104 protein-coding genes, 1 tRNA gene and 1 pseudogene (2 of these 106 running past the window's edge) are annotated in these 114,409 nt (G+C 62.9%); 49 read left to right on the forward strand and 57 right to left on the reverse strand.

Features of this window, described 5'->3' with window-relative positions:
* From GEV38_RS21795 to cmoB, 5 genes are all read left to right on the forward strand, one after another.
* Window positions 1-2,305: the 3' portion of a glucose/quinate/shikimate family membrane-bound PQQ-dependent dehydrogenase gene (locus GEV38_RS21795; RefSeq protein WP_013973985.1), read on the forward strand. Its footprint begins 107 nt before the window's first position; only the last 2,305 of its 2,412 coding nucleotides appear in the window; its start codon lies off the left edge, out of view; the stop codon is at window positions 2,303-2,305.
* Between the two features lie 236 nt (window positions 2,306-2,541).
* Window positions 2,542-4,962: an endopeptidase La gene (lon, locus tag GEV38_RS21800; protein ID WP_054573742.1), complete on the forward strand. Its 2,421-nt coding sequence runs from the start codon at window positions 2,542-2,544 to the stop codon at window positions 4,960-4,962.
* A 160-nt stretch (window positions 4,963-5,122) separates the two neighbouring features.
* A complete protein-coding gene (locus GEV38_RS21805; RefSeq protein ID WP_015271588.1) occupies window positions 5,123-5,515 on the forward strand; it encodes a protease inhibitor I42 family protein in 393 nt (130 codons plus the stop codon).
* A gap of 147 nt (window positions 5,516-5,662) precedes the next feature.
* A complete protein-coding gene (gene cmoA / locus GEV38_RS21810) occupies window positions 5,663-6,406 on the forward strand; it encodes a carboxy-S-adenosyl-L-methionine synthase CmoA (protein ID WP_015271589.1) in 744 nt (247 codons plus the stop codon).
* A complete protein-coding gene (cmoB, locus tag GEV38_RS21815) occupies window positions 6,403-7,359 on the forward strand; it encodes a tRNA 5-methoxyuridine(34)/uridine 5-oxyacetic acid(34) synthase CmoB (protein ID WP_013973989.1) in 957 nt (318 codons plus the stop codon). Before cmoA ends, cmoB begins: the two co-directional genes overlap by 4 nt.
* Before the next feature lie 69 nt (window positions 7,360-7,428).
* On the opposite strand, the gene GEV38_RS21820 is transcribed toward cmoB, so the two are convergent.
* Window positions 7,429-7,632, reverse strand: a complete 204-nt coding sequence (locus GEV38_RS21820; RefSeq protein WP_015271591.1) for a hypothetical protein — start codon at window positions 7,630-7,632, stop codon at window positions 7,429-7,431.
* A 350-nt stretch (window positions 7,633-7,982) separates the two neighbouring features.
* Between GEV38_RS21820 and GEV38_RS21825 the strand changes: the two genes are divergently transcribed.
* Complete coding sequence (locus GEV38_RS21825; protein ID WP_054573743.1) at window positions 7,983-8,657, forward strand: heavy metal response regulator transcription factor; 675 nt, start codon at window positions 7,983-7,985, stop codon at window positions 8,655-8,657.
* Window positions 8,654-10,036, forward strand: a complete 1,383-nt coding sequence (locus GEV38_RS21830; RefSeq protein ID WP_054573744.1) for a heavy metal sensor histidine kinase — start codon at window positions 8,654-8,656, stop codon at window positions 10,034-10,036. The genes GEV38_RS21825 and GEV38_RS21830 overlap by 4 nt, the downstream gene beginning before the upstream one ends.
* A 127-nt stretch (window positions 10,037-10,163) precedes the next feature.
* Here the strand turns inward: GEV38_RS21830 and pdxJ are convergent, their stop codons facing one another.
* The 6 genes from pdxJ to lepA form a co-directional block, all read right to left on the reverse strand.
* Complete coding sequence (gene pdxJ / locus GEV38_RS21835) at window positions 10,164-10,886, reverse strand: pyridoxine 5'-phosphate synthase (RefSeq protein ID WP_153670549.1); 723 nt, start codon at window positions 10,884-10,886, stop codon at window positions 10,164-10,166.
* A 61-nt stretch (window positions 10,887-10,947) separates the two neighbouring features.
* Complete coding sequence (gene recO, locus GEV38_RS21840; protein WP_015271594.1) at window positions 10,948-11,631, reverse strand: DNA repair protein RecO; 684 nt, start codon at window positions 11,629-11,631, stop codon at window positions 10,948-10,950.
* Between the two features lie 170 nt (window positions 11,632-11,801).
* A complete protein-coding gene (era, locus tag GEV38_RS21845; protein ID WP_015271595.1) occupies window positions 11,802-12,704 on the reverse strand; it encodes a GTPase Era in 903 nt (300 codons plus the stop codon).
* On the reverse strand, window positions 12,697-13,386 hold the full coding sequence (gene rnc, locus GEV38_RS21850; RefSeq protein ID WP_003258487.1) for a ribonuclease III: 690 nt from the start codon (window positions 13,384-13,386) through the stop codon (window positions 12,697-12,699). The genes era and rnc overlap by 8 nt, the downstream gene beginning before the upstream one ends.
* Window positions 13,387-13,547: 161 nt before the next feature.
* On the reverse strand, window positions 13,548-14,402 hold the full coding sequence (lepB, locus tag GEV38_RS21855; RefSeq protein WP_003258486.1) for a signal peptidase I: 855 nt from the start codon (window positions 14,400-14,402) through the stop codon (window positions 13,548-13,550).
* Between the two features lie 5 nt (window positions 14,403-14,407).
* Entirely contained in the window at window positions 14,408-16,207 is a 1,800-nt protein-coding gene (gene lepA, locus GEV38_RS21860) for a translation elongation factor 4 (RefSeq protein ID WP_013973995.1), read from the reverse strand.
* A gap of 202 nt (window positions 16,208-16,409) precedes the next feature.
* Between lepA and GEV38_RS21865 the strand changes: the two genes are divergently transcribed.
* Window positions 16,410-17,603, forward strand: coding sequence for a hypothetical protein (locus GEV38_RS21865; RefSeq protein ID WP_137109105.1), 1,194 nt, complete (start codon window positions 16,410-16,412; stop codon window positions 17,601-17,603).
* Between the two features lie 80 nt (window positions 17,604-17,683).
* On the opposite strand, the gene GEV38_RS21870 is transcribed toward GEV38_RS21865, so the two are convergent.
* From GEV38_RS21870 to rpoE, 4 genes are all read right to left on the reverse strand, one after another.
* Window positions 17,684-19,084 (reverse strand): DegQ family serine endoprotease, encoded by a 1,401-nt coding sequence (locus tag GEV38_RS21870; RefSeq protein ID WP_370290353.1) that lies wholly within the window; start codon window positions 19,082-19,084, stop codon window positions 17,684-17,686.
* A 222-nt stretch (window positions 19,085-19,306) separates the two neighbouring features.
* Entirely contained in the window at window positions 19,307-20,269 is a 963-nt protein-coding gene (locus GEV38_RS21875) for a MucB/RseB C-terminal domain-containing protein (RefSeq protein ID WP_015271599.1), read from the reverse strand.
* Window positions 20,270-20,281: 12 nt separating this feature from the next.
* Window positions 20,282-20,872: a sigma-E factor negative regulatory protein gene (locus GEV38_RS21880; RefSeq protein WP_015271600.1), complete on the reverse strand. Its 591-nt coding sequence runs from the start codon at window positions 20,870-20,872 to the stop codon at window positions 20,282-20,284.
* Window positions 20,873-20,903: 31 nt separating this feature from the next.
* The gene (gene rpoE, locus GEV38_RS21885; protein WP_003252049.1) at window positions 20,904-21,485 is read right to left on the reverse strand and encodes an RNA polymerase sigma factor RpoE; all 582 of its coding nucleotides are present in this window, start codon (window positions 21,483-21,485) and stop codon (window positions 20,904-20,906) included.
* Window positions 21,486-21,919: 434 nt separating this feature from the next.
* Between rpoE and nadB the strand changes: the two genes are divergently transcribed.
* Entirely contained in the window at window positions 21,920-23,524 is a 1,605-nt protein-coding gene (gene nadB / locus GEV38_RS21890; protein WP_013974000.1) for an L-aspartate oxidase, read from the forward strand.
* A 258-nt stretch (window positions 23,525-23,782) separates the two neighbouring features.
* Here the strand turns inward: nadB and GEV38_RS21895 are convergent, their stop codons facing one another.
* Both GEV38_RS21895 and GEV38_RS21900 read right to left on the reverse strand, forming a co-directional pair.
* A complete protein-coding gene (locus tag GEV38_RS21895; RefSeq protein WP_015271601.1) occupies window positions 23,783-24,247 on the reverse strand; it encodes a protein YgfX in 465 nt (154 codons plus the stop codon).
* Window positions 24,231-24,485 (reverse strand): succinate dehydrogenase assembly factor 2, encoded by a 255-nt coding sequence (locus GEV38_RS21900; RefSeq protein WP_003252043.1) that lies wholly within the window; start codon window positions 24,483-24,485, stop codon window positions 24,231-24,233. The genes GEV38_RS21895 and GEV38_RS21900 overlap by 17 nt, the downstream gene beginning before the upstream one ends.
* Window positions 24,486-24,618: 133 nt before the next feature.
* Between GEV38_RS21900 and GEV38_RS21905 the strand changes: the two genes are divergently transcribed.
* Window positions 24,619-25,560, forward strand: a complete 942-nt coding sequence (locus GEV38_RS21905; protein ID WP_054573505.1) for a folate-binding protein YgfZ — start codon at window positions 24,619-24,621, stop codon at window positions 25,558-25,560.
* A 55-nt stretch (window positions 25,561-25,615) separates the two neighbouring features.
* Entirely contained in the window at window positions 25,616-26,422 is an 807-nt protein-coding gene (locus GEV38_RS21910) for an HDOD domain-containing protein (protein WP_015271603.1), read from the forward strand.
* Window positions 26,423-26,548: 126 nt separating this feature from the next.
* Here GEV38_RS21910 and GEV38_RS21915 read toward each other — a convergent pair whose 3' ends face one another.
* Window positions 26,549-27,928 (reverse strand): sensor histidine kinase, encoded by a 1,380-nt coding sequence (locus GEV38_RS21915; protein ID WP_015271604.1) that lies wholly within the window; start codon window positions 27,926-27,928, stop codon window positions 26,549-26,551.
* Window positions 27,921-28,592: a response regulator gene (locus GEV38_RS21920; protein WP_013974005.1), complete on the reverse strand. Its 672-nt coding sequence runs from the start codon at window positions 28,590-28,592 to the stop codon at window positions 27,921-27,923. The genes GEV38_RS21915 and GEV38_RS21920 overlap by 8 nt, the downstream gene beginning before the upstream one ends.
* Window positions 28,593-28,792: 200 nt before the next feature.
* On the opposite strand from GEV38_RS21920, the gene GEV38_RS21925 reads away from it, so the two are divergent.
* The 5 genes from GEV38_RS21925 (at window position 28,793) to GEV38_RS21945 (ending at window position 34,288) form a co-directional block, all read left to right on the forward strand.
* Window positions 28,793-30,082 carry an OprD family porin gene (locus tag GEV38_RS21925; protein ID WP_015271605.1) on the forward strand — a complete coding sequence of 430 codons (1,290 nt, stop codon included), beginning with the start codon at window positions 28,793-28,795 and terminating at the stop codon, window positions 30,080-30,082.
* A gap of 46 nt (window positions 30,083-30,128) precedes the next feature.
* Window positions 30,129-31,109, forward strand: a complete 981-nt coding sequence (locus GEV38_RS21930; protein WP_013974007.1) for a tripartite tricarboxylate transporter substrate binding protein — start codon at window positions 30,129-30,131, stop codon at window positions 31,107-31,109.
* A gap of 178 nt (window positions 31,110-31,287) precedes the next feature.
* A complete protein-coding gene (locus GEV38_RS21935; protein WP_015271606.1) occupies window positions 31,288-31,746 on the forward strand; it encodes a tripartite tricarboxylate transporter TctB family protein in 459 nt (152 codons plus the stop codon).
* Between the two features lie 3 nt (window positions 31,747-31,749).
* A complete protein-coding gene (locus GEV38_RS21940) occupies window positions 31,750-33,264 on the forward strand; it encodes a tripartite tricarboxylate transporter permease (RefSeq protein WP_013974009.1) in 1,515 nt (504 codons plus the stop codon).
* Complete coding sequence (locus GEV38_RS21945) at window positions 33,257-34,288, forward strand: AbrB family transcriptional regulator (RefSeq protein WP_015271607.1); 1,032 nt, start codon at window positions 33,257-33,259, stop codon at window positions 34,286-34,288. Before GEV38_RS21940 ends, GEV38_RS21945 begins: the two co-directional genes overlap by 8 nt.
* A 120-nt stretch (window positions 34,289-34,408) precedes the next feature.
* Here the strand turns inward: GEV38_RS21945 and ung are convergent, their stop codons facing one another.
* Window positions 34,409-35,101 carry a uracil-DNA glycosylase gene (gene ung / locus GEV38_RS21950; protein ID WP_015271608.1) on the reverse strand — a complete coding sequence of 231 codons (693 nt, stop codon included), beginning with the start codon at window positions 35,099-35,101 and terminating at the stop codon, window positions 34,409-34,411.
* Window positions 35,102-35,227: 126 nt separating this feature from the next.
* Here ung and GEV38_RS21955 point away from each other — a divergent pair, with 126 nt between their 5' ends.
* Window positions 35,228-36,334: an enoyl-CoA hydratase/isomerase family protein gene (locus GEV38_RS21955; RefSeq protein ID WP_015271609.1), complete on the forward strand. Its 1,107-nt coding sequence runs from the start codon at window positions 35,228-35,230 to the stop codon at window positions 36,332-36,334.
* A gap of 66 nt (window positions 36,335-36,400) precedes the next feature.
* Here GEV38_RS21955 and GEV38_RS21960 read toward each other — a convergent pair whose 3' ends face one another.
* Entirely contained in the window at window positions 36,401-36,853 is a 453-nt protein-coding gene (locus GEV38_RS21960) for a lipoprotein (RefSeq protein ID WP_015271610.1), read from the reverse strand.
* Between the two features lie 143 nt (window positions 36,854-36,996).
* On the opposite strand from GEV38_RS21960, the gene GEV38_RS21965 reads away from it, so the two are divergent.
* The 6 genes from GEV38_RS21965 (at window position 36,997) to GEV38_RS21990 (ending at window position 42,512) form a co-directional block, all read left to right on the forward strand.
* Complete coding sequence (locus tag GEV38_RS21965; RefSeq protein ID WP_039613741.1) at window positions 36,997-37,209, forward strand: cysteine-rich CWC family protein; 213 nt, start codon at window positions 36,997-36,999, stop codon at window positions 37,207-37,209.
* Window positions 37,210-37,218: 9 nt separating this feature from the next.
* A complete protein-coding gene (locus GEV38_RS21970; protein WP_015271612.1) occupies window positions 37,219-37,911 on the forward strand; it encodes a pseudouridine synthase in 693 nt (230 codons plus the stop codon).
* Window positions 37,912-38,341: 430 nt separating this feature from the next.
* Complete coding sequence (locus GEV38_RS21975) at window positions 38,342-39,229, forward strand: alpha/beta fold hydrolase (RefSeq protein ID WP_013974016.1); 888 nt, start codon at window positions 38,342-38,344, stop codon at window positions 39,227-39,229.
* A gap of 111 nt (window positions 39,230-39,340) precedes the next feature.
* Window positions 39,341-39,414: transfer RNA gene (locus GEV38_RS21980), tRNA-Gly, on the forward strand.
* A 165-nt stretch (window positions 39,415-39,579) separates the two neighbouring features.
* Window positions 39,580-41,286 (forward strand): SulP family inorganic anion transporter, encoded by a 1,707-nt coding sequence (locus GEV38_RS21985; RefSeq protein ID WP_054573857.1) that lies wholly within the window; start codon window positions 39,580-39,582, stop codon window positions 41,284-41,286.
* A gap of 215 nt (window positions 41,287-41,501) precedes the next feature.
* The gene (locus tag GEV38_RS21990) at window positions 41,502-42,512 is read left to right on the forward strand and encodes a DUF4917 family protein (RefSeq protein WP_039613744.1); all 1,011 of its coding nucleotides are present in this window, start codon (window positions 41,502-41,504) and stop codon (window positions 42,510-42,512) included.
* 488 nt (window positions 42,513-43,000) lie between these two features.
* Here GEV38_RS21990 and GEV38_RS21995 read toward each other — a convergent pair whose 3' ends face one another.
* From GEV38_RS21995 to GEV38_RS22060, 14 genes are all read right to left on the reverse strand, one after another.
* Window positions 43,001-43,933 (reverse strand): lipopolysaccharide assembly protein LapB, encoded by a 933-nt coding sequence (locus GEV38_RS21995; RefSeq protein WP_239688309.1) that lies wholly within the window; start codon window positions 43,931-43,933, stop codon window positions 43,001-43,003.
* A 1-nt stretch (window position 43,934) separates the two neighbouring features.
* A complete protein-coding gene (locus tag GEV38_RS22000) occupies window positions 43,935-44,903 on the reverse strand; it encodes a type II secretion system F family protein (protein WP_054573858.1) in 969 nt (322 codons plus the stop codon).
* A gap of 27 nt (window positions 44,904-44,930) precedes the next feature.
* A complete protein-coding gene (locus tag GEV38_RS22005) occupies window positions 44,931-45,917 on the reverse strand; it encodes a type II secretion system F family protein (protein ID WP_102083281.1) in 987 nt (328 codons plus the stop codon).
* The gene (locus GEV38_RS22010; RefSeq protein ID WP_054573860.1) at window positions 45,914-47,356 is read right to left on the reverse strand and encodes a CpaF family protein; all 1,443 of its coding nucleotides are present in this window, start codon (window positions 47,354-47,356) and stop codon (window positions 45,914-45,916) included. Before GEV38_RS22010 ends, GEV38_RS22005 begins: the two co-directional genes overlap by 4 nt.
* Before the next feature lie 3 nt (window positions 47,357-47,359).
* On the reverse strand, window positions 47,360-48,577 hold the full coding sequence (locus GEV38_RS22015) for an AAA family ATPase (protein ID WP_054573861.1): 1,218 nt from the start codon (window positions 48,575-48,577) through the stop codon (window positions 47,360-47,362).
* Window positions 48,571-49,074 carry a TadE/TadG family type IV pilus assembly protein gene (locus GEV38_RS22020; protein ID WP_054573862.1) on the reverse strand — a complete coding sequence of 168 codons (504 nt, stop codon included), beginning with the start codon at window positions 49,072-49,074 and terminating at the stop codon, window positions 48,571-48,573. The genes GEV38_RS22015 and GEV38_RS22020 overlap by 7 nt, the downstream gene beginning before the upstream one ends.
* Window positions 49,074-49,544 (reverse strand): TadE/TadG family type IV pilus assembly protein, encoded by a 471-nt coding sequence (locus tag GEV38_RS22025; RefSeq protein WP_054573863.1) that lies wholly within the window; start codon window positions 49,542-49,544, stop codon window positions 49,074-49,076. The genes GEV38_RS22020 and GEV38_RS22025 overlap by 1 nt, the downstream gene beginning before the upstream one ends.
* A gap of 9 nt (window positions 49,545-49,553) precedes the next feature.
* Window positions 49,554-50,873, reverse strand: coding sequence for a TadE/TadG family type IV pilus assembly protein (locus GEV38_RS22030; RefSeq protein WP_081014030.1), 1,320 nt, complete (start codon window positions 50,871-50,873; stop codon window positions 49,554-49,556).
* Between the two features lie 35 nt (window positions 50,874-50,908).
* On the reverse strand, window positions 50,909-51,190 hold the full coding sequence (locus GEV38_RS22035; RefSeq protein ID WP_173896019.1) for a hypothetical protein: 282 nt from the start codon (window positions 51,188-51,190) through the stop codon (window positions 50,909-50,911).
* A 15-nt stretch (window positions 51,191-51,205) separates the two neighbouring features.
* Window positions 51,206-52,693 (reverse strand): type II and III secretion system protein family protein, encoded by a 1,488-nt coding sequence (locus GEV38_RS22040; RefSeq protein ID WP_054573866.1) that lies wholly within the window; start codon window positions 52,691-52,693, stop codon window positions 51,206-51,208.
* Window positions 52,694-52,780: 87 nt separating this feature from the next.
* Window positions 52,781-53,593, reverse strand: a complete 813-nt coding sequence (cpaB, locus tag GEV38_RS22045) for a Flp pilus assembly protein CpaB (RefSeq protein WP_054573867.1) — start codon at window positions 53,591-53,593, stop codon at window positions 52,781-52,783.
* 12 nt (window positions 53,594-53,605) lie between these two features.
* Window positions 53,606-54,940, reverse strand: a complete 1,335-nt coding sequence (locus tag GEV38_RS22050; RefSeq protein ID WP_054573868.1) for a hypothetical protein — start codon at window positions 54,938-54,940, stop codon at window positions 53,606-53,608.
* A 15-nt stretch (window positions 54,941-54,955) separates the two neighbouring features.
* On the reverse strand, window positions 54,956-55,474 hold the full coding sequence (locus GEV38_RS22055) for a prepilin peptidase (protein ID WP_061303742.1): 519 nt from the start codon (window positions 55,472-55,474) through the stop codon (window positions 54,956-54,958).
* Window positions 55,475-55,506: 32 nt separating this feature from the next.
* Entirely contained in the window at window positions 55,507-55,698 is a 192-nt protein-coding gene (locus tag GEV38_RS22060) for a Flp family type IVb pilin (protein ID WP_054571983.1), read from the reverse strand.
* Between the two features lie 447 nt (window positions 55,699-56,145).
* Between GEV38_RS22060 and GEV38_RS22065 the strand changes: the two genes are divergently transcribed.
* Complete coding sequence (locus GEV38_RS22065; RefSeq protein ID WP_054571984.1) at window positions 56,146-57,024, forward strand: DNA-binding response regulator; 879 nt, start codon at window positions 56,146-56,148, stop codon at window positions 57,022-57,024.
* Here GEV38_RS22065 and GEV38_RS22070 read toward each other — a convergent pair.
* The 4 genes from GEV38_RS22070 to GEV38_RS22080 all read right to left on the reverse strand — a co-directional run bounded on the left by GEV38_RS22070 (window position 57,009) and on the right by GEV38_RS22080 (window position 60,075).
* Complete coding sequence (locus GEV38_RS22070) at window positions 57,009-57,509, reverse strand: AlpA family transcriptional regulator (protein ID WP_015271630.1); 501 nt, start codon at window positions 57,507-57,509, stop codon at window positions 57,009-57,011. The two genes, GEV38_RS22065 and GEV38_RS22070, sit on opposite strands and share 16 nt — an antisense overlap.
* A 5-nt stretch (window positions 57,510-57,514) precedes the next feature.
* The gene (locus GEV38_RS27840) at window positions 57,515-57,790 is read right to left on the reverse strand and encodes a hypothetical protein (RefSeq protein ID WP_080604900.1); all 276 of its coding nucleotides are present in this window, start codon (window positions 57,788-57,790) and stop codon (window positions 57,515-57,517) included.
* A 194-nt stretch (window positions 57,791-57,984) separates the two neighbouring features.
* Window positions 57,985-59,199, reverse strand: a complete 1,215-nt coding sequence (locus GEV38_RS22075; protein WP_054571985.1) for an SAM-dependent methyltransferase — start codon at window positions 59,197-59,199, stop codon at window positions 57,985-57,987.
* A gap of 258 nt (window positions 59,200-59,457) precedes the next feature.
* On the reverse strand, window positions 59,458-60,075 hold the full coding sequence (locus GEV38_RS22080; protein WP_013974020.1) for a TPM domain-containing protein: 618 nt from the start codon (window positions 60,073-60,075) through the stop codon (window positions 59,458-59,460).
* A 186-nt stretch (window positions 60,076-60,261) separates the two neighbouring features.
* Here GEV38_RS22080 and bglX point away from each other — a divergent pair, with 186 nt between their 5' ends.
* The 4 genes from bglX (at window position 60,262) to GEV38_RS22100 (ending at window position 67,384) form a co-directional block, all read left to right on the forward strand.
* Window positions 60,262-62,553 carry a beta-glucosidase BglX gene (bglX, locus tag GEV38_RS22085; protein ID WP_043935888.1) on the forward strand — a complete coding sequence of 764 codons (2,292 nt, stop codon included), beginning with the start codon at window positions 60,262-60,264 and terminating at the stop codon, window positions 62,551-62,553.
* Window positions 62,554-62,701: 148 nt separating this feature from the next.
* Window positions 62,702-64,459: an ATP-binding protein gene (locus GEV38_RS22090; protein ID WP_024087686.1), complete on the forward strand. Its 1,758-nt coding sequence runs from the start codon at window positions 62,702-62,704 to the stop codon at window positions 64,457-64,459.
* The gene (locus tag GEV38_RS22095) at window positions 64,453-65,787 is read left to right on the forward strand and encodes a sigma-54 dependent transcriptional regulator (RefSeq protein WP_054571986.1); all 1,335 of its coding nucleotides are present in this window, start codon (window positions 64,453-64,455) and stop codon (window positions 65,785-65,787) included. The genes GEV38_RS22090 and GEV38_RS22095 overlap by 7 nt, the downstream gene beginning before the upstream one ends.
* 277 nt (window positions 65,788-66,064) lie before the next feature.
* The gene (locus GEV38_RS22100; protein WP_003258436.1) at window positions 66,065-67,384 is read left to right on the forward strand and encodes an MFS transporter; all 1,320 of its coding nucleotides are present in this window, start codon (window positions 66,065-66,067) and stop codon (window positions 67,382-67,384) included.
* Window positions 67,385-67,651: 267 nt separating this feature from the next.
* Here GEV38_RS22100 and GEV38_RS22105 read toward each other — a convergent pair whose 3' ends face one another.
* A complete protein-coding gene (locus GEV38_RS22105) occupies window positions 67,652-68,404 on the reverse strand; it encodes a hypothetical protein (RefSeq protein WP_054571987.1) in 753 nt (250 codons plus the stop codon).
* Between the two features lie 344 nt (window positions 68,405-68,748).
* Here GEV38_RS22105 and GEV38_RS22110 point away from each other — a divergent pair, with 344 nt between their 5' ends.
* Window positions 68,749-69,114, forward strand: a complete 366-nt coding sequence (locus GEV38_RS22110) for a hypothetical protein (RefSeq protein ID WP_015271636.1) — start codon at window positions 68,749-68,751, stop codon at window positions 69,112-69,114.
* A 118-nt stretch (window positions 69,115-69,232) separates the two neighbouring features.
* Window positions 69,233-69,838, forward strand: a complete 606-nt coding sequence (locus tag GEV38_RS22115; protein ID WP_013974025.1) for a flavin reductase family protein — start codon at window positions 69,233-69,235, stop codon at window positions 69,836-69,838.
* Here the strand turns inward: GEV38_RS22115 and GEV38_RS22120 are convergent, their stop codons facing one another.
* Together GEV38_RS22120 and GEV38_RS22125 are read right to left on the reverse strand one after the other, a co-directional pair.
* Entirely contained in the window at window positions 69,839-70,105 is a 267-nt protein-coding gene (locus GEV38_RS22120; RefSeq protein ID WP_015271637.1) for a hypothetical protein, read from the reverse strand.
* A gap of 130 nt (window positions 70,106-70,235) precedes the next feature.
* Window positions 70,236-70,529, reverse strand: coding sequence for a putative quinol monooxygenase (locus GEV38_RS22125; protein ID WP_015271638.1), 294 nt, complete (start codon window positions 70,527-70,529; stop codon window positions 70,236-70,238).
* Window positions 70,530-70,731: 202 nt separating this feature from the next.
* On the opposite strand from GEV38_RS22125, the gene GEV38_RS22130 reads away from it, so the two are divergent.
* Window positions 70,732-71,652, forward strand: a complete 921-nt coding sequence (locus GEV38_RS22130) for an AraC family transcriptional regulator (protein ID WP_003258430.1) — start codon at window positions 70,732-70,734, stop codon at window positions 71,650-71,652.
* A 135-nt stretch (window positions 71,653-71,787) separates the two neighbouring features.
* Here the strand turns inward: GEV38_RS22130 and GEV38_RS22135 are convergent, their stop codons facing one another.
* Window positions 71,788-73,425: a 5-guanidino-2-oxopentanoate decarboxylase gene (locus GEV38_RS22135; protein WP_054571988.1), complete on the reverse strand. Its 1,638-nt coding sequence runs from the start codon at window positions 73,423-73,425 to the stop codon at window positions 71,788-71,790.
* 114 nt (window positions 73,426-73,539) lie between these two features.
* Here GEV38_RS22135 and GEV38_RS22140 point away from each other — a divergent pair, with 114 nt between their 5' ends.
* Window positions 73,540-74,415, forward strand: coding sequence for a LysR substrate-binding domain-containing protein (locus GEV38_RS22140; RefSeq protein WP_015271640.1), 876 nt, complete (start codon window positions 73,540-73,542; stop codon window positions 74,413-74,415).
* A gap of 98 nt (window positions 74,416-74,513) precedes the next feature.
* Here GEV38_RS22140 and GEV38_RS22145 read toward each other — a convergent pair whose 3' ends face one another.
* Together GEV38_RS22145 and GEV38_RS22150 are read right to left on the reverse strand one after the other, a co-directional pair.
* Window positions 74,514-75,128, reverse strand: a complete 615-nt coding sequence (locus GEV38_RS22145; RefSeq protein WP_015271641.1) for an NAD(P)-dependent oxidoreductase — start codon at window positions 75,126-75,128, stop codon at window positions 74,514-74,516.
* Window positions 75,129-75,155: 27 nt separating this feature from the next.
* Window positions 75,156-76,031, reverse strand: coding sequence for an MBL fold metallo-hydrolase (locus GEV38_RS22150; RefSeq protein ID WP_054571989.1), 876 nt, complete (start codon window positions 76,029-76,031; stop codon window positions 75,156-75,158).
* Between the two features lie 103 nt (window positions 76,032-76,134).
* Here GEV38_RS22150 and GEV38_RS22155 point away from each other — a divergent pair, with 103 nt between their 5' ends.
* On the forward strand, window positions 76,135-77,040 hold the full coding sequence (locus tag GEV38_RS22155; protein ID WP_015271643.1) for a LysR family transcriptional regulator: 906 nt from the start codon (window positions 76,135-76,137) through the stop codon (window positions 77,038-77,040).
* 25 nt (window positions 77,041-77,065) lie between these two features.
* Here GEV38_RS22155 and GEV38_RS22160 read toward each other — a convergent pair whose 3' ends face one another.
* Window positions 77,066-77,935 carry an oxaloacetate decarboxylase gene (locus tag GEV38_RS22160; RefSeq protein WP_003259571.1) on the reverse strand — a complete coding sequence of 290 codons (870 nt, stop codon included), beginning with the start codon at window positions 77,933-77,935 and terminating at the stop codon, window positions 77,066-77,068.
* Between the two features lie 440 nt (window positions 77,936-78,375).
* Between GEV38_RS22160 and GEV38_RS22165 the strand changes: the two genes are divergently transcribed.
* Window positions 78,376-79,827: an MDR family MFS transporter gene (locus GEV38_RS22165; RefSeq protein ID WP_054571990.1), complete on the forward strand. Its 1,452-nt coding sequence runs from the start codon at window positions 78,376-78,378 to the stop codon at window positions 79,825-79,827.
* Window positions 79,828-80,048: 221 nt separating this feature from the next.
* On the opposite strand, the gene ttgR is transcribed toward GEV38_RS22165, so the two are convergent.
* Window positions 80,049-80,681, reverse strand: a complete 633-nt coding sequence (ttgR, locus tag GEV38_RS22170; RefSeq protein ID WP_013974034.1) for an efflux transport transcriptional regulator TtgR — start codon at window positions 80,679-80,681, stop codon at window positions 80,049-80,051.
* 258 nt (window positions 80,682-80,939) lie between these two features.
* Here ttgR and ttgA point away from each other — a divergent pair, with 258 nt between their 5' ends.
* The 6 genes from ttgA (at window position 80,940) to GEV38_RS22200 (ending at window position 90,084) form a co-directional block, all read left to right on the forward strand.
* Complete coding sequence (gene ttgA / locus GEV38_RS22175) at window positions 80,940-82,094, forward strand: toluene efflux RND transporter periplasmic adaptor subunit TtgA (protein ID WP_013974035.1); 1,155 nt, start codon at window positions 80,940-80,942, stop codon at window positions 82,092-82,094.
* A gap of 3 nt (window positions 82,095-82,097) precedes the next feature.
* The gene (ttgB, locus tag GEV38_RS22180) at window positions 82,098-85,250 is read left to right on the forward strand and encodes a multidrug efflux RND transporter permease subunit TtgB (protein WP_015271645.1); all 3,153 of its coding nucleotides are present in this window, start codon (window positions 82,098-82,100) and stop codon (window positions 85,248-85,250) included.
* Window positions 85,247-86,704, forward strand: a complete 1,458-nt coding sequence (locus GEV38_RS22185; protein WP_013974037.1) for an AdeC/AdeK/OprM family multidrug efflux complex outer membrane factor — start codon at window positions 85,247-85,249, stop codon at window positions 86,702-86,704. The genes ttgB and GEV38_RS22185 overlap by 4 nt, the downstream gene beginning before the upstream one ends.
* Before the next feature lie 299 nt (window positions 86,705-87,003).
* The gene (locus GEV38_RS22190) at window positions 87,004-88,260 is read left to right on the forward strand and encodes an OprD family porin (protein ID WP_015271646.1); all 1,257 of its coding nucleotides are present in this window, start codon (window positions 87,004-87,006) and stop codon (window positions 88,258-88,260) included.
* Window positions 88,261-88,443: 183 nt separating this feature from the next.
* The gene (locus GEV38_RS22195; RefSeq protein ID WP_015271647.1) at window positions 88,444-89,367 is read left to right on the forward strand and encodes a LysR family transcriptional regulator; all 924 of its coding nucleotides are present in this window, start codon (window positions 88,444-88,446) and stop codon (window positions 89,365-89,367) included.
* Between the two features lie 192 nt (window positions 89,368-89,559).
* Window positions 89,560-90,084 carry a DUF962 domain-containing protein gene (locus GEV38_RS22200; RefSeq protein WP_015271648.1) on the forward strand — a complete coding sequence of 175 codons (525 nt, stop codon included), beginning with the start codon at window positions 89,560-89,562 and terminating at the stop codon, window positions 90,082-90,084.
* Window positions 90,085-90,197: 113 nt separating this feature from the next.
* Here the strand turns inward: GEV38_RS22200 and pcaC are convergent, their stop codons facing one another.
* The 9 genes from pcaC to pcaR all read right to left on the reverse strand — a co-directional run bounded on the left by pcaC (window position 90,198) and on the right by pcaR (window position 99,881).
* On the reverse strand, window positions 90,198-90,593 hold the full coding sequence (pcaC, locus tag GEV38_RS22205) for a 4-carboxymuconolactone decarboxylase (RefSeq protein ID WP_054571991.1): 396 nt from the start codon (window positions 90,591-90,593) through the stop codon (window positions 90,198-90,200).
* 10 nt (window positions 90,594-90,603) lie between these two features.
* The gene (gene pcaD / locus GEV38_RS22210) at window positions 90,604-91,395 is read right to left on the reverse strand and encodes a 3-oxoadipate enol-lactonase (RefSeq protein WP_015271650.1); all 792 of its coding nucleotides are present in this window, start codon (window positions 91,393-91,395) and stop codon (window positions 90,604-90,606) included.
* 11 nt (window positions 91,396-91,406) lie between these two features.
* A complete protein-coding gene (locus tag GEV38_RS22215; protein ID WP_054571992.1) occupies window positions 91,407-92,759 on the reverse strand; it encodes a 3-carboxy-cis,cis-muconate cycloisomerase in 1,353 nt (450 codons plus the stop codon).
* Between the two features lie 9 nt (window positions 92,760-92,768).
* Window positions 92,769-94,058 (reverse strand): MFS family transporter, encoded by a 1,290-nt coding sequence (locus GEV38_RS22220; protein WP_015271652.1) that lies wholly within the window; start codon window positions 94,056-94,058, stop codon window positions 92,769-92,771.
* A gap of 189 nt (window positions 94,059-94,247) precedes the next feature.
* Window positions 94,248-95,453, reverse strand: a complete 1,206-nt coding sequence (gene pcaF / locus GEV38_RS22225) for a 3-oxoadipyl-CoA thiolase (protein ID WP_169774743.1) — start codon at window positions 95,451-95,453, stop codon at window positions 94,248-94,250.
* Window positions 95,450-96,229: a CoA-transferase subunit beta gene (locus GEV38_RS22230; protein ID WP_015271653.1), complete on the reverse strand. Its 780-nt coding sequence runs from the start codon at window positions 96,227-96,229 to the stop codon at window positions 95,450-95,452. Before GEV38_RS22230 ends, pcaF begins: the two co-directional genes overlap by 4 nt.
* Window positions 96,226-97,086: a CoA transferase subunit A gene (locus tag GEV38_RS22235; RefSeq protein WP_015271654.1), complete on the reverse strand. Its 861-nt coding sequence runs from the start codon at window positions 97,084-97,086 to the stop codon at window positions 96,226-96,228. The genes GEV38_RS22230 and GEV38_RS22235 overlap by 4 nt, the downstream gene beginning before the upstream one ends.
* A 230-nt stretch (window positions 97,087-97,316) precedes the next feature.
* Window positions 97,317-98,663, reverse strand: a complete 1,347-nt coding sequence (locus GEV38_RS22240; protein ID WP_015271655.1) for an MFS transporter — start codon at window positions 98,661-98,663, stop codon at window positions 97,317-97,319.
* 327 nt (window positions 98,664-98,990) lie between these two features.
* Entirely contained in the window at window positions 98,991-99,881 is an 891-nt protein-coding gene (gene pcaR / locus GEV38_RS22245; protein ID WP_013974048.1) for a pca regulon transcriptional regulator PcaR, read from the reverse strand.
* A 493-nt stretch (window positions 99,882-100,374) separates the two neighbouring features.
* Between pcaR and GEV38_RS22250 the strand changes: the two genes are divergently transcribed.
* Both GEV38_RS22250 and GEV38_RS22255 read left to right on the forward strand, forming a co-directional pair.
* On the forward strand, window positions 100,375-100,575 hold the full coding sequence (locus GEV38_RS22250) for a hypothetical protein (protein WP_003259583.1): 201 nt from the start codon (window positions 100,375-100,377) through the stop codon (window positions 100,573-100,575).
* A 311-nt stretch (window positions 100,576-100,886) separates the two neighbouring features.
* Window positions 100,887-102,359 (forward strand): inorganic phosphate transporter, encoded by a 1,473-nt coding sequence (locus tag GEV38_RS22255; RefSeq protein ID WP_013974049.1) that lies wholly within the window; start codon window positions 100,887-100,889, stop codon window positions 102,357-102,359.
* A gap of 224 nt (window positions 102,360-102,583) precedes the next feature.
* On the opposite strand, the gene GEV38_RS22260 is transcribed toward GEV38_RS22255, so the two are convergent.
* Window positions 102,584-104,059 (reverse strand): helicase HerA-like domain-containing protein, encoded by a 1,476-nt coding sequence (locus GEV38_RS22260; protein ID WP_015271656.1) that lies wholly within the window; start codon window positions 104,057-104,059, stop codon window positions 102,584-102,586.
* A gap of 169 nt (window positions 104,060-104,228) precedes the next feature.
* On the opposite strand from GEV38_RS22260, the pseudogene GEV38_RS28105 reads away from it, so the two are divergent.
* The 5 genes and pseudogenes from GEV38_RS28105 to GEV38_RS22280 form a co-directional block, all read left to right on the forward strand.
* Window positions 104,229-105,245: pseudogene (locus tag GEV38_RS28105) on the forward strand (cache domain-containing protein); the annotation flags it as partial.
* Window positions 105,246-105,338: 93 nt separating this feature from the next.
* Window positions 105,339-106,103, forward strand: a complete 765-nt coding sequence (locus GEV38_RS28110) for a methyl-accepting chemotaxis protein (RefSeq protein WP_370464237.1) — start codon at window positions 105,339-105,341, stop codon at window positions 106,101-106,103.
* A gap of 251 nt (window positions 106,104-106,354) precedes the next feature.
* Window positions 106,355-107,476 (forward strand): glycosyltransferase family 1 protein, encoded by a 1,122-nt coding sequence (locus GEV38_RS22270; protein ID WP_015271658.1) that lies wholly within the window; start codon window positions 106,355-106,357, stop codon window positions 107,474-107,476.
* A complete protein-coding gene (locus GEV38_RS22275; protein WP_015271659.1) occupies window positions 107,469-108,233 on the forward strand; it encodes a DUF2334 domain-containing protein in 765 nt (254 codons plus the stop codon). The genes GEV38_RS22270 and GEV38_RS22275 overlap by 8 nt, the downstream gene beginning before the upstream one ends.
* Window positions 108,230-109,222, forward strand: a complete 993-nt coding sequence (locus GEV38_RS22280) for a lysylphosphatidylglycerol synthase transmembrane domain-containing protein (protein ID WP_054571994.1) — start codon at window positions 108,230-108,232, stop codon at window positions 109,220-109,222. Before GEV38_RS22275 ends, GEV38_RS22280 begins: the two co-directional genes overlap by 4 nt.
* A 285-nt stretch (window positions 109,223-109,507) precedes the next feature.
* Here GEV38_RS22280 and purU read toward each other — a convergent pair whose 3' ends face one another.
* A complete protein-coding gene (gene purU / locus GEV38_RS22285) occupies window positions 109,508-110,359 on the reverse strand; it encodes a formyltetrahydrofolate deformylase (RefSeq protein WP_015271661.1) in 852 nt (283 codons plus the stop codon).
* 284 nt (window positions 110,360-110,643) lie between these two features.
* Between purU and mvaT the strand changes: the two genes are divergently transcribed.
* Window positions 110,644-111,021 (forward strand): histone-like nucleoid-structuring protein MvaT, encoded by a 378-nt coding sequence (gene mvaT, locus GEV38_RS22290; RefSeq protein ID WP_015271662.1) that lies wholly within the window; start codon window positions 110,644-110,646, stop codon window positions 111,019-111,021.
* Window positions 111,022-111,106: 85 nt separating this feature from the next.
* Here mvaT and sbcB read toward each other — a convergent pair whose 3' ends face one another.
* The 3 genes from sbcB to GEV38_RS22305 all read right to left on the reverse strand — a co-directional run bounded on the left by sbcB (window position 111,107) and on the right by GEV38_RS22305 (window position 113,481).
* The gene (sbcB, locus tag GEV38_RS22295; RefSeq protein WP_015271663.1) at window positions 111,107-112,540 is read right to left on the reverse strand and encodes an exodeoxyribonuclease I; all 1,434 of its coding nucleotides are present in this window, start codon (window positions 112,538-112,540) and stop codon (window positions 111,107-111,109) included.
* 71 nt (window positions 112,541-112,611) lie between these two features.
* Window positions 112,612-112,971, reverse strand: a complete 360-nt coding sequence (locus GEV38_RS22300; protein ID WP_003259592.1) for a PilZ domain-containing protein — start codon at window positions 112,969-112,971, stop codon at window positions 112,612-112,614.
* Between the two features lie 123 nt (window positions 112,972-113,094).
* Complete coding sequence (locus tag GEV38_RS22305) at window positions 113,095-113,481, reverse strand: hypothetical protein (protein ID WP_003259593.1); 387 nt, start codon at window positions 113,479-113,481, stop codon at window positions 113,095-113,097.
* A gap of 179 nt (window positions 113,482-113,660) precedes the next feature.
* On the opposite strand from GEV38_RS22305, the gene pyk reads away from it, so the two are divergent.
* Window positions 113,661-114,409 carry the 5' portion of a pyruvate kinase gene (pyk, locus tag GEV38_RS22310; RefSeq protein WP_013974057.1) on the forward strand. 706 nt of this gene lie beyond the right edge of the window, so only the first 749 of its 1,455 coding nucleotides appear in the window; its start codon is at window positions 113,661-113,663; its stop codon lies off the right edge, out of view.

Raw genomic sequence — 114,409 nt, forward strand, 5'->3', positions numbered from 1 at the left:
CCAGCTGGGCGGATCGCTGTACTACCTGATCGCCGGAATCGGCTTTGCCCTGTCTGGTATCCTGCTGCTGGCCCAACGCCGCATCGCCCTGGGCCTGTACGGCCTGGTACTGCTGGGCAGCACCGCATGGGCCCTGTTCGAAGTGGGCCTGGACTGGTGGCAACTGGTGCCACGCCTGGCCATCTGGTTTGCCATCGGCGTGGTCCTGCTGCTGCCTTGGGCGCGTCGTCCACTGGTCGGCCCGGCCAGCAAGGCCAACACTGCGCTGCTCGGCGTTGCAGTGGTAGCATCTGGCGCTTGTGCCCTGGGCAGCCAGTTCACCCACCCCGGTGAAGTGTTTGGCGAACTGGGCCGCGACAGCAGCGAAATGGCCAGCGCCGCCCCGGCCATGCCCGACGGTGAATGGCAGGCCTACGGCCGCACCGAGCATGGCGACCGCTATTCGCCACTGCGCCAGATCACCCCGCAGAACGCCTACCGCCTCGAAGAAGCCTGGCGCATCCGCACCGGTGACCTGCCGACCGAAAACGACCCTGTGGAGCTGACCAACCAGAACACCCCACTGAAGGTCAACGGCATGCTCTATGCCTGCACCGCGCATAGCCGCTTGCTGGCCCTGGACCCGGACACCGGCGCGGAAATCTGGCGCTTTGATCCACAGGTCAAGAGCCCCGTCGGCACCTTCAAAGGCTTTGCCCACATGACCTGCCGTGGCGTTTCGTACTATGACGAAAACCGTTACGTCAGCCGCGACGGCAGCCCGGCACCGAAAATTACCGACGCCGGCCAAGCGGTGGCCCAGGCCTGCCCTCGCCGCCTCTACCTGCCGACTGCGGACGCCCGCCTGATCGCCATCAATGCCGACAACGGCAAGGTCTGCGAAGGCTTCGCCAACCAGGGCGTGATCGACCTCACCACCGGCATCGGCCCGTTCACCGCTGGCGGCTACTACTCCACCTCGCCAGCCGCAATCACCCGTGACCTGGTGATCATCGGTGGCCACGTCACCGACAACGAGTCGACCAACGAGCCATCCGGCGTGATCCGCGCTTACGATGTACACGATGGTCACCTGGTGTGGAACTGGGACAGCAACAACCCGGACGACACCCAGCCACTGGCCCCCGGCAAGATGTACAGCCGCAACTCGGCCAACATGTGGTCGATCGCCAGCGTCGATGAAGACCTCGGCATGATCTACCTGCCACTGGGCAACCAGACCCCGGACCAGTGGGGCGCCGACCGCACCCCGGGCGCCGAGAAGTACAGCGCCGGCGTGGTCGCACTCGACCTGGCCACCGGCAAGGCTCGCTGGAACTACCAGTTCACCCACCACGACCTGTGGGACATGGACGTCGGCAGCCAGCCGACCCTGGTCCACCTGAAGACCGACGATGGCGTGAAGCCGGCAATCATCGTGCCGACCAAGCAAGGCAGCCTGTACGTGCTCGACCGCCGCGACGGTACGCCGATCGTGCCGATCCGCGAGATCCCCACCCCTCAAGGTGCGGTGAAGGGTGACCACACCTCGCCGACCCAGGCCCGCTCCGACCTCAACCTGCTCGGCCCTGAGCTGACCGAACAGGCCATGTGGGGCGCCACGCCGTTCGACCAGATGCTGTGCCGCATCCAGTTCCGCGAACTGCGTTACGAAGGCCAATACACTCCACCGTCCGAGCAAGGCTCGCTGGTCTACCCGGGCAACGTCGGTGTGTTCAACTGGGGTAGCGTGTCGGTCGACCCGGTGCGCCAACTGCTGTTCACCTCGCCCAACTACATGGCCTTCGTGTCGAAGATGATCCCGCGTGAGCAGGTGGCCGAGGGCAGCAAGCGCGAAAGCGAGACCAGCGGCGTGCAGCCGAACACCGGCGCACCGTACGCAGTGACCATGCACCCGTTCATGTCGCCCCTGGGCGTACCGTGCCAGGCCCCGGCCTGGGGCTATGTCGCCGCCATCGACCTGTTCACCAACAAGGTGGTGTGGAAGCACAAGAACGGCACCACCCGCGACAGCACCCCGGTACCGATCGGCCTGCCGGTTGGCGTGCCGAGCATGGGCGGCTCGATCGTCACCGCTGGTGGCGTCGGTTTCCTCAGCGGCACCCTGGACCAGTACCTGCGCGCCTATGACGTGAACAACGGCAAGGAACTGTGGAAAGCCCGCCTGCCCGCGGGTGGCCAGGCCACGCCGATGACCTACACCGGTAAGGATGGCAAGCAGTACGTGCTGGTGACTGCCGGCGGGCATGGCTCGTTGGGCACCAGGATGGGCGACTACATCATCGCCTACAAACTGGCTGAGTAAAGTTGCCGAGCCCCGCCAGCGGGGCTCACTCGTTGTAGTGGCCTCATCGCCGGCAAGCCAGCTCCCACAGGTACTCCATTAGCCTTGAAAGCAGTGGGCCACCTGTGGGAGCTGGCTTGCCGGCGATAGGGCCAGAACAGGCCACCAACGATCCCCTCCCTCCTGCCATCATCTACCATTGAAACCCATCCCCCCGCGCCCCATCTAAGCACCATAGTCATTCACGCAGGTGCCCCATGAGCGACCAGCAGGATTTCCCGGAACATCCCGACGAACACAGCGAAGTCGAACACACCACACCCCAAGCCGAAACCGGCCACGCCCTCGCCCTGCCCGGCCAGCAGCTGCCGGACAAGGTCTACGTGATCCCGATCCACAACCGTCCGTTCTTCCCGGCCCAGGTGCTGCCGGTCATAGTCAATGAAGACCCTTGGGCAGAAACCCTGGACCTGGTAGCCAAGTCGCCAGACCACAGCCTGGCCCTGTTCTTCATGGATACCCCGCCAGAAGACCACCGCCACTTCGATACCTCGGCGCTGCCGCAGTACGGCACGCTGGTAAAGGTGCACCACGCCAGCCGCGAAAACGGCAAGCTGCAGTTCGTCGCCCAGGGCCTGACCCGGGTACGCATCCGTACCTGGCTCAAGCACCACCGCCCGCCGTATCTTGTAGAGGTCGAATACCCGCGCCAGCACGCCGAGCCGACCGACGAGGTCAAGGCCTACGGCATGGCGCTGATCAACGCGATCAAGGAACTGCTGCCACTCAACCCGCTGTACAGCGAAGAGCTGAAGAACTACCTAAACCGCTTCAGCCCCAACGACCCGTCGCCGCTCACCGACTTCGCCGCCGCCCTCACTTCGGCCACCGGCAACCAGTTGCAGGAAGTGCTCGACTGCGTCCCCATGCTCAAACGCATGGAAAAGGTCCTGCCGATGCTGCGCAAAGAGGTCGAGGTCGCGCGCCTGCAGAACGAGATCTCGGCCGAAGTCAACCGGCAGATCGGCGAGCACCAGCGCGAGTTCTTCCTCAAGGAACAGCTCAAGGTCATCCAGCAGGAGCTGGGCCTGACCAAGGACGACCGCAGCGCCGACCTGGAGCAGTTCGAGCAGCGCCTCGAGGGCAAGACCCTGCCGGACCAGGCGCGCAAGCGCATCGACGAAGAGATGGGCAAGCTGGCCATCCTCGAAACCGGCTCGCCCGAATACGCCGTCACCCGCAACTACCTGGACTGGGCAACCGCCCTGCCCTGGGGTGTGTACGGCAAGGACAAGCTCGACCTCAACCACGCGCGCAAAGTCCTCGACCAGCACCACGCCGGCCTCGATGACATCAAGGAGCGCATTCTCGAGTTCCTTGCCGTGGGCGCCTGGAAAGGCGAGATCAGCGGCTCGATCGTGCTGCTGGTGGGCCCGCCCGGGGTAGGCAAGACCAGCATCGGCAAATCCATCGCCGAATCGCTCGGCCGGCCGTTCTACCGCTTCAGTGTCGGCGGCATGCGTGACGAGGCCGAGATCAAGGGCCATCGCCGCACCTACATCGGCGCCCAGCCCGGCAAGCTGGTGCAGGCCCTGAAGGACGTCGAAGTGATGAACCCGGTGATCATGCTCGACGAGATCGACAAGATGGGCCAGAGCTATCAGGGCGACCCGGCTTCAGCGCTGCTGGAAACCCTGGACCCGGAGCAGAACGTCGACTTCCTCGACCACTACCTCGACCTGCGCCTGGACCTGTCCAAGGTGCTGTTCGTGTGCACCGCCAACACCCTGGATTCGATCCCCGGGCCGTTGCTCGACCGCATGGAAGTGATCCGCCTGTCCGGCTATATCACCGAAGAGAAACTGGCCATCGCCAAGCGCCACCTGTGGCCCAAGCAGCTGGAAAAGGCTGGCGTGGCCAAGACCAGCCTCGGCATCAGCGACAGCGCCCTGCGTGCGGTGATCGAAGGCTATGCCCGCGAAGCCGGGGTACGCCAATTGGAGAAACAACTGGGCAAGCTGGTGCGCAAGGCCGTGGTCAAGCTGCTGGACAACCCCGAAGCCAAGCTGAAGATCGGCACCAAGGACCTGGAAGCTGCGCTCGGCATGCCCGTGTTCCGCAGCGAGCAGGTGCTGGCCGGCAAAGGCGTGATCACTGGCCTGGCCTGGACCAGCATGGGCGGCGCCACGCTGCCGATCGAAGCCACCCGCATCCACAGCCTCAACCGCGGCTTCAAGCTGACCGGCAAGCTGGGTGAGGTGATGAAAGAGTCGGCCGAAATCGCCTATAGCTACGTCAGCTCCAACCTCAAGCAGTTTGGTGGTGACCCAGGTTTCTTCAACGAAGCGTTCATTCACCTGCACGTGCCCGAAGGCGCCACGCCCAAGGACGGCCCAAGTGCCGGTATCACCATGGCCAGCGCCCTGCTGTCGCTGGCCCGTGACCAGGCGCCGAAGAAAGGGGTGGCCATGACTGGCGAGCTGACCCTGACCGGGCAGGTACTGCCGATTGGCGGTGTGCGCGAGAAGGTGATTGCAGCACGGCGGCAGAAGATCTTCGAGCTGATCTTGCCGGAGCCTAACCGCGGGGACTATGAAGAACTGCCGGACTACCTGCGCGAAGGCCTGACCGTGCATTTCGCCAAGCGCTTTGCCGACGTGGCCAAAGTCCTGTTCTAGCCACTCTTCGCGGGTAAACCCGCTCCCACAGGGATAGCGCAGGGCTTGAGCTCAGTGAGATCCCCGTGGGCGGGTTTACCCGCGAAAGAGCCGGCACAGGCAACACAAATCTCCTCGATCATCGGTTATCCTCAGGCCATCGCCAGCCTCCGGAGCCAACATGACCGCCCCTCGTCTGCTCGTTCCCCTGAGCTTCGCCCTGATTTCCGCCTGCGCTCAACAGCCTACGCAACCCGTCGAACTGGACGCCGAAAGCGAATGCCCGACACGCCTGCAGGTTGGCCAGGTGCTGACACTGACCCTGCCCAGCAACCCATCCACCGGCTATCGCTGGCGCGTCGAAAAACCCGCCGCCAATGTACTGCGCAGCCTTGGCCCGGAGGTGTACAGCGCTCCCGAGGAGGAAGACCTGGTCGGCAATGCCGGTGTCTCCACCTGGCGCTACCAGGCCAGCGGTACCGGCGATGGCCAGTTGGTGCTTGTGTACCAGCAGCCGTGGGCCGCAGATATTGCGCCCGTACAAACCTTCGACTGCAAGATCATCGTCCGCTAAAGGCCGCAGCTCCGTCCCGGGCAACCTGAACGGCCACTTGTTAGGGGCAGAGGCCCCTCGGCGCCCCGCCCCTTGAGCGCCGCCATGGCAAGAATCGCGGCCTTTGGCTAAAATGCGTCTCCGTTTCACCCTGTATCGAGCCCTCCCGTGAGCAAACAACCCGACCGCCTTTTCGCCCAGCCCCTGGAGCAAGTGCCCGACTTCGCCTTCAACGAGGATGTGGTGCGCGTGTTCCCGGACATGATCAAGCGCTCGGTGCCAGGCTACCCGACCATCGTCGAGAACCTCGGCGTGCTGGCCGCGCGCTTCGCCCAGCCGCACACCGCGTTGTACGACCTCGGTGCCTCGTTGGGTGCCGTTACCCAGTCGCTGCGCCGCCATGTGCGCAGTGATGGCTGCCGGGTGATTGCCGTGGACAACTCCGCGGCGATGGTCGAGCGTTGCCGCCAATACCTCACTGCCCAGGACTCGATGTTCCAGGAACTGCTGCCGGTGCAGGTGCTGGAAGCCGACATCCTGGCCCTGCCATTCGAGCCCGCCTCGGTGGTGGCGATGAACTTCACCCTGCAATTCGTCGCCCCCGACCAGCGCCTGGAACTGCTTGGCCGCATCCGCCAGGCGCTTTTGCCCGGTGGTGCGCTGATCCTCTCGGAAAAACTGCGCTTCGCCGATGCGGAACAGCAGGACCTGCTCAATGAACTGCACCTGGACTTCAAACGTGCCAATGGCTACAGCGAACTGGAAATTGCCCAGAAGCGCAGCGCCATCGAGAACGTGATGAAGCCCGACACCCTCGAAGCCCACCAGGCGCGCCTGCGCGCAGCCGGTTTCTCGAAGGTGGTGCCCTGGTTCCAATGCCTTAACTTCGCCTCGTTGATTGCCCTGCCATGATCGATCTGTCCCCCCTAGTCCGCCGCCTGGCGGGCACGCCCCTGGCTTCCTGGTCGCAAGGCCTGCAAGCGCAACTGGAAGCCAAGCTGGAGAAGGGCCACGGTGACCTCGACCGCTGGCGCGGTGCGCTGGAAGCCCTGCCCGCCCTGCAGCCGAGCGAAGTCGACCTGGTCAACGGGCTGCGCCTGGACTGCGATTGCGACGACGCGACCCGCGCGCAGATGCATCAGGCACTAATGGGACTGTCGCCCTGGCGCAAAGGCCCCTTCGACCTGTTCGGCGTGCATGTGGACACCGAATGGCGTTCAGACTGGAAATGGTCGCGGGTTGGCCCGCACCTGGACCTCAAGGGCAAGCGCGTGCTCGACGTGGGCTGCGGCAACGGCTACTACCAGTGGCGCATGCTCGGTGCCGGTGCCGACATGGTGATTGGCGTCGATCCCAACTGGCTGTTCTTCTGCCAGTTCCAGGCCGTCCAGCAATACCTGCCAGAGCTGCCCGCCTGGCACCTGCCGTTCGCCCTGGAAGACCTGCCGGCCAACCTTGAAGGTTTCGACACGGTGTTTTCCATGGGGGTGTTCTATCACCGCCGCTCGCCCATCGAGCACCTGCTGGCGCTGAAGGACTGCCTGGTAAAAGGCGGGGAACTGGTGCTGGAAACCCTGGTGATCGAGGGTGACGAAAACCAGGTGCTGGTACCTGAGGACCGCTATGCACAGATGCGCAACGTCTGGTACCTGCCGTCGGTACCGGCCTTGGAGCGCTGGTTGCGCCGCGCCGGTTTCAGCGATGTGCGATGCGTCGACGTGAGCGTGACCAGCGTCGAGGAACAGCGCAGCACCGAGTGGATGCGCTACCAGTCGTTGGGCGACTTCCTTGACCCGAACGACCACAGCAAGACCATCGAAGGCCTGCCGGCTCCACGCCGCGCCACCCTGCTGGCACGCAAATGAAAAAGGCGCCCGGTTGGGCGCCTGAATACACCCGCGCCGAGGAGCTGTCGCGGCGCAGGTGTTGTTACCTCAATCCTTGGCCAACTCGCGGGCCTTCTCCTGTGCCTTGCGCTCACGCTCTGCGACGGCCTGTTGCTTGTCGCCGTACAGGCGCTGCTGGTCTTCGCGGAACGCTTGCCAGAATTGTTTCGAACGTTCCGCACCGCCCTCGGCGTGAACACTGGCGCTGCCCAGGGCAAGGGTGGCCAACAGCAGGAATTTGGTCAGGTTCATCGTGGTTGCCTCGTGATAGCCGATCAGATACGGCCATCCTAGCGAGGGCCAGCTAACGGCAAGGTGAGGCGGGGATTACAGTCTTGCAATGTGGCCTTGTTTCGCCTGTTAGGGCCCTATCGCCGGCAAGCCAGCTCCCACAGGATCACCACAGGTCTTGGAAACTGTGCAGTACCTGTGGGAGCTGGCTTGCCGGCGATAGGGCCCTAACAGACAGCCAGATAACGGCAGCATTACAAATCCGTTATCTGCGCCGCGCGCCTTTTCGCATGCCGTAACATCCCGCTCCTTGACCCTGATGCCACTACAGGGTCGAGAATCGCCCCCCTTTCATCACACCGAGCCCACCCATGCGTCTACTGATCATCGAGGACGAACTGCGCACCGCCGACTACCTGCAGCAGGGCCTGCGCGAGAACGGCTACGTGGTCGACTGCGCCCACACCGGCACCGATGGCCTGCACCTGGCCCGCCAGCAGCCCTACGACCTGGTCATCCTCGACGTCAACCTGCCCGAGCTCGATGGCTGGTCCGTGCTGCAGCGGCTGCGCGCCGAATCGGCCACGCGCATCATGATGCTGACCGCCCATGGCCGCCTGGCCGACCGGGTCAAGGGCCTGGACCTGGGTGCCGACGATTACCTGCTCAAACCTTTCGAGTTCCCGGAACTGCTGGCCCGTATCCGCAGCCTGCTGCGCCGCAACGACCAGCAACTGCAGCCCAGCACCCTGCGCGTCGCCGATCTGGAGCTGGACCCCGGCCGCCACCGCGCCTACCGCGCCGGGCAGCGTATCGACCTGACCGCCAAGGAATTCGCCCTGCTGCACCTGCTGATGCGTCAGACCGGCGAGGTGCTGTCGCGCACCCAGATCATCTCGCTGGTGTGGGACATGAATTTCGACTGCGACACCAATGTGGTCGAGGTTTCGATCCGGCGCCTGCGGGCCAAGATCGACGACCCGTTCGACAACAAGCTGATCCATACCCTGCGTGGCGTCGGCTACGTGCTCGAGGCACGCTTTTGAAAAACGCCAGCCTGTCACTGCGCCTGGGCCTGAGCGTGACGCTGATGGGCGCCGCACTGGTGCTGCTGCTGGCCTGCCTGGCCGTGTTCGCCCTCGATCACGAACTGGACAGCCGCGCACGCAAGGACCTGGCGCGCAAGATGCTGCAGGTCGAGCACAACCTGCGCGTCGACCTGCGTAGCGAAGACCTGGGCAGCCGCGCCCATCCCTTGCTCGACCTGGTGATGGGGCATGACAACCTCAGCCTCAGCGTGCTGGCCCTCGAAGGCCGCCACCCGCACCTGCTCAGCCTGGGGCCAGCGCTGGAATCACAGGTAGGCGATCTGCGCACCGATGCCCGTCTGGCCTTTCATGCGTGGCGCGACAGCAATGGCAACCAGATACTCACCGCGACCCGGCTGATGCGCCTGCGCGACGACACCCCGGTCAAGGTGATGATGTCGCTCAACCGTGCCGACGACAACGCCCTGCTGCAGGCCTATCTGCATTCCACCTTGCTCGCGTTGCCGTTGCTGCTGTTGCTGATCGGGGCCGGTGCCTGGTGGCTGATGCAGCGCGGCCTGAGGCCACTGCGGCACTTCCGGCGCATTGCCGGGCGGGTGTCGGCCCAGGACCTGCAACATCGCCTTCCCGCTACCGGCCTGCCGCTGGAGCTGGCAGAGCTGGCCAGCAGCATCAACGTGATGCTCGACCGCCTCGATCAGGGCGTCAGCCAGCTGTCGCAGTTCTCCGATGATCTGGCTCATGAACTGCGCACACCGTTGAGCAACCTGATGGGCAAGGCGCAAGTGACGCTGGCCCGCGAACGGGACAACGCGAATTACCGCGAAGTGCTGGAAGACAGCATCGAAGAACTGACCCGGCTCAACCGCATCATCAATGACATGCTGTTTCTCGCCCAGGTCAGCCAACCCCAGGCCCAGGTCGCGCTCAAGCCCATGGCATTGGCCGACGAGACGGCGCGGGTTGTCGAGCTGTTTGCGTTCAGTGCCGAGCTGAAAGGGGTTGAGTTGCGTGTGCAAGGCTGGGGGACGGCGCAGGGTGATCGGCTGATGTTTCAGCGGGCACTGTCGAACCTGTTGAGCAATGCCATTCGGCACTGCCCGGATGGCAAGCCTGTGGAACTACGTATCGAGCGCGTGGGCAGCGAAGTCAGGCTTTCGGTGGAAAACCAGGGGCCTGGTATTGCTGAAGAACACCAGTCGCGCTTGTTCGAGCGGTTTTACCGGGTGGGCTCGGGGCGCTCGCGGCTGGAGGGAGGGACCGGGTTGGGGCTGGCGATCGTGAAATCGATCATGCAGTTGCATGGCGGGCGGGTCGAGGTCAGCAGCAGGCCCTTGGGGCCTACCCGGTTTACCCTTGTGTTTCCTGCCGAGTAATACATCGCTTGTGCCGGCCTCTTCGCGGGTAAACCCGCTCCCACAGGGATTGCACAAGCCTCAAGGCCTGTGGGGTACCTGTGGGAGCGGGTTTACCCGCGAAGAGGCCGGTACAGGCGACCAACGATTAGCGCGAAGCCGCCACGATCAGCGCCTTCATCTCGGCCACAGCGGCCTTGAAGCCGACGAACAGCGCATGCGCCACCAGCGCATGACCGATGTTCAGCTCATTGATGCCCTTGATCGCCGCCACCGCCTCCACGTTGTGGTAGTGCAGCCCGTGGCCAGCATTGACGATCAACCCCTGCCCCACGCCAAACGCCACGCCATCGACGATACGCTTGAGCTCCTCGGCCACTTCGGTCGGGGTTTCGGCATCGGCGTAACGCCCGGTGTGCAGTTCGATGGCAGGCGCGCCAACGCGACGCGACGCCTCGATCTGCCGCTCGTCGGCATCGATGAACAGCGACACTTCGGCACCGGTACGCGACAGGCGCTCAACCGCAGCCTTGATCCGTGCCTCCTGGCCCGCCACGTCAAGGCCGCCTTCGGTGGTCAGTTCCTGACGGGTTTCGGGTACCAGGCAGATGTGCGCCGGGCGGATCTTCTCGGCAAAGGCCATCATCTCTTCGGTGACGCCCATCTCGAAGTTCATGCGCGTCTGCAGCACGTCCTTCAGCAGCACCACATCACGCTCCTGGATGTGCCGGCGGTCTTCACGCAGATGCACGGTGATGCCATCGGCGCCCGCTTCCTCGGCATCCAGGGCAGCCTTGACCGGATCGGGGTAACGCGTGCCCCGGGCCTGGCGCAGGGTCGCCACGTGGTCGATGTTTACGCCGAGAAGCATGCGGTTGCTGTGAGTCACGAAAGGCTCTCCTGAAGATTGAGCCCCACAGCATACGTCGTGATCAGCGCTTGCGAAACAGTTCGCGGCTGACCAGTGGTTTTGCCCCCAGGTGAACCGCCAGTGCCTGGCGCATCAGGCGCTTGGCGGCGAGCAAGGCACCTGGGGCATCCCAGTCGGCTTCGGCCAGGGCCAGCAGTTCGGTGCCGCGGAACAGCCCGGGTTGCACCAGCTCGACCCGCTCCAGGCCGGCGTCCACACGCAAGCGGTACAGGCCATCGACCGCGATCGCTTGGTCATTGACGTCGTGGTGCAACGAAAACGCGTAACCGAGCTCGTCCAGCAGCCGCCATTCGAAGGAGCGCAGCAGCGGCTCCAGCGGGCGACCGGCGGCCAAGGCTTGCAAGGTCAGGGTGTAGTGCTCGAACAGCGCCGGGAAAGGCGCTTCGGCGGGCAGCAGGCGCATGAGCAGTTCGTTGAGGTACAACCCGCTGAACAGGGCATCGCCATGCAGCCAGGCGGCGATGCCAGCGCTGTCCATGCGACCGACATTCTTCAGCTCGCCACGCCCGCGCAGCTCCAGTTCCAGCGGCACGAACGGCCGCACCAGGCTGCCACCCTTGCCACGCGCACGGCGCAGCACGGCACGCATGCGGCCCTGCGGGGTGAAGAAGTCCACCAGCGCGCTGGTTTCCTTGTAGGCACGACTGTGCAGCACGTAGGCTGGCTGGCCGACAGGTTGTTCCATGGAAGATCACTGGCTCCCTGTGGCTCGGTAAACTGCATATTGGGGCTGCTCTGCAGCCCATCGCCGGCAAGCCAGCTCCCACAGGTACGGCGCATGGCTTGAAGTCGATGCGATCGGGGTGGGAGCCGGCTTGCCGGCGATGGGCCGCACCGCGGCCCCAATAGTATTGCTTAGAGGTCGCCGTAGCCCAGCGAGCGGAGGGCGCGCTCGTCATCGGACCAGCCGCCTTTCACCTTGACCCACAGGTTGAGCATGACCTTGGAGTCGAACAGCACCTCCATGTCCTTGCGCGCCTCGGAGCCGATGCGCTTGATGCGCTCGCCCTTGTCGCCAATGATGATCTTCTTCTGGCCATCGCGCTCGACCAGGATCAGCGCGTGGATGTGCAGCACGTGGCCCTGCTGCTTGAATTCTTCAATTTCCACGGTGATCTGGTACGGCAATTCCGCACCCAGCTGGCGCATGATCTTTTCGCGCACCAGTTCGGCGGCCAGGAAGCGGCTGCTGCGGTCGGTGATCTGATCTTCGGGGAAGAAGTGCTCGTTCTCGGGCAGGTGCTTGGCGATCTGTGCTTCCAGCGCCTGCAGGTTGTGCCCCTGCTGCGCGGAAATAGGCATCACTTCGGCGTTCGGCAACTGCTCCTGGAGCCATTGCAGGTGCGGGATCAGTTCGGCCTTCTCTTCCATGCGGTCGGTCTTGTTGACCGCGATGATCAGTGGGCCCGTCACGTACTGCACGCGCTCCAGCACCAGTTGGTCCTCGTCGGTCCATTTGGTGCGGTCGACCACGAAGATCACCACGTCGACGTCCTTCAGGGCCGCCGAGGCATTGCGGTTCATGTAGCGGTTCAAGGCCTTGTCATTGGCCTTGTGCATACCGGGGGTATCGACGTAGATCGCCTGCACGTCACCCTCGGTCTTGATGCCGAGCATGTTGTGACGGGTGGTCTGCGGCTTGCGCGAGGTGATCGCCAGCTTCTGGCCGAGGATGTGGTTGAGCAGGGTCGACTTGCCCACGTTCGGGCGGCCGACAATGGCCACGTAGCCGCAGCGGGTCGGGTTGCTATCAGTCATTGCCATTCTCCACGCCCAGGGCGATCAGTGCAGACGCGGCGGCGACTTGCTCGGCGATACGCCGGCTAACGCCCTGGCCACGGCTCTTGTTGTTCAGCAGCACCACTTCGCATTCGACGAAGAAGGTCCGGCAGTGCGGTTCGCCCTGGATATCCACCACTTCGTAACGCGGCAGCTCACAGCTGCGCGACTGCAGGAACTCCTGCAGGCGGGTTTTCGGGTCCTTGTTGGTATCAACCAGGGTCAGGCCTTCGAATTCATCGGCCAGCCAGGCCAGCACGCGCTCCCGGGCCGTTTCCATGTCGGCGTCCAGGTAGATGGCGCCAATCAGCGCCTCCAGGGCGTCGGCCAGGATCGACTCGCGGCGGAAGCCACCGCTCTTGAGCTCCCCCGAGCCCAGGCGCAGGTGATCGCCCAGGTCGAAACCACGGGCCAGGCGGGCCAGGGTCTCACCCTTGACCAGGCGCGCGCGCAAGCGCGACAGCTGGCCTTCGCGGGCCTGCGGGAAGCGCTCGAACAGCGCTTCGCCGGCGACGAAGTTGAGAATGGCGTCACCGAGAAACTCCAGGCGCTCATTGTTGCGCCCGGCGTAGCTGCGATGGGTCAGTGCCAGGAGCATCTGGTCCTGGTTCTTGAAGGTATAACCGAGCTTTCGCTCCAGACGGGCAAGGGGAGCACTCATGCAGCCACCCGTTCGTTGTTCAACGCGTTGTTCAAATCAACATCCTGAAAGACTGTTTGGCTGTGGCCCGCCGCGATGTGCGACGAATCTCCCGATCCCTGAGAACACAGCCTATGTCAGAAATGCATTCGGCGCTGCCTGCAGGCCAGCGCCGATGGGTATCAATGGATCAGACCGACCCGCGACAGGTTGGGCAGGTGGCTGAGCTTGGGCTCTGGCCAGCTCATCCACACCGCGAAGGCCTTGCCGACGATGTTCCGGTCGGGAACCATGCCGTGCAGTTCCTTCGGGATGTTCGGGTCATCCCAGTAACGGCTGTCGTTGGAGTTGTCGCGGTTGTCGCCCATCATGAAGTAATGGCCTGCTGGCACGGTCCATTGCTGGTCCGGCGGCATGCGATAACGGCTCATTTCCTTGCGAATCAGGTGTTCGGCCTCGCCGAGCTTTTCCTTGTACAGCTCGGCGCTGCCCAAAGTGCCCGGCTCGGTGCCCACCAGTTGCTCGGCAATCGGCTGGCCGTTGACGAACAACCGCTTGTCGCTGGTGTAGCGCACCTGGTCGCCCGGCAGGCCGACCACACGCTTGATGTAGTTGACGTTCGGGTCGCTAGGGTAGCGGAACACCATCACATCACCGCGTTGCGGGTCACCCACCTCGATGACCTTCTTGTCGATCACCGGCAGGCGAATGCCGTACGAGAACTTGTTCACCAGGATGAAGTCGCCCACTTCCAGGGTCGGTTTCATCGACCCCGAAGGGATCTGGAACGGCTCGACCAGGAACGAACGCAGCACCAGCACGATGAACAGCACCGGGAAGAACGACTTGCCGTACTCGACCAGCAACGGCTCTTTGCCCAGGCGCTCGACCACCGCCATCTCGGGCTGGCTGACGCTGCCCTGGTAGTTGGCGATTGCCGCACGCCGGCGCGGGGCCAGGAACAGCAGGTCGATCAAGCCCAGCAGGCCGCAGACGAAGACGGCGATGACTAGCAACAGCGGGAAATTTAGCGACATAGGACCTAGCTATCCAACCTGAGCACGGCGAGGAAGGCTTCCTGTGGAATTTCCACGTTACCCACCTGTTTCATGCGTTTCTTACCGGCCTTCTGCTTCTCCAGCAGCTTCTTCTTACGGCTGACGTCGCCACCGTAGCACTTGGCCAGTACGTTCTTTCTGAGCGCCTTGACGGTTGTCCGCGCAATGATCTGGCCGCCGATAGCTGCCTGGATCGCCACGTCGAACATCTGCCGAGGGATCAGTTCCTTCATCTTTTCGGTCAACGCACGGCCCTTGTAGGCCGCGTTGTCGCGGTGCACGATCAATGCCAGGGCATCGACCTTGTCGCCGTTGATCAGTACGTCCAGCTTGACCAGATTGGCCGACTGGTAGCGATCGAAATGATAGTCCAGCGAAGCATAGCCGCGGCTGGTGGACTTGAGGCGGTCGAAGAAGTCCAGCACCACTTCGTTCATCGGCAGGTCGTAGCGCACCTGCACCTGGCTACCGAGGAACTGCATGTCGCGCTGCACGCCACGCTTCTCGATGCACAGGGTGATGACGTTGCCCAGGTGCTCCTGCGGCACCAGGATGGTGGCGGTGACGATCGGCTCGCGGAAATCGGCGACCGCCGAGACGTCCGGCAGCTTCGACGGGTTGTCGACGGTGATGGTCTCGCCGGTTTTCAGTTCCAGCTCATAGATCACGCTTGGCGCGGTGGTGATCAGGTCCAGGTCGTATTCGCGCTCCAGGCGCTCCTGGATGATCTCCATGTGCAGCATGCCGAGGAAGCCGCAACGGAAGCCGAAGCCCAGGGCGTCGGAGCTTTCCGGCATGTATTGCAGCGACGAGTCGTTCAGGGTCAGCTTCTGCAGCGCATCGCGGAAGTCCTCGAAGTCGTCGGAGCTGACCGGGAACAGGCCGGCGTAGACCTGCGGCTGAATCTTCTTGAAGCCTGGCAGCACTTCGACCTCAGGGGTCGCGGACAGGGTCAGGGTGTCACCGACCGGGGCACCGTGGATGTCCTTGATGCTGGCGATGATGAAGCCCACTTCGCCGGCCTTCAGGTCGGCGGTCTGGGTGTGCTTCGGGGTAAATACGCCCACGCTGTCGACCAGGTGCACCTTGCCGGTGGACTTGACCAGGATCTTGTCGCCTTTCTTGACGCGACCGTGTCGCACGCGCACCAGCGAGACCACACCCAGGTAGTTGTCGAACCAGGAGTCGATGATCAGCGCCTGCAGCGGCGCCTCGATATCGCCTTCCGGCGCGGGAATGGTCTGCACCAGGCGCTCGAGCACCTCGTCCACGCCCATGCCACTCTTGGCACTGCAGGCCACGGCGTCGGTGGCGTCGATGCCGATGATCTTCTCGATCTCGTCCTTGACGCGATCCGGATCGGCCTGGGGCAGGTCCATCTTGTTCAGTACCGGCATGACCTCAAGGCCCTGCTCGATGGCGGTATAGCAGTTAGCCACGGACTGGGCCTCGACGCCCTGGCCGGCATCCACCACCAGCAGCGCGCCCTCACAGGCCGCCAGCGAACGCGAGACTTCGTAGGTGAAGTCGACGTGGCCAGGAGTATCGATGAAGTTCAGCTGGTAGACCTTGCCGTCCTGCGCCTTGTAGTTGAGCGTGACGCTGTGGGCCTTGATGGTGATACCGCGCTCACGCTCCAGGTCCATGGAATCGAGCACCTGGGCTTCCATCTCGCGTGCCGACAGGCCACCGCACATCTGGATGAAACGGTCGGCCAGCGTCGACTTGCCATGGTCGATGTGGGCGATGATGGAGAAATTGCGGATATGACTCAAATCACTCACGGGTCAACACTCGAAAAGGCTGCGAGCCGGACGCCCGCCGAAAAATAGCCGGGAATTGTACCTTAAGCCGCAGCAGGCCGCCACGCCATCCGGCCGTTGGTGAACACGGTTGCCTGACAGAGGTGCTACCTGACATTTCTGCCAGTACTCACCGCATCGGGAGTCGACCATCCTTGCAAATCTCTCGACCAAGGTGACCAGCATGCCCGAACAACACATGACACCGGGGGATTACGACCCTGCATTTGGAATGAATGGCAGGGCCGAGCTCCCTTCGTTCCATGGCGCTTCAATAGGCCGAAACCTGACTGGCATGGCGCTACAAGGGAGCAGCCTGCTTGTCAGCGCGCTTGCCTTTGACTCCTCCGGGGGGCGTCATTTTGCCCTGACCCGCTTTACCGCAAACGGTTCAGTTGACAACGACTTTGCACAGGGCGGCGTAATAGTTGGCCGTTACGTGCTTGACGAGCATGCATCGACTGAAGCGCTAACGGTACTGGCTGACCAACGCTTCACAGTGCTGGGATGGAGTGCCCCTACCTCGAACCTGCTGGCAAAGCCCAGGCTCACCTGTTACGACCGCGATGGCCGAGGAGGTGAACACCAGCTCCTGAGCGTGCCGCCGGATATGGGCATGGTGATTGGTAGCGGTCGCCTTACAAGCGATGGGCCATACCTCATGGTTTCCCTGAACCTCCAAAAGGCTCAAGGCGCGCGTTCCACGATGGCCAGGGTGTACCTGCGGGAACACTCCGGCCAGCCAGCAGCAGGGCTTCAGGAATTCATCGATATTTTACCGGACGCAGGCCAAATTGCTGTCGCCGGAATCGTTCAGTTGCCTGACGGGTTCGTGGTCAGCGGAACCCGCTCGCAGCAGGGGCAGCCCGCAGAAAGCTTTCTCGCTCGCTACCGCCACGACGGCGAACTGGATTCAGCCTTCGGTGAAGGCGGCACAGTGTATTTCCGGGCTGCGGGTTTCACTACCGAACTCAACGCGCTGCTAGCCAGGCCGGAAGGACAGCTGCTGGTCGCCGGTAAAGCGACAACCGGAGACAATTCATCACAAGCATTGCTCTGGCAGTTCGATGCCAGTGGCGCGAAGGACCCGACATTTAACGGCGGTGCACCGATACTGGACGACTCAGGTCTGACAGATTGGTGTGCAGTGGCCATCGATGAGCAACATCGGCTGTTTGCGTTCGGCCTGGGCAGGAGCCTGGAAAACCGTCGCTTTCTTGCGGATGGCTCCATTGATACATCCTTCCGACCGATCAATGATCTCGTCGGCATACCCGATGCCATGACTTGCCTGGATAACGGGCAGCGCACTGTGATCGGTTTCAACTCAACCGCAGTTGCTGGATACCTCGGCACGTTGATGTCCATTTTCAACTGAGCCCCCCCCTGAATGACAAAGCCCGGCGCTCACGCACCGGGCTTGTCAAGCCGGACAATGCCTGCGAAGGCAACTACACCTTATTCAGCCAGCTTGAAAGTAATGAAGCTTGCACGGCCCTGACGCAGTACGCGCATCGACACCGAACGGTTCTTCGGCAGTTCCTTGGCGATTTCGGTGAATTCCTTGGCCGAACCGATAGCCTGGTTGTTCAGGTGACTGATCACATCACCCGGACGCAGGCCGATCATCGCGGCCGGGCCATCCTGAACTTCCTTGATGACCACACCACCCTTGAGTTCGAGGGCTTTCTTCTGTTCGGCGGTCAGGTCGGCAACCGAGACGCCCAGGCGGTTGCTGCTACGCTCGGCGCTGCCTTCGGCGCCGGTACCGATGTCGGCATCTTCGTCGGGCAGTGCGCCAACGCTGATGTCGAGGTTCTGGCGCTTGCCGTTGCGGATGATCTCCAGTTTGGCCTTTTCGCCATCCTTGAGGCTGCCGACCAGATGCGGCAGGTCGGCCGACATGATGATCGGCTGGCCGTTCATGCTCAGGATCACGTCACCCACCTGCAGGCCGCCCTTGGCTGCAGGGCCGTTTTCCAGCACCTGTGCCACCAGGGCACCGGCCGGCTTGTCCAGGCCGAACGATTCAGCCAGGTCCTTGTTGACCTCCTGGATCACCACGCCCAGCCAGCCGCGGCTGACCTTGCCGTCTTTCTTCAGCTGGTTGGAGACATCGATCGCCACATCGATCGGGATGGCGAACGACAGGCCCATGAAACCGCCGGAACGGGTGAAGATCTGCGAGTTGATACCCACCACTTCGCCATTCATGTTGAACAGCGGGCCGCCGGAGTTGCCCGGATTGATGGCAACGTCCGTCTGGATGAACGGTACGTAGGTGTCGTTGGGCAGGGTGCGACCCTTGGCGCTGACGATACCTTTGGTCACCGAATGGTCGAAGCCGAACGGCGAACCGATGGCCAGTACCCACTCGCCCACCTTGAGCTTCTCGGAATCACCCAGTTTGACGGTCGGCAGGTTCTTGCCCTCGACCTTGAGCAGGGCCACGTCGGTGCGCGGGTCGGTGCCGACCAGTTTGGCCTGCAGCTCGCTGCGGTCCGACAGGCGGACGATGATCTCGTCGGCATCGGCTACCACGTGGTTGTTGGTCAGTACATAGCCATCACTGGAAATGATGAAGCCCGAACCCAGCGACTGGGCCTCGCGCTGGCGGTCGCCACGCGGTGAGCGCGGTTGCTGCGGCATGTTGCGCTCGAAGAACTCGCGGAACATCGGCGGCAGGCCTTCCAGGTCGGGCATCTGCCCGGCGGCCATGCGGCGGTCCGGCAGTTTCTGCTTGGTACTGATGTTGACCACGGCTGGCGAGGCCTGCTCGACCAGGGTAGTGAAGTCCGGCAGGGCTTCCTCGGCCTGGGCGCTGAGCACCTGGCCGAGCATCAGCACGGCGGCGAACATCGATAGGTAGGATTTCAAGCGTGGTATTGACATACGGCTCCCGTCACAACGAGCGGTAGTTTAGAAAGGCCCCTGCACAAAACAGGAAAGGCCAGACTCCTAGAAGCCTGACCTATAGAAAATTTGCCGATGGATTGCAAATGACAATGCTTTAATTTCATTTCAGCGGCATGTCCGCACGCCTTGGCATGGCCTGCACGCCATGCCCGCAAATGCACGCCATCACTGGCGCGCCTGGCCATCCTGGGGGCGCATCGACAGCGCCACACGCTCTGCGGTACCCAGCGGAATCTCGCCGACCACAGTGACCATGACCTTGCCTTTGGGCGTGTTCAGCCGACGCGAGACCGCCGAGGTCGGGCCAAGCTGGGTGCGCATGTCGGTCCCGCCCTCATCCTTTACCGGCTCGAGGAACACCGAGAAGCGCGCCAGGCCATCGTCATACATCAGGCTGCTGACCGTGCTGTCATTCTTGGGGTCGCGGCGTACCGAGCTGTTGACCAGCTCGAAGCCGGGCGGCAGCCAGTCCGAACGCCAGCCGGCGACCGTGTCATTGGCGGCAGCAGCCACATGCTGCACCGGCTTGCATGCAGCACTGGCGCGCAGGTCATCATCGCTGGGTGCGTCAGTATCGAGACGGGTCATCTGGAAGCGCTCCAGCAACTGCCCCTTGTCGTTGATCATCAACGAGCGCAGCGGCAGGCCAGTAGTGCGGTCCAGGTGCAATTCGAAGGCATAGCGGTGCTGGTCGCGCGGGGTGAGCGTCACGATCACGGCATCGCGTCCGGCGACCCGCGACCTGCCCGCCACGCTCAAGTCATACCAGCCCATCAGTTTCAGCGGATCAAGTACACGCTGCGTAGTGTTCGGGGGCGTCGTCACTCCACTGACCAAGGCCCCGCTGACGCACTCCACCTTGCCATCCACGCGCACGATCTCCTGAGCGGCACCATCGAGCTGCAACAGCCGCTCGCTGACCTTGCCGTCGTCGACCCTGTGCCAGATCTCGTGGGAAGAGAAACTGCCGTTCCGTTCGTAGACAAAAGAGCCTTGGTAGCTCTGCTTTTGCTCGGCCTGTGCCAGCTTGCTCAGCCACTCGCTCGCCTCGGGCGAAGAATTGGCCGCCAATGCTGGCACCGTCACGCAGCTGCCAATCAGCAGCGACAGGAGAGGTAGCGCGCGCATGATCCTCCTTACTTAACGGTTTTCCAGGCTGGCGGCGCGGGCATACGGCAATGCGGTTTCAGTGCCCTTGAGCGCAGATTCCTGGGCATGCTGGCGCAGGTAGCCTGGCAGACGCTGATCCCAGCCGGCCTGGTTCTGCAGCACGCCGTTGGCCATCGGCCCGGTCGGTTGCTCACTGCTCTCACTATAGCCTGCCAAAACGGCAGGGCCTTGTGCTTGTGGCACACTCAGGCCTTGCTGGGCAGGTTGCTGGGCAGCAAGCTCGGCGCCAGTGATCTCGTCCTGGTTGTACATGCGCACACCGGCCAGCACCGCTACGGTGACCGAAGCAGCTACCGCCAGGCGGCCAATGCTGCGCCATGGCCCTTTCTTGACCTTGGCCGGCACGGCTTCGTCAGCCAGCGCTGCAGACACCGCCGAGGCGATATCCAGGTTAGGCAGCAGCAGCTCCTTGTGCATGGCTGCGCGGGCTACCTGGTAACGCGACCAGGTGGCACGGGTTTCAGCATCGTCTACGGCGTTCAACACACGACGCAGTTCAAGCTCGTCCGCTTCGTTATCCATCACCGCGGACAGCGATTCCTGCAAAGCTTCACGACTCATGGCGGTTCCTCTCTTGGCTGTCGCCGCTGTCTCAGGTTTCCTGCAGCAAAGGTTGCAGGGCTTTGTCTATTGCCTCCCGAGCGCGGAAGATTCGAGAGCGCACGGTACCCACCGGACATTGCATGACACTGGCAATGTCTTCGTAACTCAGCCCATCGAACTCGCGCAGGGTCAGCGCCGTGCGCAGGTCTTCAGGCAGTTGCTGGATGGTGCGATGGACAGTGCCTTCGATTTCATCCCGCAACAACGAGCGCTCTGGGGACTCGAGATCCTTGAGACCATGATCGCCGTCGTAAAACTCCGCATCCTCGGAGCTCACATCACTGTCTGGCGGCCGTCTTCCACGGGACACCAGGTAGTTCTTCGCCGTGTTGATGGCGATGCGGTACAGCCACGTATAGAACGCACTGTCTCCGCGGAAGTTGCCAAGCGCACGGTAGGCCTTGATGAAGGCTTCCTGTGCTACATCCTGGGCCTCGTGGGTGTCGTGAACGAACCGCACGATCAACCCGAGAATCTTGTGCTGATACTTCAGCACCAACAGATCGAACGCTCGCCTGTCACCACGCTGAACGCGCTCGACAAGCTGCTGATCCTCTTCCTGGGTTAGCATGAACACTCCTCAGTGAACTCGAAGGAGCGTTGCATCAGCCATCGTTCAGGCTTGCAACCATAGACTCGGGCTTTGCGCAAAAGTTCTCCCCTCCAAGCAAGTTTCCTGCAGCCCTTGGTCGGCTTGCACGAAAGACGCGGCACGGTCACGGCCGGCTACGTCGATAATCAGGTTTCGAGTACGCAGGGACAGCCCGGACAGGCCTGCCGCCCTGCGTCGCCGCGGCAAGTTGTGGCGCGTGGGCAGCCTTCATAGGATTTCCGGCCATGTCGGAAAGTTCCCACAAAGGTTGTCGCGACCAGGCAAGTGGCATGGAAATTGGCCACCCGGGGCTGCTATAAAGGCAACCCGGCCAGCTTTTACGATAGTTTCACAATGCCATCGGCGCGTGACTATTGTGCCGCGCCCCTTCCAAAGAATACTAGTGTCCCGACATGAGCCAACAATTCCAACATGATGTCCTGGTGATCGGCAGCGGTGCCGCCGGTCTCAGCCTGGCACTGAACCTCCCCAGCCACCTTCGAGTCGCCGTACTCAGCAAGGGCGACCTGGCCAACGGCTCGACCTTCTGGGCCCAGGGCGGTGTCGCGGCGGTGCTGGACAATACCGATACCGTGCAGTCGCATGTCGAGGACACCCTCAATGCCGGCGGCGGCCTTTGCCATGAAGACGCCGTGCGCTTTACCGTCGAGCACAGCCGCGAGGCCATCGAGTGGCTGATCGAGCAAGGCGTGCCCTTTACCCGCGACGAGCACTACAGCGTCGACGACGGCGGCTTCGAGTTCCACCTGACCCGCGAAGGCGGCCATAGCCACCGGCGCATCATCCACGCCGCCGACGCCACCGGCGCAGCCATCTTCACCACGCTGCTGGAGCAGGCCCGCAAACGCCCGAATATCCAGTTGCTGGAGCAGCGCGTGGCGGTCGACCTGATCACCGAACGCCGCCTCGGCCTGCCCGGCGAGCGCTGCCTGGGAGCCTACGTGCTCGACCGCAACACCGGCGAGGTGGACACCTTCGGTGCGCGCTTCACCGTGCTGGCCACTGGCGGTGCGGCCAAGGTGTACCTGTATACCAGCAATCCCGACGGTGCCTGCGGCGACGGCATCGCCATGGCTTGGCGGGCTGGCTGCCGGGTGGCGAACCTGGAGTTCAACCAGTTTCACCCGACTTGCCTGTACCACCCACAGGCCAAGAGCTTCCTGATCACCGAAGCCCTGCGTGGCGAAGGTGCCCTGCTGCGCCTGCCCAATGGCGAACGCTTCATGCCACGCTTCGACCCGCGCGAAGAACTGGCGCCGCGCGACATCGTGGCCCGCGCCATCGACCACGAGATGAAGCGCCTGGGCGTGGACTGCGTATACCTGGATATCACCCACAAGCCGGTCGACTTCATCAAGAGCCACTTTCCCACCGTGTATGAGCGCTGCCTGGCCTTCGGCATCGACATCACCCGTCAGCCGATCCCGGTGGTGCCAGCGGCGCACTACACCTGCGGAGGGGTGATGGTCGACGACCGCGGCCACACCGACGTGCCGGGCCTGTATGCCATTGGCGAAACCAGCTTCACCGGCCTGCACGGCGCCAACCGCATGGCCAGCAACTCGCTGCTGGAATGCTTCGTCTATGGCCGTGCCGCCGCCGCCGACATCCAGGCGCACCTGGATGAGGTGACCATGCCCAAGGCCTTGCCCGGCTGGGACGCCAGCCAGGTCACCGACTCGGACGAGGACGTGATCATTGCGCACAACTGGGACGAACTGCGGCGCTTCATGTGGGACTACGTAGGCATCGTGCGAACCAGCAAGCGCCTGCAGCGAGCGCAGCACCGCATTCGCCTGCTGCTGGACGAAATCGACGAGTTCTACAGCAACTACAAGGTCAGCCGCGACCTGATCGAATTGCGCAACCTGGCGCAGGTGGCCGAGTTGATGATCCTGTCGGCCATGCAGCGCAAGGAAAGCCGCGGACTGCATTACACACTGGATTACCCGGGGATGCTGGACGAGGCCAAGGACACCATCCTTAGTCCGATCTAAGTCCGGCCCCTGGCGCGGCAATTTCAGCGCCTGCGAGATCGAGCGCCGCCCGCGCGGCGCTTCGCAGCACAAGGCTGCTCCTACATCTGTTTCGGGCCAGTAACGCCTGTGCCTGCGCACGCGACCGCCAGGGGCCGCGTGCCGCGCTCACAGGAATAACTGGCCCGAAACAAACGGTAGGAGCAGCCTTGTGCTGCGAAGCGCCGCGCGGGCGGCGCTCGATCTTGCAGGCGCTGAAGTTGCCACGACGAACACCTGTCAGCCCTGACTCGCCCCCACCCCTGCCCACCTGCGCCGGCTGAACTTCAACCGCACCCGCAAACGCCGGTGCTCATCAGCCCCCAGCGCATCACGCGGCACACATTGGCTCTCCCCCAACCAGCGCCCCGCCCGCACAAAGCGCAACACCACCAGCGCCGGCAACGCCACGCTGTCCCGGCACAAGCGCACCGGCTGCCAGCCACGGGCACGGCTGAACACCTGCCAGCCGCGCACATCACGGCGCAGGCCGACAACGGCATGCTCATGCGTCAGCAGAATACGTCGGGGAATGGCCCAGCCAGCGTGGGCAATACAGGCGGCGACAACTGCAAGGGCCGACCACCCGGGCAGCGGGCTCGCCCATACGGCGAACCACGCCAGTACCTGGCAACCCAGGTAGACCGCCAGCAGCAGGCGCGAGCCTTGCCAGCGGCACTCGAAGCACTCACTTGGGCTGGACACGATCCAGGATGATGCGGACCATGCGCTGCAGCTCCGGGTCTTCGGACTCGGTGCGCTCCATGAACCAGCCGAACATGTCCTGATCCTCGCAGCTCAACAGACGCACGTAGAGTTCGCGGTCGGTTTCGTTGAGCGTGGGGTAGACTTCCTGGGTGAAAGGCACCAGCAGTACGTCCAGTTCCAGCATGCCGCGGCGGCTGTGCCAGAAAAGCCGGTTGAGTTCAGTTTGTTCGACCATGGGGCCCTCCTCGAATGGCCCGCCAGTATACAGCCAGGCGAGCGAAGCGACACCGGGCGTTGGTCTAGTCAACTACCTATTTTGTTACCGGCGTTCTATGATGGCCGCCAGTCTTTAGCCACCGCGATGACCCATGGCCGATTCCGCTTTCTTCTGCCCCCTGTCCCACGAGGGCATCCTCGCCGTCCGCGGCTCCGATGCAGGCAAGTTCCTGCAAGGCCAGCTGACCTGCAACATCAACTACCTCAGCCCGGAACACGCCAGCCTCGGCGCCCGCTGCATGGTCAAGGGGCGCATGCAGTCGAGTTTCCGCATCCTGCCCGAAGGCAACGGCTACCTGCTGGCCATGGCCAGCGAGCTGCTCGACGCCCAGCTGGTCGACCTCAAGAAGTACGCCGTGTTCTCCAAGGCCACGCTGACCGATGAAAGCGCTGCCTGGGCACGCTTCGGCCTGCAAGGCGGCGATGCGGCGCTGCAGGCCCTGGGGCTCGATGTGCCTGCGGCAGCCGGTAGCACCGTGCGCCACGACGGGTTGATCGCCATCGCCGTGTCCGCCGACCGCGTGGAACTGTGGGTACCGGCAGACAACGCCGACCGCGTTCGCCAGGCGCTGGCCACCGCGCTGCCCGAAGGCAGCCTGGACGACTGGCTGCTGGGTCAGATTCGCGCCGGTATAGGCCAGGTCATGGGGCCGACCCGCGAGCTGTTCATCCCGCAGATGATCAACCTGCAGGCCGTCGACGGCGTCAGCTTCAAGAAAGGCTGCTACACCGGTCAGGAAATCGTTGCCCGCATGCAGTACCTGGGCAAGCTCAAGCGCCGCCAGTACCGCCTGGCACTGGACCAGCAGGCCATTCCGGCCCCGGGCGTCGAGATTTTCTCGCCCACCCATGGTTCGTCGGTCGGTGAAGTGGTCATTGCTGCCAGCAACGGCACAGGCTGCGAACTGCTCGCGGTGCTCAGCGCCGAAGCGGTGGAAGACGACAACCTGCACCTGGGCAGCCTCGATGGCCCACGCCTGCAGGTGTTGACCCTGCCCTACGAACTGGACCGCGACCGGGAAATCCAGCGCTGACCAGCCTGCCCCGCCTACATGGCGGGGCCGCACCACCACTGCGGTAGACACGCCCATGAACAAGCTGGCCGAGATGGTTCAAGCACAGTTGCTCGATGCCATCGAAAAGGATGACCTGGTCCTGCCGACCCTGCCGGAGGTTGCCTTGAGCATCCGCGAGGCGGCGGAAGACAGCGAGATCAGCGTAGCGGCCCTGAGCAAGGTGATCGGTCGCGATGCGGCCCTTTCAGCGCGCCTGATCAAAGTCGTCAACAGCCCGCTGCTGCGCGCGGCGGTCGAGGTCACCGACCTGCACACCGCCATCACGCGGCTGGGCATCAACTACAGCTGCAACCTGGCCATTGGCCTGGTGATCGAGCAGATTTTCCACGCACGGGCGCCGGCTGTGGAGCAGAAGTTACGCGATATCTGGGCCAACAGCCTGGATGTGGCGGGCATCAGCTACGAAATCTGCCGACGCTTTACACAACTCAAACCCGACCAGGCCACCCTCGGCGGGCTGGTCAACCAGATTGGCGCGCTGCCGGTACTGATCTACGCCGAAGAGCACAACGAACTGCTGTCGGACCCAGTGTGCCTGCATTATGTGATCGAGCAGATCCAGCCAGTGCTGGGCGACAAGATCCTCAAGGCCTGGGAGTTTCCGGAGCAACTGGTCAACCTGCCGAGCCAGGTGCAGGACCTGGACCGGCAGACTGACAAGATCGACTACATCGACATCGTGCAGATCGCCCGCTGCATCAGCCAGCGAGGCCGCCACCGGCCGCTGGCGGCACTGCCGGCATACCGCCACCTGGGCCTGCCGTACGGCACCGAGCTTGAAGTGGGTGAACTGATCGAGGCGCGGAGCATGTTGCGCTGACCGGTGTCAGCCTGTTCGGCCCTATCGCCGGCAAGCCAGCTCCCACAGGGATAGCACATGACTTGAGGTCAATGCAGTCGAGGTGGGAGCTGGCTTGCCGGCGATAGGGCCGGTACAGGCAACACATCAATCCGCGATAAAACTCACCCGCACCCGCAACCCGCCCTTCGCACCGTCATGCAGGCTCACCTGTGCCAGGTGCGCCCGGCAGATCTCGCCGACAATCGCCAAGCCAAGCCCACTGCCCTGCGCACTGCGCCGGTAGAAGCGCTCGAACACCCGCTCACGCTCGGCCTCGGGAATCCCCGGTCCGTCATCCTCCACCTCCAGTACCGCCGGCGTCAGCACTCGCAAGATCACGTTGCCGCCAGTCGGCGTATGCGCCAAGGCATTGTCCACCAGGTTGCTCAACAGCTCGTTGAGCAGCGTCGGCTCCCCCTTCAGCCACACCGGCGCCTCGGCCTCCAGGGCCAGCGCCACCCCGCGTTTGTGCGCCAGCGGTGCCATGGCCATGCCCAGCTCACGAGCCAACTGACTCAGGTCCAGGCGCTGCGCGCCGCCTTCTGCAATCGCCCGCGCACCGTTCTCGACCCGCGCCAGCGACAGCAGCTGGTTGGCCAGATGGGTCAGCCGGTCGGTGCCCTGGGCCGCGGACTCCAGTGTCTGCCGCCACTCCTGCGGCTCGGCCGAACGCAGGCCCAGCTCGACCCGCGCCTTCAGCGCGGCCAGCGGCGTACGCAACTCGTGGGCGGCGTCGGCGATGAACTGCGCCTGGCGCTCGAACTGGCCGCGCAAACGCTCGGTAAAATGGTTCAAAGCCCGCACCAGCGGGCCCAGCTCACGCTGTACCTGCACCACCGGCAAGGCCCGCAGGTCGTCCGGCTGACGCTCTTCCACCGCCGTGCGCAGGCGCTCCAGCGGCCGCAACGCGGCACTCACGGCAAACCACACCATCACCAGCGCGCCCAGCGCCAGCATCCCCAGGCGCAGCAGGGTATCGGCCATCAGACCACGGGCCATGCGCACCCGCGCTTCCTCGGTCTCGGCCACACGGATTTCCGCCATGCCGTTCATGTTCGGCTCGCTCACCGGCTTCAGCAGGCTGACCACGCGCACGTCCTGGCCCAGGTAGGTGGCGTTGTAGAACCGCGCCAGCGCCGGGTAATCGTCGGTACGCGGCGTGCCCGGCGGCGGCGCTGGCAGGTTCTCGTAGCCGGAAATCAGCCGCTGCTGGATGTCCAGCACCTGGTAGTAGATTCGCCCGGCACTGTCGTAGGCGAAGGTGTCCAGGGCCACGTAGGGCACATCCGCGCTCAGCGAACCGTCACGCTGGGACAGGCCTGCGGCAATGGTCCTTGCCGAGGCCAGCAGGGTCCGATCGTAGGCGGTGTCGGCGGCCTCACGGCCGTTCCAGTAGGCGCTCAGGCCGCTGGCCAGCATCAACACCACCAGCAGCAAGGCCAGGTTGCCGAGCAAGCGCCCACGCAGGCTGCCGTTGTCACGCATCGCGGTGCTCGAGCAGGTAGCCCAGGCCACGGAAGGTGACAATCGCCACCGGGTGGCCGTCGAGCTTCTTGCGCAGGCGGTGGATGTAGATTTCGATGGCATCAGGGCTGGCTTCTTCGTCCAGGCCGAACACCTGGGCGGCCAGTTGCTCCTTGCTCATCACCCGGCCCGGGCGGGCGATCAGCGCTTCCAGTACGCTTTGTTCGCGAGAAGTCAGTGTCAGGTTGTCGCCACCCAAGGTGAAGCGCCGGGTATCCAGATCGTATACCAACGGCCCGCAGCGTTGCTGGCGCTCGCCACCGAGCACGCTGCGCCGCAACAGGGCCTTGACCCGTGCTTCCAGCTCGGTCAGCTCGAACGGCTTGGCCAGGTAGTCGTCGGCGCCCAGGTTCAGCCCATGAACCCGGTCCTTGACGTCGCTGCGCGCGGTCAGCATCAGCACCGGCAGGGTCTTGCCACGGCCGCGCAGACGCGCCAGCACCTCGAAGCCGTCCATGCGCGGCAAGCCGACATCCAGCACGGCCACGGCGTACTCCTCGCTGGCCAGGGCCAGGTCGGCGGCCACGCCGTCATGCAGCACATCCACGGTCAGGCCATGGCTTTTCAAGGCCTGGGCCACGCTTTCAGCCAGTTGCAGGTGGTCTTCGACCAGCAGCACACGCATCGGATTCTCCCTGCTCGGGTGGGACGGTGGCGCGGAGTGTACCGCTGTCGGCAGGCCTGTGAAGCCCTGTCGACAAACCTTTCACGCTGAAAGGTTAGCGAAAGGTTGGTTACCTAGCATCGCACCACGGTCGCCCTACGCGCCGAAAAAAAGCACCAGCAAGGTGCAACGAATAAGAACAATAAACGGAGCCATCAGTGATGCTGTCATCGCAGCCACAGGCGTTCGCGCCTACCCGTTCCTTTGCCGCACGCCCTTCCGCCATCGTCAGTGCCCTTGCGCTTGCCGGTGTCGCGCCGATGAGCCAGGCCGCCTTCTTCGAAGACAGCACGGCCACCTTCGAAACCCGCAACATGTACTTCAACCGCGATTTCCGCGACGGCACCAGTGCACAGCAATCCAAGCGCGACGAGTGGGCCCAGGGCTTCATGCTCAACTTCGAGTCTGGCTACACCGATGGCACCGTAGGCTTCGGCCTGGATGCGCTGGGCATGCTCGGCATCAAGCTCGACTCCAGCCCCGACCGCACCGACACCGGCCTGCTGCCGACGCACGATGACGGCAAGGCCGCCGACGAGTACTCCAAGCTCGGCCTGACCGGCAAGGTGAAGGTGTCGCAGACCGAACTGAAGATCGGCACTCTGATCCCCGAACTGCCGACCCTGCAGCCCAACGATGGGCGCATCCTGCCGCAAACCTTCGAAGGCGGCCTGCTCACCTCGAAGGAGGTCAAGGGCCTGACCTTCACCGGAGGCCGACTGGACAAGGCCAAGGACCGCAACGACACCAACTGGGAAGACCTGGCCCTGAACAACAAGAACGGCCGCTTCGGTGGCTCGTTCAGCGCCGACAACCTGGACCTGGCCGGCCTCGACTACCAGTTCACCGATCGCATCACCGGCAGCTACCACTTTGCCCAGCTCGACGATATCTACCGCCAGCACTTCATCGGCATGGTCGCCACCCAGCCATGGGGCCCCGGCACCTTGGGCGCCGACCTGCGCCTGGCCGTGAGTGACGACGCCGGCGCCGCCAAGGCCGGCAACATCGACAACACCACCTTCAATGGCATGCTCAGCTACGCCCTGGGCGGGCACAAGGTCAGCGCCGCCTGGCAGCAATTGTCAGGCGACAGCGCCTTCCCGTACGTCGATGGTGCCGACCCGTACCTGGTCAACTTCGTCCAGATCAACGACTTCGCAGGCGCCGACGAACGCTCCTGGCAGGCGCGCTACGACTACAACTTCGCCGCGCTCGGCGTGCCCGGCCTGACCTTCATGACCCGCTACATCAGCGGCGACAACGTCAGCCGCGCCGCCGGTGGCGAGGGCAAGGAGTGGGAACGCGATACCGAGATGAAGTACGTGGTACAAAGCGGCCCGTTGAAGAACGTCGCCGTGCGCCTGCGCAACGCCACCTTCCGCTCCAACTTCGCCCGCGACGCGGACGAGGTGCGGCTGCTGGTGAGCTACAGCGTGGCGCTGTGGTAACCCCATAGCGATAACTTGATAACAACAACGCTCACGGAGAAAGACGATGACCTACTCACTGCGCCGCCTCGTCCTCGCTACCGGCTGCCTGCTGTTGGCCGGCAACGCCCTCGCTGCCGAACCGAAACGCCCCGAATGCATTGCTCCCGCCTCGCCCGGCGGCGGCTTCGACCTGACCTGCAAGCTGGTGCAGAGCGCCCTGGTGCAGGAAAAAATCCTCACCAAGCCGATGCGCGTCACCTACATGCCCGGCGGTGTCGGTGCGGTGGCCTACAACGCCGTGGTCGCCCAGCGCCCGGCCGATGCCGGCACCCTGGTGGCCTGGTCCAGCGGTTCGCTGCTGAACCTGGCCCAGGGCAAGTTCGGCCGCTTCGACGAGAACGCGGTGAAATGGCTGGCCGCCGTCGGCACCAGCTATGGCGCCATCGCAGTGAAAAGCGACTCGCCCTACAAGACCCTCGACGACCTGGTCGCAGCGTTGAAGAAAGACCCGAGCAAGGTGGTAATCGGCTCCGGCGGTACCGTCGGCAGCCAGGACTGGATGCAGACCGCCCTGATTGCCAAGGCCGCCGGCATCAACCCGCGTGACCTGCGTTACGTCGCCCTGGAAGGTGGCGGCGAGATCGCCACGGCGTTGCTGGGCGGGCATATCCAGGTAGGCTCGACCGACATCTCCGACTCCATGCCGCACATTCAGAGCGGCAACATGCGCATCCTCGCGGTGTTCTCGGAAAAGCGCCTGGACGAGCCCGAGATGAAAGACATCCCCACCGCCAAGGAACAGGGTTACGACATCGTCTGGCCAGTGGTACGCGGCTTCTACCTGGGGCCAAAGGTGAGCGACGAGGAATACGCCTGGTGGAAGCAGTCATTCGACAAGATGCTGGCTTCGGAAGACTTCGCCAAGTTGCGTGACCAGCGCGAACTGTTCCCGTTCGCCATGACCGGTGCAGAGCTGGACGGCTATGTGAAGAAGCAAGTGGCTGACTACAAGACACTGGCCAGGGAGTTTGGCCTGATCCAGTAACACGCCAACGCCGTTCGCTCCATGTAGGAGCGGCCTTGTGTCGCGAAAGGGCTGCGAAGCAGCCCCAGCGATTTGTGCAGCGATGCTGAAATCCTGGGGCCGCCTTGCGACCCATCGCGACACAAGGCCGCTCCTACAAAGGATCTGCGTCTTGCCGATGAACAACGAGGATTCCTTCATGATCCTGCAACGCATCTTCGCCCTGGCCCTGCTGGCGGTGTGCGCCGCCCTGGCCGTGATGGCCTGGCCTTACCAGGCGGCGTTTTCCTATGAACCGGTGGGCCCGCGCGCCTACCCGCTGTTGACGCTCGGCCTGCTCGGCCTGGGCCTGCTGTACCTGGTGTTCCGTCCCACCCCCATCGTGCGCAAGGACGACGAACCGGAACTGGACCGCGAGACCCTGATCAAGATCGCCGCCTGCGTCGGCCTGCTGATCGTGTTCGCCAGCACCTTCGAAGCCCTGGGCTTCATCCTCAGCGCCATCCTGGTCGGCGTGCCCATGGCCCGCCTGTACGGCGGCCGCTGGCTGCACAGCGCCATCGTGGTGGCGGGCATGAGCCTGTTTCTCTACTGGCTGTTCGACCGCGTGATGGACGTGCCCCTGCCCCTTGGCCTGCTGAGCGTACTGGAGAACTGACACATGGATACCTTGAGCTACCTGGGCCAGGGCTTCGGCGTCGCCCTGTCCCCTTACAACCTGGTCACCGCCCTCACCGGCACGCTGATCGGTACCGTGGTCGGCCTGCTGCCGGGCCTGGGCCCGATCAACGGCGTGGCCTTGCTGATCCCCATCGCCTTCGCCCTCGGCCTGCCGCCGGAATCGGCGCTGATCCTGCTGGCAGCGGTGTACCTGGGCTGCGAGTACGGCGGACGCATCAGTTCGATCCTGCTGAACATCCCCGGCGAAGCCTCGACCGTGATGACCACTCTCGATGGCTACCCGATGGCCCGCAATGGTCTGGCTGGCGTAGCGCTGTCGCTGTCGGCCTGGAGTTCGTTCATCGGTGCGCTGATCGCCACCTGCGGCATGGTGCTGTTCGCACCGCTGCTGGCGAAATGGGCAATCGCCTTCGGCCCGGCGGAGTACTTCGTGCTGATGGTGTTCGCCATCGTCGCCCTCGGCGGCATGGCCGGCGACAAGCCGCTGAAAACCTTCATTGCCGCTTTGATCGGCCTGTTCCTGTCGGCAGTCGGCATCGATGCCAACAGTGGCGTGTACCGCTTCACCGGCGACAGCGTGCACCTGGCCGACGGCATCCAGTTCGTGGTACTGGTGCTGGGCCTGTTCTCCATCAGCGAAATCCTCCTGCTGCTGGAAAAGACCCACCATGGCCACCAGGCAGTCAAAGCCACCGGCCGCATGCTGTTCAACTTCAAGGAAGCGGCCTCGGTGTTCGTGGTCAATATCCGCTGCGGCTTGCTTGGCTTCATCATGGGTGTGCTGCCTGGTGCCGGTGCAACACTGGCGAGCGCCGTGGCCTACATGACCGAAAAACGCCTGGCGGGCGACAAGGGCAAGTTCGGCAAGGGCGACGCCCGCGGCCTGGCCGCACCGGAAACCGCCATCGGCGCCTCCTGCTGTGGCGCCCTGGTACCGATGCTGACCCTGGGCGTACCTGGCTCGGGCACCACCGCGGTGATGATCGGCGCGCTGACCTTGTACAACATCACCCCAGGCCCGCTGTTGTTCGAACAGCAGCCAGACATCGTCTGGGGCCTGATCGCCTCGCTGTTCGTCGCCAACATCATGCTGGTGATCCTCAACATCCCGATGATCCGCATCTTCACCCGCATCCTCGCCGTGCCAAACTGGGCGCTGGTACCGGTGATCGCCATCATCACCGCGATCGGCGTTTACGCCGTGCATGCCACTACCTTCGACCTGTTCCTGATGGTCGGTATCGGCATCATGGGCTATATCCTGCGCAAGCTGGACTTCCCGCTGTCGCCGATCCTGCTCGGTTTCATCCTCGGTGGGTTGATGGAGCAGAACCTGCGCCGGGCGCTGTCGATCTCCAACGGCGAACTGGGCATCCTCTGGTCGAGCCCGATCAGCATGTCGGTATGGGTACTGACCATTTGCATGCTGACCCTGCCGCTGCTGCGCATCTGGCGCAAACGCAGCCTGCAGCGCCGGGCGATGGCCGATGCCTGATCGCTCGTTGCCGTTGTTTGTCGCGACCGGGCTGGTCGGCCTTGCTGGCGGTTTTGCCGCCAGCAAGGTCGGCTGGCCTTTGCCGTGGATGGTCGGCTCGTTGCTGGCGATCATCCTGGTGCGCTGCCTGACACCCTGGCAGCTGCCGGAAATCCCCAATGGCCGCAAATGCGGGCAATGCATCATCGGTATCGGCATTGGCCTGCACTTCACCCCGGCGGTGATCGAGCAGGTGGCCAGCCATTTCGCACTGATCTTCTTCGGCGCGCTGTTCACCACCTTGTCCAGCGTGATCAGCGTATGGCTGCTGCGGCGCACCGGTGAAGACCGTGCCACGGCGTTCTTCGCCAGCATGCCGGGCGGTTCGGGGGAGATGGTCAACCTTGGCGCCCGCAATGGCGCAGTGCTCAGCCAGGTGGCGGCGGCGCAAAGCCTGCGCGTACTGGCGGTGGTACTGTGCGTGCCGGCGCTGTTCAAGTTCCTGCTGGGTGACGGGGTACCGCTGAATCACACCGGCAGTGTGAGCTGGGGCTGGCTGGCGCTGACTGCACCGCTGGGCGTTGCCGTCGCCCTGCTGTGGCAGCGCTTGCGCCAGCCCAACCCGTGGTTGTTCGGGCCATTGTTGGTCGCAGCCACCGTGAGCCTGGCGGGCGACCTGCAGATAACCCTGCCCAATGGCGCCAGCCAGATCGGCCAGTGGTTGATCGGCAGCGGCCTGGCCTGCCACTTCAACCGCGCGTTCTTCCGCCGCGCACCGTCGTTCCTTTGCCGCACCCTGGTGGCCACGGCGTTGTGCATGGCGATTGCCGGCAGTGCCGCATGGGTGCTGAGCATGATGACCGCGCTGGATCTGCGTTCGCTGACATTGGGGATGATGCCGGGCGGAATTGCCGAGATGAGCCTGACGGCGGAGACCCTGCAGCTGTCGGTACCGCTGGTGACGGCGCTGCAGGTGATGCGCTTGTTGTTTGTGCTGTTTCTGGCAGAGCCGTTGTTCCGGGTGTGGAACGCCAACCCGGAATAATCGCGTCGCCTGCTTCGCGGGCTTGCCCGCTCCCACAGGTACTGCATCGCCCTCAAGGCAGGTGCTATCCCTGTGGGAGCGGGCAAGCCCGCGAAGCAGGCGACGCGTTCTTTCAGGTGATCACAGCGGTGGCAATGCCCAGTTGATCGGCGCCAGCCCGCGCTGCTGGAGGAAACTGTTGGCCCGGCTGAAATGCCCGCACCCCAGGAACCCACGGTAAGCCGACAACGGTGATGGATGCACCGATTTCAGCACCAGGTGCTTGGTCCCGTCGATCAGCTTCTGCTTGCTTTGCGCATGCGAGCCCCACAGCAGGAACACCACGTTCGGGCACTGCTCGCTAACCACCTGGATGATCCGGTCGGTAAAGAACTCCCAGCCCTTCTTGGCATGCGACGCGGCATTGGCACGCTCCACGGTCATGGTCGTGTTGAGCAAAAGCACGCCCTGCTCGGCCCAGCTCTGCAGGTAGCCATGACTGGCAATCGGGATGTTCAGGTCGCGCTGCAGCTCCTTGTAGATGTTGACCAGCGAAGGTGGCGTGGCCACGCCCGGTTGCACCGAGAAGCACAGGCCATGCGCCTGACCCGGCCCGTGGTAAGGGTCCTGGCCAAGGATGACCACCTTCACCTGCTCCAGCGGCGTCGAGTTGAGCGCGTTGAAGATCAACGGCCCTGGCGGGTAGATCTCTTTGCCGGCGGCGTACTCGCTGCGCAGGAACTCGCGCAACTGATGCATGTAGGGCTGGTCGAATTCCGCGCGCAAGGCGGCCTTCCAGCTGGGTTCGAGTTTGATGCGATCGTCGTCAGTCATGGGGCCTTCCATAAACAATGGCGCGACACTAGGTAAGCCCTTCCCGCTTGTCAAACGATCCGACCGACGACCGGCATGTTCGGCCAGGCAAGCCATACTTGGGCGATGACTTGCGCGAGGTAGTCCATGGCCATTCATTGCGAGGTACTCACCGGCGCCGATGGCGCCCGCATCGGCATCGCCACCCTGGATGCGCCCAAGGCGCTCAATGCGCTGAGCCTGCCGATGATCGAGGTATTGGGCGAACAGTTGCACGCCTGGGCTCGCGACCCGGGAATCGTCTGCGTGCTGCTGCGCGGCAACGGTGCCAAGGCCTTCTGTGCCGGCGGTGATGTGCGTGCGCTGGTACAAGCCTGCCGCGACCACCCTGGTAGCGTGCCCCCGCTGGCCGCCACCTTCTTCGCCGCCGAATACCGCCTGGACTTTGCCCTGCACACCTATCCCAAGCCCTTGCTGTGCTGGGGGCACGGGCATGTGCTGGGTGGTGGCATGGGCCTGCTGCAGGGCGCCAATGTGCGTATTGTCACCCCCAGCAGTCGGCTGGCCATGCCGGAAATCAGCATCGGCCTGTACCCGGACGTGGGCGCCAGCTGGTTCCTTGCCCGCCTGCCGGGCAAGCTGGGGTTGTTCCTCGGCCTGACAGGCGCGCCGATCAATGCCCACGACGCCCTGGACCTGGGCCTGGCCGACCGCTTTCTGGGTGAGCACCAGCAAGAGGCGCTGATCGAGGAACTGCTGCAGCTGAACTGGCAGGAACAAACTACCCTGCAACTGAACAGCCTGCTCAAGGCCGAACAGCACCGCGCCTGCGCCGAGTTGCCCCAGGCCCAGTGGCTGCCGCGGCGACAGGTAATCGATCAGTTACTCGACGTGGCCGACGCAGCAGCCGCCTGGCGTGCGCTGGAGGGGCTCAAGCACCACGACGACCCGCTGCTGGCAGATGCCGGCCAACGGTTGCATGAAGGTTGCCCGCTGACCGCACACCTGGTGTGGGAACAGATCCGCCGGGCACGGCAGCTGTCGTTGGCGCAGGTGTTCCAGATGGAATACAGCATGAGCCTGAACTGCTGCCGCCACCCGGAATTCAGCGAAGGCGTGCGTGCGCGCTTGCTGGACAAGGACAACCAGCCGCACTGGCACTGGCCCGATGTGGCGCAAGTGCCGGCGGCGGTGGTGGAGGCGCATTTTGCCAAGGTGTGGGAGGGGCGGCATCCGCTGGCGGATTTAGGGTAGCTTCAAGAAGCCGGGGCCGCCTTGCGTCGCGAAAGGGGCGCAACGCGCCCCCGGTTTTCAATTCACCTACCGCTGCCAGTTCCCCCCTTGCCCGTGCCCACGCCGCCCGTCCCCGCGTCGGTCACTATCCCCCCGCCCGCTAGAGTGCCAACGGTCATTCTGCTGGTAGCGCTGGCTGCCACCGCGATAATCATGACGGTCCCGGTCGCGCCCATAGTCATACCGCTGGCGGTTGCCATAGTCGTTTCGTGGGTTGCCATACCATTGCTTCATCCCCGGCTGCGGATGAGACCGGTAGTGAGGCGCGGGCGCCGAGCGGTAGTAGTAGCGTGGCGCAGGCTGATAGTAATAACGGGGCTGCGGCGCTACGTAATAGCGGTCATAGCGGTAATAATCCGGTGACACATAACGGTCGGAGTAGTAGTGGTCCGATCGGTAATAGCCCCCGCTCTCGTAGTACGGAACGCAGGCGGAAGTCATCAGCCCCAGCAGGGCGATCAACAGGATTCGATAGGACATGGCGGCCTCCTGGACCGCTGGAGTGCCCGAACAGCGGCGCTGGCGAGCATCGATGCGAAATGCGATCATCGACGTTGAATAAGACAGTGCCGCCAAGGTGCAGTGCCATTTCTGCAACAATTTGATACAGGTGAGCGGCAGCCATGCCCGACAACCAGCACTGCCCCGCTTGTGGCGCCCTCAACCAGTGCAGCTTGGCCGATCCGCGCCGGGCCACCCAGGCCTGCTGGTGTTACAGCGTGACCATCGACCCTGCCGTGCTCAAGGCCCTGCCCGCCGAGCTGCGCGACAAAGCCTGCCTGTGCCCGCGCTGCGCCGCCGTCGAAGAACAACTTCGCTCCCCCGCTTCCGACTGACCGTTTGCCATGCGCCTCGACCGTTTCCTCGCCAACCTGCCCAGCCACAACCGCCAGCAAGTCCGTCTGATGCTGGCGCAACGCCGCGTGCGGGTGGATGGCCAAGTGGTCAGCGACCCACTGGCCGAAGTGCGCGAATTCAGCCGCGTGGAGCTGGACGACCAACTGCTGCAGGCTGGCCGCCCGGCACGCTACCTGATGTTGCACAAGCCCGCAGGCTGCGTCAGCGCCACCCAGGACCCGCAACACCGCACCGTGCTCGACTTGCTGCCAGCCGGTTTGCGTGAGGACCTGCATATTGCCGGGCGCCTGGACTTCAACACCACGGGCTTGATGATCCTGACCAACGATGGCCAATGGTCACGCCGGCTTACCCAGCCCGCGACCAAGCTGCCCAAGCACTACCTGGTGCAAACCGAGGACGAGATTGGCGAGCACTATGTGGCCAAGTTCCTCGAGGGCTTCTACTTCGCTTTCGAAGACCTCACCACCCTGCCCGCCCAGCTGGACATCCTCGGGCCGCGCCAGGCACGGCTGTCGATCGTCGAAGGGCGCTATCACCAGGTGAAGCGCATGTTCGGCCATTTCGACAACAAGGTGGTGGGGTTGCATCGGGAGAGCATGGGGGCGATCCGGCTGGACCCGGGGTTGGCGCCAGGGGCGTTTCGTGAGCTGACGGCGGATGAAATAGCGACGGTCTAGGTTGGCTGTTCCGGCCTCTTCGCGGGCTCGCCCGCTCCCACAGGGGCCGCGTAGCACGCAAAGCCTGACTCGAAACGTGGAAAGGGCCGGACCAGACAGATCAGGGTCGTCATACGACCGCTCAGCGACAAAAGTCACATTTTCCCCCGAACGGCACTTGCGGGATTCCCGACCCACTGCTTGAATCCAAATCGTCAGTCTGCATGTGACTACCAAGTCACGACCGCAGTCGCAGACACTTTTTGCCGGCCACCCAAGGCCTCGATGCCTTGGGGCACGGCGAATTGCCCGCCAAAAACAATACCGTCGACGCACGTGCCAAGGATCGACACAGGGCCCCCCGGTTTCTCTTCAGGCAAATGCCTACCTGTCATAAAGAACGTGCACCCTAGGTGACGCGAATACCCTTTTTGCGCCAGGAGTCGATGACATGAGGCCAGAAATCGCTGTACTTGATATCCAAGGTCAGTATCGGGTTTACACGGAGTTCTATCGCGCGGATGCGGCCGAGAATACGATCATCCTGATCAATGGCTCGCTTGCCACCACGGCCTCGTTCGCCCAGACGGTACGTAACCTGCACCCGCAGTTCAACGTTGTACTGTTCGACCAGCCATACGCGGGCAAATCCAAGCCGCACAATCGCCAGGAACGCTTTATCAGCAAGGAGACCGAAGCGCATATTCTCCTCGAGCTGATCGAGCACTTCCAGGCAGACCACGTGATGTCGTTCTCGTGGGGTGGCGCAAGTACGCTGCTGGCGCTGGCGCACCAGCCGCGGGGCGTGAAGAAGGCAGTGGTGAGTTCGTTCTCACCGGTGATCAACGAACCGATGCGCGACTACCTGGACCGTGGTTGCCAGTACCTGGCCGCCTGCGACCGTTATCAGGTCGGCAACCTGATCAACGACACCATCGGCAAGCACCTGCCGTCACTGTTCAAGCGCTTCAACTACCGCCATGTCAGCAGCCTGGACAGCCACGAGTATGCGCAGATGCACTTCCACATCAACGAGGTGCTGCAACATGACCTGGGGCGGGCGCTGGATGGTGCACGCAATATCGACATCCCGGTACTTTTCATCAATGGTGACCGCGACGAGTACACCACGGTCGAAGATGCGCGGCAGTTCAGCAAGCACGTGGGACGCAGCCACTTCAGCGTGATCCGCGATGCAGGCCACTTCCTGGATATGGAACACAAGGCCGCTTGCGAGGACACTCGCAGTGTCATGCTGGGGTTCCTGAAGCCAACCGTGCGTGAACCTCGTCAACGTTACCAGCCTGTAAAACAGGAGCAGCATGCATTGGCCATCTGAGCAACTCGGCGTCCTGTGGCTCAAACCCGCAAACCATGGGGCGCCGACAAGCTTTTTAATAACTTGGGCTTCTAATTCGTTGAGGGTTCTGGTAAAAAGTGCTGCGCAAACGCGGGTATAGTTTAGTGGTAAAACGAAAGCTTCCCAAGCTTTAGTTGAGGGTTCGATTCCCTCTACCCGCTCCACATCGCATTCCCGCATGGCGTTCCAGCAACGTCATCGCTGTCAAAAGGAGCCCAGGCTCCTTTTTTCGTTTCTCCCCCCTCCCTTTGACCTGCCCCATGGCCATTTGCCTGCCGATCCGCTTCAATGCGTGGATGGATTCGTGAAGCATTTCGAAAGGACGACGCATGTTTCTCTCCCGCTGGCTACCGGGCCTTGCCAACCTGCTGCACTACCGCCGCGAGTGGTTCCACGCCGACCTGCAGGCCGGCCTCTCGGTGGCGGCGATCCAGATTCCCATTGCCATCGCCTACGCGCAGATCGTCGGCCTACCGCCGCAGTACGGCCTGTATGCCTGTGTGCTGCCGATGATGGTCTATGCCCTGATCGGAAGCTCGCGCCAGCTGATGGTCGGCCCAGACGCCGCCACTTGCGCGATGATCGCCGGCGCCGTGGCGCCGTTGGCCATGGGCGAACCGCACCGGATTGCCGAGCTGTCGGTGATCGTCACCTTGCTGGTCGGGGTAATGCTGATCGCGGCCGGGGTGGCCCGGGCCGGGTTCATCGCCAGCTTCTTCTCGCGGCCGATCCTGATCGGCTATCTCAACGGTATCGGCCTGAGCCTGATCGCCGGGCAGTTGTCCAAGGTGGTGGGGTTCAAGATCGAGGGCGACGGTTTCATCCTCAGCCTGATCAACTTCTTCCAGCGCCTAGGCGAAATCCACTGGGTGACGCTGCTCATCGGCATCGCCGCACTGGGCCTGCTGATCTGGCTGCCACGACGCTACCCCCATCTGCCTGCGGCGCTAACTGTAGTGGCGCTGTTCATGCTGCTGGTCGGCCTGCTCGGCCTCGACCGCTTTGGCGTCGCCATTCTCGGCCCGGTACCTGCCGGCATCCCGCAGCTGGCCTGGCCACACAGTAACCTGGCAGAAATGAAAAGCCTGCTGCGCGACGCCCTGGGTATCGCCACCGTCAGCTTCTGCAGCGCCATGCTCACCGCACGCAGCTTTGCCGCCCGGCACGGCTACGCGATCAACGCCAACCACGAATTCGTCGCCCTGGGCGTAAGCAATCTGGCTGCCGGGGTTTCCCAGGGCTTTGCCATCAGCGGTGCAGACTCGCGCACTGCGGTCAACGACATGGTCGGTGGCAAGAGCCAACTGGTGGGCATCATCGCAGCACTGGTCATCGCCCTGATCCTGCTGTTCTTCACCGCGCCGATGGCGTGGATCCCGCAGGCCGCGCTGGGTGCCGTGCTGCTGATGGCAGGCTGGGGGCTGATCGACATCAAGTCGCTGAAGCATATCCGCCGCCTGAGCCGCTTCGAGTTCTGGCTGTGCCTGCTGACCACGGTCGGTGTGCTGAGCCTGGGCGTGCTTCCCGGCATCGTGTTTGCCGTGACCCTGGCGATCCTGCGCCTGCTGTACAGCATCTATCAGCCCACCGACGCGGTGCTTGGCTGGCTGCCCGGCACCGAAGGCCAGGTGGACATCCGCAAACACAAGGATGCCCGCACCGTGCCAGGCCTTGTGGTGTACCGCTTCGACGACGCGATCCTGTTCTTCAACGCCGACTACTTCAAGATGCGCCTGCTCGAAGCGGTGCAGAGCCAGGAACGGCCCAGGGCCGTGCTGTTCGATGCCGAAGCGGTAACCAGCATCGACGTCAGCGGCATCGCCGCCCTGCGCGAAGTGCGCGACACCCTGGCCGCGCAGGGCATCTTCTTTGCCATCGCCCGCGCTCGCGGCACCTTCCTGCGCATGCTGGTGCGCTCGGGGATGGCCCGGGAGATGGAAGACAAACTGCTGTTCGGCTCGGTGCGGGCGGGCATTCGCGCCTATCGGGTTTGGCGTAACAGGAGTCGCGTTGAGCAACGGGCTGAACAAGGTTGAAGCATTGCGTCGTTGCTACTGGCCATATCGCCAGCAAGCCGGCTCCCACAGGTACTGCACTGCTCTCAAGGCCTGTGGCGAACCGTGGGAGCTGGCTTGCCGGCGATAGGGCCAGTACAGGCTGCACAAAGCAGTTGCCTGGACACCAACCCTCGCACACTTTGCATGACATGCTAAAGTCGCCCCCGTTCCCGCTCCACCCAACGGACCCCAGCATGCCCGCACTAGACGCCACCCTCACCCCCTGGCCGGAACTCGCCGCTCGCCACCCTTGCGACGCCCTGCTGCTGGGCAACGGCGCCAGCCGCGTGCTGTGGAAGCCGTTCGGCTACTTCTCGCTGTTCGAGGAAGCGCAACGTGCCGGGCGCAAGAAAGGCCTGGCCGTCAGCGACCAGGCACTGTTCAAGTCACTGGGTACGGAACTGTTCGAGCCGGTGCTCAGCGCCCTCAACACCACCGTGCGCACCAACGCCGCGCTGGCCATCAACTCCACCGCGCCGCTGAACCGCTACTACTCGATCAAGGAAGCGCTGATCCACGCCGTACGCACGGTGCACCTGCCGTGGCCACTCATGCCGGCCACGACCCTGGCAACCCTCAACCAGGCGCTGCGTGGCTACCGCAGCGTCTACACCAGCAACTATGACCTGCTGCTACCGTGGGCCGTGCAACACGCCCCGCAGGGTTTCGCCGAACTGTTCGACGAGCAAGGCTTCTTCGACGTGCGCCGCACCAACGGCGAAGGCACGCGGGTACTGCACCTGCATGGCGGCCTGCACCTGCTCAAGCTGCCCGACGGCACCACCCGCCAACGCAGTGCCGACAGCGCCGAACTGCTCGATGGTTTTGCCGTGAACATCCCGGGCGAAGTGCCGCTGTTCGTCAACGAAGACCGCAGCGACGAGAAGCTGCGCGCCATCCGCAACTCTGACTACCTGGGCTGGTGCCTGGGGCAACTGGCGCGGGAAAGCCAGGGGCTATGCCTGTTCGGGCTGCACCTGGACAGCAGTGACCAGCATCTGCTCGAAGCCATCCGACAGGCCCGGCCGAAGCATCTGTCGATTGCCATACGGCCATTGAGCGAGGCATCGGTGATCAACCAGAAGCAGCATTTTGTCGACAGGTTCGGGGATATGCCGGGGACGGTGCTGCACTTCTTTGATGCCAGTACGCATCCGTTGGGGCAAGCAGCGTTGGCTATTGAAGCACCGCTCACCCACAGGTGAAGTGGACCAATTGGGGGCCGCTTTGCGGCCCATCGCCGGCAAGCCAGCTCTCGTAGAACAACACCTGACTCATTGGTTCGGCGAGGTTCTGTAGGAGCAGCCTTGTGCTGCGAAGAGGCCGGTACAAGCAACAGACAGGCATTGTCAGTACCGGCCTCTTCGCAGCACAAGGCTGCTCCTACAAAGGACGCGTCAGACGAGCGAAATTTGTTCTCTGCGCGACAGCGCAGCCCAAAAGGGCTGGGCAATCTCCCACAGGGATCGCCCAACTCCTGAATTCTGCGCGGTACCTGTGGGAGCCGGCTTGCCGGCGATGGGCTGCGTAGCAGCCCCGTTTACGCTATCTGACAGGCATCAGCGCTTGCCCGCTGAACCCCATCAAGGCGCCGACGCGGTTGTCACCTGCACGGCCGGGCCAACTGCAACCGGCTCGGGCATCGCTACATCGCCGCCCAGCTGGCGGATTTGCCGAATCTGCTGGACCCTGTTCAGGTTTTCCCAGGCGACGGGGTAGTGCCCGGCGACAACTCGATCGCGCTGCGGAAAAACTGCTCGGCCACATCCAGCTTGCCTTCCACCAGGCAGACATAGCCGACATCATTGCTGGCCTCGGCACGCTTTTCGACCTGTTCGAAGGCAGATACCGCCTCCTCATAGCGCCCCATGCGAGCCAGCAGCAACCCATAGTTGCGCCAAAGCGGTTTGTAGGTGCCGTCGTAGCTCACACCACGCTTGTACCGGAGCTCGGCATCGGCCCATTGCCCGGCCATATAGTAGGAATACCCCAGGCTGTTCTGCACCAACGCCGAACGTGGATCGATGAGCTCGGCCAGGCGGTAGTAGGTCTGCGCCTCGGCGAAGTTGTCGGCCAGATCCGCGAGCACCCCCAGCCCGTTGTACGCCTTGAGCGGTGACTTGCTGTCGACCCTGAGCGCAGCCGCCCCTGTCTGGGTGTTGGCCGCGTCCTTGACGAAGCGTTTCTGATCCACGGCAACTGCCTTCAAAAGCATCACCTTGGCCTGCTCATGTTTACGCATGGACAGGTTCAGCAGGCCCATTTCAGTCAGCGCATCAGGGTTTTCCGGCGCCTTGCTCAGTACCTCGGTGAAAGCCATCTCGGCAAGCTGGTTATTGCCCCGTTCGCGGTGGATACGGCCAACCCAGACCAAGGCCTCATAACGTTCGGGCGCCAGCTCGAGGACGCGCAGGTACTGGTACAGTGCCTGGTCCAGGTCACCGGCCTGGTAAGCCATCGCGGCCATCTGCATTGCCTGGTCGGGCGAGTTGCTCTGCGACTGCACCTGGTAGAGCACCGAATTGCCACCGGAGTAGACAGAACGCACCCCATTCAGGTCAGGCCCAGTGCTCTGGCACCCCGAAAGCACGGCTATCACGGTCAACAGCAAACTGATCCTGTTCATGTCATGGATTCCCGAACGTTCTAAGTATCCCGATGATCACCGGGCCGATGGCAACCAGAAAAAAGCTTGGCCACAAACAGAAAATTAGCGGAAAAACCAGCTTCGTTCCGATTTTCGCGCCCATTTCTTCTGCGGCCTGCATGCGCCGGTCACGAAACTCCTCGGCATAGATGCGCAAGGTAGCCGCTACACTGGTGCCGAAGCGGATGCTTTGGGCCAACAGGCTGACCAGGCCCTGGATGTCTTCCAGGCCAGTGCGATCTGCCAGTTGCCTGAGCGCTTCGGTACTGGAAATGCCGGCGCGGATCTGCACATTGACCAACGCCAGCTCCTCGGCCAGTTCGGCTTGGCTGACCGCCATTTCTTCGGCCACTCGTTCGATAGCCTGGGGCAACGCCAGGCCCGATTCCACGCAAACCACCATCAAGTCCAGGGCATCAGGAAAGGCCGCGCGCAACCGGCCCTGCCGAGCATTCTTGCGCTTGTCGATGTACACGGCCGGCAGCAGCCATCCGACGGCAGCGCCCATGGCTACCAGTCCCATGATCTTGAGCGGGGAAAAATTGGGAACCAGCGGCAGTATCAACAACGAGATACCCATCAGCATCAACGGCAGCAGCAAACGCACCGCCCAGTACACCTGTACCGCTGAAGCCGAGCCGTATCCAGCATGGGTCAACAGGGCTCGGGTGGCTGACACTTGCCCCTCCGTAGACGGGGTAACGCGCCGACCTACACGCTCCAGTAGAAGCTGCAGGCTTCCTGGCGGCTCCCGACCGGCCGCGGCGCTGGAGTGGTCACGCTTGATCAATGCAAGACGGCGTTGCAGTGGGCTCTGCAGCCCCAGCACCAGCAACGTCACGGTAATAACCGCAATGACCGTGCTCATCCCGATCGCACCGACGATCAGGAGGCGTGTCAGTGCCTCATTGTCCGTCACCCGACTCAATAAACCGAGCAAATAATCCATGACCGACGCCCCCGTTGCGAGAACTGCTTAAACCTGGATTCGGATGATTTTGCGAATCCAGAGGATCCCGGCCAGCATGGCTCCGAAAGCCGCCATGATAAGTTTTTGGCCGAAAGGATCGTTGACCAGCGCTGGCAAATACTTGGGGCTAGTGAGCATGATCCCCGCCGCCAGCACAAAGGGTACGGCCACCAACACCCAAGCCGACATTCGCCCTTCGGCCGACATAGTCTTGACCTTGCGCTGAAAGCGAAAACGCCCCCGGATCAGGCTACTCAAACGCTCCAGCACTTCGGTCAAGTTGCCGCCAGTCTCGCGGTGAATGAGGATCGAAGTAACCATCATCATCACCGTCATACTCGGCACCCGTTCCAGCAGGCCAAGCATGGCCCGGCGCACATCGTTACCGTAGTTGATATCGGCGAAGGTCAGGCCGAATTCATGCGCCACCGGTCCCTTGTGCTCCTCTGCCACCAGGCGCAGGGTTTCATTGAAGGGATGCCCAGCGCGCAATGCCCGGCACATGGCTTCCAGCGCATCCGGCAAACCCTCCTCGAATCTGGCGAAACGAATGCCACGGTCATGGATAATTTTCAGCAGCGGCAGCCATAACGCCACGAACGCTGCCGCCAGCGCCAACCACCAGTAAGGAAAGAACAGCCAGGCCAGCATCCCGGCAGCCGCTGCAAGCACGAGCCCCATCAGTAGTACCCGATAGGCCCGATAATCATGCCCGGCCTGCTCGATCAACTGCGTCAGCGTCGCCATGAAGGGCAATTGTTCGAGCCACGCCTCCAGTGGCGACAAACGTGTCAGGTATTTCTGCCGCAACACGGTCTGCATGTTCGGCAGATGGCTTGCCCGCTCCAGAATCACCAATCGGCTACGGATACGTTTGCGTACCTTACCCGCCTCGCCGAATACTGGCACCACCAACCCTTGGCTGAGGAGAAACACGGCAACGAACACCATGCCAAGAAATATCAGGATGAACTCACCAGGTATTTGGCTCATGGCTGACCAACCTCCATCCATTCCGGTCTGAACATAGTCAGCGGCAACTCGATCCCGCGCTTGGCCAAAGAATCGCGAAAGGCAGGGACCATACCACTTGGCCGGAAGTCACCAAGCACCTGGCCCTGTTCGCCCAGGCCATTGCGGACGAACGAGAATATCTCGGTCATGGTGATGATTTCGCCCTCCATGCCGTTGATCTCCTGCACACTGACCAACCGCCGCTTGCCGTCTTCCTGCCGCTCCAGCTGGATCACCACATCGATGGCCGATGCGATCTGTTGACGCATGGCCTTGATCGGGAACGTGGCACCAGACATCAAGACCATGTTCTCAACCCGGCCCAACGCATCGCGCGCGGTATTGGCGTGGATCGTGGTCAGCGAGCCATCGTGGCCGGTGTTCATTGCCGTCAGCATGTCTAGCGCCTCGGCGCCGCGCACCTCACCGATCACGATACGGTCGGGGCGCATCCGCAGGCTGTTGCGCACCAGCTCACGCTGGCCCACCTCCCCGCGCCCCTCGATATTCGCCGGTCGTGTTTCCAGGCGCACCACATGCGGCTGCTGCAGTTGCAGTTCGGCCGAGTCCTCGATGGTGACGATGCGCTCGTTATGCGGAATGAAACTGGACAGCACATTGAGCATGGTGGTCTTGCCGCAGCCGGTGCCGCCGGAGATCAGCACGTTCAGCCGGCCCCGCACGATCGCCTTGAGCAGCAACGCGATGGCCGGGGTCAGGGCGCCCGCCTGGATCAGGCTGTCGACATTGAGCAGGTCCACCGCAAAGCGGCGTATCGAGATACTTGGCCCGTCGATGGCAAGCGGCGGGATGATCGCATTGACCCGTGAACCATCCTTGAGCCGCGCATCTACCAACGGCGAAGACTCGTCGATACGCCGGCCGAGGCTGGAGACGATGCGGTCGATGATATTCAGCAGGTGCTGATCATCGCGAAAACGCACATCGGTGCGCTGCAACTTGCCGAACCGTTCGACGTATACCGAGTCATGCCCGTTGACCAGAATGTCGGACACCGTATGGTCGGCCAGCAGCGGCTCCAACGGGCCAAGGCCAAGCACTTCGTCGGTGATCTGCTTGATGATCAACTGGCGGCTGGCAGAGCTTACCGGCGCCGAATGCTCATCGAGCAGACGCTGGCAGATATCGCGGATCTGCCGCACGGCCTCGGCCTGCTCGAGCGAGTCGAGCAAGGACAGGTCCATGACCTTGAGCAGTTGCTGATAGGTCCTCTCCCGCCACTCGGCTTCCACCGATGTGACCTGGCTTTTCGTTTCAAACAGGACATCCGGTGCCAAATGTTCCCACGCCATCAGTGCCTCTGCCGGGTCCTTCGCGCCGCCACCCTGCTTCGACGGCGTCGATGCCTCGGGGGTGACTGCCTGTTTGCGCAAACGGTTACGGAAATCGCTAAGCATGGTTCACCCCCGAAAAACACGCTTGAAGGCGCGTTTGAACAGTCCGCTGTCTGTGGCCACCTGCTTGCCCACCAATTCCTCGGCCAGCCCACGCAGCGCATGGGTGATCGCCGAGCGAGGTGCTTGCAGGCCTAATGGCACACCTGTGTTCTGGCTCTGGTTGATGACGCTGAAGTCATTCGGCAGTTTCACGATGTTGGTGCAGCGCAGCGCTTCGCCGATATCCTTGAGGCTGACCGGCGCCGCCTTGTCGTAGCGGTTGACCACCACCTCCAGCTGATTGCCGCGCACGCCCAGGTCATCGCGCAGAATGCGTGCCAGGGAACTGGCGTCGCGCAGGTGGTTGACGCTCTGCTGCACCACGACGTACACCCGGTCGGCCTGCTCCAGCACCGAAGCGGTGATGTGATCGATCTGCCGCGGCAAGTCCGCCACTACCCAGTCATAGTTGGCCCGCGCCAGTTGCAGCAGCGCATCGAGCTGTTCGGCCTGGACATCCTGCGGCAGACACAGCTCATTGGCGCGGCTGCCAAGCACATGCAAGGACGGGCTGAAATGGCTGCAGAACCCGCGCAGTGCCACCCCGTCCATTTCTTTTATCTGCTGCAACACGTCTAGTTGGCTGTGCGACTGCGCCACATCCAGATGATGCGACACGCTGCCAAACTGCAGGTCCAGGTCAAGCAACAGGGTGTTGCCCTTGAGGCTGAGCTGATGCGCCAGGTTGCAGGCCAGCACCGTGCCGCCGGAGCCACCCTTGGCATTTATCACCGCGACCAGTTTGCCTGTTGCCGTGCTGTTGGTCTGGGTTTCCATGACCATACGGTTCAAGGCAGCGATAAGCTCCGTGGCAACGATGGGCTCCGGCAGAAAGTCGCGCGCACCGGCCTGCATCGCCAGGCGCATGCCTTCCCGATCGTCCAGCAGGCCACACACCAACAGCGGCGGGCGCTCATGGGCCGGGCGTTGCAACAGGGCCGCCAGTTCCTCACGCCACAGCTGACCAACGCGCAGCAGCAGGAAATCGGGCATCCGGTCCAGCCCGTACAACGGGTCGCAATGCCCATTGCTGACCTGGCGAACATTCACCTCCAGACCGGCGATGCGCTGACAGATTTCTTGCAGCTGGCGCAAGGCCAAGGCGTCGGAGCTGCTGATCAACAGACGCATCCCGGGTTTGATGGAGGTAGCGGATACGGAAGATTCCCTAAGATTCAGCATGGCGTGATCTCCGGTACGACATCCGCCTCGGTATGACGCCCGAGGCTCTCGCGAGGTAAGGTCGCCTTGAATACTGGCAGGGTAATGGGCACCCCAAAACCTGGAATAAACAGGCTGAATTGAAAGTTCTGCAGCGTCAGCTGGACATAGCGGACAGCGGCAAACCCGGTGGCGTTCACCAGATCACCGGGATTGGCGACCTGTGCACCGTTCTTGTCCAGGTAGCGCAGGGTAAGGTCCGAGGTGTCCAGGTCGGCCAGCAGGCCACTGGCTCCACTGTCGCCCGCACTGTTGAATATTGCCCGGCGCAGCACCACCGGATCGCTGATATTGCACACCGCTGCCAGACGTGCACCACGCCTCACGGACTCATTCAGCACGTTCACGGTGTAGTACAGCCGGCCTATTTCAAGCACCCCGAACAGCAGCGTGAACATCAACGCACTGACGATGGCGAACTCCACCACATACACGCCCTGCATGCTTCTGCGCTTCATCACAGTGCCCTCATCACAGTGGTGGCGACCAACGGGAAGTTCAGTGCCGTGCCGTTGCCGATAAACGCCGGAATACCGCTGGCTATCAGCGGGGAAAAGACCGCACTGATGGTCACCTGCACGTGGTCGTTGGTACCCGCCACCTTGGCAACCTGCACGCTAGTGTTAGCGGGCATCCCGGTCAGGCTGCAGGGCGGCGTGGAGGGTGCACCGTACACCGCCACGTACTTGGTCATGCACTCGAGGTCGGCGCTCACTTCGACCTTGCCCAGGGTCGAGTTCCAGGCCTGGCTGGCGACAAAGCGTGCGGCATCCCGGCTGCCCTGCAGCAAGCTGTTGTACTGGTAAAGCATTCGGCCGAATTCGCCGAAGGCCAGCAAGGTCAGGAGCAACAGCGGCAGGGTGATGGTGAATTCGACGATTGCCACCCCGTGCTGGCGCTGCGCACGCTTGAGCCGATGAAGTTCCATGACACGCTCCTAGGAGTCGGTGCTCGGTGTGCCACTGCCACTGATAAAGGTTTTGTACAACTGGATGATCTGCGGGCCGGAATCGTCTTGCGGTGTAGGCCCAGGCACACCGTCGCCTTCGCATTGCTTGACGAACTGGCCGAAGATCTGCGAATCCCCGCCCGAGTTGTCCGCTGGCTGCACTACGTAGAAGCAACCGAAACCGATGACCGGAATCGACGATGCCCCCGAGTTCTTGCCCGAACAGTCGCCCACCACGATCTTCAGCATCCGCCGCTCGAAAACTCCACCCGACTGGCAACCCGTACCGCCTGCGACACATGCGGCGGTCTGCGCGGCATAGTCGTTGTAGTCGAACAGCGGCGTGCCGCCAGCAGACAGGTTGCCATTGCTCGAAGTGACGACTTGGCCTTGGTGCTCCACTTGGTTAGGCGTGATAGCGTCGTTGTACTTCATTACCGGATTGCTATAGGTCGTCACCAGGTCTGGCGGATAGTCCGAACTATTGAGCGACCCGGCATACTGGCCGAAGCGAGTATTCAGGCCTTTCACAGCAGGGCCAACCGTGTTGCCAGGCTTGGTAGCGGCGTTGTCACCGACATTTCGGCAAACCGAGGCGCCACCAGCCATGAGTTCGCCAACCGCCTTGCCGCCCGAGCCAAAATCGAGCAGCTGAAAATTGCCCGGGCCAATCGGGTCGCTGTCCTTGGAAGCTGATTTCAAGACCTCCAGGTCACCAAAGCGATACCCCCAGAACATGCCGGTATCCGGGGTGTATTTGGTCGGATCCCCACACACCAGCAGCGGCGCAAGATCACATGGACTGGTGGGGCTCGGCCCGGCGGTGGCAATCGCCGTCACGCTTTTGGTCCCCACGGTTCCTGTACCGATTGACTGGGCGAAGCTCCAGAAAAAGCCCGCCAGTGAGTAATTCGATACCGAGACCCGCACATAGGTGGCATTGGCCGGCCCGGGGAAGGAGAAAGGCCCATAGACATTGTCTGCCAACTCCACCACGGCAAATCCGCCAGGGTTGCCGCCGATTGCCGTCAACAGCTCCGTGTTGCCAGCGGCCTTGGCATTTTCGTTGAGGGTGAAGAGCGCGGCTGCTCGTGTGGTACTGGCAGAATTGCCAGTGCCCATCACCTGGCTCAGGGTCTTGGCGCCACTGAGGGCGGCGGCGTCCACGGCATTCTGCAGTCGAGTCTTGTTCAACAACATGTGACCGCCATCGAGCACCAACGCTGCCATCATCAGTATCGCCAACAGGGCGATCACGATGATGACAGTTACTGCCCCCCGCTGTTGGCCTGGCGGCGCGGTGAACATCCGTTGAGCTCGAGGAGTCATGATTACGCCCTCAATCAGCGAATTGAATCAGTGACTTGGATCTGGATCGGCTGACCGATCTGCTGCGCATCACCAGTCGTCCCCCGGTAGCTATTGATCACCTTCTCCAGTAAAGGCCCGTCAGAGCCAGCGGCCGGCACTTCAGTGCCTGGGTTGGCGGCTACCTGCTTGTCGGCAATCTGCTGGTAGGTGGTCTGGTAGACGCTGTAGCCCAACGGGCCAACGCGCCCTTCGTCGTACGACATACAACCCGACAACCCCGACAGCAGCACGCAACACACGATCATGCTTCTCATGCTGGTTCTCTCCGATCAATTCAGGTCATGGCCAAAGTTGCCACCGCTGACACCGAGGCTCACGGGGACCGCGCGCCCCGGCTCACTGCCCTTGGTCTTGCCGAGCAGGTAGAAGTCCAGGTCACTGGGCTCGACGAACTTCTCGGTGGGCAGGCGCACCGCCTTGGCATCCACAGGCTTGGCGAGGTGCGGCGTCACCAGGATCACCAGTTCGGTTTCACCGTTGATGAACGATTGGCTGCGGAACAGGTGCCCGAGTATCGGCAAGTCCCCCAGACCCGGGAAACGGCTGACGAAATCGCGAGTGTTTTCGCTGATCAAGCCGGCGATGGCAATGGTCTGGCCATTGCCCAGTTCGACCGTGGACTCTGCGCTGCGCTTGGTCAGCGACGGAATAACCTGGGAAACTCCATCGCCCAGGATGCTGCTGAGGCCCGTGTCGAGTACCAGCGAGTTAGCGTTGGAAAGCTCGCTCACCGAGACATTCAGGTTGAGGTTGATACGCCCGGAGTCGAGCACCACCGGCAGGAACTTCACGCCGACACCGAATTCCTTGTATTCGATGGTGATGCCATCATCCTCGGTGATCGGCACCGGGAACTCGCCACCAGAAATGAACTCCGCCTGCTGGCCGGTCAGCGTGGTGAGGGTGGGCTCGGCCAGCACCTTGGCCGAACCATTGTCCTTGGACGCCTCCAGCACCACGTTGAAGAGGAAATCGTCGGACAGGAACTGTGCGAACAAGCCTTTGCCGCCACCAATCAGCGAACCTGGCGAAAGAATCGACCCGCCACCTGGAGTCAGGCCCAGTCCTTGACCATTGTTGAACCCACCACCGCTCCAGTTGCCGGACGAGCCAAGGGCATTGAAGCGCACGTTGAGGTTCTTGATCAGGCTGCGCTGCATCTCTGCCACTTTCACTTCCAGCATCACCTGCTGGCTGCCACCGACGCTGAGCAGGTTGATCACCTCCAGCGACTGAGCCGGTGCCGCTTCGGCGGCTTCACCCTTGCCTTGCACCACACTCGAGGTCTGCGCGGCATAGGTCTTGGCCACTTTCATCGCTGTGTCCATGGCCGCGGCGCTGCGCACCTGACCACGCAGTACCAACGCGCCTTGTGCGCTGAACACCTCGATGTTCTCCTCGGGCAGCAGCTGGTGCAGTTTGGTCTTGAGCCCGGTGAGGTCATGCACAACCTCCACATCCATGGTCTCGATCAAGCGGTTGTTGCTGTCCCACAGCAATACGTTGGTAGTGCCGAGGGAACGGCCGAGCAGGTAGAGCTGGGTCGGGCTGGTGATCAGGATATCGGCGATATCCGGGTTGCCGACCGAAATTTTCCTCACCGGCGTACGAGCGCTGATCGTCCGCGACTTGTAGATGGGCACCTGGACCATGTTGGCGTTGGCCGCCGGCATGGCGCTGTATCCCGATCCCGGTTCTGCAGCCTGCGTCACGCCGACGAACAGCAGCTGCGTACCAAGCCCGCACAACAGGTACATCCCTAGTCTCTGCAAAGTATTCATACACAACTCCTTGCTAGGTATTCTTGTTCCTGCCGAACGTTAGCCATTCGGACGCCTGCCGCCTTAAAACCTTGCTTTCGCTACTTCAACTTCAGTCCCACGGATGATGGTGACCGCGCCACCGTCACTACTACGATTTACCACCGGTCTTGGTTGGGGTTTGAATGCTGGCGTTGCAGCCTTCACCGGCTCGACAGCGGCAACGGCTGGCGCCTGCTTCTGAGCGTCCAGCGGATTGCGCAGGGCCAGCTGCAACTTCCCTTCGGATTGCGCCCTGACCAGCACCTCGGCCTCTTTGGCCGACATTTCCAGGGTCACGGCACGTACCACCACCGGCTGGGTCTTGTCCGTCCCTGCAGTCTGGTCCACGGCCAATACCCGGAGGTCCTGGAGGATGGTTCTGGACTCAGCGTCGTTACTACCGCCATTGCTTTGCTTGGTCGCCAGAACATCGACCCGGTTACCCGGCAACAGGAACCCGCCCACCCCGACCACGTCATCCACACGCACCGAAATGGCGCGCTTGTCTGGAGCAATCAATGAAGCCAGGGTACTGCCACCCAGGTGCTCGGCAAGGCGAGCACTACGCAGCACATCGCCGCGCAACAGTGCGAAAGTGGCAATCTTGCCAACCACCTTTTCATTGCTGTCGAAGGCATCGTCGGGCACCGCATCCTTGGGCATGCGCACGATAGCGACCTGCTGGGCCTCGATCATCTGCCCGAACGGGATCTCCACCGTAGCGACCACCACGTTCTTCATGTTGTCATCCGGGGCGGCGTTGAGCCGACCATTGAGCCAGTTGTTGGCCATCCAGGCGGCGCCAAGCCCCAGGGTCAGGGAAACGGCAACCAAGGTCAGCGTACGGGCACTCATGTCTGCATCTCCTCATCCAAGGAAGTCGATCTGCACGAAGTAGCTTTGCCAAGCCCATTTCAGCTCCTGTGGCGACAGCGGACCATCGCCGCCCAGGTAACGCTGGCGGTCAAGCGCCATGTTCAGCAGGTCGCGAGGGTGGCAGGGCACCAGCGGCACGCCTTCGACCTCGTACAGCGCCTGTAGCGCGTAACGCAACAGCAGCGGGTCGTAAGCCAGGCCCAGGCGTTCGCATTCCTGACGCCAGATGCGTTCGTACTCATCGACTTTCAGGTAGCTGAACTGCAGCTTGTAGCCAATGCGCCGCAAGAAGGCTTCGTCAGCCAACTCCAGCGGGTTGAGGTTGGTGGAGAACACCAGCACCAGATCGAACGGCAGCTCGCAATGGCGCCCGCCACCCAGGTTGAGGAAGTCGCGCTTCTCTTCCATCGGCACGATCCAGCGGTTGAACAGCTCGGCCGGGGCCATGCGCTGGCGCCCCATGTCGTCGATGATGAACAGGCCATTGCTGGCCTTGAGTTGCAAGGAGGCCTGATACTGGCGGGTGCTCGGATCGAAACGGACATCCAGTTGCTCCATGCCCAGTTCGCCGCCAGTGATCACCACCGGGCGCTTACAGCGCACCAGCCGGCGATCGATGCCTTCGTTCAGCAACAGGCTGGTGGGTTGCCCCTCCTCCTCCAGGCGCTGATGCACCTGAGGGTCATACACCTCGATAACCGACTCATTGATTTCTATGGCATGCGGTACCCAGATGGCTTCGGCGAACAGACGAATCAACCGGCTGCTGACGTAGGTCTTCCCGGTGCCTGCGGGGCCGTAAATCATGATCGCGCGCCCGGAGTTCAACGCTACGCCCAGTTGATCGAGCATGCTCTCCGAGAGCACAACACCTGCGAAGGCCGAGTGCATGTCCTGCGTACTGATGCGGCCATGGTGGATGGTCTGCAGCTTGAGCAGGTCACGGTAGGTACTTACAGGGAAGGGCGCCGCGCCTATATAGCCGCTGCGCGCCAGTGCATCGCGAGCGGTGGCACGGCCGCGTTCGGTCAGGCCGTAGCGCAGCACCTGCCCCCCCGTTTGCACACCGACCTGGCCCAGTACTTCGACGCGGCCATCCTTGCGCAGAAAGGCCAACACTTCTTCTACCACCGCACCGGTCAGTGCCAGGCGCTCCACCAGGCGCGACAGGTCCAGCGTACCGGCGTCATGCAGGTGCTTGCACAGCAGATCAGCGAGAAAGCTTTCTGCCAGGCCAGTCTCACGGACTGTACGTGGCTGAGGTGCCAGGCTCTGCACTGCGTCCTTGTCACAGGCGCAGGCACCACTGTCTCTGAGTGCGTACATGGTTAGCCTCCCAGGCTATAGGCCAAGCGGTTGCCAAAAAAGGCTGACAAGGGTTCCGAGAAGAATTGCTATGGCGTATGGGAAAGGCTTTCCGGCCACTTCATCAGCCTGCGGTGCGAAATACGCCTGTGCTTTCAACATCAACCAGTAACGCGACAAGGTCATCGGTAACTGGCCACGCACTAGAATTAGTAGAAGACCACATAGACATCCGGCAATCAGGCTCAGGAGTGCCGCGCTGAGCGCGCCGTTCCAAGGAAGAAAAGCGCCGACCATAGCCATTAGTTTGACATCGCCGGCAGCCATCCCACCCAAGGCGTGCATTGGGAGAAAAATGGCGAAGCCAATCAGCAACCCCAGCAACCCATAACCGAAACCACTGATTCCGGCGGAGTAAGCCTGACCAGCCAAGCCCAACCCCAGCCCCACCAGAATCAGGAGGTTGGGAATGCGGTGGCGACGAAGGTCGCTCGCCACCGCTATACCCAGCAGCCCCATCAGCAAAACAGTCATAACCAACTGCTCTCTGGTCATCACCGCCTCTCCCTGCTGGATGATTATTTCTATTAGCACGCCGACCCTTTAATGGCAGTGCAGAGAGTCTGCATCTTTGTTTGCACTGCAGTTCCGAGACTAGTGAATATCCCAACAACAAGTGCCGTCACCAACCCACCAGCCACCGCATATTCCACAACGGTCAGGCCATCTTCATCTTTGACGAACTTCACGACCGAAGCCTTGATTGTTTGCAGAGTCATTTCGCTCACCTCGCTAAGGACATTATCTTTCTTCCCAGGCAGTGGCGGTTGCACTACCTGATGGGAATCCTAGTCAGGGGGAGACGACAGTCGTTAGGAGATTTTTGCGAATCGCTAGGACTTTTTGCGGCCATTGGCCAGCATCCAAAAAGTGACAATGCCACCAGGAAAACAGGTAGCAAGCGTCAATATGAGAAGCACTTTCGTACGCATTTGCAGCCGGCTCAGGGAAAGGTTCTGGCACGTTTGTTCAAAGCCGACAAGCGGTCGTCATGATCAAAGACCAGCCTGACTGCGGAACCTGTCTAACATCAGGGTTTTACAAAACGCATAGAACCCCCTAAGCAAAAACGATCTAAGGTAATAACCAAATTGCTCGGCGACTTAATAATGTTTTGACAATACTGCTGCTCGTAGGGAAACTCCCCAGCATAAGGTTAAGTCACGATGTCTAACCCGGGCACAAAGCCGCTGCTGTTGTGGTTCGATCTGACACGCGATCATTCCACCGAAGCGCTTATGGCACAGTTCAGTCATGTCTGCGATTGCAAACTGGCGAAGGCCGTGGCGCATTCCGAACGCCAGCAGGCAGACATGATCTGCATGCATTTCGATCGTCCCGACACGCTCAACCTCAACCTGCTGCTGGAAGTGAAACGCAACTCACCGTCCATACCGATCACCATGTTCACCGTGCAGCACTCCGAAGAGCTGGCTGTCTGGGCCATGCGTTCGCGGGTCTGGGAGTATCTGGTATTGCCGCTGACAAGCGGTGAGAAAAGTCGCTACATCGATGTCCTCAAGCAGCTTTGCGACATACGCCGCGCCAGCAAGACCTCAGGCAATGCGCAGCGCATCGACCACCTTCCCTCTTTGCCGGACAGCATTCGCCTGACCGGCGAACACCACAAGCACCAGGCGCTCAGCAAGGTCATGCCATACATCGACCAGCATTTTCGCGAATGCATCGACCAAAAGGACATCGCACAGCGCTGCGGCATGACCACGGCCCGCTTCGGCCGCCTGTTCAAGGAAGTCAACGGCGTTGGGTTTCTGGATTACATCCTGAGCAAGCGCATGAACCTGGCCATGGACCTGCTCGTCAACAGCCAGATGCCGATTACCAGCATCGGCTATGAGGCCGGCTTCAAGGACCCATCCTACTTCGCCCGTGCCTTCAAGCAGGTCAGCAACTGCACGCCCAGCGAATACCGCCAGGCCCGCCAGCTCGAAGCGACGGCCAGCGAAACCGAGCCCTTGAAAGATACCAATGCAGCCGTGGCAGACAATTTGTTGCAGGGTGCGGGGACTCAAAAGTATCGCTGAAGCACTACCCGTTCATATGCGCTTGAAATATTGACTGCCATCGCTATGCGAGCCAGTTCAAGGGTGCCCTGGCCAATTGAGTAACTACCCCGCGCCTGCAACCAAACCAGAATGTCGGCAAGATGCCAGAGAGCAGTGCTGCCATCGTGCACGGGGGCAGGGAAGTTATGTGAATGCGCCAACATTAATTTCCGCATGTTTTGCCGAGATACGCCTATGATTTCAGCCACATCGGATAGCCCTACAAGATCGGGGGTCGCTTCGATAAGGCGAGCGCCTGGCACCACTCTGCAAACATCTCTCAAAGCGCTCTCGATAGCCTCTTTCGCAGTAGGGGACTCGCGGATGAAGGCAAGCGCCAAGCGGCCCGGTTGACCTACGCCAACCACCGCATCATCGCATCCGCCTTCAGCCAGACGCTCCAGTAGCGCATCGGTGTCTTCGTTTTCGCTCAATTGATACTTGAGGGTGAACTCATATTCCACTGCTTCTACTCCTCTCCGGCATTTGGTGCGCCTAAGGCAACTTTGCTGCCCGAACAGTTATCAACCACACGCCTCAGCTGACGCGCCAAATTGCCAGGGCTCCTCGGGGTGCTCCAGATACTGGTAATGCAAAACTCCCCACACCGACAATGGGCATCGTTCCACGGGCAGTACATTTTCCCCCAACAATGCCCCCCACCCACCACTACTCTCCATCCCTTTGACTCAGCGTGCCTCAAGGCCTGCTCAACCTCCTTCCTGGCGTGACTGGGGCGTGACATCAGATTTTCTCCAGTGTGGACTTGCATGCCAAAGGTTGTCAAATGACAACCACCCAATCGGCAAGCGTGCACGCCACACTACAGAATTGATGATGCTGGGAGTCGCTGTAAGTAACTGTTGGGAATTTTCCTACGCGGAATCGAGACTTCGACCCGAAGAATGTTTTAGAGGCCCGTAGAAGCAAGCAGTGCTATCAGAGCAACCCGTCCGCCTGCAACAACGTCTCCAGGCAATGCTCCTGCACCCCGTAAAACGCCTTGAGCTGTCCGATCTTCTCCAGCAACGCGCCGTTGTCCCCTGCCTGGCGCCGCTTCACCGCAAGAATCATCTTGTTCTTGTTGGTGTGCTCCAGCGAAATGAACTCGAACACCTTGGTCTCGTACCCGCAAGCTTCCAGGTACAGCGCGCGCAGGCTGTCGGTCAGCATTTCGGCCTGCTGGCCCATGTGCAGGCCGTACTGCAGCATCGGTTGCAACAACCCCGGGCTGTGCAGTTGCGGGCGGATCTGCTTGTGGCAGCACGGCGAGCACATGATGATCGCGGCGTTGCAGCGGATGCCGGTGTGGATGGCGTAGTCGGTGGCGATGTCGCAGGCATGCAGGGCAATCATCACTTCGATGGCCTCGGGCACCACGCTACGCACGTCACCACACTGGAACTCCAGGCCCGGGTGCTCCAGGCGCAAGGCGGCGGCGTTGCACAGGTCGACCATGTCCTGGCGCAGCTCGACGCCGGTTACCTGTGCTTCGCGGCCCAGGCTATTGCGCAGGTAGTCGTGCATGGCAAAGGTCAGGTAGCCCTTGCCTGAGCCGAAGTCGGCCACCCGTAGCGCCTGCTCCGCCGGCACCGGTGCACTGGCCAGGGCGTGGTCGAAGACTTCGATGAACTTGTTGATCTGCTTCCACTTGCGCGACATCGACGGGATCAGCGCGCCTTGTGCGTCAGTAACGCCGAGGTCACGCAGGAACGGCCGTGAAAGCTCCAGATAGCGCTTCTTCTCGCGGTCATGGCCGCTGCTACTGGCAGCTTCGCGTGGCGCCTGTGCGCCGTGGCGCTGGAGCATGGGCTTGCCCTTCTTGCTGAAGGTCAACTGCACTTCACCGTCGGCATCGAACAAGTGCGCGTTGCGGAAGCTGTCCGGTAGCAGCTCGGCGACCAGCGCCTGTGCCTGCTCCAGCGCCAGATTGCGGGTGATGTCGCGGGTCTGGTGGCGATAGACCAGCGACAGGCACGGCTGGCCCTTGACCTGCAGCGGCTTGGCAATGATCCGTTGCAGGGTCTGGTCGGCACCGACATGGCGCGCCAATACCAGTTTGACCAGGGTATTGCCATGCAGGGCGGCGTTCAGCAGGTCGAGAAACTGGGTGCGCGCATCCGGCGCGGATGGGGCAGAAGAACTGGCGGACATGGAAAAACGGTGCCTCGGGTAGCGGGGAGCGCATGGCGCAATGCACGCATTCTACAGGGTGGCTAACTTCCTGTGGGAGATCGCCCAGTCCTTTGGGCTGCGCTGTCGCGTAGGGAGCTGAATTCGCAAGCGGTACGCGTACCCTGTGGGAGCGGCTTTAGCCGCGAAGAATCCAACGCGGTGCATGGCCCCGGCTGCGCCGGTGTTCGCGGCTAAAGCCGCTCCTACAGGGGGGCGCGTCAAGCCATCGGGGTCGGCTCAATCGAGAATCACCAACCGGTTGGGCAACTCGTTACGCGCATGGGTAGGCGGCACATGTTCGCTGAGCAGTTCGCCGCACGCTTCTATGCACTCCACAAACCCCTGCAAGGTGCGGCCCTGGCGTACCTGTTCGGCAAGGCGGGCGACGATGGCCGCGCGGGCAGTGGCATCCAGATGGCGCTCGATACCGCGGTCGACCAGGATCTCCACATGCCGCTCCGCCTCGCTGACGAAGATCAGTACGCCCGTGGCACCGGCAGTGCGCTGCAGGTTCTGTTCGCGAAACTGCTGGCGGGCCAGGCGCGAGGCGCGCCAGCGGCGCAGGGCCCGGGGGATCAGCCAGCCGGCCAGGCGTGGGCTGCGCAGCAGCAGGCACAAGCCAACGAACAGCAGCACATTGGCCACCAGCAAGCCACGCACTCCGGGCCAACCCAGCAGCCAGTGCAACAGGGCCGGCACGGCCAGCGCCAGCACGGCGGCCCAGAACAACGGCCAGTAGGCATAATCGTCGGCCCGGCGGGCCAGCACCGTCACCAGTTCGGCATCGGTGCGCCGTTCGGCACGGGCAATGGCTTCGGCGATCTGGCGCTGATGGTATTCGTCGAGGGGGGTCATGCCGTCGGTCTCTTGAGCGTTCTTATAGTTGTTGTCCCGGCATTCGGGGCTTCGTCCGCAGGCGACATATTCAGGCATAATCCGCCGCTGGAAGAAATGCCTGCAAATCGTACAACAATAGCCGCCTGAAAACTTCGGCCGCGCGCGTATCACCGTGGATACGGCACAGGCCCCACAACGGAATTGATGATGAAACTGTCTTTGCTGGGCCTGGCCATGGGCCTTGCCAGTCAGGCGGCACTCGCCGCCCCCTCCGCCCCGCCCCTGCAGGACAAGCAGGCGTTCATCGACCATCTGATCAGCCAGATGACCGAAGCCGAGAAGATCGGCCAACTGCGCCTGATCAGTATCGGGCCGGAAATGCCCAAGGATAAGATCCGCGAGGAAATTGCCGCCGGGCGCATCGGCGGTACCTTCAACTCACGCACGGCCCCCGAGAACCGCCCCATGCAGGACGCGGCGATGCGTAGCCGGCTGAAGATTCCGATGTTCTTCGCCTACGACACCGTCCACGGCGAACGCACCATTTTCCCGATCGGCCTGGGCATGGCCGCGACCTGGGACATGGACGCCGTCGCCAAGGTCGGCCGCACCGCCGCCATCGAAGCCGCGGCGGACGCCCTGGACATGACCTTCGCACCGATGGTCGACATCGCCCGCGACCCGCGCTGGGGCCGCACCAGTGAAGGCTTCGGCGAGGACACCTACCTGACCTCGAAGATCGGCCAGGTGATGGTCCGCTCGTTCCAGGGCAGCAGCCCGGCCAACCCCGACAGCATCATGGCCATCGTCAAGCACTTCGCCCTGTATGGCGCGGTGGAAGGCGGGCGCGACTACAACACGGTCGATATGAGCCTGCCGAAAATGTACAACGACTACCTGCCACCCTATCGCGCCGCGCTCGACGCTGGTGCCGGCGGAGTGATGGTGGCGCTGAACTCGATCAACGGCGTGCCGGCCACCTCCAACACCTGGCTGATGAACGACCTGCTGCGCAAGGAGTGGGGCTTCAAGGGCGTGACCATCAGCGACCACGGTGCCATCCAGGAACTGATCCGCCATGGCGTCGCCCGCGACGGGCGCGAAGCCGCCAAGCTGGCGATCAAGGCCGGCATCGACATGAGCATGAACGACACCCTGTACGGCGAAGAGCTGCCAGGCCTGCTGAAGTCTGGCGAAGTGACCCAGGCCGAACTGGACCAGGCAGTGCGCGAAGTGCTGGGTGCCAAGTACGACATGGGCCTGTTCAAGGACCCGTACGTGCGCATCGGCAAGGCCGAAACCGACCTGAAGGACTACTACGGCAACGACCGCCTGCACCGCGACGCCGCGCGTGACGTGGCGCGCCGCAGCCTGGTGCTGCTGGAAAACCGCAACCAGACGCTGCCGCTGAAAAAGGCCGGCACCATCGCCTTGGTCGGCCCACTGGCCGATGCCCCGATCGACATGATGGGCAGCTGGGCTGCCGACGGCAAACCGATGCACTCGGTGACCGTGCGCGAAGGCCTGCGCCGCGCCGTGGAGGGCAAGGCCAAGCTGGTCTACGCCAAAGGCTCCAATGTCACCGGCGACAAGGCGATGTTCGATTACCTGAACTTCCTCAACTTCGATGCTCCGGAAATCGTCGACGACCCGCGCCCGCCTGCGGTGCTGATCGACGAGGCGGTGAAGGCAGCGAAGCAGTCCGATGTGGTGGTGGCAGTGGTCGGCGAATCCCGCGGCATGTCCCACGAGTCGTCGAGCCGCACCACCCTGGAAATCCCGGCCAGCCAGCGGGAGCTGATCAAGGCCCTGAAGGCCACCGGCAAGCCGCTGGTGCTGGTGCTGATGAACGGCCGCCCACTGTCGATTGCCTGGGAACGCGAGCAGGCCGACGCCATTCTGGAAACCTGGTTCGCCGGTACCGAAGGCGGCAACGCGATCGCCGACGTACTGTTCGGCGATTACAACCCGTCCGGCAAGCTGGCCATCACCTTCCCGCGTTCGGTCGGGCAGATCCCGATGTACTACAACCACACCCGTATCGGCCGGCCCTTCACACCTGGCAAGCCGGGCAACTACACCTCGCAGTACTTCGAAGAGCCCAATGGCCCGCTGTACCCGTTCGGCTATGGCCTGAGCTACAGCAGCTTCGAGCTGTCGGGGCTGAAGCTGTCGAACAAGGACCTCAAGCGTGGCGACACGCTGGAGGCCAAGGTGACGGTGAAGAACACCGGCAAGGTGGCAGGCGAGACCGTGGTGCAGCTGTACCTGCAGGATGTATCGGCATCGATGAGCCGCCCGGTGAAGGAACTGAAGAACTTCCAGAAGCTGATGCTCAAGCCTGGCGAGTCGCGCACGTTGAGCTTCCGCATCAGCGAAGAAGACCTGAAGTTCTACAATGGCCAACTGCAACGGGTTGCCGAGCCAGGGGAATTCAATGTCCAGGTCGGGCTGGATTCCCAGGCGGTGCAACAGCAGAGCTTTGAACTGCTGTAACTGACAGGTTATGCCTGTACCGGCCCCTTCGCGGGCTTGCCCGCTCCCACAGGTAATGCACAGGTCCATCGGGCTGTGAATCCTCTGTGGGAGCGGGCAAGCCCGCGAATAGGCCAGCCCTGATACCCCATTTATCCGGATCCGCCCCATGCCCTTTTCCGTTCGCGCCCTGCGTCTGGGGCTGATCTCCCTGCTGATCGTGCTGGGCACCGCCCTCAGCGCCGGCTGGGCCATGCACCAGGCCAAGCGCCAGGCCATGGAAGCCGACGCCCAGCGTGCCAGCCAGCAGTTGGGCCTGTATGCCAATGCCCTGCACACGCTGATCGACCGCTACCGCGCCCTGCCCGCCGTGCTGGCGCTGGACCCGGAACTGATCGCCGCCCTGCGCGGCCCGGTCAGCGAACCGATGCAGGACGCCCTGAACCGCAAGCTCGAACGCATCAACGGCGCTGCCAACTCCTCCACCCTCGAACTGCTCGACCGCACCGGCCTGGCCATCGCCGCCAGCAACTGGCGGCTGCCCAGCAGCTATGTGGGCTCCAACTACGGTTTCCGCCCCTACTTCAAGCAAACCCGCAGCCAAGGCAGTGGCCGCTTCTACGCCGTGGGCGTGACCAGTGGCGTGCCGGGCTACTTCCTCGCCAGCGCGGTGAACGACGAGCATGGCCGCTTCCTCGGCGCCATGGTGGTTAAGCTGGAGTTCCCCGAACTGGAGCGCGAGTGGCGCCAGGGCAGCGACATCCTGCTGGTCAGCGATGCCCGTGGCATCACCTTCATCGCCAACCAGGACGGCTGGCGCTACCGCGAGCTGCAGCCGCTCAATGGTGCCGACCGTGCCGAACTGGCCGAAACCCGTCAGTACGACAAGCAACCGCTGGTGCCGCTGCAGCACCAGGTGCTGACCCGCTTTGCCGCCAACAGCACCCTCAGCCGCGTGCAAGGCCCGGAGGGTAGCGCCGAGTACCTGTGGGAAAGCCTGCCGCTGGAAAGTGAAAACTGGACCTTGCATCTGCTGCGCAAGCCGCAGGTGGCCGCCGACGGTCGCAATGCCGCCCTCGGCGCCGCCGCCGTATGGCTGAGCCTGGTGTTCGCTGCGCTGTTCGTCAGCCAGCGCCTGCGCCTTGCCCGCCTGCGCCAGCGTAGCCGGGAGGAGCTCAAGCGCCAGGTCGAGGAACGCACCCGTGAGCTGCGCACCGCCCAGGAGGGGCTGGTGCAATCGGCCAAGCTGGCGGCGCTTGGGCAAATGTCGGCGGCCATGGCCCATGAAATCAACCAGCCGCTGACCACCCAGCGCATGCAACTGGAAACCCTGCGTCTGCTGCTCGACCATGGCCGATATGACGAAGCACGCCAGGCACTGGAGCCGCTGGAGCAGATGCTCACGCGCATGGCCGCGCTCACCAGTCACCTGAAAACCTTCGCCCGCAACAGCCCGGTCGGCCTGCGCGAACGCCTCGACCTGGCCACCGTGGTCGACCAGGCACTGCACCTGCTGGAGGCGCGTATTCGCAGCGAAGAAGTGGAGGTAGCCCTGTACCTGGCGCGCCCGGCCTGGGTGCGCGGCGATGCCATTCGCCTGGAGCAGGTGCTGATCAACCTGCTGCGCAATGCCCTCGACGCCATGGCCGACAAGCGCTACAAACGCCTGGAGATCCGCATCGAGCCCGACGGCGAGCTATGGCGCCTGAGCGTGCTGGATTCGGGTGGCGGCATTGCCGAGGCCAACCTGGCCAAGGTCTTCGACCCATTCTTCACCACCAAGCCGGTGGGTGAAGGCCTTGGGCTGGGGCTAGCCATTTCCTACGGCATTGTCCACGAGGCCGGCGGCAAGCTGCAGGCCGAAAACCTGCCTGGCGGCGCGCGCCTTAGCCTTACCCTGCCCCGTGACCTGGAGCCTGCATGTTGAATTCAGTGATCGTCGTCGATGATGAAGCCAGTATCCGCACCGCGGTCGAGCAATGGCTGAGCCTGTCGGGCTTCAGCGTGCAACTGTTCGCCCGCGCCGAAGAATGCCTGGCACACCTGCCACGGCACTTTCCCGGGGTGATCATCAGCGATGTACGCATGCCGGGCATGGATGGCCTACAGTTGCTCGAACGCCTGCTGGCGGACGACCCCGACTTGCCGGTGATCCTGCTGACCGGCCACGGCGATGTGCCCATGGCAGTGGAAGCCATGCGCAGCGGGGCCTACGACTTCCTGGAAAAACCCTTTACCCCGCAGCACCTGCTGGGCAGCCTGCGCAGGGCCCTGGAAAAGCGCCAGCTGGTCTTGGAAAACCGCCGGCTGCACGAGCAGGCCGATCTCAAGTCACGCCTGGAAGGCACACTGCTGGGTATGTCCCAGGGCCTGCAACAGCTGCGTCGGCAAGTGCTGGACCTGGCCAGCCTGCCGGTCAATGTGCTGATCCGCGGCGAAACCGGCAGTGGCAAAGAGCGCGTGGCCCGCTGCCTGCACGATTTTGGCCCGCGCGCCGACAAGCCGTTCGTCGCCCTCAATTGTGCAGCCATCCCCGAGTCGCTGTTCGAGGCCGAGCTGTTCGGCCATGAAAGCGGCGCCTTTACCGGCGCCCAGGGCAAGCGCATCGGCAAGCTTGAGTACGCCAACGGTGGCACGGTGTTCCTCGACGAAATCGAAAGCATGCCACTGGCCCAACAGGCCAAGCTGCTGCGGGTGATCCAGGAACAGAAGCTGGAACGCCTGGGTGCCAACCAGAGCATCAGCGTCGACCTGCGCATCATTGCCGCGACCAAGCCCGACCTGCTCGAAGAAGCCCGCGCCGGGCGCTTTCGCGAAGACCTTGCCTATCGCCTGAACGTGGCCGAGTTGCGCCTGGCGCCATTGCGTGAACGGCGTGAGGACATTCCACTGCTGTTCGAGCACTTTGCCCGTGCCGCCGGCGAAAAGCTTGGTCGCGCAGCCCCGCCCCTGTCGGGCGCGCAACTGGCGCAGCTGCTGTCGCATGACTGGCCGGGCAACGTGCGTGAGCTGGCCAACGCGGCGGAGCGGCATGCATTGGGGCTGGGCTCGCCGAACATCGAGGTGACGCCTGCCGGGCAGTCGCTGAGCGAACAGATGGAAGCGTTCGAGGCGCAATGCCTGCGCGCGGCGCTGCGCCAGCACGGGGGCGAAATCAAGGCGGTGATGGAGGCCTTGCAGCTGCCGCGGCGCACGCTGAACGAAAAGATGCAGCGGCATGGGTTGGTGCGCGAGGACTTCATCGGGCGGGAATGAGCGGAAATCCGCTTATCTCGCTCAATCAGCAAGCAAAAAACCGCTCATTAATCTGATTTTCCGGGGCTGCCTTGCAGCCCTTCGCGGGCACGCCCGCTCCCACAGGGAAACGCGAAGAGTCAGACGTCACGCGGTCCCTGTGGGAGCGGGCGTGCCCGCGAAGGGCGCGCAGCGCCCCCATTTGAAGCCCAATGCACCCATTTGGCACACCTTCTGCAATCACCTGTGCAAGCTGCGCCACGGCGCGCTCCACAAAAACAACGAGAAGGTATCCCTGATGGATAATGCCACCTCCCTGCCAGCCGGGGCGTCCACCGCGCCTGCCACAGAAAAAACCACCGCCAGCCGCCTGAAGTCGATCTTCAGCGGGTCCATCGGCAACATGGTCGAATGGTACGACTGGTACGTCTACGCCGCATTCTCGCTGTACTTCGCCAAGGCCTTCTTCCCGGCCGGCGATTCCACCGCACAATTGCTCAATACCGCCGCGATCTTCGCCGTGGGCTTCCTCATGCGCCCGATCGGTGGCTGGTTGATGGGTCTGTACGCCGACCGCAAAGGCCGCAAGGCCGCATTGATGGCCTCGGTACTGTTGATGTGCGCAGGCTCGCTGGTCATCGCCCTGACCCCGGGTTACGAAACCATCGGAGTCGCCGCACCCATCCTGCTGGTCATTGCACGCCTGATGCAGGGCCTGTCGGTGGGTGGTGAATACGGCACCTCGGCCACCTACCTCAGCGAGATGGCCAGCAAGGACCGCCGTGGCTTCTTCTCCAGCTTCCAGTACGTCACCCTGATCTCCGGCCAGCTCATCGCCCTGGCGGTACTGATCGTCCTGCAACAGACCCTGACCACCGAGCAGCTGTATGCCTGGGGCTGGCGCGTACCGTTCGTGATCGGTGCGCTGTGCGCCGTGGTGGCCCTGTACCTGCGTCGCGGCATGGAAGAAACCGCCTCCTTCACCAAGAAGGAAAAGGCCAAGGAAAGCCTGATGCGCACCCTGCTGCGCCACCCCAAGGAGCTGATGACCGTGGTCGGGCTGACCATGGGCGGCACCCTGGCCTTCTACACCTACACCACCTACATGCAGAAGTACCTGGTCAACACCGTTGGCATGAGTATCAGCGACTCGACCACCATCTCGGCCGCCACGCTGTTCCTGTTCATGTGCCTGCAGCCGGTGATCGGCGGCCTGTCCGACAAGATCGGTCGACGCCCGATCCTGATCGCCTTCGGCGTGCTCGGCACCCTGTTCACCGTACCGATCCTCAGCACCCTGCACACCATCCAGACCTGGTGGGGCGCGTTCTTCCTGATCATGGCGGCGCTGATCATCGTCAGCGGCTACACCTCGATCAACGCCGTGGTCAAAGCCGAGCTGTTCCCCACCGAAATCCGCGCCCTGGGCGTGGGCCTGCCGTACGCGCTGACCGTGTCGATCTTCGGCGGCACCGCCGAGTACGTGGCCCTGTGGTTCAAGAGCGCCGGCATGGAGAGTGGCTTCTACTGGTACGTGACCGCCTGCATCGCCTGCTCGCTGCTGGTTTACGCAACCATGAAGGACACCAAGCAGCACTCGCGGATTACCACTGAGTGATTGTGAGCTTGCGGTAATCAAGAAGGGCGCCCCGTTGTCGGAGCGCCTTTTTTCATACATGCGAATGCGTCATGCAATCCAGGTGTACGGTTTGAGGGCTCCAGCGCATGCGAGACGCACCGCGCGGACGGCGCTTGATTTCAGCAACAGCGCAAACATCAAGCCATACCTCCGAAGCCTTCTGATGAGCCGATTAGAAATCCTGTTCGGCTCACCATGTGAGCCGAATAGCCCAATTAATCGGCTTACTGGTATCGGAAAGCAGGCTCAGGACATCTCCAACGCCTGACGCGGCTCACGGCGCTGGTACCAGGTGGCCATCAGCACCAGTACCAGCAACACCCCGCCCAGCACCGCCGAAGAGCCGACCGTGCCGAAGTCCAGGCCGCCCTTCTCGTGGGGCTTGGTGAGGAAGTCGCCCAAGGTGGCGCCGAACGGGCGGGTAAGCACGAACGCGACCCAGAACAACACCACGCCAGGGATGCGTGTCCAGTAGCGGGCCACCACTACCATGGCGATGGCACTGCCGATCAACAGTGCGCCACCGGCAAAACCGAGCCCCGAGTCATCGGCCAGGTAATCGCCCAGCGCCGTGCCGAGGGTGTTGGAAAACAGGATCGCCACCCAGTAGAACAATTCGCCCGTGCGGTTCTTGATGCGGGTGACATCCAGCGGGTTGCCGCTCAGGCGCCATACCAGGAAGGTCAGCAGCAGGATGCCGATGAGGATGGCCGAACCCGCGGCGTAGCCCAGGCCCAGGGTGCGGTCCATGAAGTCGGACATGGTGGTGCCTGCGGTGCTGGTGGAGAGGATCACCAGCCAGTACAGCATCGGGTGGTAGCGGCGCGAGTACAGCTGGCCGAGCAAGGTCAGCAGGAACACGCTGATAAGCAGCAACGAACTGAGGGCATAGCCGATGTTCAGGGTCATCGACAGCAAATCCCCCGCCGTTTCGCCAAGGGTGGTAGCGCAGATCTTCATGACCCAGAAGGCCAAGGTGATTTGCGGAAGTTTGTTCATTGTTGTGCCGCTCCGGTTTGAGGTGCGGCGATGGTGCTGAACAGCATTTGAAAAATCGGTTGGTGATGTATGAAAAATGCGTTCAGCAGCCTTCAATGACAAATTTTTCATCCTTAACGCCCCATTAATTCCACCGCCTCAAGCTGAAATGGCTGGCAGAACGTCGGCGCATGGGCGGGCACATCCTGAGCCAGAACCGCTGCCCGAGCCACAAGATGCACGCCAACACATATCGAACTATTCGATTTTTAAGCACTACTATTTGCGCTTTTTAATCAAATTAATAAGCGTAGGATTAAACCCATAGAAACAAAACAACCTCAAAAACCCCTGGAGCAACGACCATGAAAAACAAACTGATCCTCACCCTGGCCCTCTCGGTTTTCGCTGCTGGCGCTTTCGCCGAAGATGGCTTCAACCGCACCAACGCCCACACCTTCGCAGCGACCCAGAGCCAATCCGCTGCCTACGCTGAAGATGGTTTCGACCGTACTGGCGGCCAGCGCTTCGCTGAAGATGGCTTCGACCGCACCGGTGGCCAGCGCTTCGCCGAAGACGGCTTCGACCGCACTGGTGGCCAACGCTTCGCCGAAGACGGCTTCGACCGCACCGGTGGTCAACGCTTCGCCGAAGACGGCTTCGACCGCACCGGTGGCCAGCGCTTCGCCGAAGACGGCTTCAACCGCACCAACGCCCACCGCATCAGCTGATCCCTGATGCGAGCACCCAGCCCGGCTTCGGCCGGGCTTGATCATTTGCAGGCGGGCACAGGCTTGGCACACTAGGCGCCTTGTCCACCAAGAGGTAGGGCCAGCAAGCCCAGCACAGATGTATTACTACGAACCCGCAAAAGGCCACGGCCTTCCCCACGACCCGTTCAACGCCATCGTCGGCCCCCGCCCTATCGGCTGGATCTCCTCACAGGACCGCGAAGGCCGCCTGAACCTGGCGCCCTACAGCTTCTTCAACGCCTTCAACTACATCCCGCCAATCATCGGTTTCTGCAGCGTCGGGCGCAAAGACAGCCTGAACAACATCGAGCAGACCGGCGAGTTCGTCTGGAACCTGGCCACTCGCACGTTGGCCGAGCAGATGAACCAGAGCTGCGCACCGGTTGCCGCCGAGGTAAGCGAATTCGAATTGAGCGGCCTCACCGCCACGCCATCGAGCATCGTCAATGTGCCGCGTGTCGGCGAAACCCCAGTGGCCTTCGAGTGCAAGGTCAGCCAGATCGTCCAGCTCAAGCGGGCCGACCAGGAACTGGTGCCCAGCTGGTTGATCCTGGGTGAAGTGGTGGCGGTGCACATTGCCGAGCACCTGTTGAAGAACGGTATCTACGATACCGCTGCCGCCGAGCCGATCCTGCGTGGTGGTGGCCCGGCAGACTATTTCGAGCTGGGCAACCTGTTCAAGATGGCCCGCCCACCGGCCTGATCACCAGATCAGCTCACCCTCTTCGCTGACGCCCTGCAGGCGTTGCAGCTCGGCCGTGGCCGCTTCATCGGCGGCCACGGCGCCCTTGAACACCTGGCCGTCGAGAATCTTGTGAAAGCGCGGCGCGCCGCCCATGCCCAGGGCCTTGACTGCGATGGCCGCGTTGTAGCCGCCACCTTCCACCGGGACCATCGCCGAAACCGCTTCGAAATGCGGGAATTCCCTACGTGCCATGTTGCTATCTACCTGGTTGATCAAGGGCAGCATCTTACCCTATTCACCTGTACCGGCCCTATCGCCGGCAAGCCAGCTCCCACAGGTGCTGCACCGCTCTCGAAACCTGCGATAAACCTGTGGGAGCTGGCTTGCCGGCGATGAGGCCAGAATAGGCAACACCTCAATCAAAGGTATGCAGATCCAGGCTGCTGACCACCTGCGCCTGTACCAACTCACCAAACACTTCCAGCGTTGGCGAAGCAAAATAGCCACTCATCGCCTGCTGGTCTTGCCAGCTGCCACTGAGCAACCATAAATCGGCATCAGCCTGCGAACGCTGCACCGAAAAACTCAGGCAGCCCGGTGCCCGCAACGAGGGCTCGAGCAGGTCACGCAGGCGCGCGCCCAGCTCCGCCGAGCGCCCGCTGCTGGCACGGATGAAAGCAAGGTGGGTGACCGGTTGTGTCGGGGTCATTGCACAATCTCCTTGAAGCAGGCGGACGAAAAAGCCAGGCTGCCAAGGTTAGGGCCTCGCCCGCGCGACACGTTAGGCCATTACTGCACGCCGATTGCCTGATCCTGCAGCGCGACAGGATCAGGCAATCGGCGTGCAGCTTTTGACTAGCGCCCGCCATTGCCCAAACCTATGCTGCGTCGGTCAGCAGAGGAAAGCCATCATGACTATCGCCACGTCCATCGACCCAAGCCTGGAACTGCAACGCCAGGAGCTGGCCGAGCTGATCCGCCGCCACGCCGGGGAGCCTCATGGCCCGGCATCGGCCATCGATGACCTGTACCTGGTGCGCTACACCGAAAACGTGCGCTCGGTACCGACCCTGGCGCAACCCGCGCTGTGCATCCTCGCCCAGGGCAGCAAAAGCCTGTTCCTGGGTGACGAGCAGTACGCCTACGACCCGCTGCACTACATGGTGGTCTCGGTAACCTTGCCGCTTAGCGGCGTAAAGCTCGACGCCAGCCCCGAGCACCCGAGCCTTGGCCTGCGCATGGACCTGGACCCAGCCGAAATCAGCCAGCTGATCGCCGAAAGCGGGCCGATGCTGGTGCCCAACCGGCCTTCCGGTCGTGGCTTGTATGTGGAGAGAACCGACGCCGCGTTGCTCGACGCCTTGCTGCGGCTGATACGCCTGCTGGACACCCCGCGCGACATCGCGATGCTGGCGCCGCTGTTCCGCCGGGAGATTCTGTACCGTCTGCTGCGAGGGCCGCAGGGCTATCGGTTGTACGAAATTGCCTTGGCCAACAGCCAGACCCACCGCGTTTGTCAGGCCATCACCTGGCTCAACCAGAACTACCAGCGGCCTTTGCGCATCGAGGATCTGGCGCGTGAAGTCAACCTCAGCACCTCGACCTTGCACCACCGGTTCAAGGCCGTGACGTCGATGAGCCCGTTGCAGTACCAGAAGCAACTGCGCCTGCAGGAGGCGCGGCGATTGATGCTCAATGACGGCCTCGAGGCAGCGGTGGCGGCCTACCGGGTGGGGTATGAAAGCCCGTCACAGTTCAGCCGTGAATACAGCCGGCTGTATGGCGCGCCGCCGATTCGTGATGTGGCCAGATTGCGGGCGACTGCTGGCTGAAGTTTTGAACGGCAGTACCGGCCCTTTCGCGGGCTCGCCCGCTCCCACAGGTACAGCACAATACTCAAAGCCTGTGCAAAAACCTGTGGGAGCGGGCAAGCCCGCGAAAGGGCCGATACTGGCAATAGATTTACTTCAACCCGACACAGCCCCCTGCCACTGATTCTGGTCAACCTGGATCAAAGTCGGCCCCTTGCGCTCCACTGCCTGCCCCAACGCCACCTGCAGCTGCGCCACATCTGCCACCTGCTCCGCCGCCGCGCCCAGGGCCCGCGCCACACCGATGAAGTCCGGCGTATGGATATCCACCCCGACTGGCTCGATGGTCCGGTTGACCATGTACTTCTTGATTTCCTCGTACCCGTGGTTGTTCCACAGCAGCACGATCAGCGGCACCTGCGCTTCCACCGCGCTGGCCAGCTCCGGCAAGGTGAACTGCAAACCGCCATCACCAATCAGGCACACCGCAGGGGCACGCTCACCGACCTGCTCCGCGCTGCCCAGCCAGGCGCCCATGGCCGCCGGCAATGCGTAACCCAAGGTGCCGTAGCCGGTCGATGCGTTAAACCAACGGCGTGGCTGGTCCATGTCCAGGGTCAGGTTGCCGGTGTACACCGGCTGGGTCGAATCGCCCACCAGAATGGCATTGGGCAGACGCTCGAGAATCGCACTCAGCAGACGCGTCTGGCTCAAGGTCGGCTGGTCCCAACCCGCCGCCAGTGCCTGGCGCAGCTTGGCCACCCGGGCCTCGCCCCACGTGCTCTCACGCACGGATTGCGGCAGCGCCTGCAAGGCACCGAGCAGCGCCTCGGCGGCCAGTTCGGCATCGGCCACCAGCGACAGCGCCGGCAGGTAATTGCGCACGGTCTGGTCCGGGTCGATGTCGATGCGCAACAGGCTGCCCGGGATCTCGAAACCACCTTTGAAGGTGACGTCATAGTCTGTTTCGGCCAGTTCGGTGCCGATCGCCAGCACCACATCGGCCTCGGCCACCAGCGCCCGTGTAGCTGGCAGTGACTGGGTCGAGCCGATCTGCAGGGGGTGGCTGGCCGGCAGCAGCCCCTTGGCATTGATGGTCAGCGCCACCGGCGCCTGCAGCTGTTCGGCCAGGCGCGCCAGCGCAGCGCCCGCGGCCAATGCACCACCCCCGGCCAGGATCAATGGCCGCCTTGCATTGGCCAGGCGCTCGGCCATCTGCGCCACGGCCTGCGGCGCTGCCCCTGCCCGGCTACTGCGCACCACGCGCCCCGGCAGCAGGTGATCGGCCGGTTCGACCAGCACGTCGAGCGGGATCTCGATATGCACCGGGCGCGGTCGGGCGCCTTCGAACACGGCGAATGCCCGAGCCAGCACCTGCGGCAGGTCATCGGCACTCATCAGGGTGTGGGAAAACGCCGCCACACCCGACACCAGCGCGGCCTGGTTGGGCAACTCATGCAGCTTGCCACGGCCACCGCCCAGCTGGTCGCGGGATTGCACGCTGGAAATCACCAGCATCGGGATCGAGTCGGCATAGGCCTGGCCCATGGCGGTGGTGATGTTGGTCATCCCCGGGCCGGTGATGATGAAGCACACCCCCGGTTTACCGCGGGTCCGCGCATAGCCGTCGGCCATGAACCCGGCACCCTGCTCGTGGCGCGGGGTGACATGGCGGATGGACGAACCCGCCAGGCCGCGGTAGAGCTCCACGGTATGTACACCAGGAATGCCGAAGACATGGTCAACACCATAGCCTTCAAGGAGTTTTACCAGTACTTCGCCGCAGGTCGCCATTGGGTTTCACCGTGAATCTTGGTTGGGTTATGCCCCTATTGGACCCAGCCACGGCTATCGCCACAATGCAAAAAAACACATACTAGCCATGTCCTGCAATCATGGCTCAGCACAATGAAACGCCTCCCGCCCCTGCCCGCCCTGCATACCTTCCTGGTCACTGCCCAGCACTGCAATTTCACCCGTGCCGGGCAGCAGTTGCATATCACCCAGGGCGCCGTCAGCCGGCAGATCGCGGCCCTCGAAGAGCATCTGGGCTATGCCTTGTTCCAGCGCCAGGCCCGTGGGTTGAGCCTGACCCGTGAAGGCCAGGACTGGCTGCCAAGGGTGCAACAGGTATTTGCGCTGATTGAACAAGGGGTGCGCGAGGTGGGTGGGCGCAGCACTACCTTGCAGCTCAAGGCACCGACCTGCGTGATGCGCTGGCTGCTGCCACGCCTGATGGAATGGCAGGCGCTACGCCCGGATGTACCGGTGGAGCTGACCACCACGGTGCAACATGGAGTTGACTTTCGCCGCGAGGGTTTCGATGCGGCGGTGGTGTATGGCGATGCGCCGAACCACGGGCTGCGCGTGCGCAAGCTGTTCGATGAGCAGCTGACGCCGGTTTGCGCGCCGTCACTGCGCGAGGGGCCGGTGCCGTTGCAGCAGGTCGAGGACCTGGCGCGACACATGCTGCTGCACCCCTCGCGGAATGAGCATGACTGGCGGTTGTGGCTGCAGGCAGCCGGGGCAACGCTGGCCATTCAAGGCCCGAAGCAGCATTTCGAGACGCTGGACATGGCAATGGCCATGGCCTCGCAGGGCACCGGTGTGGCCATCGGCGACTGGTCGCTGATCGGCGATGACTTGCGCGGGGGGCGGTTGTGCATGCCGTTTGCGCTGAAGGTGATGACCGGCAAGGGGTATTACCTGGTGAGCCAGGCCAAGAGCTTGCCGGCGGGGTTGGGGGAGTTGCTGGATTGGCTGGAACACCAGGCCAGCCAGTGAGGGCCTCTTCGCGGGCACGCCCGCTCCCACAGGTACAGCACAGATTCCAAGACCTTTGCTTTACCTGTGGGAGCGGGCGTGCCCGCGAAGCAGGCGACTCAATAGCCGACAGTGAAACGCTGCCGCGAATGCGCCGGCTTTTCCAGTTCGTCGAGCATGGCAATCGCGTAATCGGCAAAGGTGATCCAGCTCTTGCCATCCGCGCCGATCAACAGATGATCCTTGCCCAGCTTGTAATGCCCGCTGCGCTCACCTTCAACGAACTCCGCCGACGGCGACAGGAAGGTCCAGTCCAGGTTCGGCTCCCGTTGCAACGCTTCCAGAAAACGCACCCCGGCAGTGGCCTCGGCCTTGTATGCCTCGGGGAAGTCCGGGCTGTCGATCACCCGATGCCCAGACGGCAGCAACAGGCTGCCGGCCCCACCTACCACCAGCAGGCGCCTGACCCTGGCCCGCTTGACCGGCTCGATGATGGCGTGTGGCTCGATGGTCGAGAAATGCGCCGCACTCAGCACCGCATCCACACCCGCGACCGCCGCTTGCAGGGCTGCGCTGTCCTTGGCATCCAGCGCCTTGACGGTCACCCCCTCCCGCCCCTGCAACCGCGACGGGTCGCGGGCGATGGCCAGCACACTGTGACCACGGCGCAGGGCCTCCTCCAGCAACTGGCTGCCAGCGCGGCCGGTGGCACCGATGATTGCAATCTTGCTCATGGGATACTCTCCATCAGTTGAACGGAACTACCACTTCATCTCGCCCTTGGCGACCTTGGCCCCCAGCTCCAGCGAGCTTTCATCGGCCAGGCTCGGGTAACGTCGCTTCATCGCCGCGATCAACGCACCGGCGTCTTTCGCCTGGGCGGTCTCGGCATCGAAGTCACGAATGTAGTTCGCCGTGAAATGCACGGCCTCCAGCGATCGACTGCTGCCCCCCAGGTAATGTCCGGGGATGACCGTACGCGGCGCCAGCGCTTCGATGTGCGCCAGGGTGCCGAGCCAGTCGGCGTGGGACTTGGTCGTTTGCGTGTCGGCCATCCACACATGAATGTTCTCCGACACCACCACGCCACCGACCACCGCCTTGATCGACGGGATCCACACAAAACTGCGGTCAGGTTGCGAGCCGTCGAGGCCGACCACCTCAAGGTCCTGCCCTTCCAGCGTCAGGCGGTTGCCTTCGAGCACCTGTGGCAGCACCAGCCGCGCCGGCTTGTCCGCGCCCATCTGCGGGCCCCAGTAGGCCAGCTTGGCATCCTTGGTCTGGCGGATATGGGCAACCGTGGCGGCCGACGCCAGCACCTTGGCGTCCGGGAAGGCCTGGGTCAGGGTATCCAGGCCGAAGTAGTAGTCCGGGTCGCCATGGCTGATGTAGATAGTGGTCAGCTGCTTGCCGCCTGCCCGCAGGCGCTGCACCAGCTGCTCGGCCTGGGCCTTGCCGAACTGGGCATCGACGAGGATGGCGTCGTGCTCGCCGCTGACGATCACCGAACTGACCGGGAAGATCGCCTCATGCCCGGGGTTGTAAACCTCCAGCCGCAAGGGGTCGGCAGCCAGCGCCGGGCCGGCCAGGGTCACACAGGCCAGCAGCAGGCCACGCAGAGGAGTGAAAAGAGACATCGCAAACGCCCGTCAGATGAACAATGCCCAACAGCTTAGTTGCCTAATCCGTGACAAAAAATGCGATGCTCGAACATAGTTTGTTTCTGAAACCGGGCAAATCATGGACCGTCTCAACGCCATGCGCGTTTTCGTCACCGTCGTCGACCTGGGCAGCCAGTCGGCGGCGGCGGATCATCTGCAACTGTCCCGGCCGGTGGTTTCGCGCTACCTGGCAGAGCTGGAAGACTGGGTTGGCGCACGGCTGATGCAGCGCACCACACGCAAGCTCAGCCTCACCGCCGCCGGCCAGGAAACCCTGCCCCGCTGCCGGCAATTGCTGGAATTGGCTGGCGACCTGCAGGCCGCGGTGCAGCAGCCGGATGACGCGCCCAAGGGCGCGCTGCGCATCAGCGTCAGCACCTCATTCGGCCAGGCCCAACTGGTGGATGCTGTGGCCGATTACGTCCGACGCTACCCTGGGGTGAAGGTGGAACTACAGATGCTCGATCGCACGGTCAACCTGGTGGACGAGCGCATCGACCTGGCCATACGCACCAGCAATGACCTGGACCCCAACCTGATCGCCCGGCGCCTGAGCGTATGCCGCTCGGCTGTGTGTGCGGCACCGGCCTACCTGCGCGAGCACGGCACGCCGCAACGGGTCGAGGAACTGAGCCGGCACAACTGCCTGACACATGCCTACTTCGGCCACAGCCTGTGGCATTTCGAGGTAGCCGGCCAGCAAGTCGCCGTGCCAGTGGCGGGGAACATCAGTGCCAACGAGGCGATGACACTGCAGAAGGCGGCGCTGGCCGGCGCAGGTATCGCCATGCTGCCGACCTACCAGGCCGCGCAGGCCCTGCGCCGGGGTGAACTGGTGCGCCTGCTGCCCGAAGCCAGGCCACGCGAGCTGAACCTGAATGCGGTATACACCTCACGCAAGCACATGCCGGCGACCTTGCGCAGCATGCTGGATTTTCTTGTGCAGCGGTTCAAGGACGAACCGGAGTGGGATCAGGACTTGTAAGGCCGCTCCTACAGGGATGGCACTGTCACTCCTCGACGCTCATGTACTCCTTGGCCCAGCGGATGTAGTCCTCGGGCTGGGTGTAGGTGTGCGAGAGTTCGGTGGCGCTGAGGTTTTCCGACTTGTTCTGCTGGCCGCGCTGCAGCCGCAGGCAATCGTAGGTGGCCTTGATGGCGGCAAAGTAGGCCGCGTGACCATCGACGACGATGCGCACGCCCAGGCGTGCCAGGCGCTCGTCGTCACGCAGGTTCGGGTTGCCGTAGGTCACCAGCATCAATGGCACCGTCAGGTGCTCGGCAATCTGCTCGAGTTGCTCGAAGTCCTTCACCCCCACCATGCAGATGCCATCGGCTCCGGCCTTCTGGTAGCTCTGGGTACGCACGATGATTTCTTCGGTGGTGAGCACGCCAGCGTTGGTCCGGGCAATGATCGACAGCGACGAATCGACCCGTGCCTCCAGCGCCGCACGGATCTTGCCTACGCCCTCTTCAACCGGGATCAGGTCGGTGGACTTGCGCCCGAACTGGGCAGGCAGCAGGGTGTCCTCGATGGTCAGCGCAGCCACGCCGGCGCGCTCCAGTTCGATGACCGTGCGCATGACGTTCAGCGCGTTGCCATAGCCATGGTCGGCGTCAGCCAGCACCGGCAGTTGTGCCACACGACCAATACGGGTGGCCTGCTCGACGAACTCGCTGAGGGTGATCAGGGCGAAGTCCGGTGCAGCCAGTACCTGCAGCGAAGCGACGGAGCCACCGAGGATGCCGACCTCGAAGCCCAGGTCTGCGGCAATGCGTGCCGACATCGGGTCGAACACCGATGCGGTGTGATAACAGGAACCTGAAGCGAGCAGCTCGCGGAAGGCAAAACGCAGATCTTGATGGGAAGCCTTGGGCATGATCACTCCGCAAAATAAGTTGAAATTCGAACGGTAACTACCGACCCCTGTAATCGGGTCTACCTGGCCTGTTCCAACCGTCGCCATCTGGGCGGTCATGCTCGACATGCAGGCAGAGGAATAAAAGGTGTGGGAGACAGCGGCGCAAAAACCTGCGGCATAATGTTGCACCAAGGTGGTGCAAAGCCCCGATTTTCAGCCTCTGTGGCATACCAACGATATCACGCAGCCATGCAGCACTGAACGAATGCGCCAATGCCGATCTTGCATAGGGGATGCAGATAGTGGATAGGAAGCTACCTAACTCAGGTTACAATTTCGGGGCCCCTTCGCGGGCACGCCCGCTCCCACAGGTACACCACAGCCTTCAAGCCCTGTGTTGTACCTGTGGGAGCGGGCGTGCCCGCGAAGAGGCCTCAACCGATAAACAAGGTATCCCCGTGACCGCCGCCCTGCCCCCCACCACCCTGCGCAACGTGCTCACCGCCCTGATGCTGGCGATCTTCCTCGGCGCCCTGGACCAGACCATCGTTGCCGTCTCCCTGCCGGCGATCTCGGCGCAGTTCAACGATGTCGGCCTGCTGGCCTGGGTCATCTCCGGCTACATGGTGGCGATGACCGTGGCCGTGCCGATCTACGGCAAGCTGGGCGACCTGTACGGGCGGCGCAGGATGATCCTCACCGGCATCAGCCTGTTCACCCTGGCCTCGATCGCCTGCGCCCTGGCCCAGGACATGCAACAGCTGGTGCTGGCCCGGGTACTGCAGGGCATCGGTGCCGGTGGCATGGTCTCGGTGAGCCAGGCGATCATCGGCGACTTCGTACCCCCACGAGAGCGCGGCCGCTACCAGGGATACTTCAGCAGCATGTACGCGGTGGCCAGTGTCGCCGGCCCGGTGCTGGGCGGCTGGTTGACCGAATACCTGTCATGGCGCTGGGTGTTCTGGATCAACCTGCCGCTGGGGCTGGTTGCACTGTGGGCGATCCGCCGCGCCCTCGGCGGCATGCCGGTGCAGCGCCGCGAGGCGCAGGTGGATTACCTGGGTGCCGTTTTGCTGATTCTCGGCCTGGGTAGCCTGTTGCTGGGCATTACCCTGGTCGGCCAGGGCCACGCCTGGGTCGACCAGGCCGTGCTGGCCTTGTTCGCCTGCGCCGCGCTGGGCTTGATGCTGTTCATCGCCCATGAGCGCCGCTGCCCGGAGCCGCTGCTGCCGCTCGGCCTGTTCGGCAATCGCGTGGCGGTGCTGTGCTGGGGCGTGATCTTCTTCGCAAGCTTCCAGTCGATCTCCCTGACCATGCTTATGCCGTTGCGCTACCAGGGCATCACCGGTGCCGGCGCCGACAGTGCTGCCCTGCACCTCCTGCCGCTGGTGATGGGGCTGCCCATGGGTGCCTTCACCGGCGGGCGCATGACTAGTCTGACCGGGCGCTACAAGCCGCAGATTCTGGCCGGCGCACTGCTGATGCCACTGGCCATTTTCGCCATGGCGCTGACCCCGCCGCAGTCGGTCTTGCTCAGTGCACTGTTCATGCTGCTGACCGGCATCGCTTGCGGGCTGCAGTTTCCGACCTCGCTGGTAGGCACACAAAGCGCGGTGGACAGCAAGGACATCGGCGTGGCCACCAGCACCACCAACCTGTTCCGCTCGCTAGGTGGGGCCATGGGGGTGGCGTGCATGTCCAGCCTGCTGCTGGCGCTGCTGCACCAGGGCGGGTTCGAGTCGCTGGGTAATCCGTTGCTGGGGAGCCTGAAGGCCGGTGAAGTGGACCTGGTGACACAGGGGCGGTTGCTCGAGACGTTCCGGCAGTTGTTGATGGGGAGTGCCGGGGTAGCCGTGCTGGGACTGTTTGCAGCGTTTGCATTGCCCGACCGGCAACTGCGCGGACGCTAGAAGCTACGCGATTTCTGTGGGAGCGGCCTTGTGTCGCGAAAGGGCCGCGACGCGGCCCCAGGATTTCAGCAGTGATGCACAAATTGCCGGGGCTGCTGCGCAGCCCTATCGCGACACAAGGCCGCTCCCACAGGATCTGTGATTTGTTCAAGGTCATCCGGAAGCATTAATCCCCCCTTAACACAAAGGGGTAACACTCCCTCACAATCCTTAACAAAGTGTCATTTGCGCAGAGCCGGGCTCAAGCGCAGCATATCCAGCCCGGTGTCGACCCATTTTTCGACATCCTTCAACAAATCGACACTGTCAGGCAGCAACAGCCAGCGCCCGATCAGGCCATCGACATAGGCGAACATGGCCACCGCCGCGCGCTCGACATCAAGCTCGCCTGGCAACTGGCCCCGGCGCACGGCATTGGCCAACGCCAGGGTGATGCCCTTGTGGCAATCCAGCACAGCAGCCTGGCGCTGCTGGCGAATTTCACACATGTCATCGGTGAACTCGCACTTGTGATGCAGGATTTCGTTGATACGCCTGGTTCGGGCATCGAGCACCAGCTCGTTGAACACTTGCAGCAACAGCTTGCGCATGCAGCCAAGCGGGTCCACTTCGTCCTCGCTTTCGCTCGCCCGCGCCAGGTGGTCATGGGTTTCATGCAGGCTGTCGAGCAACGCCTGCACCAACTCGGCCTTGTTGTTGAAATGCCAGTAGATCGCTCCTCGCGTCACACCCGCCAGTTCGGCGATGTCGGCCAGGGTGGTTCGCGCAACCCCGCGCTTGTAGAAGGCCTTTTCCGCCGCCTCGATGATCTGGGCGCGGGTTTCCTGGGCTTCTTCTTTGGTTCGACGGACCATGGCAGTACAAACCTCATCTGCCCCGAACGCGCGGCGCGTGCGGGGAACACTCCGGGGGCACCTCTGCAGGGTGCCTCGCGGGGGAGCTAATCAAGAGCTGTGGCAGTACCCGAGTACAACCCAGCGGTATTTACAAACAACCATGAATGTAAGTATATTCCTTAGCAAGCTATTTATCCACCGGATAGCAATTTTTCCAGATCAAGACTCTTCCATTACTCTTGAGCGTCTCCCAGCTCCAGCGACCCGAGGATCCTCATGCAATTCAAGCCAGCCGTTACCGCTCTGGTTTCCGCCGTCGCCCTGGCAACCCTGCTCAGTGGCTGTAAGAAAGAAGAAGCAGCGCCAGCGGCGCAGGCTCCTCAGGTCGGCGTCGTGACCATCCAGCCCCAAGCCTTCACCCTGACCTCGGAATTGCCGGGGCGTACCACTGCCTACCGCGTCGCCGAAGTGCGCCCGCAGGTCAACGGCATCATCCTCAAGCGCCTGTTCAAGGAAGGCAGTGAGGTCAAGGAAGGCCAGCAGCTGTACCAGATCGACCCTGCCGTGTACGAAGCCAACCTGGCCAATGCCCAGGCCAACCTGCAGGCCACCCGCTCGCTGGCCGAGCGCTACAAGCAGCTGATCGACGAACAGGCTGTCTCCAAGCAGGAATACGACGACGCCAATGCCAAACGATTGCAGGCCGAGGCTTCGCTCAAAAGCGCGCAGATCGACCTGCGCTACACCAAGGTCCTGGCACCGATCAGCGGCCGTATCGGCCGTTCTTCGTTCACCGAAGGTGCACTGGTGAGCAATGGCCAGGCCAACGCCATGGCCACCATCCAGCAACTCGACCCGATCTACGTCGACGTCACCCAGTCCACCGCCGAACTCCTCAAGCTGCGCCGTGACCTGGAAAGCGGCCAGCTGCAGAAGGCCGGCGACAACGCCGCCTCGGTGCAGCTGGTGCTGGAAGACGGCAGCCTGTTCAAGCAGGAAGGCCGCCTGGAGTTCTCCGAAGTCGCGGTCGACGAGACCACCGGCTCGGTCACCCTGCGCGCCCTCTTCCCCAACCCCGATCACACCCTGCTGCCAGGCATGTTCGTGCATGCGCGGCTCAAGGCCGGGGTCAACGCCAACGCCATCCTGGCCCCGCAACAGGGCGTGACCCGCGACCTGAAAGGCGCGCCGACCGCACTGGTGGTCAACCAGGAGAACAAGGTCGAACTGCGCCAGCTCAAGGCCAACCGTACCCTGGGCAGCGACTGGCTGATCGAGGAAGGCCTGAACCCGGGTGACCGCCTGATCACCGAAGGGCTGCAGTACGTGCGCCCGGGCGTCGAGGTCAAGGTCAGCGAAGCCACCAACGTCAAGAAGCCGGCCAGCCCTGTTCAGGCCAACGCGGCGAAAGCAGACGCCAAAGCGGAGTAAACCATGTCGAAGTTCTTTATCGATCGCCCGATCTTCGCCTGGGTGATCGCCCTGGTGATCATGCTGGTCGGCGCCTTGTCGATCCTGAAGCTGCCGATCAACCAGTACCCCAGCATCGCGCCGCCGGCCATCGCCATCGCCGTGACCTACCCGGGCGCCTCGGCGCAAACCGTACAGGACACCGTGGTACAGGTGATCGAGCAGCAGCTCAACGGTATCGACAACCTGCGTTATGTGTCGTCGGAAAGTAACTCTGACGGCAGCATGACCATTACCGCCACCTTCGAGCAGGGCACCAACCCAGACACCGCGCAGGTGCAGGTGCAGAACAAGCTGAACCTGGCTACCCCGCTGCTGCCGCAGGAAGTGCAGCAGCAAGGTATCCGCGTCACCAAGGCAGTGAAGAACTTCCTTCTGGTGATCGGCCTGGTGTCCGAAGACGGCAGCATGACCAAGGACGACCTGGCCAACTACATCGTCTCCAACATGCAGGACCCGATCTCGCGTACCGCGGGTGTGGGTGACTTCCAGGTGTTCGGTGCGCAGTACGCCATGCGTATCTGGCTCGATCCGGCCAAGCTGAACAAGTTCCAGCTGACCCCGGTCGACGTCAAGACCGCCGTGGCCGCGCAGAACGTGCAGGTATCCTCCGGCCAGCTCGGCGGCCTGCCGGCCATGCCGGGTACCCAGCTGAACGCTACCATCATCGGCAAGACCCGCCTGCAGACTGCCGAGCAGTTCGAGAAAATCCTGCTCAAGGTCAACAGCGACGGTTCGCAGGTGCGTCTGGGTGATGTCGCCCAGGTTGGCCTGGGTGGTGAAAACTATGCCGTCAGCGCCCAGTTCAACGGCAAGCCGGCCTCCGGCCTGGCAGTTAAACTGGCTACCGGTGCCAACGCCCTGGACACCGCCAAGGCCCTGCGCCAGACCATCGCCGACCTGGAACCGTTCTTCCCGCCTGGGGTGAAAGCGGTATTCCCGTATGACACCACCCCGGTGGTCACCGAATCGATCAGTGGCGTTATCCACACCCTGATCGAAGCCGTGGTCCTGGTGTTCCTGGTGATGTACCTGTTCCTGCAGAACTTCCGCGCCACCATCATCACCACCATGACCGTACCGGTTGTGTTGCTGGGTACCTTCGGCATCCTTGCCGCTGCCGGCTTCAGCATCAACACCCTGACCATGTTCGCCATGGTCCTGGCCATCGGCTTGCTGGTGGACGACGCCATCGTCGTGGTGGAGAACGTCGAGCGGGTGATGTCCGAGGAAGGCTTGCCGCCCAAGGAAGCGACCAAGCGCTCGATGGAGCAGATCCAGGGTGCCCTGGTGGGTATCGCCCTGGTGCTGTCGGCGGTACTGCTGCCCATGGCGTTCTTCGGCGGCTCCACAGGTGTGATCTACCGGCAGTTCTCCATCACCATCGTCTCGGCCATGGGCCTGTCGGTGCTGGTGGCGCTCATCTTCACCCCGGCCCTGTGCGCCACCATGCTCAAGCCGCTGAAGAAGGGCGAGCACCATGTGGCCAAGCGCGGCTTCTTTGGCTGGTTCAACCGCAACTTCGACCGCAGCGTAACCGGCTACGAGCGCAGCGTGGGCACCATCCTGCGCAACAAGGTACCGTTCCTGCTGGCCTACGCGCTGATCGTGGTCGGCATGATCTGGCTGTTCGCCCGCATCCCTACCGCGTTCCTGCCGGAAGAAGACCAGGGCGTATTGTTCGCCCAGGTACAGACCCCGGCCGGCTCCAGTGCCGAGCGCACCCAGGTGGTGGTCGACCAGATGCGTGAGTACCTGCTCAGCGAAGAGGCCGACACCGTGGCTTCGGTGTTCACCGTCAACGGCTTCAACTTCGCCGGCCGTGGCCAGAGCTCGGGTATGGCATTCATCATGCTCAAGCCGTGGGATGAACGCTCCAAGGAAAACAGCGTGTTCGCCCTTGCCCAGCGCGCCCAGCAGCACTTCTTCACCTTCCGCGATGCGATGGTGTTCGCCTTTGCCCCGCCTGCGGTGCTCGAACTGGGTAACGCCACCGGCTTCGACGTGTTCCTGCAGGACCGCGGCGGTGTCGGCCATACCAAGCTGATGGAAGCGCGCAACCAGTTCCTGGCCAAGGCCGCGCAGAGCAAGATCCTCAGCGCCGTGCGCCCGAACGGCCTGAACGACGAGCCGCAGTACCAGCTGACCATCGATGACGAGCGTGCCAGCGCCCTGGGTGTGACCATCGCCGACATCAACAACACCCTGTCGATTGCCTTGGGTGCCAGCTACGTCAACGACTTCATCGACCGTGGCCGGGTCAAGAAGGTGTACATCCAGGGCGAGCCGAACGCGCGGATGAGCCCGGAAGACCTGCAGAAGTGGTACGTGCGCAATGGCGCCGGCGAAATGGTGCCGTTCTCCTCCTTCGCCAAGGGCGAATGGACCTACGGTTCGCCGAAGCTGTCGCGTTACAACGGCGTCGAGGCAATGGAAATCCTCGGTGCTCCGGCCCCGGGCTACAGCACCGGTGAAGCCATGGCCGAGGTCGAGCGCATTGCTGGCGAACTGCCAAGCGGCATCGGCTTCTCCTGGACCGGCATGTCCTACGAGGAAAAACTCTCCGGTTCGCAGATGCCGGCACTGTTCGCCCTCTCGGTACTGTTCGTGTTCCTGTGCCTGGCAGCCCTGTACGAAAGCTGGTCGATCCCGATCGCCGTGGTACTGGTAGTACCGCTGGGTATCATCGGTGCCCTGATCGCCACCAGCCTGCGCGGGTTGTCCAACGACGTGTACTTCCTGGTCGGCCTGTTGACCACCATCGGCCTGGCGGCGAAAAACGCCATTCTGATCGTCGAATTCGCCAAGGAACTGCACGAGCAAGGCCGCAGCCTGTACGACGCGGCGATCGAGGCGTGCCGCATGCGTCTGCGCCCGATCATCATGACCTCGCTGGCCTTCATCCTCGGCGTGGTACCGTTGACTATCGCCAGCGGCGCCGGCGCCGGCAGCCAGCATGCCATCGGTACTGGCGTGATCGGCGGCATGATCAGTGCGACCGTGCTGGCTATCTTCTGGGTACCACTGTTCTTCGTCGCAGTGTCGTCACTGTTCGGCAGCAAAGAGCCGGAAAAAGACGTCACCCCTGAAACTCCACGTTATGAGGCTGGGCAATGACCAAGTCTTTGTTGTCCCTGGCAGTAACCGCTTTCATTCTTGGCGGCTGCTCGCTGATCCCTGACTACCAGACCCCGGAATCGCCGGTGGCTGCGCAGTGGCCGCAAGGCCCGGCTTACTCGCCGACGCAGTCGGCGGAGGTTGCCGCCGCCGAACAGGGCTGGCGTCAGTTCTTCCACGACCCGGCCCTGCAGCAGCTGATCCAGACCGCGCTGGTGAACAACCGCGACCTGCGCGTTGCCGCGTTGAACATCGACGCCTACCGTGCGCAGTACCGCATCCAGCGTGCCGACCTGTTCCCTGCGGTTTCGGCCAACGGTAGCGGCAGCCGCCAGCGCGTACCGGCGAACATGTCGCAGACGGGCGAAGCGGGCATCACCAGCCAGTACTCGGCCACCCTGGGCGTCAGCGCCTATGAGCTGGACCTGTTCGGCCGCGTACGCAGCCTGACCGAGCAGGCCCTGGAAACCTACCTGTCCAGCGAACAGGCGCGTCGCTCCACGCAGATCAGCCTGGTGGCCAGCGTGGCCAACGCCTACTACACCTGGCAGGCCGACCAGGCGCTGTTCAAGCTGACCGAAGAAACGCTGAAGACCTACGAGGAAAGCTACAACCTCACCCGTCGCAGCAACGAAGTCGGCGTAGCCTCGGCACTCGACGTCAGCCAGGCGCGTACCGCCGTGGAAGGCGCCCGGGTCAAGTACTCGCAGTACCAGCGCCTGGTCGCCCAGGACGTCAACAGCCTGACCGTGCTGCTGGGCACCGGCATTCCCGCCGACCTGGCCAAGCCGCTGGAGCTCAATGCCGACCAACTGGCCGAAGTACCGGCCGGCCTGCCGTCGGACATCCTCCAGCGTCGCCCGGACATCCAGGAAGCCGAGCACCTGCTCAAGGCCGCCAATGCCAACATTGGCGCGGCCCGCGCAGCGTTCTTCCCGAGCATCAGCCTGACCGCCAATGCCGGCAGCCTGAGCCCCGACATGGGCCACCTGTTCTCGGGCGGCCAGGGCACCTGGCTGTTCCAGCCGCAGATCAACCTGCCGATCTTCAACGCCGGCAGCCTGAAGGCCAGCCTGGACTACTCGAAGATCCAGAAGGACATCAACGTCGCCAAGTACGAAAAGACCATCCAGACCGCGTTCCAGGAAGTCTCCGATGGCCTGGCGGCGCGCAAGACCTTCGAAGAGCAGCTGCAGGCGCAACGCGACCTGGTGCAGGCGAACCAGGACTACTACCGCCTGGCCGAACGCCGCTATCGCATCGGTATCGACAGCAACCTGACCTTCCTCGACGCGCAGCGCAACCTGTTCAGCGCCCAGCAGGCACTGATCGGCGACCGCTTGTCGCAGCTGACCAGCGAGGTCAACCTGTACAAGGCGCTTGGCGGTGGTTGGTACGAGCAGACCGGGCAGGCCAACAACCAGCAGGCAGCGGTGGAAGCACCGAAGAGCTGATTGAAGCTGTCAAAGCATCAAGCCCACCCTCGCGGTGGGCTTTTTGTTTTGTGTTGCCTGGACCAGCCTCTTCGCGGGCTCGCCCGCGAAGAGGCCAGCACAGGAAAAACAATTAACCAACCAGAACATTCCGTTCGATTATCGCCCGTTTCCGTTTGTGGCGAATTGCCTCACCCCTGCCCTACCCCGCACCATCCTCCCTACGCAACGTTGCCCCGGTTCATCCCAAAAGACCCGCACCTGCAGGCCGCATCCTGCAGCGTACCGGCTCGCCCATAAAAACAAGAGATCCACGACAGATGAGCACTTTGCAACCCGCACGCCAGCTGCTGCCCGGCCTGTTGGCCATGTCCTGCGCACTCCCCGTGTTCGCCGCCGACGAAGGTGGTTTCCTGGAGGACGCCAAGGCCACCCTCAACCTGCGCAACTTCTACATCAACCGCAACTTCGTCGACCCGGCCCACCCGCAGGCCAAGGCCGAGGAGTGGACGCAGAGCTTCATCCTCGACGCCCGCTCCGGCTTCACCCAGGGCACCGTCGGTTTCGGCGTGGACGTACTGGGCCTGTACTCGGTCAAGCTCGACGGCGGCAAAGGCACCACCAACACCCACCTGCTGCCGGTGCACGATGATGGCCGCCCGGCCGATGACTTCGGCCGCCTGGGCGTGGCACTGAAAGCCAAGCTGTCCGAAACCGAGCTGAAAGTGGGTGAATGGATGCCGGTACTGCCGATCCTGCGCTCGGACGATGGCCGCTCGCTGCCGCAGACCTTCCGCGGCGGCCAGCTGACCTCGAAGGAAATCGCCGGACTGACCCTGTACGCCGGCCAGTTCCGCGGCAACAGCCCGCGCAACGACGCCAGCATGGAAGACATGTCGATGAACGGCAAGGCAGCGTTCACCTCCGACCGTTTCAACTTTGGCGGCGGCGAATACACCTTCAACGACAAGCGCACCATGATCGGCCTGTGGAATGCTCAGCTCAAGGACATCTACCGCCAGCAGTACCTCAACCTGGTGCACAGCCAACCCCTGGGCGACTGGACCCTGGGCGCCAACCTGGGCTACTTCATCGGCAAGGAAGACGGCGCCGAACGCGCTGGCGAACTGGACAACCGCACCGCCTCGGCCATGCTCTCGGCACGCTATCAGGGCCACACCATCTACGTCGGCCTGCAGAAAGTCAGCGGCGACGACGCCTGGATGCGGGTGAACGGCACCAGCGGCGGCACTCTGGCAAACGACAGCTACAACTCCAGCTTCGACAACGCCAAGGAACGCTCATGGCAGGTGCGCCATGACTTCAACTTCGCCACCGTCGGCGTGCCAGGCCTGACCCTGATGAACCGCTACATCAAGGGTGACAACGTGACCGCAGGCGGTGTGGACGATGGCAAGGAATGGGCGCGGGAAACCGAGTTGGCCTATGTGGTGCAGTCGGGCAGCTTCAAGGACCTGTCGGTGAAGTGGCGCAACTCCACCATGCGCCGGGACTTCAGCACCAACTCGTTCGATGAGAACCGGTTGATCCTGAGTTACCCGCTGAATCTCCTCTGAATTCTTCGCGGGACCGCACCAGCCTTGAAACCTGTGCGGTCCCTGTGGGAGCGGGCATGCCCGCGAAGAGGCCAGAAGCTACAACAAATAACCCTAAGCTATAAACAAATCAATAAACCTTCTTTGACGACATATGCAGCAACCGCTTGAATAGGCCCCTGATCCCCGCCCCAGAGCCATGACATGGACCTCCGTCAGCTGCGCTACTTCATCGCCCTCACCGAATACCGCAGCTTCGTCCGTGCCGCCGAGGCCATGGGCATCACCCAACCCGCCTTCAGCCGTGCCATACAGAGTCTGGAACACAGCTTCGGCTGCCCACTGGTCGACCGCGCCAGCAAAGCCCTGCCGCCCACCCCCGAAGGCCTGGTGGTGCTGCAACATGCCCGGCGCCTGGTACAAGGTGCCGCGCAGCTGAGCAACGAAGTGCTGCAGATGACCAAGCTCGACGCCGGCGAGTTGCATTTCGGCAGCGGCCCGGCGCTGGCCGTGCGCCTGGTGCCCGATGCCCTGCGCCACTTTCTCGAACGCCACCCGGGCATCCGCACCTCACTGCTGGTAGACAACGCCGAACGCCTCGGCCAGGCCCTGCGCCGCGAGCAGATCGAATTTTTCGTCGACGATATCCGACCGTTCGAAGCCGATCCCAACTTTCACACCGAGCCCCTTTCAACGCGCCCCGGCCTGTTCTTCTGCCGCCCGGGGCACCCATTGCTGGCCAAGGACAGCCTGTCGACCAACGACCTGTTCAGCTACCCGCTGGCCAGCGCCCTGCTCGCCCCCGGTGTGCGCAAGCGCCTGGCCAACCTGAGCGGGCGCAGCGATTTCACCCCGCACCTGCAAACCGAGCACCTGGCCGTGCTGCGCAGTGTGGTGCAGGCCAGCGATGCCATCGGCACCGCCAGCGAGGAAGCAGTTGCCGAAGACCTGGCCAGCGGCCGGCTGGTGCGCCTGCACTGGCGCAACCTGCCACCGGCGCTGGAAGTGCTGAGTGTGCGCTGTGGCGTGGTCAGCCGCAGCGGTTACCGGCTGTCGCCGGCGGCGCGAGCGATGATCGAGACGCTGGTGGGGCTGGATATGCCAGTGCGGGCTGCTGCCATTCGCTGAGCTGATGATGGTGGCAGGAGCGGGCTATCCTGAGCTATATCGGTCGCCTGTACCGCCCCATTCGCGGGTGAACCCGCTCCCACAGGTACAGCGCAGCCCTCAGGAGTTGTAGTGACTCTGTGGGAGCGGATTTACCCGCGAAGAGGCCGGAACAGCAATACACCTCGATCAGGCAACCAGGGAGGCACAACAATGAAAACCCTCGTCGACCACCTGAGCCAATACGCCAGCTACCACCGCGACCCACGCAACATCGCCACCCACTTCGTCGGCATCCCGATGATCGTGCTGGCGGTCACTATCCTGCTGTCGCGCCCAGGCTGGGAGGTAGCCGGCATGTGGCTGTCCCCTGCCCTGCCTGCGGCGGCGGCCTCGGTCTGGTTCTACCTGCGCCTGGACCTGCGCTTCGGCCTGGTGATGGGGTTGTTGCTTGGGCTATGCCTGTGGGTCGGCCAGGTGCTGGCGATGCAGACGACAGCGCTGTGGCTCGGCACCGGGCTGGGAGCGTTCGTGGTGGGCTGGATCATCCAGTTCGTCGGCCATTACTACGAAGGCCGCAAACCGGCGTTTGTCGACGATGTCAGCGGATTGATCATCGGGCCGTTGTTCGTGGTGGCAGAAGCGGCATTCATGCTCGGCCTGTGCCCGGCCCTGAAGCAAGCCGTGGAAAGCAACGCCGGCCCAGTGGCCATGCGGCAGAAGAATGCGGCCATGTAAACATTCCATGGTCCAATCGCCGGCAAGCCAGCTCCCACAGGAACTGCACTGCCCTCAAGCCTGATGCAATCCCTGTGGGAGCTGGCTTGCCGGCGATTGGGCCGGTACAGCCATTACTGCTGTCGCGACTCCACACCCAGCTCATCCCACACCGACTCAGCCATGTGGAAGGTGGCATTGGCCGCCGGAATGCCGCAATAGATCGCGCTCTGCATCAGCACTTCCTTGATCTCGTCGCGGGTCACGCCGTTGTTGGCCGCCGCGCGCAGGTGCAGCTTCAGCTCGTCGTTGCGGTTCATGCCAATCAGCATGGCGATGGTGATCAGGCTACGGGTATGGCGCGGCAGGCCCGGGCGGGTCCAGATGTCACCCCAGGCGTGGCGGGTGATCATCTCCTGGAACTCGCCGTTGAATTCGTTGAGCTTCTCCAGGCTGCGGTCCACGTGGGCATCGCCAAGCACTGCGCGGCGTACTTGCATGCCGGCGTCGTAACGTTGTTTCTCGTCCATGGCGGTATCCTCAGTGAGCCAGCAGGAAGTCGAGCACACGGCGGCTGAACGCCTCGCCGATCTCGACGTTGGACAGGTGCGCCGCCGGGAAGTCGACGTACTCGGCACCCGCGATACCGGCCTGCATGAAGCGGCCGTGCTCCGGAGTGGTCACCACGTCCTCGGTACCGGCAACGATCAGCGCCGGCACCTGGATACGGCCCAGTTGCTCGCGGTAATCGGCATCACGCACCGCCGCGCAGTTGCCGGCATAACCTTGCGGGCTGGTTTGCGCCAGCATCTGGCAGATGCGCTGGGCCTGCGCTGGCTGGGCCTGGGCGAAGCCTGGGGTGAACCAGCGGGCGATGGAGGCATCGCGCAGGTCGACCATGGCCTGCTGCCCGCCCTTGAGCACGGTGTCGATACGGGTGTTCCACACCTCGTCGTTGGCGATCTTGGCGGCGGTGTTGCACAGGGTCAGGCTGTGCAGGCGCTCGCCTGCGTTGATGCCCAGCCACTGGCCGATCAAGCCGCCCATCGACAGGCCGACGAAGTGCGCCTTGGCGATATCCAGGCCATCGAGCAGGGCCAGCACGTCACGGCCCAGCTGTTCGATGCTGTAGGGGCCTTCAGTGACCAGCGACCCACCGTGGCCACGGGTGTCGTAGCGCAGCACGCGCAAGTGCTGGCTCCACAGTGGAATCTGCGTGTCCCACATGCCCAGGTCGGTGCCCAGCGAGTTGGACAGGACCAGCACCGGGGCGTTTTCCGGGCCATCGATCTGGTAATTCAAAACGCCATCGGCCAGTTGCAAGTGCGCCACAGCGGTCTCCTTCAGGCAGTGAAACGTTGATGTTCGGACACGGCGCGCGCCACCCAGACGCGGGCCTGGCCCAGGTAATGGGCGGGGTCGAGCAAGCGATCGAGTTCTTCGGCAGACAGCTCGGCACTGACCTGCGGCTCTTCACCCAGCACGGTGCGCAGGTGGCGCTGTTCGGCCACAGCGCGCTGGCAGCACTGCTCCAGCAGGTGATGGGCGTGGTCGCGGCCCAGGCGCTGGGCGAGGACGATGCTCACCGCTTCGGCCAGCACCAGGCCCTGGGTCAGGTCGAGGTTACGGCGCATGCGCGCGGCATCCACTTCCATGCCCTCGGCAATCACCTGGGCCTGGCGCAGCGCACCAGATACCAGGCAGCAGATGTCCGGCAGGGTTTCCCATTCGGCATGCCACAGACCGAGGCTGCGCTCGTGCTCCTGGGGCATGGCGGCGAACAGCGTAGAGACCAGCCCCGGCACGCGGGTCGCGGCGCCGATCAGCACCGCGGCGCCGACAGGGTTGCGCTTGTGCGGCATGGTCGAAGACCCACCCTTGCCCGGCGCGGAAGGCTCGAACAGTTCCCCCGCCTCGGTCTGCATCAGCAAGCTGACATCGCGGCCGAACTTGCCCAGGCTACCAGCGATCAGGCCCAGCACCGAGGCAAACTCCACCAGGCGGTCGCGCTGGGTGTGCCAGGGCTGCTCGGGCAGGGTCAGCTTGAGCTGCTCGGCCAGGGCTTCGGCTACCGGCATCGCCTTGCTGCCCAACGCCGCCAGGCTGCCCGAGGCGCCGCCGAACTGCAGCACCAGCAAGCGTGGGCGCAGCTCCTGCAAGCGCTGGCGGTGACGGGTCAAGGCGCCCAGCACGCCGGCCAGTTTCATCCCCAAGGTCACGGGGGTGGCGTGCTGCAGCCAGGTGCGCCCCACCAGCGGCGTGTCGGCGTGCTGCAAAGCCTGGCGCGACAGGGTATCGGCGAGCTTGCCTAGATCGGCTTCGATCAGGTCGAGGGCAGCACGCAGTTGCAGGACCAGCCCGGTGTCCATCGCGTCCTGGCTGGTGGCGCCCAGGTGCACATAGCGCTCGGCTTCGGGCACGCCACTGGCAATCACCTTGCCCAACGCCTTCACCAGCGGGATCGCCGAGTTGCCAGCAGTGGCGATGGCATTGGCCAGCGCGCCAACGTCATAGCGCTCGGCGTGGCACGCCGCCTCGATGGCCGCTACAGCGCTATGCGGGACCAGCCCGGCAGCCGCCTCGGCACGCGCCAGCGCCGCCTCGAAATCGAGCATGCCCTGCAGGCGGCCACGGTCGGAGAAGATCTCGCGCATGGCCGGTGCGGTGAAGTAGGCGTCGAACAGTTGGTTGGTCATGCCACGTCCTTAATTATCGTGGTGCAGGTAGGCCGCCTGCTTCGGCAGGCGCAGGCTGAACAGGAAGGCAATCGCCATCATCGCCGTCACGTACCAGTAGAAAGTGTTTTCCATGCCCAGGGTCTTCAGGCCCAGGGCCACGTACTCGGCCGAACCGCCGAACGCCGCGTTCGCCACTGCATAGGCCAGGCCCACGCCCAGTGCGCGCACCTGCGGCGGGAACATCTCGGCCTTCACCAGGCCGCTGATCGAGGTATAGAAACTGACGATACACAACGCCAGGGTAATCAGCACGAAGGCCATGAACGGGCTGCTCACGGTTTTCAGCGCCATCAGCAACGGCACGGTAAACAGCGTCCCCAGGGCACCGAACAGCATCATCGAATTACGCCGACCGATGCGGTCGGAGAGCATGCCAAAGAACGGCTGTAGCACCATGAACAGGAACAGCGCACCGGTCATCACATAGCTGGCGTTCTTCGCGGTCATGCCAGCGGTGTTGACCAGGTACTTCTGCATGTAGGTGGTGAAGGTATAGAAGATCAGCGAACCGCCCGCGGTATAGCCGAGCACGGTGATGAAGGCCGCCGCATGGTCGCGGAACAGGCCCTTGATGGTGCCGGCATCCTTGTCCTGGCGGGTTTCGGCGCTGCTGGTCTCATGCAGCGAGCGGCGCAGCATCAGCGAGATCAGTGCGGCAATGGCACCGACCACGAACGGAATGCGCCAGCCCCAGGCGCGCAGCTCTTCTTCGGTGAGCAGTTGCTGCAGGATCACCACCACCAGCACCGCCAGCAACTGGCCGCCGATCAGGGTCACGTACTGGAACGAGGCAAAGAAACCGCGCTGGCCGCGCAGGGCTACTTCACTCATGTAAGTGGCAGTGGTGCCGTACTCGCCGCCTACCGACAGGCCCTGGATCAACCGGGCCAGCAAAAGCAGCGCCGGGGCCCAGGTGCCGATGCTGGCATAGGTAGGCAGGCAGGCGATCATCAGGGAGCCGAAGCACATCATCAGCACCGAGATCATCAGGGAATTCTTGCGACCATGGCGGTCAGCGAGGCGGCCGAAGATCCAGCCACCGATGGGGCGCATCAGAAAGCCCGCGGCGAACACGCCTGCCGTGTTCAACAACTGCACGGTGGGGTCGTCGGAGGGGAAGAAAGCCGGGGCAAAGTAGATCGCGCAGAAGGCATAGACGTAGAAGTCGAACCATTCCACCAGGTTGCCTGAAGAGGCACCAACGATAGCGAAGATGCGTTTGCTGCGTTCTTCGCCGGTGTAATAGGTTGAGGTCATGGTGAGTTTACTCCTGGAGGGTCGCAGGTAATTCTAGACACACCTGGTAACACACTCGTTCCGCTATCTGGCTGGCAACTGGCCTTGAGTCTGGCAGGACCGGCCTCTTCGCGGGCAAGCCCGCTCCCACAGCGGGAGGCGTGGTTCCCCCTGTGGGAGCGGATTTACCCGCGAAGAGGCCGGTACAAGTCAAACCCGCTCGATGGCCAGCGCCAAACCTTGGCCTACGCCCACACACATGGTCGCCAGGCCCTTACGCCCACCGCTCTTCTCCAGCTGGTGAAGCGCAGTCAACACCAGGCGCGCACCGCTCATGCCCAGCGGGTGGCCCAGGGCGATGGCACCGCCGTTGGGGTTCACCTGCGGTGCATCGTCGGCCACACCCAGCTCACGCAGCACCGCCAGACCTTGGCTGGCAAAGGCTTCGTTGAGCTCGATCACATCGAAATCATTCACCGCCACACCCAGGCGCTCGGTCAGCTTGCGCACTGCCGGCACCGGACCAATGCCCATCACTCGCGGTGCAACACCGGCGCTGGCCATGCCCAGTACGCGGGCACGTGGGGTCAGGCCGTGTTTCTTCACAGCCTCGGCCGAAGCCAGGATCAACGCCGCGGCACCGTCGTTCACGCCCGAGGCATTGCCAGCGGTGACGGTCTTGTCCGGGCCGTTGACCGGCTTGAGCTTGGTCAAGGCTTCCAGCGTGGTTTCCGGGCGCAGGTGTTCGTCACGCTCGACGATGGTCTCGCCCTTCTTGTGCGCGATACGCACCGGCACGATCTCTTCGGCGAAGAAGCCGGCGGCCTGGGCCGCAGCTGCCTTCTGCTGGCTGCGCAGGGCGAACGCGTCCTGGTCGGCACGCGAAACCTGGTAATCGTCGGCCACGTTGTCGGCGGTTTCCGGCATGGAGTCCACACCGTACTGGCTCTTCATCAGCGGGTTGATGAAACGCCAGCCGATGGTGGTGTCTTCGAGCTTCATGTTGCGCGAATAGCCGCTTTCGGCCTTGCCCATGACGAACGGGGCACGCGACATCGACTCGACGCCGCCGGCAATAGCCAGCTCCATTTCGCCGCTGGCAATGGCGCGGAAGGCAGTGCCGATGGCATCCATGCCCGACGCGCACAGGCGATTCAGGGTGACACCCGGAATGCTCTCCGGCAGGCCGGCCAGCAGCAGCGCCATGCGTGCCACGTTGCGGTTGTCTTCACCAGCCTGGTTGGCGCAGCCGAAGAACACTTCGTCAACCTGATCCCACTGCACGGTCGGGTTGCGCTCGATCAGCGCCTTCAGCGGTACGGCGGCCAGGTCGTCGGCCCGCACGCCGGCCAGGGCGCCACCGAAGCGGCCGATCGGGGTGCGAATGGCGTCACAGATGAATACGTCGCGCATCAAGCTTCTCCTGCGACCTGGCCATGGGCCGCGGCGGTACGGGCTTCGAGGTCACGCAGAGCGGACAGCTCGACTTCGGTCGGTTCGGCGGTGGTCTGCACATCGTCGGCAAAGCGGATCGCCCAGCCAGTGGCGGCGATGATCTGCTCGCGGGTCACACCCGGGTGGATCGCAGTGACGACGAATTCGTGGGTCCCGGCTTCCGGCTCCATGATGCACAGGTCGGTGATAATGCCGACCGGGCCGTCGCCTGGCAGGCCAAGGCGTTTGCGCGAGTCGCCGCCTTCACCGTGGCCAACCGAGGTGATGAAGTCCAGCTTGTCGACAAAGGCACGCGGCGACTGCTTGAGGATGATCAGTACCTGCTTGGCAGAACCAGCGATTTCCGGTGCACCACCAGCACCTGGCAGGCGGGTTTTCGGGGCGTGGTAATCACCGACGACGGTAGTGTTGATGTTGCCGAAGCGGTCGACCTGGGCAGCGCCGAGGAAGCCGACGTCGATGCGCCCACCTTGCAGCCAGTAGCGGAAGATCTCGCCGGTCGGCACCACGGTGTCAGCGGTTTCGGCCAGCTCGCCGTCGCCGATAGACAGCGGCAGCACACTTGGCTTGGCGCCGATCGGGCCGGATTCGTAGATCAGCACCACGTCTGGCGACGATGTCAGGCGCGCCAGGTTGGCAGCCTTGGACGGCAGGCCGATGCCGACGAAGCACACAGCACCGTTGCGCAGGCGACGTGCTGCAGCGACGGTCATCATTTCGGAAGTGGAGTAGCTCATTGTGCGGCCTCCGCAGTGCTGGCCAGCTTGGCCTTGAATTCGTTGAAATCGGCAGTGCCACGGATGTAGGTGTCGATCCAGGCGGTGAACGATTCGCGGCTACGCGCGATCGGGTCCCAGGCCTGGTAGAAGCGGTTGTCACGCTCGTAGTAGCCGTGGGCATAGGACGGGTGCGCACCGCCAGGTACCAGGCATACCGCGCTCAGGGCCCAGGTCGGCAGCACACAGGCGTTCATCGGGGCCTGCAAGTCGTCGACGATTTCCTCGACGGTGACGATGCAGCGCTTGGCGGCCAGGGCGGCTTCCTTCTGCACGCCGAGGATGCCCCACAGCAGCACATTGCCTTTGCGGTCGGCCTTTTGCGCGTGGATCACGGTCACATCCGGGCGCACCGACGGCACGGCTGCCAGCACTTCACCGGTGAACGGGCAGGTGACGCTCTTGATCAGCGGGTTGACCTTCGGCAGGTCGGAGCCGGCGTAGGCACGCAGCACGGCGAACGGCAGGCCAGAAGCACCGGCGACATAGGCGTTTGCCAGGTCGGCATGGCTGTGTTCTTCGATTTCGATGGCGTGTGGCCACTGCTTCTCGACGGCATCACGCAGGCGGTGCAGCGAGCCGACACCTGGGTTACCACCCCAGGAGAAGATCAGCTTGCTGGCGCAGCCGGCGCCGATCAGCTGGTCGTAGATAAGGTCCGGAGTCATGCGCACCAGGGTCAGGTCGCGCTTGCCCTGACGGATGATCTCGTGGCCGGCGGCAGTCGGGATCAGGTGGGTGAAACCTTCGAGGGCGACGGTATCGCCATCCTGGATGAACTGCTTCACGGCTTCGTGAAGCGGGAGAATTGCAGCCATTTGGAGACTCCTGGTCAGGGTGCTTCGGTGAGCTCAGATTAAGGAGACTGGTGGGTGGCTTACAATCCGATAATCGACTATTTGTGCGATTATCGAACCATTTGTTGTCCTGCTACTCATTCACTACCGTGTCGAATTCTTCGCAGCACAAGGCTGCTCCTACAGAGGGCGGCGTCGCCGTTATAGGAGCAGCCTTGTGCTGCGAAGGGCCGCACAGCGGCCCTCGGGCTTCAGGTCGCGTCAGCGTGGCTCACCAGCCCTTTCACGATCACACCCACGGTCGCCAGCCCCGCCGGCACCAGCAATGCCGTGAGCACCTGTTCGAAGTTCCAGCCCAGCCCCAGCAGCGTCGCACCACTCCAGGCCCCGAGAATCGCACCGAAGCGGCCTATACCCAGCATCCACGATACCCCTGTGGCGCGGCCCTGTGTCGGATAGAAGCGCGCCGCCAGCGAAGGCATCGCCGATTGGGCGCCGTTCACGCACATGCCGGCAACCAGCACCAGCGTGGCCAATACGGTGATGTTGCCCAGGCTCTGCCCCACGGCGTAGGCGAACACCCCGGCCAGCAGGTAGAAAATGCCGATCACCTTGTGCGGATTGAAGCGGTCCATGGCCCAACCCACACCGACGGCGCTCAGCACGCCACCGAACTGGAACAGTGCGCCGATGAAGGCGGCCTGTTCCATGCTCGCGCCGCTGTCGCGCATCAAGGTTGGCAACCAGCTGGTCAGCAGATAGACGATCACCAGGCCCATGAAGTAGGTCAGCCACAACAGCATGGTGCCCATGCCGTAGGTACCGGAGAAGATCAGCGCGAACACGTTGCGCGCGGCCACCGCCTTCTGTTCCGGCACGCTGAAACTGCCCGCCTCGGCCACCACCTGCGGCGCGATGGGCGACAAGGTCTGGCGCACCTTGTCGGTGCCCCGATTGCGCACCACCAGGAACCGCGCCGACTCCGGCAGCCATACCATCAGCACCAGCGCCAGCAGCAACGGCAGCACGCCACCGATCACCAGCAGGCTGTGCCAGCCGTAGGCCGGGATCATCTTGGCGGAAATGAAACCACCACCGGCCATGCCCAGGTTGAAGCCGCAGAACATGCTGGTCACCAGCAGCGACTTGAGGCGCTCGGGGGTATATTCAGACAATAGCGTGGTGGCGTTGGGCATACCTGCACCAAGGCCCAGGCCAGTCAGGAAGCGCAACACCAGCAACTGATCGACGTTGGTGGCATAGGCCGAGGCCAGGCTGAAGCCACCGAATACCAGCACTGCGCCCACCAGCACGCCCTTGCGGCCAAAACGGTCCGCCAGCGGGCCGGAGCCGAGGGCACCGAAAACCATACCGATCAATGCAGCACTCATGACCGGGCCGAGGCTGGCGCGGTCTATCCCCCACTCCTGCGAAAGGGCCGGGGCGATGAAGCCCATGGCGGCGGTGTCCAGGCCATCGAGGAAGACGATCAGGAAGCACAGCAACACCACCCGCCATTGGTAGCGGGACAGCGGCTGCTGATTGATGAACGACTGGACGTCGAGGCTATTGCCGACGTTGGTTTGCGCTTGATTCATTATTGTTTTCCAGAATGAGGGGCACAGCCAGCCCACTGCACGCGATCAAACGGTACAGAGGACGATGATTTGGGGATGCAGCCGGCGTCAGCCTGGATATAACGGTACTGCGCGCGGGTGCGGCCGCGGCAGCGAGGGGACAGTATTCATGTTAAGTGCCTCTTATGTTTTTCTTGTTCGGTCGGCACAGCCGACCGTTGCGAGAGACATTAATCAGCGAGCGGAGGCGGCGCAATTCACCGCGAACGACACTGTGCGTTTATCGCACAGGAAAGGGTTTTGCCTGTTCTAAATTTGAAAGTGGCGCGCTGTGCGCCCCTTCGGGGCTCAACCAAACAACTGATGACATAGGTCCCGGCTGGCCGCCAGCAGGATCGGCAAGAACCGCTGCTCCAGCTCACTGCGCGTCACCCGCCCGACATGGGTACTCACATTCAAAGCCGCCAGCACCTGCCCCGAGGCGTCATACACCGGCACCGCAATCGAGCGCAGCCCCTGCTCCAGCTCCTGGTCTACCACGCACCAGCCCTGGGCACGCACCTGCTGGATACAGGCGAACAGCGACTCGGGGTCGTGCAAGGTACGGCTGGTACGCGCCTTCAGGTCGGCACGCTCCAGGTATTCACGCAGGCTGGTGTCGTCCATGGCCGCCAACAGAATACGCCCCATCGATGTGCAATAGGCCGGCAGGCGCCCGCCCACCGACAGGTCGACCGAAATCAACCGCTCCACGGTCGCCGAACGGGCTATATAAAGGATGTCGTCACCTTCCAGCGTGGCCATGTTGGCCGCCTCGTGCAGCTGGTCGCTGATGCGGTCCAGGTAAGGCTGGGCGGAAATCGCCAGCGGCGTCGACGACAGGTACGCATGCCCCAGCGTCAGCACTTTGGGCAACAGCGAATAGGTGCGCCCGTCGGTGGTGGCGTAACCCAGCTTGATCAACGTGTGCAGGCAACGGCGTACCGCAGCACGGGGGATTTCGGTGCGGTGGCTGATCTGGGCGATGGTCAGGTGGCGCTTGCGTTCCTGAAAGGCCTGGATGACTGCCAGGCCTCGCGCCAGGGAGGTCATGAAGTCCGGGTCGCCGGTGAAGGCCTGGATGCGCTTGGCCGGTGACGCCACGATCGGTGGTGCCAGGGCTGCCGAGGCAGGTCGCCCCTGCTCCAGGTTGACCGACTCTGGATTGACGGAATCGCTGGCCAAGGTTTCGTCACTCATCGCACACCTCAAAAAAAACGCCCACTCGTGCGATTATCGAACAAACGGCCGATAATCGCAATTGACCGCTGACACTTTTACTTATACCTTTCTCATGCCACTTGTGGCTTCTTTGGAGAGACTGGTCAGGTACCCACCGTAGAAGTCCCCAGGCAACGGCCTCGCCTTTTGGCGAGGCCGTTTTTCATTACCCTCCCGGTCGACTGTCCCGCTGCTGCACTGCAACGAACTTTTGTCCGTATTGCCTTTCAAACTTGTACGAAAGGCCCAAACTGTCATCGAATGCATTCCATTACTTGCGTCTTGTGATGTCAGGGTTGGGTAAATTACGATGTTCGGCGAATATCGATTGCTATAATCGATTGCGCAGGCCTCGACGATGCCGTGGTAATGGAACCCTCCGCTGTATCAAGCCGTTGCGGCCAGCAAGGCATGTGCACGCTGCACAACGCTTAACAACTGTCATCAAACTTAACTTAATTCAGGTACTACTGTGACGAAAGATGAACTGCGCGCGGAACTCGAGCGCCAGGCTGAACGTTACAAGGATGTTTATGGTGGCGAAGTCACCACTTACGCCGCACAACCGGATCCGGAACGCAAACCTTGGCGCAAGCGCGCCAGCGTGCGCGACCAGGCCTTCAGCCAGGAACTGGAACGTATGGAAAAGGAACTGCGCAGCGACACTCCCTGACCCGGGACCACGCCAGCGCGTCGTCGCCCGGCCAGCCCGGGCGCGGTCGATCTTTACTGTCCGGCCGAAGGTGAAATGGAATTACACAAATTTCATACGACCGTTTGAAAAGAAGCGAAGCGGCTTTTTTTCCAGCTTTTTGCCGGTTTTCGCCAGCTTTTACGCGCTTTAGCGGATATTTCCCTGCCGGCACGTCGCACCGTGCACATCACGCTCGCGTCAGGAAGATTGCCGTCGGTCTGTCGCAAATGCATCGATTGCCAACGTTTTCTGGCATAATCCCGCCCCCCTAAGACCGCCAGACAACCTTCATGATCGAATTATTCAGCGGACTGGATGCCTGGGTGTTGGTGAGCCTGCTGCTCGCCTTGACCTTCGTGCTCGCCTTCGAGTTCATCAATGGCTTTCATGACACCGCCAACGCGGTAGCTACCGTCATCTATACCAAAGCCATGCCGCCGCACCTCGCCGTGTTCTTCTCCGGCGTGTTCAACTTCCTTGGCGTTCTGCTCGGCGGTGTCGGGGTGGCCTATGCCATCGTGCACCTGCTGCCAGTAGAGCTGCTGATCAATGTGAACACCGGACACGGCCTGGCCATGGTCTTCTCGCTGCTGGCTGCGGCCATCACCTGGAACCTGGGCACCTGGTACTTCGGTATCCCCGCCTCCAGCTCGCACACGCTGATCGGCTCCATCCTCGGCGTCGGCCTGGCCAACGCCCTGATCAACGACATCCCGCTGGGCGACGGTGTCAACTGGCAGAAGGCTATCGACATCGCCATGTCGCTGGTGGTCTCGCCGATGGCCGGCTTCGCCGTTGCCGCTATGGTGCTGATCGGCCTCAAGTGGTGGCGCCCGCTGTCGAAGATGCACAAGACCCCCGAGCAGCGCCGCAAGCTCGACGACAAGAAGCACCCACCGTTCTGGAACCGCCTGGTACTGGTGGTTTCGGCCATGGGTGTGAGCTTCGTGCACGGCTCCAACGACGGCCAGAAAGGCATCGGCCTGATCATGCTGGTGCTGATCGGTATCGTCCCGGCCAAATTCGTCCTCGACCTGAACAGCACCACCTACCAGATCGAGCGTACCCGCGACGCCACCTTGCACATGAGCCAGTTCTACCAGCGCAACGCCGCCACCCTGGGCGAGTTCCTGGCACTGGGCAAGGCCAAGTCCAGCGACCTGCCGGAGCAGTTCAGCTGCAACCCGCAGCAGACCGAGCCGACCATTGCCGCGCTGCAGTCCTCGCTGCAGGGCGTGACCGACTACCACAGCCTGAGTGCCGACAAGCGTGTCGAAGTGCGCCGCTACCTGCTGTGCCTGGACGACACGGCGAAGAAGGTCGGCAAGCTGCCAGGTCTGGAAGCCCGTGAAAAGGCCGATCTGGAAAAACTGCGCAAAGACCTGACCGCCACTACCGAGTACGCCCCGTTCTGGGTGATCGTGGCCGTCGCCCTGGCCCTGGGCCTGGGTACCATGGTCGGCTGGAAGCGCGTGGTACTGACCGTTGGCGAGAAGATCGGCAAGCAGGGCATGACCTATGCCCAGGGCATGTCGGCACAGATCACCGCGGCCTGTGCCATCGGCATGGCCAACATCTTCGCCCTGCCGGTATCGACCACCCACGTGCTGTCGTCCGGTGTGGCCGGCACCATGGTCGCCAACAAGAGCGGCCTGCAAGGCGGCACCGTGAAGACCATCCTGCTGGCCTGGGTACTGACCCTGCCTGCGTCGATGGGCCTGGCGGCCGGCCTGTTCTGGCTGGCGTCCAAAGCCATTGGCTGAGTGATACCGCAATAAGAAGAAGGCGCCCTCGGGCGCCTTTTTCGTATCCGCAAACACACACGCCTCTTGTAGGAGCGGCCTTGTGTCGCGAAAGGGCTGCAGAGCAGCCCCGGCAATTTGCGCATCTGCGCTGAAATCCCGGGGCTGCTTCGCAGCCCTTTCGCGACACAAGGCCGCTCCTACAGGTACAGCGCAGGCCTGTGGATGGGGCCGGTACAGGCAACCTACCTTTTCTTGCCCCCCAGCAACGACCCCATCAACCCTCGCACCAACTGCCGCCCCAACTGGTTGGCCGCCTGGCGCACCGCCGACTTGATTGCCTGCCCTGCCGCACTCTGCAAGAACTCACCAGCCTTGTCGGCAAAGCTCTCTTCATCCGCCTTGGGTTGCGGCACGGGCTCCACCGGCTCGCCCTTGCGCTGGGTCAGCATCTCATAGGCCGATTCACGGTCCACCGGCTTGTCGTAACGCCCCGCCAGCGGCGAATTGGCAATCAGCGCACTGCGCTCAGCCGCGCTCAACGGCCCGATACGCGACTGCGGCGGTGCAATCAGCACACGTTGCACCATCGCTGGCGTGCCCTTCTCTTCCAGTGTCCCCACCAGCGCCTCGCCAATACCCAGATCGGTCAGCACCGCCAGGGTGTCGAACACCGGGTTGGGGCGGAAGCCATCAGCCACCGCCCGCAGCGACTTCTGCTCCTTGGCGGTAAACGCCCGCAAGCCATGCTGAATGCGCAAGCCCAACTGGGCCAGCACCGCATCTGGCAAGTCCCCCGGCGACTGGGTGACGAAGTACACACCCACGCCCTTGGAACGAATCAGCCGCACCACCTGCTCCAGGCGATCCTGCAATGCCTTGGGTGTATCGTTGAACAACAAGTGCGCTTCATCGAAGAACAACGCCAGCACCGGCTTATCGGCATCACCGCGCTCGGGCAGTTGCTCGAACAACTCGGCCAGCAGCCACAACAGGAAGGTCGCGTACACCTTCGGTGCATCGTGAACCAACCGGCTGGCGTCCAGCAGGTGGATACGCCCACGGCCATCCGGGTCTGGCCGCAGGAGGTCCTCGAGCTGCAACCCCGGTTCACCGAACAACGCCTCGGCGCCCTGCTGCTCCAGGGTCGCCAACCGGCGCAAAAGCGCCTGAGTGGAGGCCGTTGTCATCAGCGCGCTGTCTTCGCCCAGCAGTTGCGGGTTGTCCTTCAGGTGCGCGAGCAGCGCCTTGAGGTCCTTGAGGTCCAGCAGCAGCAGGCCTTCACGGTCGGCTACCTTGAACGCCGCATACAGCGCCGCCTGTTGGCTGTCGGTCAGTTCCAACAGGTTGCCCAGCAGCAGCGGCCCCATTTCACTGAGGGTGGTACGCAGCGGGTGGCCGGACTGCCCGGCAATGTCCCACAGGCTCACCGGGTAAGCCTGGGGCCTGTGCCCCAGCCAGGGCATGCCGGCGATGCGCTCGGCCACCTTGCCTTGCGGCGCACCAGCAGCGCCCAGGCCGCACAGGTCGCCTTTGACATCGGCGGCGAACACCGCAACCCCCGCGTCACTGAACGCTTCCGCCAGATGCTGCAAGGTGACGGTCTTGCCAGTACCCGTAGCGCCCGCTACCAGGCCATGGCGGTTGGCCAACCTCATAGCTTGCCCAACCGGCTGGCCATCCGGGCCAGCACCTACAACGATGGTCGAAATTTCCGACATCTCTTAAATCCTCTGCTCAAGCTTTACCGTAATTCGGCCGATACCTGTGGGTGATATTCGCCTTAATAGAGAGGAACAACCGAAAAGGGACTTTTCGGGATATTGCACTGCTTTGCGACTCCACGCGTGCAAACGCCTGATATGAAACCTTAGCGGAACCGATTACGCCATGAACAAAAGCCTTCGTTTCAGCCACAAGATTCTTTTGGCAGCATCACTGATCGTGATACTCGCCTTCAGCCTTTTCACGCTCTACAACGATTACCTCCAGCGTAATGCGATCCGCGAGGACCTCGAGAACTATCTGGCTGAAATGGGCGCTTCCACTTCGACCAATATCCGCAACCTGTTCGAAGGCCGTATCAAGCTGGTGGAAAACCTGGCACAGAACATAGCCCAGGACCCGACCAACGCCGAAACCCTGATGGGCCAGAATGCGCTGATCTCGAGCTTTCTCACGGTTTACGTGGGCAAGGTCGACGGTGGCTTCAGCGTGCGTCCTGACACGAAGATGCCTGACGGCTACGACCCACGTATCCGTCCCTGGTACAAGGACGGCATGAACGCCGCAGGCCCGATCCTGACCGAGCCATACATCGACATGGCCACCAACAGGATGGTAATCGGCATCATCAACAAAGTGTCCGGCAGTGTCGGTGTCGTCGGTGGCGACCTGGCCCTGGACGGCCTGGTGCAGATCATCAACTCGCTGAACTTCGGCGGCATGGGCTATGCCTTCCTGGTCAACGATCAAGGCAAGATCTTGGTGCACCCGGACAAAGACCTGGTGATGAAGTCGCTGTCGGACCTGTTCCCGCAGCACACGCCGAAACTGAGCGGTGAGCTGACCGAAGTGCAGAGCGACGGCCAGGCCCGCCTGCTGACCTTCACCCCGATCACCGGCCTGCCGTCGGCCAACTGGTACATCGGCCTGTCGGTGGACAAGGACAAGGCCTTCTCGATGCTGAGCACCTTCCGCACGTCAGCGGTGATCGCCACGCTGGTGGCGGTGGTGATCATCATCGGCCTGCTCGGGCTGCTGATCCGCGTGCTGATGCAGCCGCTGCACACCATGACCCGTGCCATGGAAGATATTGCCGAGGGTGAAGGCGACCTGACCAAGCGCCTGCGCATCCACAACCATGACGAGTTCGGCATCCTGGGCAGCGCCTTCAACCGTTTTGTCGAACGTATACACAGTTCGATCCGCGAAGTGTCCTCGGCCACCGAGCAGGTCAACGAAGTTGCCCTGCGGGTCATCAGTGCCTCGAACTCGTCGATGACCAACTCCGACGAACAGTCCAACCGTACCAACAGCGTGGCCGCCGCCATCAACGAACTGGGCGCCGCCGCCCAGGAAATTGCCGGCAACGCCGCCCAGGCCTCGCAGCACGCCAGTTCGGCGCGGTTGCTGGCCGAAGAAGGGCAGCAGGTGGTGGAACGCAACATTGCGGCAATGAACCGCCTGTCCGACCTGATCGTCACTTCCAGCGCGCACATCGAGACGCTGAACAGCAAGACCGTCAACATCGGTCAGATCCTTGAGGTGATCACCAGCATTTCCCAGCAGACCAACCTGCTGGCGCTGAACGCGGCCATCGAAGCGGCCCGTGCCGGTGAAGCCGGGCGTGGTTTTGCCGTGGTCGCCGATGAAGTACGCAACCTGGCGCACCGCACCCAGGAGTCGGCGCAACAGGTGCAGACCATGATCGAAGAACTGCAGGTCGGTGCGCGCGAATCGGTCGAGACCATGGACCAGAGCCAGCGCCACAGCCAGGACAGCATGCAGATCGCCAACCAGGCCGGTGAACGGCTGGACAGCGTTACCGTGCGCATCGGCGAGATCGACGGCATGAACCAGTCGGTAGCCACCGCCACCGAAGAGCAGACCGCCGTGGTCGAAGCGATCAACATGGACATCAACGAAATCAACATGCTCAACCAGGAGGGCGTGGAAAACCTGCAGGCCACCCTGCGCGCCTGCTCCGACCTGGAGCAGCAGGCCGGCCGCCTGAAGCACCTGGTGGGCAGCTTCCGCATCTGACAAGTGCTACTCCTCTCTTTGTAGGAGCAGCCTTGTGCTGCGAAGAGGCCAGTACAGGCAATACAACTGTGTTGCCTTCTCTGGCCCCTTCGCAGCACAAGGCTGCTCCTACAACGCTTGTGCAGCCTACCCTCTTCCCAACCCCACCCAACCCCGATCGAACAAACTATCCTTCTGATAGGTCAACCTTTAGGCGCGTCATCGCCGGCCCGTTAACGCCGGATGACAGACCCGAAGACGATCCCGGAGGGATGCTGATCGTGCACATCGCCGACATCACCATGTTCTACGCCCCCGCCAGTGGTGGCGTACGTACCTATCTTGATGCCAAACACCACCGCCTCGACGCCATCCAGGGCGTCCGCCACAGCTTGCTGATACCCGGTGCCAGCGCCCAGCACGCCGATGGCATATACCAAGTGCCCGCACCGCCACTGCCGTTCGGCAATGGCTACCGCTTCCCGGTACGCCTGGCCCCTTGGTGCAATGTGCTGCGCAGGCTCAAGCCCGACCTGATCGAAGTCGGCGACCCCTACCTGACCGCCTGGGCTGCACTGGAAGCGCGGCGCAAGCTCGATGTGCCGGTAATCGGCTTCTACCATTCCGACCTGCCGCTGCTGGTCAGCAACCGCATGGGCAACTGGTTCACCCCCAATGTCGAGGCCTATGTCAGCAAGCTGTACGGCAATTTCGACCGGGTCCTGGCCCCCAGCCAGGTCATGGCAGACAAGTTGCGCCGCCTGGGCGTGCGCGATGTGCACGTGCAGCGCCTGGGCGTCGACCTGGCCACCTTCCACCCCAACCAGCGCGACCCGCAGCTGCGTGCCGAACTGGGTATTGCCGAAACCAGTCGCCTGCTGATCTACGCCGGCCGTGGCTCGCGAGAAAAGAACCTGCCGGTGCTGCTCGACTGCATGCAGCACCTGGGCCACCCCTACCACTTGCTGTTGGTGGGTTCGAACATGCCGGCCAACGTACCGCGGAACGTCAGTGTGATCGATCACTTCTGCCCGGCACCGGAAGTCGCCCGGCTGATGGCCAGCGCCGACCTGCTGGTGCATGCCGGTGACCAGGAAACCTTCGGCCTGGTCATTCTCGAAGCGATGGCCAGCGCCACGCCGGTAGTGGCCGTGCGCGCAGGTGCTTTCGGCGAAATCGTCAACGAACAATGCGGGCGCTTGTGCCGCCCCAACGATAGCCAGGCCATGGCGACGGCCGTGCAAGAGGCGTTCGAAGCCGGTGTGCGCACGCTTGGGGTACAGGCCCGTCGCCATGCCGAGCAGCACTATTCGTGGGACAACGTCGTCGCCGGCCTGCTGCAACACTACCAGGCTGTGCTCGGCCACCAGCCACAGGTACGTGCCCATGGCTGAGCCGCTACCGGCATCGCGCAGCCTGATGCTGGTGCTGCACGATGTCGCGCCCGAAACCTGGCCCGACTACCAGCCCTTCGTCCAGGCCGTCGACGCCATCGGCGGCATCCCCATGACCTGGCTGGTGGTGCCGGACTTTCACCACCGCAACCCGCTGCAACGCTCGCCTACCTTCTGCCGCTTGCTCGAACGGCGCCTGGCCCAGGGCGACGAGCTTGCCCTGCACGGCTTCTACCATGCCGACAGCGGGCCACCACCGCGCACACCCGGCGAATACTTCATGCGCCGCATCTATACCCACGAAGGGGAATTCTACGCCCTTGACCAGCAGCAGGCCCTGCAACGACTGGAGCACGGCCTGGCACTGTTCGCCCAGCAGGGCTGGCCAGTGGCAGGCTTCGTCGCGCCTGCCTGGCTGATGAGCGAAGGCACCCGCCAGGCACTGCGCCGTCTGCCGCTGCGCTACACCAGCACGCCACAGCACCTGTATCGTTTACCGGACTTCACCGCGATCAAGGCCCCAGGGCTTGTCTGGAGTGCACGCAGCGCCTGGCGCCGTGGCCTGTCACGGGTGCTGTGCGACTGGCAATGCCGGCGCTGGCGCGACGCCCAGACCCTGCGCCTGGGCCTGCACCCGGTGGACATGCGCCATCGCGCGTCCCGCGACTATTGGCTGAACACCTTGCACACGCTACTGGCACAGGGCCGAGAGCCGCTGACCAAATCCACCTGGCTCGACCGCCAGGCCAGCGTATGAACCGCCTGGCCTGGCTGGCCCTGGCACTGCTGGGTGCCTTGCTGGTACCGGCACTGCTCGGTGGCAGCGAGCTGCTACCGAGGCTGCAGCGCTTCGCCCCCAGCCTCATGCTGACCCTGCTGGGCATGATCCTGCTTTGCTGGGTCATCAACGCCATCCGCTTGCGCCTGTTGCTCGGCCAGCAAGGAGCAAGGCTTGGGCGCCTGCGCAGCCTGGGTGTGGTGATGGCTACCGAGTTCGCCATCTGTACCACCCCCGGCGGCAGCGGCGGCCCCTTGACCCTGATGGCCCTGCTGGCACGTGACCGGATAGGCCCGGCGCGCAGCGGCGCGGTGTTTGCCATGGATCAGCTGAACGACCTGGTGTTCTTTTTCTGCGCGATGCTGGCTATTGCCGGTTATGCACTGTTCCACAGCCTGGGCCGCAGCCAGGAGAGCATGCTGCTGGGCAGCGCGTTGCTGCTGTGCACGGCACTGGCCGGAGTGATCGGCCTGCTGCGCTACCGGCGCACGGTGATGCGCGTGAACGGCAGGTTGCTGCGCCGCCTGGGCATGAGCCGCCAGCGCAAGCGGCGCTGGGCACGCAAACTGCTACGCTTCATCGATGCACTGGCGCAGACTTGGCGCCTGCCCAAGCGTACGCTGACCTTGGTGTTCACCCTGACCTGCGCCCACTGGGGCCTGCGCTACAGCGTGTTGTACCTGGTATTGAGGGGGTTGGGGGTAGACCTGGCGTGGATCCCCAGCTTTTTGGTGCAGATGCTCTCGCTCAGTGCCGGCCAGTTCAGCCTGCTGCCTGGCGGTGCCGGTGCCGCCGAGCTGACTTCGGCCAGCTTGCTGACGCCACTGGTGGGCAGTTCGACCGCGGCTGCGGCGATCCTGATATGGCGGGCGGTCACTTACTACTTTTATCTGCTGGCGGGTGGGCCGGTGTTTGTGTGCCTGCTGGCGCGCCCGCTGCTGGCGCGTTGGCGGCGTCAGGCGGGTTGAGCTGCTGCCAAAGTTCCGCAGCGCCGGGGAAATCGGTGCCATCGGTGTCGGCCAGGGCTTCGGGGTCGTAGCGGGCCAGGCAGCCTTCACCGAGGGTGGGTGGGGGTGAGGCGGTGGGGTTGTTGCGAGTCTTCGCCATTACGTATCCCTCAAGATTGCCGGGGGCGCTTTGCGCCCCTTTCGCCGGCAAGCCAGCTCCCACACCGACCGCATCGACCTCAAGCCATGTGCAAACCTGTGGGAGCTGGCCTGCCGGCGATGGGCTGCAAAGCAGCCCCAAGGCCGTCAATCAAAAACTACAGTCTTGTTGCCATGCACCAGCACCCGGTCTTCCAGGTGATAACGCAGGCCACGGGCCAACACCATCTTCTCCACATCACGGCCAAAGCGGACCATGTCATCGATGCTGTCGGCATGGCTGACACGCACCACGTCCTGCTCGATGATCGGGCCGGCGTCCAGCTCTTCGGTAACGTAGTGGCAGGTCGCGCCGATCAGTTTCACACCACGCAGGGCCGCCTGGTGATACGGCTTGGCGCCGACGAACGACGGCAGGAAGCTGTGGTGGATATTGATCACCTTTTCAGCATAGTCCTGGCACAGTTGCGGCGGCAGGATCTGCATGTAGCGGGCCAGCACCACCACGTCGGCGGCGTGCTCCTGCACCAGGCGCGAAACTTCGGCAAAGGCCGATGCCTTGTCCTTGGGGTCGACCGGTACATGGAAGAACGGAATACCGTGCCACTCGACCATGCTGCGCAGGTCGTTGTGGTTGGAGATCACGCAAGGGATCTCGCAGTCCAGTTCATCGGTGTGCCAGCGGTGCAGCAGGTCCGCCAGGCAGTGCGACTCGCGGCTGGCCATCAGTACCACGCGCTTTTTCTGCGCCGAGTCGGTAATGCGCCAGGTCATGGAGAACTCTTCGGCGATCGGCGCAAACGCCTCGCGGAAGGCTTCGATACCGAACGGCAGCGATTCGGCGCGGATTTCATGGCGCATGAAGAACCAACCGCTCTGCTCATCGGAGTGGTGGCTGGCTTCGTTGATCCAGCCATTGTACAAGGCCAGGAAATTACTGACTTTCGCCACGATGCCAACACGGTCGGGGCAGGCGATCACCAGACGATAGGTGCGCATGAATGAGACTCCAGAACTTCGCAAAGGCGCTCATTCTAGCGGCCCGCCAGGAAAAACGCAGTATTGATCGCAGCGGCCGTGGCCTGTGTTCCTGACGAGATGCACTACCGGCATTCTCTGACAGACATGACGAAATGCAGGGTTAATTGTAAATTTTTGTTCACGTAGAGAAATGGTTGTCACAGCTTAGTTAACAGTTAATTGCCCAACAATATGTTTACTTGCGAGTATTGCCTGTCTATTATTGCCCCACACATTTCTGAACACGCATTAAGGAACACTCCATGTCCCTGATCAACGAGTACCGCGCTACCGAAGAAGCCATCAAGGAACTTCAGGCCCGCCTGGCCAACCTGTCGCAGGATGACAAGCTGAAGAAAGAACTGGAGTTCGAAGGCAAATTGCGCGCACTGATGGGCGAGTACTCCAAGTCGCTGCGCGACGTGATTGCCCTGCTCGACCCAGAGTCGAAACTGAGCAAGGCCCCTCGTGGTGCAGTCAAGACTACCGCCACCAAGCGTGCGCGCAAGGTCAAGCAATACAAGAACCCGCACAACAATGAAGTGATCGAAACCAAAGGCGGCAACCACAAGACCCTGAAAGAATGGAAAGCCAAGTGGGGTGGCGATGTGGTTGAAAGCTGGGCGACCCTGCTGGACTGATTGTCCGCACACGCCTGCTGCTTATCGCAACAAGAACGCCGGCATATTGCCGGCGTTTTTGTTTGTCCGCGTTTTGTGTCAGCGCTCAGCCAACTGCATACTGTGCCTGCAATTGCCGGGCATGTACCTGCCAGGCATCCAGCACCCGCCGCCCCGCATCGTCAGCGCCCTCCCAGGCCTGCTGCCGCGCCTGTTCGAAGTCGCCCAGCGTATTCGGCGCGCCCCACTGCGGGTCGCTCAGGCGCTGCTGGCAGAAGCTGAACCAGCGTTGCCGCTCTTCGCCGGTCAGGGTCTCGGGGAAGTTGCGTGCCCTATAGCGGAACAACAATTCAGGCAAGCGCAGGTCATCGAACATCCACTGCCCATGGCTCAACTGCGCCGGTTCCAGTGCACGAACTTGCTCGCATAAGCGGCGGTCACGGTCCCCCAGAAAACCGTCATACAACTGTTGTTCCGGGTCTTCACTCGGGGCGAAGTCTTCCTTGCCGTAGATGTGTTCCAGCTTGTCTTGCCATTGCGCCTGTTGCTCGGCCAATTCTTCGCCGCGCAATTGTAACAACGTCAAGTCCAGACCCAACCGCTGTTGATCGGCCGGGCGTAATACCGAAAGTGGCGCCACTACCGGGCAGCGATTGACCTGCACCAATTTGAGCGGCACGGGTAATTCGCCTTCGGCCAGTTCTTCATGGCGGGTATACAAACGCCGGCGTAGAACTTCAGCACTTTCCCGTAGTAACGGTAGGGTTTCCTGATGCAGGTCGCACACAATCAGTGCATTGCGATTACGCGGGTGCCAGGCCAGCGGCAATACGACACCAAGGTAATTGCGTGCCGCCGAGAAGCGCCCGGATATATGCACCAGTGGCTGCAACAGACGGATCTGCTCCATCACTTTATGCTTGCTGCGCAACTGAAACAGCCAGTCATACAATTTGGGCTGTTTTTGCCGGATCAGGCGGGCCAGGGCGATGGTTGCCCGCACGTCGGAAAGCGCTTCGTGGGCATGCCCATGGTCGATGCCATTGGCCTTGCTCAGCAGCTCCAGGCGCAGGCTGGTGCGCCCGTCCTGCTGCGGCCACTCGATGCCGTCCGGGCGCAGTGCATAGGCCGTGCGCACGATGTCGATCAGGTCCCAGCGGCTGTTGCCGCCCTGCCACTCTCGGGCATAAGGGTCGAAAAAGTTGCGGTACAGGCTGTAGCGGGTCACTTCGTCGTCGAAGCGCAGGGTGTTGTAGCCGGCGCCACAGGTACCAGGGTGCGCCAGTTGTGCGTGCACCCGGGTCATGAACTCCGCTTCGCACAAACCCTGCTCGGCCAGCAGTTGTGGGGTGATGCCAGTCACCAGGCAGGCGGCCGGGTGCGGCAGGATATCGTCGGAGGGCCGGCAATAAAGGCTGATCGGCTCGTCGATTTCGTTGAGGTCGAAGTCGGTGCGCACACCGGCAACCTGCAACGGCCGGTCACAGCGCGGGTTGATGCCGGTGGTTTCGTAGTCGTGCCAGAAAATGCTGGAGGTCACGGGGTCGTCCTGTATCGAGGTCGACCCGATTCTAGCGCGATTCCAGAAGCTGGGCCCGGGGCTCAGCAGGCTCAGGCAGATGCGTTGGCGGGGCGGAAACTGAAATAGTCGCGCAACGAACGGACGAATTCATCGTACTCGCGGGGGGCCTGCAGCAGCATGAAACCGGAATCGTAGTGCCCGGGCGTCTGGTCTTCACGGCACCACAAGCAGCTGGCGGTAAGGTTGACGAATTGATGCCCGCCACCAAGCAGCGGCAGGCGTAATTGCAGATCATAGTCGGGCCCGACCAGCACAGGTAGCTGGCTTATCAGCATCAGCCCGTCTTCAGAGGCGTTACCCAGCTGGCCGATGGCCTGGCCGGTAATGCGGTTGAACACCTTGAGAACACAAGGTAGCTGATGGCGTTCGATGTGGCGCTTGTTGAACATGATCGCAAGTGCAGTCCGTATCCGATGCCAGGAATACGTGGAACTGGCGGTTGTTGTAACAACTGAGTTACAGATTAGCGCAGCGCGCGCGGCAAATCCCGTGAAATAAATCACACCTTGGTGTTAACGCCAAGGTGCGGCGGTCACCGGGTTCGCCACGGCGGCTTCGGTGCCGCGCAAATGGCCGAGTTTCTCCAGGGTCTGCAGGCGTGCCTGGGCACGATACGCGTATTCATTGCCCGGGTACTGCTGGATCAGGTACTGGTAGGTCTGCGCCGCATCCACGTACAAGGCCTGGCGCTCCAGGCACTGGCCGCGCAGCAGCGACACCTCGGGGTGGATGAACGGTCGTGCACGGCTGGTGCGGTCGACCTGCGACAGCTCGAGCATGACCCGCGCGCAATCGCCACGGTCGTAGGCACGGTAGGCATTGTTCAGGTGGTGGTCCATGGACCAGCGGGTGCAACCGACGGCGCTGGCCGCCAGGGCTAAAACGATCAGGGCTCGCATGGGGGTCTCCTTTGATGCCAGTGTATCGGCCTTTGCCGGCAAATCTTCACACCCTTTTGCAATGATGCCCTGCCCGTTCAAATGCCACCCTGCCTCGGTCGCAGGTAGTGCAACGGAACAATGACTACAGCGAGATTCAGGAGTAGCCTTTCGCTGCGCTTCACTATAGGAGTCTGTGCATGAGCATCCGCCGTACCAAAATCGTCGCCACCCTTGGCCCCGCCAGCAACTCGCCGGAAGTGATCGAACAGCTGATCCTCGCCGGCCTGGACGTGGCACGCCTGAACTTCTCCCACGGCACTCCGGACGAGCACAAGGCCCGCGCGCGCCTGATCCGTGACATCGCCGCCAAGAACGGCCGCCATGTTGCACTGCTGGGCGACCTGCAGGGTCCGAAGATCCGCATCGCCAAGTTCGCCAACAAGCGTATCGAATTGAAGATCGGTGACAAGTTCACCTTCTCCACCGCCCACCCGCTGACCGAAGGCAACCAGGACATCGTCGGTATCGACTACCCCGACCTGGTCAAGGACTGCGGCGTTGGTGACGAGTTGCTGCTCGACGATGGCCGCGTGGTGATGCGCGTCGAGACCGCCACCGCAGATGCCCTGCACTGCGTGGTAATCATCGGTGGCCCGCTGTCGGACCACAAAGGCATCAACCGTAAAGGTGGCGGCCTTACCGCACCGGCCCTGACCGAGAAAGACAAGGCCGACATCAAGCTGGCCGCGGAAATGGACCTGGACTACCTGGCCGTGTCCTTCCCGCGTGACGCCAGCGACATGGAATACGCGCGCAAGCTGCGTGACGAAGCTGGCGGCAGCGCCTGGCTGGTGGCCAAGATCGAACGCGCCGAAGCGGTGGCCGACGACGAGACCCTCGACAAGCTGATCCTCGCATCCGACGCCGTCATGGTCGCCCGTGGCGA

It is taken from the genome of Pseudomonas sp. 13159349 (assembly GCF_013305685.1).
GTDB classification, from domain to species: Bacteria; Pseudomonadota; Gammaproteobacteria; order Pseudomonadales; family Pseudomonadaceae; genus Aquipseudomonas; species Aquipseudomonas asiatica.

Coding starts and splice junctions, on each gene's coding strand:
- GEV38_RS21940 (WP_013974009.1), top strand. CDS start 31,750: ATGGATACCTTGAGCTACCTGGGCCAGGGCTTCGGCGTCGCCCTGTCC.
- GEV38_RS21915 (WP_015271604.1), bottom strand. CDS start 27,928: ATGCGTGACAACGGCAGCCTGCGTGGGCGCTTGCTCGGCAACCTGGCC.
- GEV38_RS22030 (WP_081014030.1), bottom strand. CDS start 50,873: ATGTTCACCGCGCCGCCAGGCCAACAGCGGGGGGCAGTAACTGTCATC.
- pcaR (WP_013974048.1), bottom strand. CDS start 99,881: ATGAGTGACGAAACCTTGGCCAGCGATTCCGTCAATCCAGAGTCGGTC.
- GEV38_RS22305 (WP_003259593.1), bottom strand. CDS start 113,481: ATGCGAGCCCTGATCGTTTTAGCCCTGGCGGCCAGCGCCGTCGGTTGC.
- GEV38_RS22025 (WP_054573863.1), bottom strand. CDS start 49,544: ATGGAACTTCATCGGCTCAAGCGTGCGCAGCGCCAGCACGGGGTGGCA.
- GEV38_RS22120 (WP_015271637.1), bottom strand. CDS start 70,105: ATGCTGCCCTTGATCAACCAGGTAGATAGCAACATGGCACGTAGGGAA.
- GEV38_RS21945 (WP_015271607.1), top strand. CDS start 33,257: ATGCCTGATCGCTCGTTGCCGTTGTTTGTCGCGACCGGGCTGGTCGGC.
- GEV38_RS22010 (WP_054573860.1), bottom strand. CDS start 47,356: ATGCTTAGCGATTTCCGTAACCGTTTGCGCAAACAGGCAGTCACCCCC.
- GEV38_RS21825 (WP_054573743.1), top strand. CDS start 7,983: ATGCGTCTACTGATCATCGAGGACGAACTGCGCACCGCCGACTACCTG.
- GEV38_RS22055 (WP_061303742.1), bottom strand. CDS start 55,474: ATGACCAGAGAGCAGTTGGTTATGACTGTTTTGCTGATGGGGCTGCTG.
- GEV38_RS21930 (WP_013974007.1), top strand. CDS start 30,129: ATGACCTACTCACTGCGCCGCCTCGTCCTCGCTACCGGCTGCCTGCTG.
- GEV38_RS21985 (WP_054573857.1), top strand. CDS start 39,580: ATGTTTCTCTCCCGCTGGCTACCGGGCCTTGCCAACCTGCTGCACTAC.
- GEV38_RS21875 (WP_015271599.1), bottom strand. CDS start 20,269: ATGCGCGCGCTACCTCTCCTGTCGCTGCTGATTGGCAGCTGCGTGACG.
- pdxJ (WP_153670549.1), bottom strand. CDS start 10,886: ATGCTTCTCGGCGTAAACATCGACCACGTGGCGACCCTGCGCCAGGCC.
- GEV38_RS21865 (WP_137109105.1), top strand. CDS start 16,410: ATGCCCGAACAACACATGACACCGGGGGATTACGACCCTGCATTTGGA.
- GEV38_RS21960 (WP_015271610.1), bottom strand. CDS start 36,853: ATGTCCTATCGAATCCTGTTGATCGCCCTGCTGGGGCTGATGACTTCC.
- GEV38_RS21990 (WP_039613744.1), top strand. CDS start 41,502: ATGCCCGCACTAGACGCCACCCTCACCCCCTGGCCGGAACTCGCCGCT.
- GEV38_RS22080 (WP_013974020.1), bottom strand. CDS start 60,075: ATGACCCCCCTCGACGAATACCATCAGCGCCAGATCGCCGAAGCCATT.
- GEV38_RS22280 (WP_054571994.1), top strand. CDS start 108,230: ATGAACCGCCTGGCCTGGCTGGCCCTGGCACTGCTGGGTGCCTTGCTG.
- GEV38_RS21900 (WP_003252043.1), bottom strand. CDS start 24,485: ATGGTCGAACAAACTGAACTCAACCGGCTTTTCTGGCACAGCCGCCGC.
- GEV38_RS22140 (WP_015271640.1), top strand. CDS start 73,540: ATGAAACGCCTCCCGCCCCTGCCCGCCCTGCATACCTTCCTGGTCACT.
- GEV38_RS22135 (WP_054571988.1), bottom strand. CDS start 73,425: ATGGCGACCTGCGGCGAAGTACTGGTAAAACTCCTTGAAGGCTATGGT.
- GEV38_RS22155 (WP_015271643.1), top strand. CDS start 76,135: ATGGACCGTCTCAACGCCATGCGCGTTTTCGTCACCGTCGTCGACCTG.
- GEV38_RS21920 (WP_013974005.1), bottom strand. CDS start 28,592: ATGCGTGTGCTGCTGGTCGAAGACCACCTGCAACTGGCTGAAAGCGTG.
- purU (WP_015271661.1), bottom strand. CDS start 110,359: ATGCGCACCTATCGTCTGGTGATCGCCTGCCCCGACCGTGTTGGCATC.
- recO (WP_015271594.1), bottom strand. CDS start 11,631: ATGGAACAACCTGTCGGCCAGCCAGCCTACGTGCTGCACAGTCGTGCC.
- GEV38_RS22270 (WP_015271658.1), top strand. CDS start 106,355: ATGCTGATCGTGCACATCGCCGACATCACCATGTTCTACGCCCCCGCC.
- GEV38_RS22110 (WP_015271636.1), top strand. CDS start 68,749: ATGAAAAACAAACTGATCCTCACCCTGGCCCTCTCGGTTTTCGCTGCT.
- GEV38_RS22075 (WP_054571985.1), bottom strand. CDS start 59,199: ATGTCCGCCAGTTCTTCTGCCCCATCCGCGCCGGATGCGCGCACCCAG.
- lepB (WP_003258486.1), bottom strand. CDS start 14,402: ATGTCGCTAAATTTCCCGCTGTTGCTAGTCATCGCCGTCTTCGTCTGC.
- cmoB (WP_013973989.1), top strand. CDS start 6,403: ATGATCGATCTGTCCCCCCTAGTCCGCCGCCTGGCGGGCACGCCCCTG.
- GEV38_RS22100 (WP_003258436.1), top strand. CDS start 66,065: ATGGATAATGCCACCTCCCTGCCAGCCGGGGCGTCCACCGCGCCTGCC.
- GEV38_RS22200 (WP_015271648.1), top strand. CDS start 89,560: ATGAAAACCCTCGTCGACCACCTGAGCCAATACGCCAGCTACCACCGC.
- era (WP_015271595.1), bottom strand. CDS start 12,704: ATGACTGATAGCAACCCGACCCGCTGCGGCTACGTGGCCATTGTCGGC.
- bglX (WP_043935888.1), top strand. CDS start 60,262: ATGATGAAACTGTCTTTGCTGGGCCTGGCCATGGGCCTTGCCAGTCAG.
- GEV38_RS21975 (WP_013974016.1), top strand. CDS start 38,342: ATGAGGCCAGAAATCGCTGTACTTGATATCCAAGGTCAGTATCGGGTT.
- GEV38_RS22275 (WP_015271659.1), top strand. CDS start 107,469: ATGGCTGAGCCGCTACCGGCATCGCGCAGCCTGATGCTGGTGCTGCAC.
- GEV38_RS22005 (WP_102083281.1), bottom strand. CDS start 45,917: ATGAGCCAAATACCTGGTGAGTTCATCCTGATATTTCTTGGCATGGTG.
- GEV38_RS21910 (WP_015271603.1), top strand. CDS start 25,616: ATGAACAAGCTGGCCGAGATGGTTCAAGCACAGTTGCTCGATGCCATC.
- GEV38_RS21805 (WP_015271588.1), top strand. CDS start 5,123: ATGACCGCCCCTCGTCTGCTCGTTCCCCTGAGCTTCGCCCTGATTTCC.
- GEV38_RS22195 (WP_015271647.1), top strand. CDS start 88,444: ATGGACCTCCGTCAGCTGCGCTACTTCATCGCCCTCACCGAATACCGC.
- GEV38_RS22115 (WP_013974025.1), top strand. CDS start 69,233: ATGTATTACTACGAACCCGCAAAAGGCCACGGCCTTCCCCACGACCCG.
- GEV38_RS22240 (WP_015271655.1), bottom strand. CDS start 98,663: ATGAATCAAGCGCAAACCAACGTCGGCAATAGCCTCGACGTCCAGTCG.
- GEV38_RS22015 (WP_054573861.1), bottom strand. CDS start 48,577: ATGCTGAATCTTAGGGAATCTTCCGTATCCGCTACCTCCATCAAACCC.
- GEV38_RS21870 (WP_370290353.1), bottom strand. CDS start 19,084: ATGTTCGCCGCCGTGCTGATGCTCGGCCAGGTGCTCAGCGCCCAGGCC.
- GEV38_RS22095 (WP_054571986.1), top strand. CDS start 64,453: ATGTTGAATTCAGTGATCGTCGTCGATGATGAAGCCAGTATCCGCACC.
- GEV38_RS22260 (WP_015271656.1), bottom strand. CDS start 104,059: ATGTCGGAAATTTCGACCATCGTTGTAGGTGCTGGCCCGGATGGCCAG.
- GEV38_RS21925 (WP_015271605.1), top strand. CDS start 28,793: ATGCTGTCATCGCAGCCACAGGCGTTCGCGCCTACCCGTTCCTTTGCC.
- GEV38_RS22300 (WP_003259592.1), bottom strand. CDS start 112,971: ATGTTCAACAAGCGCCACATCGAACGCCATCAGCTACCTTGTGTTCTC.
- GEV38_RS21955 (WP_015271609.1), top strand. CDS start 35,228: ATGGCCATTCATTGCGAGGTACTCACCGGCGCCGATGGCGCCCGCATC.
- GEV38_RS22230 (WP_015271653.1), bottom strand. CDS start 96,229: ATGAGCTACTCCACTTCCGAAATGATGACCGTCGCTGCAGCACGTCGC.
- GEV38_RS22185 (WP_013974037.1), top strand. CDS start 85,247: ATGACCAAGTCTTTGTTGTCCCTGGCAGTAACCGCTTTCATTCTTGGC.
- ung (WP_015271608.1), bottom strand. CDS start 35,101: ATGACTGACGACGATCGCATCAAACTCGAACCCAGCTGGAAGGCCGCC.
- ttgB (WP_015271645.1), top strand. CDS start 82,098: ATGTCGAAGTTCTTTATCGATCGCCCGATCTTCGCCTGGGTGATCGCC.
- GEV38_RS22130 (WP_003258430.1), top strand. CDS start 70,732: ATGACTATCGCCACGTCCATCGACCCAAGCCTGGAACTGCAACGCCAG.
- GEV38_RS27840 (WP_080604900.1), bottom strand. CDS start 57,790: ATGTCACGCCCCAGTCACGCCAGGAAGGAGGTTGAGCAGGCCTTGAGG.
- GEV38_RS22060 (WP_054571983.1), bottom strand. CDS start 55,698: ATGACTCTGCAAACAATCAAGGCTTCGGTCGTGAAGTTCGTCAAAGAT.
- mvaT (WP_015271662.1), top strand. CDS start 110,644: ATGTCCCTGATCAACGAGTACCGCGCTACCGAAGAAGCCATCAAGGAA.
- GEV38_RS22255 (WP_013974049.1), top strand. CDS start 100,887: ATGATCGAATTATTCAGCGGACTGGATGCCTGGGTGTTGGTGAGCCTG.
- GEV38_RS22145 (WP_015271641.1), bottom strand. CDS start 75,128: ATGAGCAAGATTGCAATCATCGGTGCCACCGGCCGCGCTGGCAGCCAG.
- GEV38_RS21880 (WP_015271600.1), bottom strand. CDS start 20,872: ATGAGTCGTGAAGCTTTGCAGGAATCGCTGTCCGCGGTGATGGATAAC.
- GEV38_RS21965 (WP_039613741.1), top strand. CDS start 36,997: ATGCCCGACAACCAGCACTGCCCCGCTTGTGGCGCCCTCAACCAGTGC.
- GEV38_RS22125 (WP_015271638.1), bottom strand. CDS start 70,529: ATGACCCCGACACAACCGGTCACCCACCTTGCTTTCATCCGTGCCAGC.
- lon (WP_054573742.1), top strand. CDS start 2,542: ATGAGCGACCAGCAGGATTTCCCGGAACATCCCGACGAACACAGCGAA.
- GEV38_RS22020 (WP_054573862.1), bottom strand. CDS start 49,074: ATGAAGCGCAGAAGCATGCAGGGCGTGTATGTGGTGGAGTTCGCCATC.
- GEV38_RS22090 (WP_024087686.1), top strand. CDS start 62,702: ATGCCCTTTTCCGTTCGCGCCCTGCGTCTGGGGCTGATCTCCCTGCTG.
- cpaB (WP_054573867.1), bottom strand. CDS start 53,593: ATGAGTGCCCGTACGCTGACCTTGGTTGCCGTTTCCCTGACCCTGGGG.
- GEV38_RS22190 (WP_015271646.1), top strand. CDS start 87,004: ATGAGCACTTTGCAACCCGCACGCCAGCTGCTGCCCGGCCTGTTGGCC.
- rnc (WP_003258487.1), bottom strand. CDS start 13,386: ATGAGTGCTCCCCTTGCCCGTCTGGAGCGAAAGCTCGGTTATACCTTC.
- GEV38_RS22160 (WP_003259571.1), bottom strand. CDS start 77,935: ATGCCCAAGGCTTCCCATCAAGATCTGCGTTTTGCCTTCCGCGAGCTG.
- GEV38_RS22150 (WP_054571989.1), bottom strand. CDS start 76,031: ATGTCTCTTTTCACTCCTCTGCGTGGCCTGCTGCTGGCCTGTGTGACC.
- GEV38_RS22050 (WP_054573868.1), bottom strand. CDS start 54,940: ATGTACGCACTCAGAGACAGTGGTGCCTGCGCCTGTGACAAGGACGCA.
- GEV38_RS22105 (WP_054571987.1), bottom strand. CDS start 68,404: ATGAACAAACTTCCGCAAATCACCTTGGCCTTCTGGGTCATGAAGATC.
- GEV38_RS21820 (WP_015271591.1), bottom strand. CDS start 7,632: ATGAACCTGACCAAATTCCTGCTGTTGGCCACCCTTGCCCTGGGCAGC.
- ttgA (WP_013974035.1), top strand. CDS start 80,940: ATGCAATTCAAGCCAGCCGTTACCGCTCTGGTTTCCGCCGTCGCCCTG.
- GEV38_RS21935 (WP_015271606.1), top strand. CDS start 31,288: ATGATCCTGCAACGCATCTTCGCCCTGGCCCTGCTGGCGGTGTGCGCC.
- GEV38_RS21905 (WP_054573505.1), top strand. CDS start 24,619: ATGGCCGATTCCGCTTTCTTCTGCCCCCTGTCCCACGAGGGCATCCTC.
- GEV38_RS22220 (WP_015271652.1), bottom strand. CDS start 94,058: ATGACCTCAACCTATTACACCGGCGAAGAACGCAGCAAACGCATCTTC.
- GEV38_RS21995 (WP_239688309.1), bottom strand. CDS start 43,933: ATGAACAGGATCAGTTTGCTGTTGACCGTGATAGCCGTGCTTTCGGGG.
- GEV38_RS28110 (WP_370464237.1), top strand. CDS start 105,339: ATGACCAACTCCGACGAACAGTCCAACCGTACCAACAGCGTGGCCGCC.
- GEV38_RS22000 (WP_054573858.1), bottom strand. CDS start 44,903: ATGGATTATTTGCTCGGTTTATTGAGTCGGGTGACGGACAATGAGGCA.
- GEV38_RS22235 (WP_015271654.1), bottom strand. CDS start 97,086: ATGGCTGCAATTCTCCCGCTTCACGAAGCCGTGAAGCAGTTCATCCAG.
- GEV38_RS22035 (WP_173896019.1), bottom strand. CDS start 51,190: ATGAGAAGCATGATCGTGTGTTGCGTGCTGCTGTCGGGGTTGTCGGGT.
- GEV38_RS22040 (WP_054573866.1), bottom strand. CDS start 52,693: ATGTACCTGTTGTGCGGGCTTGGTACGCAGCTGCTGTTCGTCGGCGTG.
- rpoE (WP_003252049.1), bottom strand. CDS start 21,485: ATGCTAACCCAGGAAGAGGATCAGCAGCTTGTCGAGCGCGTTCAGCGT.
- GEV38_RS22215 (WP_054571992.1), bottom strand. CDS start 92,759: ATGACCAACCAACTGTTCGACGCCTACTTCACCGCACCGGCCATGCGC.
- pcaC (WP_054571991.1), bottom strand. CDS start 90,593: ATGGACGAGAAACAACGTTACGACGCCGGCATGCAAGTACGCCGCGCA.
- GEV38_RS21970 (WP_015271612.1), top strand. CDS start 37,219: ATGCGCCTCGACCGTTTCCTCGCCAACCTGCCCAGCCACAACCGCCAG.
- GEV38_RS22065 (WP_054571984.1), top strand. CDS start 56,146: ATGTCTAACCCGGGCACAAAGCCGCTGCTGTTGTGGTTCGATCTGACA.
- ttgR (WP_013974034.1), bottom strand. CDS start 80,681: ATGGTCCGTCGAACCAAAGAAGAAGCCCAGGAAACCCGCGCCCAGATC.
- nadB (WP_013974000.1), top strand. CDS start 21,920: ATGAGCCAACAATTCCAACATGATGTCCTGGTGATCGGCAGCGGTGCC.